Source organism: Paraburkholderia sp. CHISQ3 (genome assembly GCF_030464945.1).
GTDB classification, from domain to species: domain Bacteria; phylum Pseudomonadota; class Gammaproteobacteria; order Burkholderiales; family Burkholderiaceae; genus Paraburkholderia; species Paraburkholderia megapolitana.
In genome coordinates, this window is sequence record NZ_JALPRG010000002.1 from 115,344 (window position 1) to 229,154 (window position 113,811).

Genomic DNA, 113,811 nt, shown 5'->3' on the forward strand with positions numbered 1-113,811 from the left:
AACAACCAGGACTACGTGTTCCTGCAGGTTCGACACGAGGCGGTGAACGACTACACGCAGCACGCTGCCGAGCTGCCGTACCGCAATACCTTCGTCTGCCTGCCGAAGAAGATTCCGTACCGTGCCGAAAGGCGGACACCCAAACCGATTGTTCACGGCACACAGTCGGCAATCGTAGTCGGGCCCAAGGGCGAGCAGATTCATACCAACGGTAGCTGCGTCAAGGTGCATTTCATCTGGGACCGCCGCGGCAAGATGGACGGTTCGGACTCCATGTGGATACGGATTTCGCAGCCGTGGGCGGGCGACGGCTGGGGAGCGGCTGCGATTCCCCGGATCGGTCAGGAAGTCAACGTGAGCTTCAATCAGGGAGATCCTGACAATCCCCTGATCATAGGGCGCGTTTACAACGGCGAACAGGGCAATCCGTATCACGATGCGGGCGGCCAGACGATGGGGATCAAGAGCCAGACACACAAGGGCGATGGCTCGAACGAACTCATGATGAGCGATGTGAACGGTGCGCAAATGCTCTACATGCATGCGCAGAAGGACATGCACACCGTGGTTCAGGACGGGCAAAAGACCCACGTCCTGAAGGGTGACCGAACCATCGAGGTCGGCAAGGGCGATCACGCGACGACGGTGTCAGTCGGGAATCTTTCCGATGTCGTCACGCAGGGCGATACGCTGCACAAGACGCCGCAAGGCACTCACACGATCGAGACCAACGAACTTTGGATCAAGGTCGGGGGCGATGGCGGTACGGTACTGCACATGACGAAAAACGTCATTGAACTGTACAAGGGCGGTTCGTTGATTTACCTCGATGACAAAAGTATTAACGTACAGGCCACCCGCACGGACATCAATCCGAAGAACAAGTAACAGGGATAACGAACATGTACCAGATGCACGAAGGCACACTGGCGCTGCCGGTCGAGTGGCAGGACAAGACGATGAATGTGTTCGTGTCGGCAGCGACGGGAACCGAAGGCGTGAGCTTTGTGATTACGCGCGAGCGCATGCCGTGGGGGATGAAATTCGACGAGTACGTCGCGAGCGAAATCCGTAAGGTCGCCAAGCAGGTGCCTGACTATGCCGTGGTACTGAACGAAGAGACGACTGTGTCCGGGCGTGCCGCGCGCGTGCACGAGTACACGTGGACCAACAATCACGCCGCGATTCAACAACGGTTGACGATGGTCGAATACGGTCAGGTCGTGTTGATGCTTACCTTTACGTCGCCGGGCACGATGAGCGAGTCGCAGCGCCAGCTGATGCAGGAAGTGATCTCGAGCCTGAAACTCGTCGAACCCGCCTGAGGCGACGATGTCAGACACGCCGAACTACGACGAGCCGAGCGGTAGCGCCGAAGACCGCCTGGAGAGTATCAAGCATCTGGAGGATGGCGACGCCGCCAAGGCGGCCGAGCAGCCATTCTACGGGCACGTCAACGATGCGATGCTGGGTGCCGATGTCGGCATGACGGCGGTTGAGGGTGCGGGAGCGGGACTGGGCGCTGCGGGAACTGCATTGCTTGGGGGAGCAAGCGGTTCTGCCGCGGCAGGCGCAGGCGCTATCGCGGCTGGTACTGTCCTGCTGCCAGTGTCGATCGCGATTGGCGGCTCCTATGCGATGCAGAAGTTAGGCGTGACCGACTGGCTATCGAATGAATTCGTGTTGGCCGGCGACGCGCTGGGATTGACCATCGGTCGCGGCGACCCGCACCCCGCCTGCGTCGGAGACAAGGTAGCGCATTCGAGCGCATTCTGGGGCATCGTGGCGGGGATCGCGGTCGGCGTTGCGATTGGAGTGGCCGTTGCAGCGACAGTCGCCACCGGAGGGCTGGCAGGCGCCGTGATCGTCGGTGCGTGCATGGCGGGCGGCCTGACGCTGGGGAGCGCGCTCGCTTCGGCGAGCCAGCACATGGGAAGCGACTGTGGCGAGATCAAGACCGGCTCGGATGACGTGTATTTTGAGGGTAAGAAAGTAGCGCGCGTTACGGATCTGGTGGCGTGCGAACACCACTCGAGCATGCCGCAACCGATCGTCGATGGCAGCAAGACGATTTTCATCAACAACCTGCCGCTTGCCCGGATCGGCCACGAGACACATTGCAGCGGCAAGATCAATTCCGGACGCAACAGCATCTGGATCGATAAAACTACCGGGCACTATGGCCCGAAGAATCCGGAACTGACGGCCGGACAGGAGTTTCTCGCGGGCCTGCTGGGGGCGATGATCGGAGCTGGAGTCGGAAAATTCGCTGGCAGCAGAATCCATGGGAGATCGACCGAATCGGCAGAGACGGCGGGGATCAAGGACGAAACCCGTCCGACGTGTGAAGATCCTGTCGATCCGGTGTCGGGTGAAGTGCTGGAAGTGCGCACCGACCTTACAATCCCCGGCGTGCTGCCCCTGCAGCTGAAAAGGCGCTACAGGAGTCGCTCCGGGGATGACGGGCTCCTGGGGCCGCGCTGGTCAGATAACTGGTCGCAACGCCTCGAGTTGTCGGACGGCCGGTTCGTACGGTTCCACGACGGCTCAGGCCTCGTCACCAGTTTCGACGCGCCGCAAATGGCACTCGACGGAATCAACCTGCGCGAGCCGCGCTACCGTCTAGTAGGTAGCCGGCTCGATCCGCGCATCCTGGATCGGGACACGCGCCAGCTTCACTTCTTCGCACCGCTTGCCGAAGGGCGGCCGTCGCGACTACAGCGGATCGAGGATCTGGATGGCAATTCCGTCGCCTTTGCATACGATGCTCGCGACCGTCTGATTCAACTAACGCACAGCGACGGATACCAGCTCACGGTCCGGTACCACGCATCGAGCCGCATGCCCGACCGTATCGCCCTGCACGAAGAGGACGGTACCTCGCGTACGCTGGTCGATTATCGCTATAGCGAAGGCATGCTCACCGAAGTGGCAAGCCTCCAGTGTGGCCAGTTTTCCTACACGTACGACGAACATGGCTGGATGACGGGCTGGAGAGACACCGATCAGACTGATGTCCGGTATCTGTACGACCACGCAGGCCGCGTGGTGGAAACCGGCACAAAACAGGGTTATCACACGGGCCGCTTCGTCTACGAAGATAGTCGTACGCGTGTGATCAATGCCAGCGGTGAGTGGATCTACGAATACAACGACGAAGGGTTCACGACGGCCGAAACCGATCCCCTGGGCCATCGCACGGGCCGCGAGTGGGAGCTGGGCCGTCTGATGTCAAAGACCGATGCACTAGGTCGTCGCACTGTGTACCGGTATGACGACCGAGGTCAGCTGGTCGCGATCGAAGAGCCGTCGCGGCAAATCACCGGGTTCAGTTACGACGACAAGCAGCAACTGACAACGGTCGTGTTGTCCGGTGACAAGCGGATTCAGCTCGAATACGACCACCTGCGACGCCTAGTTGCACGCACGGAGCCAGACGGAACGAAGACCGGCTACCGTTACGGCAGTCGGGGCGAACTGCTGCGGATTGTGGAAGGAGATCGTGAGACGCGATTCGGCTACGACGAGAAATTGCGCATGAACGAAATCCGGCTACCCACCGGGGCAACTATCCGGCGCACAGTAGACGTGCTGGGGCGGCTATTGGAGGAAACAGATCCAGACGGTCAAACGACCCGCTACGACTATACCGAGGGCGCGGACAATCCGCGTGGCTCGATGAGGTCGGTGTCTCGTCCAGACGGATCCGCTTCCCTCGTGCGCTACAACAGCGAGGGGTTACCTGTCGAATGGATCGATCCCCTCGGCAGATCCATCAGCAAGTCTTACGGGCCGTTCGATCTGCTGACCGGATCGACTGATGCTGCAGGCCATATCACGCGGTTCGAATACGACCACGCAACGCGCTTAACAAAGGTAATCAACGCGCTTGCCGAGACGTACGAATACCGCTACGACGGCGCTGGACGACTGGCACAGGAAACCGATTGGGGTGGCCGGGTAACGCGCTATGAGCGCGACGCCGCTGGCCGACTGCTGACGAAAACCCTACCTGATGGCGAGCATTGGCATTTTAGCTACGACGCACTGGACCGATTGTCCGCACTTGACGCTGGTGACGTGAAGCTCGCCTACCGTTACGACGCGCGAGGCCGGCTGGCATCTGCGGAGGTTCATGGCGACTCGCCGCACGTAACGCACTTCGCGTACGACGCGAAGGGCCGTCTGATCGGCGAGGACCAGCACGGCGAACTGCTACGGCATGTCTACGATGCACAGGGACAGCGCGTCCTGCGGGTGACCCCGCATCGGGAAACGCAGTACGCATACGACACATTGGGTGCGTTGACACAGGTCGGATCGCTGTCGATCCTGCGCGACGCGCTTGGACGAGAAACCGGTCAACAGGCGGGCGATTTCGTGTCGCAGCGGGAATTCGATGCTCTCGGTCGAATCCGGCGACAGATTGCCGGACCACGTCTGGCACTCGAATCGAAGTCAGGCGACGCGGTGCGCTCACTCGAGCAGTTGACCCGTCAGGTGTACGAATACGATGCCGCGGGACAACTCGAACGCGTGGAGACCGACTCGGACACGTTTACCTGGCAACGCGATGTACGCGGCCAGGCAACTGCCCTGCAGAGCCTGCGGCAGCCGGCCGAGTACTACAGCTACGACGCGAACCTGAATATTGCTGCGCATGGCACACAGGGACCCGTAGATCTGCATCACTATGGCCGGGGTGGGTTGCCGGAACAGGCTGGGTACGCTCGATATCGATACGACGCACGCGGACGGACGATCGAGAAGCGGGTCGAGCAACCCGGTTTCAGACCGAGGACCTGGCAGTACACATGGGATGGTCTGAACCGGCTGGTGAAAGTGATTACACCGGAACAGGGGGCCTGGGTATACCGCTACGACGCGTTTAACCGACGCGTCGAGAAACGGCAGGCAGGCGCCCGTGAGGCGGTGAAGTTCCTGTGGGATGGTTACGTGTTGGCCGAGCGCTGGCAGGAAAAGCGCGACGGCACTACCGGGCAAGCAGTAACGTGGCATATCGAGCAGGACAGTTTTACACCGCTCGCGCAGGAGACCGATGACGGCCTATACCCGGTCCTGACGGATCAGGTTGGTTTGCCGAAGGTGGTGTTCGACAAACACGGCAAGAGGGTGTGGGACGCATCGTACTCGATGTGGGGGCGACTGCTGTCGGTCAAGCGTGCTGCCAACGACGGCGCGGCGATCGACACGACACTGCGCTTTCCTGGGCAATGGGCAGATGATGAGTCTGGGCTGAACTACAACCTGAATCGATACTATGATCCGGATTCAGGGCAATATCTCAGCTCTGATCCCATCGGTCTTGCGGGTGGGTTGAGAACGCATGGTTATGTGCACGATCCATCATTTTATTTTGACCCACTGGGTCTCGCGGTATGTGCGGCCAGGTATAACCGTTACAAGGCCTATCGCGACGCCGGATATTCACCTCGGGAAGCAACCGAGCTTTCTAAACTGGGACGTGTTGATTTCTATGTCAACTCGAATGGAGAAGCGTTGCCTGCTGTAGGCTATCGGTACATGAACAGCGCATATGCAGCCAAAACCATGAGCACGATGCGAGCGCCGCTGAGCTACTTCGGGTTTGAAGATCTGTCAACAGGAGCTCAGGTTCGAGATGGCTTCCAGATTTTCTATGAAGAGGGTAACCCCGCTTCCTGGAGCGATGGTCGCCTCAAGGGAAAATTCGACACTCTGCAATTGTTTGGAGACGACGGTTCCGTGAATGCAAGAGTCCCGCTTGAGAAAGGCGATAAGGGTCCTGAACTCGAACCAGTCACCAGCGCGTACCCCGAGTACGGAGCCGGCGGGCAAGCGCAGCTCCTCCCGGCAGTCAAGGGTACGCAAGTTGATTTCGATGAAGTTACGATACTCCCAGAAAATGACCATTGACGAACTTCGCGTGCATCTGACGCACCTAATTGATACCTATGTCAAAGATCCAGCAGAACGTGCATCGTTGCAGACTTTTGTTGGACGAGACGATGTCCCGGTCAAGTACATTCTGGCCGAAATCACGCCATCATTGTCGGGAGTGATTTCCCCGGCCGACGCGATCCTGCTGCAAGACATAGTGTTTAATTTTTGCTGAATCTATGGCTTGCAACACGCACGGGATATTGATGACGTGCGAGTCATCTCAGCTACGCCACCCGAACGTCAGCACGGCGCTATCCCTACTTCCGTTTCGGTGGACGGATGATGACCTGGATAGTCCTGGCGTTGCTAGTAGTTGCCTTCGTCGTGTGGAGCGTTGGGCATAATCGCGCGATTTTCACCGACCCACATTTCGCAGAGCTGGCGCGAAACGTCGCGCAAGTAAAAGCCAGCGCGTTAGAACGCGGGAACGACGCAGTCCGCCCGCCGGACAACCCCAGGGCACGCGTCACGACCGCGGGGTTGGCATTGATGTACTCGATCACCCAGGAAGACGATCGGTTTTTCCATCACTATTCGGTGAGCATGCCAGGTAAGGTGACGCCTCACGCCATCGGCGAGCGGTTCATTCTCTTCGTCGCAAGATTGCTGGGTATCCCCTTCGACACGCTTACCCTCAGTAGCTCCGAATCGTCCACCGTCCATCATGCGCAGTTTGAGTTGTCGCAATCCGAGCAGTTGATGTTCGCGCAACGACCGGTTCCCGAGGTCACAAAAGTCGAGGTCACTGCATTTCTCAAGGAGTTTGACGAAGTCCGCAACGAGCTTCACTGGACGCGAATAAAGTGATCCCGAACCGTTGTTCCCAAGCTCCTTCGACCCACCACTGCAGCGTGCGGGTCGAAGGCATCTAGAGAGGCTTACAGATCGTGTCCAAGCTTACGAAGCAGATCGCTGGGCGAACTGCGTGCGTTGATCGCATTGATGGTGTCAGTCAGGAACCACGGCAAGATCAGTTGCGTATCGGGATCGGTGACACCGACTTTAAGAATTGGCTGCGGAGTCGGCGCACTGCGGCTTGGGTTTTGTGCGGTGGCAGCGGTATTGGACGAGGTAGGCACGCTCGTCGCAGACCAGGCAGACGAACAGGCAGCAGCAAACACGATCAGCGCGGCAACAGAACGAAAGACTTTCATGAAGGACCTCTCACAGGGTTCGCAAAACATCATGCGCAGATTATCGCGCAACTGCGCGGTGACGTGTTTTGCCGCCAGGTCAGTCACCGCACCCACCTGCTCAGGTCAAAAGCGCGAGCAGATGCTGCGCACCCTCTCTCGAAGACGCCGGGTTCTGCCCCGTAACCAGCAAACCATCGGTGATGGCAAAACTTTGCCAGTCAGCCACCTTCTCGAATTTCCCGCCTAGTCGTTTCAGTTCGTCTTCTACGAGAAATGGAACGACCTTGGTCAGCTGCACGGCCTCTTCTTCGGTATTCGTGAAGCACGTCACGCGACGCCCTTTGACGATCGATTGACCATCGATCACCACGTGACGAAAAACGCACGGCCCGTGACAGACCGCAGCAACGGGTTTGCCCGACGTGTAGAACGCTTCGATCAACGCAGCCGAATCTTTGTCCTCGGCCAGATCCCACATCGGGCCATGACCGCCGGGGTAAAAAATCGCGTCGTAGTCGGCGGCTTTCATGTCAGAGAGCTTGACCGTGTTAGCGAGAACTCTCTGTGCAGCAGGGTCCGCCTTGAAACGCTGTGTCAACTCTGTCTGGCCTTCCGGCGTGTCGCTCTTCGGGTCGAGCGGAGGCTGACCGCCCTTCGGTGAAGACACGGTAACGTTCGCGCCCGCATCGAGAAAGGTGAAGTAAGGGGCGGCGAACTCTTCAAGCCAGAACCCCGTTTTCTTGCCGGTGTTTCCCAACTGATCATGCGATGTCATCACCATCAGGATCTTCATCGTTTGCTCCTCGAAGGTTTGGGATCGGTGCTGTGCCCTGCAATTCCTGACGCGTTGTGTTGTCCATCGCGCGAAGGTAGTCGATCGCCACCGGCACAGGTCACGCGCTCAATTTCACGCAACTGCAACACTTCGACAATCGTCGAGCGCTTATCAGGACTTCCAGCATAGGTCTATTTGCGAAACAGGACCGGGTATTTAAGGACGCCGTTTTTTCGCGTCGAGCCTGCAATATTTCAAGCGCCGCATGGTTTGGCACATCTTCGCGTGCGGGTCATTCCCATAAAAGTTACCAACCATTACACTCGCCGTCGGCCCGATATCGGGCCGCTCACGGAGAAAAAAATGAAAGGGCTAATTACAGCTGCATCAGCAGCGGCAATCGTTCTGGCGGGGTGTGGTGGCGGCGGTGGTGGAGATGAGAAGGGAAACAACAACACGCCTGCGGCAACGCCAACCGCGGCAGGTGAGTACACCGGGTTCACCTCGGACAACCGCGCAGTAGACACGACTGTTCTCGATACCGGCGCGGTCTACGTCCAGTACGGCGGCGTAGGGCAACCCAACGCCTTCGCGGGCTTTATGGTCGGGACGGTCCAGTCGAGCGGCGGCGCACTGAGCGGTGGTAGCGGATTCGACTACAACCTCGAAGGACAAGGCACGAACGCTGTCACGATGACTGGGACCTATGCGGCAAAGCAGACACTGGATGCCGCCGTCGCCTACAGCAACGGTACGAAAATCACGACTCATCAGACGTACGAGACCAATTTCGATCAGACACCCTCGTTGCAGGCGCTTGCTGGAAACTACAGTGGATACGCGTCAGGTGCTGCCAACCAGGCGCCCGCCACTTTCGCCATCGATGCGGCAGGCAGAGTGACCGGGTCTGAGGCAAACGGCTGTGCGTTTACCGGTACCGTTACCCCCCATGCTCGCGGAAACATCTTCGACATGTCGGTGCAGTTCGGAGCGACCGCGTGTACGTATGCCGGTCAGACCGCCACGGGTATTGTCATGATCTGGAACCCCGGCGTACTGCACGCGATGCTGCAGACGCCTTCGAAGGTCGGCGTGCTGTTCCTCGCGAAGCAGCAGTAATATCGCTAACTTCTGTGCAAGCCAGGCAGCAGGAGAAACCATGTTTGGACTTCTGTCGTTTCGAAATGCATGCAGACGTGAAATCCACCGACGCGCCGTTGCCGTTCCCATTGGCGCGTTAGTGCTTCTTGCGTCCCTGCTGTCACCTCAAGCGCACGCGCAGACCGGTGCACCGGCAATGTCCTGCCCCGCCCCATCGTCCGCCATCGCAACCACGACACCCACTCCTCGCCCCACCGCATGGATCGAGCAACAAGCCGCCGTCCAGCGCAATCTCGCAGCTCACTCGTATCAAGTCATTACGCTCGGCGATTCGATCATGCAGGGCTGGAGCGAAACACGGCTCGCGTCCGCAACAGGGATGACCGTGCTCAATGCCGGCTTCGGTCAGGATGGAACGGAACACACCCTGTGGCGGCTACGAAATTTCGACTGGCACGCACAAGCGCCGCGCTATGTCCTGCTACTGATCGGCACCAACGACATCGGCTATCCGACCTGCGATATCTATTGGGGAATCAGGACCGTGGTTCGAACGGCCCACACGGTCTTTCCTCAAGCACGCATCGTAGTCACCAGTATTCTGCCGCGAGGCACAAACCTGATGGGTGCGGATGACAAGATCCGCGCTGTGAACGCCGCACTGAAAGAGGCAGCACCCTCCGCCGGCTTCGCGTTTTTCGATGCACACGACGCATTCGAATGCGGACACAAGACCCCGTGTCCGCTGTTTATCCCCGACTTCAATCTGCATCTGACCAAAGATGGATACGACCTGCTGACTTCGCAGCTCAAGAACTTCCTCGCTGGCGCTGAACAACGACCTACGCAGGGGAACAACTGACGACCGACAGATCGTTCACAACGCGCCCGCGTAATCCGCCTCTGCACACCCCTGCACGCGGGGCCGCACGGCAAACAGATGGCCGTCATGCTCGGTCGCTCCCACACCGGGTCGAATCGACGTCACGAACAGCGTATCGAGTTCGCGTCCACCGAACGCACACATCGCGGGCTTGATCGCGGGCACTTCGATCTGACGGTCGAGTGTGCCGTCGGGCGTGAAGCGCAACACCCGGCCCGCATCGTTTGCGCAGATCCAGTAGCAGCCATCCACATCGATGGCCGCACCGTCGGGGCGCCCCGCATGGCGATGCAGATCGGCGAAAACGCGCTGGTTATGCGGTCGGCCTTCGTCGATGTCGTAATCGAAGGCCCACACCAGGCGGCGCGACGGATGCGAATCCGACAGATACATCGTGCGGCCATCGGGCGACCACGCGAGCCCGTTCTGCACGATCAGCGCTTCGATAACGGGCGCCGACAGCACACCGCGTTCATTGAAGCGATATAGCGCGCCTGCCGGAACCGCTGCCGCCATGTCCTGCACCATCGTGCCCGCCCAGAAGCGTCCCTGCCGATCACATCGACCGTCGTTGAAGCGCATGTCGGGTGCGGAGAAAACCGGTGCGGCTAGTTTCGTCACGAGCGCGTTGACCGGTGCATGCACCGGCACGTGCGCAGCATCCACACCGACATCCGCTTCAGGCAACGTCACCGCGAACAAGCCGCTTTCGCACCCCGCAAGCACCTTGCCATCACGACCGAAAGCGATGCACGCAACCTTCTCCGGCAAGACCCACTCGGACCGCGTCGCGGTATCGACCCGGAGACGCACGATCTTCCGGGCAGGAATATCGACCCAATACAACGCCTGTTCCGCGGCCCGCCATACCGGACTCTCGCCAACCGTGGCCGGCACCTGCCCCTGCCCTTCCACGCGCTCCGCACGCATCATGGGTACAGCAGCGCTCACCGCTTCGGCTCCATTGGCCCCGCGAGAACGAACGCGCCGCCCTGATAACGCTGGGTCGGATCGTCGAGATCGGTGGTCGGTGCGCCGGCCGGGAACAGATGCTCGAATTCAATGGAGCTGTCCTGCGGATGAAAGCCGAGGAACGCCGCCTTCGCGTTATCGATCCACTTCGCCCGGTTATCCGACACGCCGTAGACAATCGCATGACCCACGCGATTCGTGAACAACGAGCAGCGCACGAGTTCGATGAGATCGCGATAGCTCAGGTAGGTCACGAGCATGCGCGGGTTTTTCGGTTGCTCGAACGACGAACCGATACGCAGACACACCGTCTCGAGACCGAAGCGATCGAAGTAGTAGCGCGACAGCGATTCGCCGAAGCATTTCGACACGCCATACAGGCTGTCCGGACGCAACGGCGCATCGATATCGACCACCGATGTGGTCGGATGGAAGCCGACCACATGATTCGAACTCGCGTACACGATGCGCCTGACGCCATGCTTTTGCGCCGACGAGTACAGGTTGTACAGCCCGCGAATATTCGCTTCGAGCAGATCCTCGAACGGCGCTTCGACCGAAATACCGCCTAGATGAACCACCGCGTCGACACCTTCGAGCAGCGCATGCACGGCATCGCGATCGGCGAGATCGACGACGGCGAGTTCTTCGTGCGCAGCCGCGTCGCCGAGCGGCACGATGTCGCTGACGCGCACGACGTCCGCCCACGCGGAGAGCGCGCCGCGCAACTGCTGCCCGAGATTGCCGGCGGCGCCCGTCAGCAGGATGCGGCCGAAAGGTTTGCGCGGCTGGGTCGATGCAGCGGCGCCTTGATTGCTGTCACTCATGTTTTGCTCTGTTCCTGGTGTGAAGAGATGTTCGCGGCGCCGTGCTTGAGCGTCGCTTCTGCGCCACTGCGCAGCAGTCCGATGTCGGTGGCGAGCGCAACGTAATCGAAGCCAATGCGCAGGTACTCCGCGGCGAGCGCGGGGTCGGTCATCAAGATGCCGATCGGCTTGCCGCAGCGATGCGCACGGTCATACGCATCGTGAATCGCCGCCTGCACGTCGGGATGCCGGAAGTCGCCGAGATGTCCCAGCGCAGCGGCAAGATCCGACGGCCCGATAAAGAGCGCATCGACGCCGTCCACCGCGGCGATCTGTTCGAGATTCGCCAGCGCCTTGCCGGTTTCCAGTTGCACGAGCAGGCAGACTTCACTGTTTGCTTCGTGCAGATACTGGCTGTCGCGCCCATAGCGATTGGCCCGCGTCGCGGACGACACGCCACGAATCCCGGCCGGCGGATAGCGCACGGCCGCGGCCGCGCGCTGCGCGTCTTCCTGCGTGTCCACCATCGGCACCAGCAAGGTCTGCGCGCCGATGTCGAGCAGGCGCTTGATCTGCACGGTGTCGTTGGTGCCGGGTCGCACGACCGCCGCCACCGTCGATTGCGCCGCCGCACGCAATTGCTCCTGCACCATCGGCACTTCGTTGGCCGCGTGCTCGGTGTCGATCAAGATCCAGTCGAAGTCGGACTGCGTGAGGACTTCGACGACGTTGCTGCTCGCCAGCATGCTCCAGATGCCAAGCTGCTGTTGCCGGGCGAGCAGGCGAGCCTTGAACCGGTTGGGTTGCATAGTGGGTCCGATGTAAAACGTTTTCCATATGTTATCGACCATAGTATCAACGGTCAACACGCTGACTTAACTACTATTTGCAATATCGTTAGAAAACGTTATCCTTCCAACGATGAAAAGAACCTCTTCTACGATCCGCGACGTCGCCGCTGCCGCCGGTGTGTCGGTGGCGACGGTTTCGAAATACATGAACGGCGTGCAGCGTTTCTCGCCCGCCGTCGAAGCGCGACTGAAGGCGGCGATCGAGCAGCTCGGCTATCGCTCGAACCCGCTCGCGCGCTCGATGATCACCGGCGAAACCCGCGCCATCGGCCTCGCGGTGCTCGACATCCGCAATCCGCACTTCACGAACATCGTCAAAGGTGCGAACCGCGTAGCAATCGAGCACGGCTACACGCTGCTGCTCGTCGATACCGAAGAAAACCAGACACGCGAGCGACCGCTCATCGAAGCACTGGCACAACGTGTGGACGGTTTGATCGTGAGTTCGCGGATACCGGACGACTCCGTGCAATGGATGCTCGATCTGCACAAGCCGATCGTCCTGTTCGGCAGCAATCGTCACTTTCCAATTCCGTGTGTCGGCACCGACAGTTATCTCGCAGCCTACATGCTGACGCGCCATCTCGTGAACCAGGGACATCGGCGTTTCGCCTATCTCGGCTTCGGGCAATCGCGCTGGAACGACGAGCGGATTCGCGGCATGCAAAGCTGCCTCGCTGAGCACGGTCTTATCGCCGCACTTTACGAAGGCCATACACCGTCGCCGCAGGCCGGCGAACGTGCGTGTTCGTCGATCATGCTCGGACCGGAGCGCCCCGATGCGCTCATCTGCTACAACGATCTGATCGCGCTCGGCTTCATGAAGGAAGCGCGTGCGCTCGGTTTCGCATTGCCTGAAGACATCTCCGTTGCGGGCTTCGACAACGTGCCGTATGGCGAGTACACGTCGCCGGCACTGACCACGGTCGATCTGCAGAGCGAGAAACTCGGCGAACTGGCGATGCACAAGCTGATCGACGCGCTGGCCGGCAAAAGCGATGTCGGCTATTCGCCGCTCGAACCGCGCCTCGTCGCGCGCGACTCTACGATACGTCGCGCCGCTTCCGGCGATACGACACCTGCCCTCACGACACAAACCAAACACGGAGACAGCCGATGAAAATCGCCGCAGTCCGTATTACCCCGATCGCGGTCAGCGATTCGCCACTGCTCAATGCGAGCGGCGTGCACGAGCCTTACGCACTGCGCTCGATCATCGAAGTCGAGGCGGATAACGGACTTGTCGGCCTTGGAGAAACGTATGGCGACAAACCGGTGCTGGACAGCCTCACACGTGTAAAAGACAGCCTGACGGGCCTGAGCCCGTTCGACCTGAATGGACTGTGGCAACGCGTCCACGCAGCGGGGAGATCGGCGGTGCGCGGCGTCGAACTCGACGTATCGCCGGGATCGCAGGCAAGCCACGCGGACCAGAAAATTTTCGGCGCGTTCGAGGTCGCCTTTCTCGATCTCCAGGCGCGCTCGCTTGGTATTCCCGTGCATGAGCTGCTCGGTGGTGCCGTGCGTCGGCAGGTGCCGTTTTCAGCGTATCTGTTCTTCAAGTTCGCGAGCGATGTCGATCCGTCTTATCGGCCGGACACATGGGGCGAGACGCTCGATGAAGCACAGCTCGTGACGCAGGCGCGCACGATGATCGACCGGCATGGCTTCGGCAGTATCAAGCTGAAAGCCGGTGCGCTCGAGCCGGAACATGAAGTGGCGTGCCTGAAGGCACTCAAGCGCGCGTTTCCCAATCACCCGCTGCGTATCGATCCGAACGCGAACTGGTCGCTCGATACCGCGATCCGTATGGCCGGGCAGTTGCAGGGCGACCTCGAATACTACGAAGACCCGACACCAGGACTCGAAGGGATGGCCGCGTTACACAAGGCAACCGGCTTGCCGCTCGCAACCAACATGGTCGTCACGAACCTGACCGAATTTCGTCGCAACATCGCCTTGAACGGCGTGCAGATCGTGCTGTCCGACCATCATTACTGGGGCGGTTTGCGCGCCACCCAGACGCTCGCGGCAATGTGCGATACGTTCGGTCTCGGCCTGTCGATGCATTCGAATTCGCATCTCGGCATCAGCCTGATGGCGATGTCACACCTCGCGGCGGCCGTGCCGAATCTGACCTACGCGTGCGACACGCACTATCCGTGGCAGAACGAGGAGGTCATCAAGGGCGGCAAAGTGGCGATTACCGGCGGCTGCGTGACCGTGACCGATGAACCGGGCCTTGGCGTCGAGCTGGACCACGATGCGCTCGGTGCGCTGCACGAGCAATATCTGCGCTGCGGTCTCGTGAATCGCGACGACGCGACGCAGATGCGCAAACTTCGCCCCGACTGGTCACTGCGCAGGCCGCGCTTCTAGCAGCTCGGCCCGGTTGCCCTACTTCACACAACCTCATATCCGCACGGAAGACAATCATGGCAAAGATCGGTTTTATCGGACTCGGCATCATGGGCGCCCCCATGGCGCGCAATCTGCAGGCGGGCGGCCACACGCTGTTTGTTTACAAGCGCAATGGCGCGCTGCCGACGGAACTCGCCGATGGTGGCGCAACGCCGTGCAGTTCGCCGAAGGATGTCGCCCAGCAGGCCGACATCGTGATCACGATGCTGCCCGATACGCCCGACGTCGAAGCTGTGCTGTTCGGCACCGACGGCGTCGCGCACGGTTTGAGTAAGGGCAAGACGGTGATCGACATGAGTTCGATTGCGCCGCTGCAGACCAAGGCGTTCGCGGAAAAGATCGCTGCGCTCGGTTGTGATTATCTCGATGCGCCCGTGTCGGGCGGCGAGGTCGGCGCGAAGGCTGCGTCGCTGACGATCATGGTCGGCGGCAGCGACGCCGCGTTCGCCCGCGTGAAGCCGCTGTTCGAACTGATGGGCAAGAACATCACGCTCGTCGGCGACGTCGGTGCGGGGCAGACCTGCAAGGTCGCCAACCAGATCATCGTGGCGCTGACGATCGAAGCGGTCGGCGAAGCGCTGCTGTTCGCTTCGAAGGCCGGTGCGGATCCGGCGCGCGTGCGCGAAGCGCTGATGGGCGGCTTCGCGTCGTCGCGGATACTCGAAGTCCACGGCGAACGGATGATCAAGCGCACGTTCAACCCCGGCTTCCGGATCGATCTGCATCGCAAGGACCTCGGGCTCGCACTGGAAGGCGCGAAGGCGCTCGGTGTGCCGCTGCCGAACACCGCCACGTGCCAGCAACTGTTCACGCTGTGCAGCGCGCACGACGCGGGCCAACTCGACCATTCGGCGCTGGTCAAAGCGCTCGAAATCATGGCGAACCACACGGTCGCCTAGACTGCGTCAGCAGTAGACATACGACGTCCTGATTCAGCCTCCTCCCTCGCTGCACGCGCCATAAAAGCCGCGCACACCTATGGTGCGCGGCCCTCTCCTTACAAATGCCTCCTCTTGCCAAGACTGCATTGCCGTCCTTTCGACGATGATGTACGATGACTGACGTTTTGAAATAATCTCTCATCTTTCACCGTCCCCGCTCCTGCTGGAGCGCGCAACACGCGAGCCGCCATGACGCCTCAAGAACTGAAACAAACCCTTTCCTCTGGCCTTCTGTCGTTCCCGGTCACCGATTTCGACAAGAACGGCGATTTCGCGCCCCGCACCTATATCGAACGTCTTGAATGGCTGGCGCCTTACGGCGCGAGCGCCCTCTTCGCGGCGGGCGGCACGGGGGAATTCTTCTCGCTGGTACCGGGCGAATTCACCGACGTCGTTCGTACAGCGGTCGAGACCTGCCGCGGCAAGGTGCCGATTCTCGCCGGCGCCGGCGGCCCGACGCGTACCGCGATCGCCTTTGCGAAGGAAGCCGAGCGGGTCGGCGCGCAAGGCATATTGCTGCTGCCGCACTACCTGACCGAAGCGTCGCAGGACGGCGTAGCGGCTCATGTCGAAGCGGTCTGCAAGGCGGTATCGATTGGTGTCGTGGTGTATAACCGCGGCGCCTGCAAGCTGCAGCCGGAAGCGCTCGAACGGCTCGCCGAGCGCTGCCCGAACCTGATCGGCTTCAAGGATGGCCTCGGTGATATCGAACTGATGGTGTCGATCCGCCGCCGTCTCGGCGATCGCTTCACGTACCTCGGCGGTCTGCCTACTGCCGAAGTCTATGCAGCCGCGTACAAGGCGCTCGGCGTGCCGGTGTATTCGTCGGCGGTGTTCAACTTCATTCCAAAGACGGCTGTCGAGTTTTACCGCGCCGTCGTCGAGGACGATCACGAAACGACCGGCCGTCTGCTCGATCAGTTCTTCCTGCCGTATCTGCAGATCCGCAATCGCCGCGCGGGCTACGCGGTCAGCATCGTGAAGGCGGGTGCGCGTCTTGTCGGCCGCGATGCCGGCCCGGTGCGTGCGCCGCTCACCGATCTCAACGAAGACGAATGCGCGCAACTCGATGCGCTGATCAAGGCGCTGGGACCGCAATAACTTTGCGACAACTTCGCTTCGCGATGACCCGTTGATAACCGACAGTCATCGCGAGCCAATGCATTCCACGAGGACTACCCATGTCTAATCCGTCGTCCGGATGGCCGACCGGCGAAATGCTGATCGGCGGCTCGGCTGTGCGTGGCAGCGGTGCGCCGCTGCAGGCACTGAACCCGGCCACCGATGCTCCCATCGATACCCCCACGTTCAACAACGGAACGCGCGAAGATGTTGCGCGCGCCTGTGAACTCGCGGCCGCCGCATTCGATACATACCGTGCAGCGCCGCTCGAATCGCGCGCACGTTTTCTCGAAGCGATCGCCGATGGCATTGCCGCACTCGGCGACGCGTTGATCGAACGCGCGCATGCCGAAAGCGGCTTGCCGAAAGCTCGACTCGAGGGCGAGCGCGGTCGCACGATTGGTCAGTTGCGGCTGTTTGCTGGACTCGTGCGCGATGGTCGCTGGCTCGATGCCACGCTCGATTCCGCGCAACCCGAACGCAAGCCGCTGCCGCGCGCCGATCTGCGCAAGCAGAACGTGCCGCTCGGGCCGGTGGCGGTATTCGGTGCGAGCAATTTCCCGCTGGCGTTTTCGGTGGCGGGCGGCGATACCGCGTCCGCCCTGGCCGCCGGTTGTCCGGTCGTCGTCAAGGCGCACCGCGCCCATCTCGGCACATCGGAACTGGTCGGTCGTGTCGTGCAGCAGGCAGTCGCGCAATGTGGCTTGCCCGAAGGCGTGTTCTCGCTAATCGTCGGTGCGGGCAGCGAAGTCGGTGAAGCGCTCGTCGCGCATCCGGCGATCAAGGCCGTCGGCTTCACCGGTTCGCGCCACGGCGGTTTGTCGCTGGTGCGCACGGCGGCTGCGCGCGCGGAGCCGATTCCGGTATATGCGGAAATGAGCAGCATCAATCCGTTCTTCGCGTTGCCCGCGGCACTGGCATCGCGGGGCGATGCGATTGCACGCGGCTTTGTGGATTCGCTCTCGCTCGGCGCCGGACAGTTCTGCACGAACCCGGGCCTCGTCGTGGCACTGGCCGGCGACGCGCTCGATGCGTTCATCGCAGCGGCACATCATGCACTCGCCGACAAACCCGCGCAAACGATGCTCACCGCCGGCATCTACTCGGCGTATCGCAGCGGCGTCGAACAGCTCGGTGCGCTCGACGGCCTCGCATTAGCCGGCGAAGGTCCGGCAGCCGGCGGACCGAACCAGGCACGCGGCGCGCTGTTCGTTTGCGATGCGGAAACGTTCCTCTCGACGTCCGCGCTCGAAGACGAAGTATTCGGCCCGGTGTCGACAGTCATTCGTTGCCGCGACGAAGCGACGCTGCTGCGCGTGGCCGAACATCTGCAAGGACAACTCACCGCGACACTGCATCTCGATGCCGCCAACGCATCCGATACCGCGCTCGCACGCCGTTTGCTGCCGGTGCTCGAACGCAAGGCGGGCCGGATTCTCGCGAACGGATATCCGACCGGTGTCGAGGTGTGTCATGCGATGGTGCACGGCGGGCCGTTTCCGGCCACGTCGGATAGCCGTGCGACGTCGGTGGGATCGAGCGCGATTGAGCGCTTTCTGCGTCCGGTCTGCTATCAGGATCTGCCTGCCGAACTGCTGCCCGAGACGTTGCGCGACGGCAATCCGTTGCAGCTCTGGCGGCTCAGCGACGGCACATTCGCGCAGCGATAGTTTGCGACCGGGTGGGAAGTGGCTGAATGTCGGCGGTATGCGCTTCGCGTACCACCGGTTCAAGATATGCGCAAAAGAGAGTATGACGTCAGACGAGATGACTAAGCGCCATACGACGCAAGGAAGCGCGGCGAACTACCGCTCAGCCAGCCTGCCCCGTCCCTTCTGCTTCTTCGTTGGCGCGCCGCAAGCGCTCGCGGCTCTTCGTCAGATGCGTGCGCATCGCAGCACGCGCCGCTTCCGGATCGTGTCGCGCGATCGCTTCATAGATGTCTTCATGCTCGTGATTGAGCCGCGCCATGTAGCGATCGAGATCGTCGCCGGCGATGCCCGCGGAATTGACGCGCGCCCGCGGAATGAGCGTCGCGCCGAGCTGCGACATGATCTCGACGAAATAGCGGTTGCCGGTCACGCGTGCGATCTGCAGATGGAACTGATAGTCGGGCGCGACCGTATCGACACCCGCGTGCGCCGCTACCGCGATGGCATCGAGCGCGCGCCGCAATCCGACCAGATCCTCTGCAGTAGCGCGCTGCGCAGCGAGACTCGCGCATTCGCTCTCGAGGCTGATCCGCACTTCGAGGATCGCGAGCACATCGCGAATCGTGGTGATCGTCGCCGGGTCGATACCGACCGAACTGTGCACACGGTCCAGCACGAAACTGCCGATGCCGTGTCGCGTTTCGACGAGACCGCTCGCCTGCATACGCGAAATCGCCTCGCGTACGACGGTGCGGCTCACCCCCTGCGCGACCATCACTTCGGTCTCGGTCGGCAGCTTGTCGCCGGGGCGCAGGGCGCCCGCCTGGATTTGCGCAGAGAGCGCATCGACGACGTCTTGCGCGAGGCTACGCATGCGACGACGCGGCGCAACAGGAAGAGTAGGCACGGACATGGCGGCGTTCGTTGATCGTGAGGGTTTACATGGGCTTTGAGCGAACAACTGCGATTCATTATACTGCGTCAGATGTCATCTGATGACTGATGATTTACCCGTGAATCCGCCTACGGATTCGTCCGCGGCGCAGCGCCGTGCGGCCTGCAACGCAATTTCCTGCGTCTCCAGGTACTCGCGCCACCCCGGCCACCATGCACCGTCTGCACTGTCGCGCATCTTGAAGGAGACACCCGGTGCCCTGCCCCGGCACCGGTATCTATCGCCATGACCGAACTGAACCAGCGCGTGGGCACGACCTCCCCGCAAGACCCCGTCGCCCGCGAACGCGCCAACGATACGACCACCGCAGCACCGACAGGACGTGCGACGAAGGTCCGTTATCTGATCGTGTTGATGCTGCTCGTCGTGACCACGCTGAACTACGCAGACCGCGCGACGCTGTCGATTACCGGCACAGCGATGCAACACGATCTCGGTCTGTCGCCGGTCATGATGGGCTACATTTTCTCGGCCTTTGCGTGGTCGTATGTGATCGCGCAATTGCCGGGCGGCTGGCTGCTCGATCGCTTCGGCTCGAAACGCACCTACGCGGTCAGCATCTTCGCGTGGTCGCTGCTGACGATGATGCAAGGCTGGGTGGTCGGCCTCGCCGTCGGCACGGCGATCGCCGCGCTGTTCGTGCTGCGCTTTCTGGTCGGTATCGCAGAAGCGCCTGCATTTCCCGGCAACAGCCGGATCGTCTCGGCGTGGTTCCCGACCGCGGAACGCGGCACCGCCGCCGCCATCTTTAACGCGTCGCAATACTTCGCGACCGTGGTGTTCGCTCCGCTGATGGGCTGGATCACGCACGCATTCGGCTGGCCGCATGTGTTCACGGTGATGGGCGTGCTCGGCATCCTGATCACTGGCGTGTGGATGAAAACCGTCTACGCGCCAAAGGAACATCCGCGCGCGAACCAGCAGGAAATTCGCTACATCGAAGCGGGCGGCGGTCTCGTGGATCTCGACCAGCCGCGCAGTGCGCACGGCGGTGTGGCGGCACCAGTGGTGCGTCAGGTCAGGACCGTCGCGTGCGTGAAGGAAATGCTCAGGAGCCGCATGCTGCTCGGCGTGTTCATCGGCCAGTACTGCATCACGACGCTCACCTACTTCTTTCTCACGTGGTTTCCGATCTACCTCGTTCAGGAGCGGCACATGTCGATCCTGAAGGCCGGTTTTCTAGCAGCGATTCCGGCGATCTGCGGTTTTCTCGGCGGCGTACTCGGCGGTGTGATCTCCGACGCGCTGCTGCGTCGCGGCTACTCGGCGACCTTCGCACGCAAGGCGCCGATCGTCGCAGGCATGCTGCTGTCGACCTGCATGATTGCGTGCAACTATGTCGACACGCAGTGGATCGTCGTCGCTATCATGGCGCTCGCGTTTTTTGGCAAAGGTGTTGGCGCGCTCGGCTGGGCCGTCGTCGCGGATACTGCACCGAAACAGGCCGGCGGTCTGTGCGGCGCGCTCTTCAACACATTCGGCAACGCAGCCGGTATCACGACGCCGATCGTGATCGGCTACCTCGTGCAAGGCACCGGCTCGTTCGCGGCGGCATTGGTTTTCGTCGGTGCGAATGCGCTGGTTGCGATCGCGTGCTATCTGTTCGTGGTCGGCGAGATCAAGCGGGTCGAACTGAAAGACTCGCTCATCGTCGCCTGATCTCCACTGCCCTGGTTTTTTCTTTTCTCGCTCACCGATCATCATGAACGCAACCGTCTCAAGCCACTCCACCGACACCCCGAAGGTCACGGAACTGCAGGTCATTCCGGTCGCCGGCCGCGACAGCATGCTGCTGAATCTGAGCGGCGCGCACGGACCGTTTTTCACGCGCAACATCGTGATCCTCAAGGACAGCGCGGGACGCACCGGTGTCGGCGAAGTGCCGGGCGGCGAAAAGATCCGCCAGACCATCGACGATGCGCGACCGCTCGTCGTCGGCCAGTCGATCGGGCGCTTCAACAACGTGCTGAACACCGTGCGCAAACAGTTCGCCGATCGCGATGCGGGCGGACGCGGCCTGCAGACTTTCGATCTGCGCACGACGATCCACGCGGTGACCGCGCTCGAAGCCGCGCTGCTCGATCTGCTGGGCCAGCATCTCGATGTGCCGGTCGCGGCGCTGCTTGGCGAAGGGCAGCAGCGCGAGCGTGTGGAGATGCTCGGTTATCTGTTCTACGTCGGCGATCGCAAGAAAACCGACCTGCCCTACGCGGACGGCACTGCGGACGACGACTGGACGCGACTGCGCACCGAAGCTGCGTTGTCGCCGGAAGCCGTCGTGCGGCTCGCGGAAGCGGCGCACGCGCGTTACGGCTTCAACGATTTCAAGCTGAAGGGCGGCGTGTTCGCGGGCGATGCGGAAATCGAAGCCGTGACCGCGCTAGCCGAACACTTCCCGGATGCCCGCATTACGCTCGATCCGAACGGTGCATGGTCGCTCGCGGAAGCGATCCGTCTGTGCCGCGACCAGCACGATGTGCTGGCCTATGCGGAAGATCCCTGCGGTGCGGAGAACGGCTACTCGGGGCGTGAGGTGATGGCCGAATTCCGGCGCGCGACGGGTCTGAGGACGGCGACCAACATGATCGCCACCGACTGGCGCCAGATGGGTCACGCAATCCAGCTGCAGTCAGTGGATATTCCGCTCGCCGACCCGCACTTCTGGACGATGCAGGGCTCGGTGCGCGTCGCGCAGATGTGCAACGAATGGGGGCTCACATGGGGCTCGCATTCGAACAATCACTTCGACATATCGCTTGCGATGTTCACGCATGTCGCCGCAGCGGCGCCGGGCAAGATCACCGCGATCGATACGCACTGGATCTGGCAGGACGGTCAGCGGCTTACGCGCGAACCGTTGAAGATCGTCGGTGGAATGGTTGCGGTGCCGCCGCGCGGTGGACTCGGCGTCGAGCTCGACATGGATGAGGTTGCAAAGGCACATGAGCTCTACAAGCAGCATGGCCTCGGCTCACGCGACGACGGCGTTGCGATGCAATACCTGATTCCGAACTGGACGTTCGATAACAAGCGGCCTTGTCTTGTGCGTTGAGGGGGACAGCGGCGAATACTTGATTGAGCGCTGTACGCCAGGCGAGGCGGTAAGCCGGCATGCGCCCAGCGCTCAATGCAAGCTCGGCGCGGGATCGTCGTGTGTGGCCCGTCGTTCTTCCTGATCGACGGGCTCGGCGAGATCGGTGAAATTAAACCGCGTTGTCCGGCAACCCGATTCCGCGCGCCATCCCCGTTGCGGCAAACACCATCAGTACCAGCAACACGAGCTGCACCACGCCGATACCGGCGTAGCGCCGGGCCCGCCCGAGATCGGGCTCCACGCCTTTCTTCAACGCGATACGCCAGCGAATCAGACCGATCATCGGCGCAATTTCGAGCAGCAGGATCAGAACCAGCGCGCCCATCTTCAGATGAAACAGCGGCTCGTGCAGATAGTAGTCGGCGCCCTTTTCGTAACCGCCGAACGCCCGCATCGCGCCGGTGACGATCAGCACCACAGCCGAAACAGCCCAGCCGTTATCGGCATGAAAAACCGCCGGTAACCCAGCCGATGTCGAACAGTGCCGCAGCGCGACGCTGCGTCTGAGAATCGACACGAGTGCAAAACCGTAAGCCAGCAGATGAATAGCGGCAAGCAACCAGCGAATCAGCATGGCGACTCCTGTGAAGGCCAGCCTAAACGGTCTGGCTCAACGTCGTGTCGAGCGCTCGCGCGGCGGTACGGTCGCCTTCGGTGGCGAGCGGCGTGCGAAACACCCGCTGGCGATTATGTCCCGCCGCAGCCGGCGAGTTCCATAGCAGTTCGATCTTCGGTCGGCGGCCCCAGCGGGCGGCGCCTGATCTTGCGGGCGTCACCGGTGCCGCATGGCGCAGCGCAGCGGCAGGCGTAGGCGCGTCCGCTTCGATCGGTGTAGAAGGTTCGCTGGAGACGGCGGCATCGGCCGGCGCCGCGGCACTACCGGCAACGCCGGCACTACCTGCCGACACACCACCCGTAACGCCGGCAAGCCAGCGCACCGACAATTCACGTGCATCGTACTGACCGAGCTTGCGGCTCTCGGCCCAAACGATCACGGTACGCGTCACCACATCGAGCGCAACCGCATAGCGGCCGATCGCAAAACGCCGCGCCGCGATATTGGTTCGCCACAACGGACGCGGCCGGCAGATCCACAGCACGGCGGCATACAGCGCCGGCGCGGCAACGAGCCAGCCGTTGGTCGCGGCGACGGTATTGAGCGTGCGCCGCCAGCCGGCGGTCAGCACGAAAGCTCCGATTGACCAGAGCGCAAAAACGAAACCGAGCAGCGCGAAGAACCGCAGCGCCTGGCGCAGCCACTGCGGCAACGGATGAAACGGCCGCTCGGCCTGCGCGCGTGCGCCGGGCAGAAAGATCAGCAGGAACAGGAACACGAGATTGATGCACGCCCAGGGCGACGAGGCCATCCCCGACAGCGCGGCAAAGATGTCCATCTGCGCCATCGAAAACAGCCAGCGAGCCAGAATCACGAGACCGATGGCGCGCAGCGCGAAGAGCGTACCGGCGCCAGGCGCCGCGTTCGCACGCGTCTCTTTCGTTCTCGCCAAAGCATCCTCCTGTATCGTCGGCGGCACCGCCGGTTTGCGGCACGGCCATTATAGGGACTATGTGCCGAAGGCTCACGGTTAGCGCGCGCGAAACGGCACTTTCACGGAGCACGGTGTGGTTTCCTGGCGATATCCGCGGCGCGCATACAACAACGCCCCGCATGCTTGACGCATGCGGGGCGTTGCGAACGGCTATTCAGGTATGCGAGCGCCCGGGAGCGCGCGCCAGTCTCAACCGGCGTTAACTTCGCGCAGCACCGTACGGCGCTTGCGGCGCAGCAGTTCTTCGTAGGCGGCGACGTAGTTCTTCGCCATCACCTTCGACGAGAAACGCGCTTCGAATGCCTTGCGAACGGTCTCGCGCGGCAGCGTGTGCAGGCGCTTGACGGCAGCAACTGCGCTGATTTCGTCTTCGACGACAAAACCGGACACGCCGTTTTCGATCACTTCCGGCACCGAACCGCGCTTGAACGCGATGACCGGCGTACCGCATGCCATTGCTTCGATCATCACCAGACCGAAGGGCTCCGGCCAGTCGATCGGGAACAGCAGCGCGTGTGCATTACCGAGGAACTCGGTCTTTTCCGCTTCGCTGATTTCGCCGATGTACTCGACGTGCGGCAGCGACATCAGCGGCTTGATGATTTCTTCGTAGTAGGCGCGATCGGCCTTGTCGAGCTTCGCAGCAACCTTGATCGGCATACCGGCCTGTTCGGCGATACGGATGGCCGTGTCGAGGCGCTTTTCCGGCGAGATACGGCCGAGGAATGCGAGGTAGCTGGGCTTGACGTCCGGAATCGGCTTGAGCAGGTTTTCCGGCAGACCGTGATACACGGTCGACAGCCAGTGCGCCTGTTGCAGCGGCGAGCGCTGGTTGTCCGAAATCGATACGACCGGCACGTCGTTGAACGTGTTGAAGATCGGTTGCAGTTCCGGCAGGTCGAGACGGCCGTGCAGCGTCGTCAGATGCGGCGTCGGCTGGCGCGAGAACAGCGAGAACGGGTAATAGTCGATGTGAAAATGCAGCACGTCGAATTCGTCCGCGCGACGGCGCACTTCTTCGAGCAGCAGCATGTGCGGCGCCATCGTGTCACGGATGGTCGGGTCGAGGCGCAGCGCCTGCGGCCAGAATGCTTCGAGTTTCGCCGAGGTCTGCGAATCGCCGCTGGCAAACAGCGTCACATCGTGTCCCTGTTCGACGAGCGCTTCGGTCAGGTATGACACTACCCGTTCCGTGCCGCCATACAACTTGGGCGGAACTGCCTCGTGTAAGGGAGCGATTTGAGCGATTCGCATAATGGAGAACTCCTCGTAAAAAATCAGGCAAAAAAGTACTGCGGTTGGTAAAAGCGATTCGTTTGCTCGCTACGGCGGTACGGCCGAAGAAAACCGGCCTGGCCTGTTTTTTTCGAGAAATCCTGCGACGGATCGCTTGCAAGGACACCCACACTGGTCGTCGTCTGCCAGCTTGCCCATCCGGCGTAAACGCGTCGGATGAACGATCGTTGACAGATCGTCAGAAAAATCCCAGAGGGCTGACCGAAGGCGCATTATCCGCGCCCGACACCTGTGGTAGTGCACAACATTTCAAAAACTTTACGTTGTTACAAAGGCGAAACATTTTGCAAACCCTTGTTTTGCAAGACAGTTTTACATTGAAGACTGGTTCGCTGCACTGCGGAACAAGTGCTTCGCCGCGCTGCCGCGTCACCCTGCTACCGTTTTAAACCGCCTGAGCGGCCGTCCGACGGCCCGCAAAGTAGCGACGATCAGGGGGTACGCTGAATGCAATCTGTAATTATATCGCGATTGTGTCTCGAAATAGCAGGCCGGGCGGTGAACCCGTGGGCAATCCGCGACTCGGAGGACAGAGACCTGCCTCATCGCCCTACCCTCGTTCTCGCATAGAGATGCAGTTGCAGCCACATTCCGCATGCGGAATAGCTTTTGCGTATTTACAATGCCGGAACATTCATCTGTGTTGCGAACGCATTGCGGCCTCGGCATCGCTAACCCGCCTCACACCAACCACACGAACAATTGGAACATTTGACTCCCGCACAGCGTAACGTCCACAACGCAAAGCTCGCGAGCTATGCGGACCGGCCGCTTGCGTTTCTCTTCCGCTTCATCCGCCGCCATCCGCTTGCGCACGCCATCGTGCTGTGCAGCGTGTTTGCCGCGGTCGGGTGTGCGCTCGCTTCGCAATACGCGATCAAGCATCTGATCGACGTGCTCGGCACCGGCCGTCATCATCCGGGGCCGCTGTGGACCGCGTTCGCGATCCTCGTCGGCCTGATCGCCGCGGACAACATGCTGTGGCGCGTCGGCGGCTGGGTCGCCGCGCATACGTTCGTGGCAGTGACTGGCGACTTGCGGCGCGATCTGTTCCAGTATCTGAGCGGCCATTCGCCGACCTACTACGCCGAGAAACAGCCCGGCATGCTGGCCAGCCGCATCACGGCCACATCGAACGCGGTCTACACGGCTGAGAACACCACCGCCTGGAACGTGTTGCCGCCGTGCATCGCCGTGTGCGGCGCGATCGTCATGATCACCGCTGTCAATCCATTGATGGCGGGCGGTCTGCTGCTGTGCTCGGCGATTCTGTCAGTGGTGCTGTACAAGCTGGCCGGGCGCGGTTCCGCGCGTCACCATCGCTTCGCGACGAAAGCGGCGTCGGTCGACGGCGAACTCGTCGACGTGATCAGCAACATGGGGCTCGTGCGCGCATTCGGCATGACCTTCCGCGAGCAGAAGCGCTTCGGCGCGACGGTGAAAGCGGAAATGGATGCGCGGCAGCAGAGCCTGCTGTACCTCGAAAAACTGCGCCTGCTGCATGCCGTGATCACGGCGCTGCTGTCGGCGGGGTTGCTTGGCTGGGCGCTGTGGCTGTGGGATCAGGGCAAGGCGACCTCGGGCGATATCGTGCTGGTCAGCTCGCTTGGCTTCACGATCCTGCACGGCACGCGCGACCTCGCCGTCGCGCTCGTCGACGTCACGCAGCACGTCGCGCGGCTCGCCGAGGCCGTGAAGACGCTGCTCGAGCCGCACGGCATGCCCGACCGGTCGGACGCCGGCGAACTCGTGCCGCAAGGCGGCCGCGTCGACTTCGAACGCGTGACCTTCGCCTATCCGCGCCGCCGGCCGATCCTCGACCATTTCGATCTGCATATCGAACCTGGCCAGCGTGTCGGGTTGATCGGCAAGTCGGGGGCCGGTAAATCGACCGTACTCGCGCTGCTGCAGCGCTTCTACGAAACCCAGGGCGGGCAGATCAAGATCGACGGCACGGATATCGCCGGGGTGACGCAGACGAGTCTGCGCCATGCCATGGCGCTGGTCCCGCAGGACATTTCTCTATTCCATCGCTCGGTGTTCGAGAACATCGCGTACGGCCGCCCCGAAGCTACCCGCGAAGAAGTCATTACCGCCGCACGCGAAGCGCGCTGCACGGATTTCATCGAAGCGATGCCGGACGGCTTCGATACGATCGTCGGCGACCGCGGCGTGAAGCTGTCGGGCGGTCAGCGCCAACGCATCGCGATCGCGCGCGCGATCCTGAAGAATGCGCCGATCCTGCTGCTCGACGAAGCCACCTCGGCACTCGACAGCGCATCCGAAGAAGCGATCCAGAAGGCGCTCGATCGTCTGATGGTCGGCCGTACCGTGATTGCTATCGCGCACCGGCTGTCGACGCTGCACAACTTCGACCGGATCATCGTGATGAGCACCGGCAAGGTGATCGACGACGGCACCCCCGAAGAACTGCGCAATCGCCCGGGGATTTATCGCGATCTGCTCACGAAGCAATATGGCAAGGGCACGACGCTGCACATCGGCGGCAAGAAGGTCGACGAACAGCACGTTGCTTGAGGGAAGTGCGATGGTGTAGCCGGGGCGTTCCGGCTACCGTTTAATCTGCTGCCGTAGCGGTTTCTATACCGTGCGCAGGACCGTCGATCAGCCCGCAGCCGTCGCAGGCCCAGCATCCGCACCCCGCCCCAACGCCGCATCGCCCGAGCGCTGCAGATCGCGCATGAAGTTATCGCGCCACACCGACACGTTGTTCTCCCGCAGTTGCACGATCATGTCCCGATGGCGCGCCTGTCGTTCTTCGAGCGGCATCGTTAGTGCGGCCGCCAGCGCGTCCGCCATCCCGTCGATATCCACCGGATTGACGATCAATGCGCCGTGCAACTCCTGCGCCGCGCCGGCAAATCGCGACAGCACCAGCACCCCGGGATTCTCCGGGTCCTGCGCCGATACATATTCCTTTGCGACGAGGTTCATGCCGTCGCGCAACGGTGTGACATAGCCGACATGCGCGGTACGAAACAACGCTGCCAGCACCGAGCGCTCGTACTGCCGATGGATATACAGGATCGGCGTCCAGTCCAGCTCCGCAAAGCGCCCATTGATCCGGCCCGACTCGCTCTCGAGCTGCAAGCGAATGTCCTGATAGGCGTGCAGATCGGCACGCGTCGGCGGTGCGATCTGCAGGAACGACACCTTGTTGCGTTGCGCCGGCGTCTGTTCGAGCAGCCGCTCGAACGCACGGAAACGCTCCACCAGTCCCTTCGAATAGTCGAGCCGGTCGACGCTCATGATCAGCTTGCGTGCGTGCAGCGTCGCCTTCATCGTGCGTACGGGCTTGCCGCGCTCGCCGGCTTTGGCGAGTTCCGCGATCTCGTCGGGATAGACGCCGATTGGGTAATCGGCGGCATATAACGTTCTGCCGAACGCGCGCACGACGGTTGGCCGGCCACGCGATGCTTCGACAGTTCCATCTGCCTCATTGACGATGTAATCGCAGAACGCACGCAGATCGGGGGCCGTCTGGAAGCCGAGCAGATCGAACGAACACAGCGCCTCGACCAGCGCGCGATGCGGCGGCACCGCCAGCAGTACCTGCGAAGCGGGAAACGGAATATGCAGGAAAAAGCCGATGCGATTCTTCACACCGGCTGAGCGCAACGCCTGGGCGAACGGGATCAGGTGATAGTCGTGCACCCAGATCACATCGTCGGGCCGCAGCAGCGGCACCAGTTGCTGCGCGAGCCACGCGTTCACGCGGCAGTAGCCTTCGAACTCGTGGCGGTCGTACTGCAGCAGATCCGCGCGATAGTGAAAGGCGGGCCACAGCGTCGCATTCGAAAAACCGCGGTAGTACTGGTCATAGTCGCGCCGCACGAGGCCGATCGTCGCGAACGTGACGGGTCCGCGTTCTTCGACCTTGATCTGCGGCTGCCCGGAGCTCAGCACGTCGCCGCTCCATCCGAACCACATGCCGCCGGTTTCCTTCAGCGCGTCGTACACGCCAACCGCGAGGCCGCCGGCCGCAGGACCGCCCTCCGAAATCGGCGCCACACGATTCGATACGATGATCAGTCGGCTCATGGCCTGCATGCTCCGTGCAAAAACAGTCCCATCACGTTCATTCGACTACGCTCATTCATGCACCGCGTGCCGCTGCGACAAGCGCAGCCAGCCACACATGCAGCGCGCGCACGGAGTCGACGCGGCTGTGTGCGATCGTGTCGCCGGCTCCAACCTTGATCGACACGCCACCGTATTCGTTGACGACGGCGAAACCCTTTTCGTCGGTCAGATCGTCGCCGACAAACACCGGACGACGTCCCGCGAACGGCGGTTCGTCGAGAAACGCGCGCAATGCGCGACCCTTGTCGACGTCCTTCGGTTTGATCTCGTAGACCATCTTGCCGGGTTGCAGCACGTACGTGTCCGGATAGTCGGCAACGAGACGGCCGGTGGCCTCGCGGGCAAGCGGCTCGCGATCCGGCGCATTACGGTAGTGCAACGCGATCGCGGCGCCCTTGATCTCCAGCAGCATGCCGGGGTTCTGGTTCACGACCTGCGCGAGCACCTGCTCCATGCGCAGCAGACGTTCGTCGTTAAAACCGATGCGCTGGGTATCGCCGTTCGCGTCGCGCCGCTCGGCGCCGTGCAGACCCGCGATCGGCAGATCGGGCATGCCGAGAAACGCGTCGATGCTGTCGATGCCGCGCCCCGACACGATCGCCACCGCGCCATGGGTCAGGCGCCGCAGTTCGGTGAGTAGCTCGAGGGTGTCGGGTTGCACGAGTACGCCGTCGGGTGTCGGCGCCAGTTCGACGAGCGTACCGTCGAAGTCGAAGAAGAATGCGGTCTCCGCAGGAGACAGAACAGCCGGAAGTGCTTGCATCGGTTTTATCTTGCCTCTCAGCTGGGTGCAGCCGGAAAAGTGTGCGCATCTTACCGCGCATCCGTTCATTTTTCGAGAAAGTCAGCCTGCGCGCAATGCCGGCGGGCGTTACAGGCCGATCGGGTCGGGCTACTTCGTTCAAAAGCAAAACGATCTGATTTCAATGTGCTTTCAGCGCTCTGCGGCATATTGCCTCGTCCGGCGCGGGCTCGCCCGGTTGCGGCGACGTGGGCCGGCGATTTGCGCTAGAGTCGCAGCCACGATGGCCTGTGCCGCCCGCGTCCGGTATTGAATCGAGTGCCCGCCACAGCCTTTGTTCCCCTGAATTCTTCCGCTAGACCATGCAAATGCAACCGCTTCGCCGTCGCGCGAGCCTGATACGCACGCGGCTCCCGCGCATGCTCGTTCTGTGCGCCGCGCTCGGCATACTGGGCGCAGCCGGCACGCTAACCGGTTGCTCGCGCGAAGCCGAGCCCTGGAAACTGACCGATGTGACCGGCCACCTGCCGGATCTCTCGTTCTCGCTCACCGGCGACGACGGCAAACCCGCCACCGGCGATACGTTCAAGGGCCGCACGTCGCTGGTCTATTTCGGCTACACGCACTGCCCCGATGTCTGCCCGGAGACGATGGCGCGGCTGATGCAGGTGCTGACCCAACTCGGTCCCGATGCACAGCAGGTGCGCATCCTGTTCGTGACCGTCGACCCGGCACGCGATACCCCGAAAGCGCTGCACGAGTATCTCGGCGCATTCGATGCGCAACATGCGCGCGGCCTGACGGGCAGCGACAGGCAGATCGAATCGATGGCGCAGCGCTACCGTGTCGCCTACCAGATGGAAAAGCGCGATCCGAACGGCGACTATGAAGTGACGCACAGTTCGGCCGTGTACATCTTCGATGCCGAGGGCCACGCGCGCCTGCTCGCCACCGATCAAGACTCGCCCGACGTCATCGCCCACGACGTGCGTCGTATCATCGACGCTCATTCCTGATCTTTGTTTGCTCGCCCCGCCATGACGATTTCGCTCACTTCACGCCGATTTGCACGCACCGCTGCTGGCCTCTGTGCGTTTGCCTTTGCGGGCATCACAACACCGCTCGCACATGCCGCCGCGGCTACACCGGTCATCACCGCGCAGAACGCCTGGGTCCGCTGGCTGCCCGGCACGCTGCCTGCTGCGGGCTACGTAACACTCGCCAATCGCGGCGACAAACCGGTCGATCTCGTCGACGTCTCGAGCAGCGACTACGGCAGCGCGATGCTGCATCAAACGGTATCGGCGGGCTCGACGCAGAAGATGGTGATGGTCGACAAGCTGACCGTGCCCGCGCACGGTAGCGTATCGATTGCACCGGGCGGCTATCACCTGATGCTCGAAGACGCAAAGCATCCGATCGCCCCCGGCAACACCGTGCATCTGCAACTGCACTTCTCCGACGGCGAAACGCTCGACACGCCGTTTGCAGTCAAACCGCCTGCCCAGCAAAACTGATCGCACACGATGAACCTGCTCTACTGGCTCGACCCGTGGGAACCGTCGCCGACCGTAGTCATCGTCATGCTGACCGCGGCGATCCTGTTCGCACGTGGGGCGCACAAGGCCAAGGTGTCGGTGCGCCGGCGCATCTCGTTCTGGTTCGGACTCGGTGCGCTGTACGTCGTACTGCATACGCGGCTCGATTACTTCTTCGAGCATGAGTTCTTCATGCATCGCACGCAGCATCTCGTGTTGCATCACCTCGGTCCGTTCTTTATCGCGCTGTCCTATCCAGGTGCCGCGTTGCGCGCGGGCATCCCGTTCCGCTGGCGGCAGCGCTTCGTGCGCCCTACGCTTGCGGCGCGCCCGGTGCGTGCGATTCTCGATGTGCTGATGCATCCGGTCGTCGCGGTCGCGCTGTTCGTCGGGTTGATCTACTTCTGGTTGCTGTCGCCGATTCACTTCGTCGCGATGCTCGACTGGCGGCTGTATCGCGTGATGAACTGGAGCATGGCGATCGACGGCCTGATGTTCTGGTGGCTCGTGCTCGACCCGCGACCGGCTCCGCCCGCGCGACTCTCGCCGGGACGGCGGGTACTTGTCGTGATCGCTGCGATTCCGCCGCAGATCGTGCTCGGTGCGTTCATCTTCTTTTCGTCGCGCGAACTGTACCCGGTGTATTCGATCTGCGGACGCGCGTTCACGTGGCTTAGCCCGATGCGCGATCAGCAGATCGGCGGCCTTCTGTTGTGGATTCCCGGTTCGATGATGAGCGTGATCGGCGCGGTGTTCGCGCTGCGCAACTGGATGCGACTGTCGGCACGGGCACGATTGCGCACCCGGCATGTGGGGCCGCCGGCGTCCGCACCGCGCGGGCCTTCCTCGCTTACGTCGAATGTAGTGGATACGTCGCGCCCGCAACCCGCGCGCAACTGATTACGTCAAGCGACGGCGCGTTGGCGAACACCTCGCGCCGCCGGTTCCTTCAGGCCGAACGCATCCAGACGTGCAGAATGCCGTCTTCTTCATGCTCATCGGAGATCGGCTCAAAACCGAACGCGCCGTAGAACGGCTGCAAATGCGCCTGCGCATGCAGACGAATCGGCACGCCGGGCCACTGCGCGTAGATATGAGTCAATGCGCGCTCGAGCAGCGCGCGACCGATACCCATGCCGCGAAAATCAGGCATCGTCAGTACGCGGCCGATGCGGATATCGGCGTCGTTGATATCCGGCAGCAGCACGCGTAGATAACCGGCAAGCGCCGGCCGCGCATGGCTGAAGGTGCTGTACGCACTCAGATGCCACGCCTGCGTATCGAGCCCATCGACATCGCCATATACGCAATTCTGCTCGACCACGAACACGGCACTGCGGGCAGCGAGAATGTCGTAGACCTCGGCGGGAGCAAGGTCGTCGAACGCTTTCCAGCGCCATTCGAAGTGGGAGGTCGCCGCATGTGCGTCGGCGTGCTGGGGATCGGTCATGGAGTGTGGTTGAGAAAGTGCGCGAGGCGTGAGCGGATGGCTCGATTATGCCGGGACCGGCCGGTGATCGCCAAGTGCGCGCGTTGAAGGTTCTCTCGCGGTTGTCTTTTCGAGCGACCGGGTAGCGCTACGCGCCGAGCTCATCGCCGCATCGGCTACCATCGTCGTCTCGTGCCACTTCGCGATTCACTGCCCCACTCCCATGACACGCACCTCGCTCGTGATCCGTCTCGTGTTCGCAATCTGTCTGCTCGCCGCGAGCGTCAATCATGTCATCGCTGTCGTGCAGCACGGTGTGTTGTGGGACTATGGCTTCGGCTCGCGCGCACCGCTCGCGAGCCGCATCTACTGGAGCGCGCTGACGCTGTTCGATCCGCTCGCGATCGTGCTGCTGTTCGTGAGACCGCGCGCAGGCATCGTGCTGACGGTGCTGATCATCGTCAGCGACGTCGTGCACAACACGTACTATGTGGCGATGGCCGGCCTGTGGACAGCGCCGTTCTATCTATCGCAGGTCGTGTTCCTTGTGTTCGTGCTCGCCGTTGCACCGCTTGCGTGGCGCAGGCAGGCCGCGGCCCTGCAGTGATCGACTTCGCGATATCGCGGCACAGAAAGGAGAATCTTCGATGACGACGCTTCAACGAACCGGCCACCGCTACCGGGACACCGAAACCGGCAAGACGATCGACGTGTGGTTCCCGCAAACGGGCGCGCAGCTAAAGCGCGGTTGCCTCGCGGAGAAAGTCGGACTGATTGCAGGCGACTTCGTCGACATCACGATCGAATCCTTCGACGCGCCGCCCGTCTCGACGGAAGATGCGTACCTTCGGCTGCACCTGCTATCGGAGCGGACCGTGCAGCCAAACGCGATCAATCTGGACGGAATTTTCGGCTGGCTGCCGAACGTGGCGTGGACCTCGGCCGGGCCCGTGCTGCCCGACAAGGTCGATGTGCTGCGCGACCGCGTGGCGGCCGAGTTTCATCACTTGACGGTGGCGTCGGTCGACCGCTTCCCGCGCATGACCGACTACGTCGTGCCCGACGGTGTGCGCGTTGCCGATGCAGACCGCGTGAGACTCGGCGCGCATCTGGCCGCGGGAACCACCGTGATGCACGAAGGTTTCGTGAACTTCAATGCGGGAACGTTGGGCGAATCGATGGTGGAAGGCCGCGTGACACCCGGTGTGACGGTCGGCAAGAATTCAGACGTCGGTGCGGGTTCGTCCATCATGGGCACGCTGTCCGGCGGCGGCAAGACGAAGAATGCGATCGGCGAGCGCAGCCTGCTCGGCGCGAACGCGGGCATCGGCATTTCGCTTGGCGACGAATGCATCGTCGAAGCGGGCCTCTACGTGACTGCGGGGACGAAAGTGAAGATGCCCGATGGCAGCGTAGTCGCTGCGCGGACGCTATCGGGTCGCTCGGGGTTGCTGTTTCGCAGAAACAGCCAGACGGGGGCGGTAGAAGTACTCGCTACCGATTCATCCCGTTGGGGAGGATTGAACACCGCGCTGCATAGCAACGACTAGGTCGATGCGCGGTACGCGGTACGCTGCCTGGTCATTGCCATGTAGCGTACCGCGTCATGCATTTACAGCAGCGACTTGCCTTGCGACAGGATCTTGTCGCAGACCTGCTTCGTCACCTGCTCTTTCAGGCCGCCACCGCCGCTCAGGTCGACCTGCTTGCCGTTGCTGCCGCTCAGGATGCCCTGGGAGCCCTGCGTGTAGCCGCTATCCGAAGTGGACGAACCACCGGGCAGCTTGCTCATCAGCGAGTCCTTGACGGACGACGCGCTGTCGCCGCTCAGGTAGTTGTTCTTGATGCAGAACTGCAGCACGCCGGCGACGTTGCCCGTGCTGCCCGAGGTCAGCGACGACCCCGACAACGAGCTGCCGAGCCCACCGAGACTTCCAAGTCCACCAGACGACGAACTGTTCGACCCGCCCCCTGGCAGCAGATTGCCGAGTTGCGCATGCGCGGCCGAAAACGGCAGCAATGCGGCGAACAGGATTCCTGTAGCTGCGGCGCGATACGTGCGTACTTTCATACTCATCCTCCTTGGGTCGACTGAAGTTGTTTCTACTTACTATAGTGCTTTTGACACCTACGACCGGCACGGACTCATGCGGTTCAGTCGAATTGCACGATTCGCCATCGGAAGTACATCGGTCGTCGCGCACACCGGATCCGGACATGAGACCCGCAGGCACTCATAACGCATAGACAGGCTATGCGAGTGAATTCGCAGGTCTGCCAGGTACCGGCAACACCAGGGCCGCGACGAACGATATTTCGTTAGCCCGCGCCGACAATTCCGTTGTCGTCGACCCGTACACGTTGACCGACGCCGAATTCAGGCGGACGCTGATAGGTCATCACACGCGTCGTGCCGTCGGCCATCCGTACACGGACCTGGTAGTCGGTCTCGCTGCGCAGATGCTGCTCGGCCGTGTTACCCGCAAGGCCACCCGCCAGTACGCCGACGATCGTCGCCGCAGTGCGGCCGTTGCCGCGTCCGAACTGGTTGCCGAGCAGGCCACCTGCCGCCGCGCCGCCGACAGCACCGAGGCCGGTGCCATGGCCTTGCTGCGTAACCGGCGTAATCGATTCGACGGTGCCGACATCGCGATCGACGATCACTTGAGGCTGCGGTTGGGGCTCATAACGCGGTGCGGTATGCACGGGGCGCGACGCGACATGGACAGGCCGGCGCACCACCGGTGCGGCAGGTTGCTGGACCACAGGCTGCTGAGCCTGGACAACCGGTGCAGGCTGCACAGCGGGCGTAGCGGAAGCCGCCGCGACCTGGGCGCTTTGTTGTTGCGCCGTGGACGGTGCATCGTCGCTATGTGCTTTCGGGAGAATGCCGGTCATCGCTGCGATACCAACGGCGCTCGCAAGAATGACGGCGCCGGCCGCGGTTGCGACGAGCGGATGAATGCGACTGGATGACTGATTTGCGTTGTCCATCATGATCTCCGGGCGATGGCCCTTGAGTGAAGATGGAGCGCAGTGTGGATTGTAAGGAGAATGAATTCAACGGCAAGTTGTAACGGCCTGTACGCCCCATGTGCCTCAGAAAAGCCGCCGACGTGCACGCCATTTAACGTATGTCGACCGCAAAAGGGCGACAGATAAGGATCGGCAAAAATGGCCTGCGCGCATTTAACATTGATGTGCACGGAACACTTTACCGATAGTTACAATCGACTTACTCAGAACGCAATGGCGAAGCGCATCAGGACGAAACCGTGGCCGCTTCGAACGACGTGTCGATCGTTTCCCCGCTGACCTCTCCCACGATCCAGTCGTTAAAGACGCGCATCGCGTGGGTCGGTGCCTTGCCCTTCTGCATGGTCAACCAGTAACTGCCCGAATCGACCTCGATATCGAACGGCTGGACGAGGCGGCCCGCGCGTATCTCGTGCTCGAACATCGCGGTCGGCGCGAGCGCGACGCCGGCGCCCTGCATCGCGGCCTCGACCATCAGCCGCGATGAATCGAACACGGGGCCGCGCACCGGACGCGGCGGAATCTGTGCCGCGGCAAACCAGTTGGTCCAGTCGCCGATGCGGTACGAGCGCAGCAGCGTTTCACCGGCGAGATCGCCGGGCACCTTCAGGCGCCTCGCGACTTCGGGAAGGCACAGCACCGACAGCGGCGCATCGAGCAACTTCAGCGCGAGCGAACCGGGCCATGTACCGTCGCCGAAGCGGATCGCGAAATCGAGTCCTTCGGTGGCAAGATCGACGACGTTGTTGTTCGTCATGAGACGCAACTCGATAAACGGATGCGTGGCGCGAAATGCAGTGAGCCGCGGCATCAACCAGCCGACAGCAAACGTACCCACCACGCCGACCGTCAGCACCTCGTGAAAGCGGCCGTTTTCGAATTGCCGCAGCACCGCTTCCATACGATCGAATGCTTCGGTCAATACCGGACAGAGCGCGAGGCCCTCGTCGGTCATCGCGAGTCCGCGCGGCAAGCGCTTGAAGAGCGCCGTGCCGAGCCGAGCTTCGAGCATCCTGACCTGCTGGCTGATGGCGGCTTGCGTGACACTCAGTTCGAGCGCCGCCTTGGTAAAACTCAGATGTCGCGCTGACGATTCGAATGCGCGCAGCGCGTTGAGCGGTAACTGGAGTCGCATGGGTCTGGCATTAGCTTTTCTTGTGGGTGCGTCAATTTATCATCGTTTGTCGATGGGGCGGAAACCGGCGATAGTCTGCGCTGCGACATGCTCGATCAACCAGCAACCGGTCGCCAATCACCCCGCCACGGAGGCGAATCGATGTACCTGCGACGCTTTTTGTTGAGCCTTGCCACAGCCGGACTCGCCGCTTCTTCTGTGCAAGCCAGAACGATCTGCACAGTGATGGCCGATGCCGGGTCCCAGAAAATCTTCATGCAGCAAGGCGAGTGCAACGAACGTGTGACGTCCGCGTCCACCTTCAAGATCGCGATTAGCCTGATGGGTTTCGACTCGGGCTTTCTGAAGGATGCGCACACGCCGGCACTGCCGTTTCGCGAAAGCTACCCCGACTGGGGTGGTCCGGACTGGCGTCAGACTACGGACCCGACACGGTGGATCAAGTACTCGGTCGTGTGGTTCTCGCAGCAGGTCACGCAGTCTCTCGGCGCAGCGCGCGTCCAGCAATATGTCGACGCGTTCCAGTACGGCAATCGCGATCTGTCCGGTGACCCGGGCAAACATAATGGCCTCGTGCACGCGTGGGTCGATTCTTCGCTACAGATATCTCCGCTTGAGCAAGTGTCGTTTCTGGAGAAGGTCGTCAACCGGCGCTTGCCCGTTAGCGCCCATGCGTATGACATGACGAACCAGATCACGGAAGTGACCCGGTTACCCGGCGGCTGGGACGTGCACGGCAAACCCGGCACCGGTTTTCCGCGCGCAGCGGACGGCACCGACGATACCGCTCATGGCTATGGCTGGTTCGTCGGGTGGGCGACGAAAGGAACGCAGACCGTCGTGTTCGCGCGTCTGACGCAGGACGAAAGGAAGGAGCCTGGTACGACCGGCATGCGGAATCGCGATGCGTTATTGAAGGAGTTGCCCGGTATTCTGAAGTCGCATGCGGATTGAAGGATGCGGTATCAACGCGTGCTTTCGGCCAACGCGTGCGACTGAATCCTCGCCTGATTCAGCAGTGACTCGGCGGCCTGCCACGCACGCACTGCAGCAACCGGATCGTTGACGGCACGCGCCTCGACCGTCGCACCGTCGAGCAGCATCATGAAAACGTTGCCCAGTTGCTTCGCGGCATCGGGCGACACGACATCGGCGAGCAATTCGGCGATCCAGTTCGCAATCTTTTGACGGTAGCGGATCGCCACCTCCGACACTTTCGGATACGTCGTTCCGAACTCCGCCAGCGCCCGCTCGAACAGGCAGCCGGCAAACTCAGGCGTGTGAAACCACGCGCCGTACCAGTCGAAGATGGCCTTCACGCGATCGGTCGGGTCGACGAGCGGCAACACGCTCTGCTCGAGACTGCCGACGATATACGTGTAGCGCTGCTCCAGCACTTCCCTAACGAGATCGTCCTTGCCCGCGAAGTGCCGGTACAGCGTCATCCTCGCTACGCCTGAATCGTCGATGATCCAGTCGACCCCGACAGGATGAAAACCGTGCTTCGAAAAGAGCGCGGTCGCTGTATCCACGACTTGCTGGCGCTTGCTTGCGCGCATGGCTCACCTCTCTGGACAGACGTGGGGCATATTAGCATTGGGGATCAACGAGGCGGCATAGGCGTGACGACCGTGGCAAAATCATGGCGCCGCGCCTAAAGCGAATACAGAAATAGTCCAATACATCAACCGTGAGCGCATCAGATTCCATTGCGCCATGTCAACGCTACCGAAGCGCAGAACGGGGGACGGGAATGAATAAGGTTACGTTCGAGCAATGTGTCGAGGGCGCGTGGCGCGACGCAGCGAACTTCATCGGGAGGTACCCTCTATTCGTTGTCGCGCTCTCGGCAGGCCTCTTCTTCATTGGTGTCGCAAGGAATGAACTGCGTGGATCGCATTCGTTTTCTGTATTTCTTGCGCTCGGTGCACTGTGGTTACTCAGACTTCTGCTCATCACCGTCTCAGCCGTGCAAACACTACGACACGTATTGCTCCGCCATGAAACTGCGATCGCACGCGCATCTGCTTGCTGGAGCTATCTGAAGTACGGCGGACTGGTTTATGGCTTCGCGGCCTGCACGATGGCGCTCATGGCGGTGATCGTCATCCTCATGATCGTTGCGTTTCACATGCTCGGCATTCGCGTGCACGAGCTTGCCTCCGGCGCAGTAGTCATCTGCATCGTCGTCATGTTCGCTATATGGGTACATGTACGGCTCAGTCTGCTACCCATTCATGTTGCAATCGGCATGCCGCTGCACTGGCGCGCTGCCTGGCGCGACTCGCGCGGACACTGCCTGGGCATCCTTGGAACCTATCTGGCGATCTCGCTGACACTTGCCTTCGTCGCGCTGATAGTTGGAGTGATAGCCGGAGCCGTTGCCGGAATATTCCCGGGAGCACTCGCCGAGAATCGCGGTCTCCTCACGAAGTCCATACAGGACCTGCTTTCCATTCCAGCAGTAGTGGTCGTGTCAGCCGGTTCGGCCTGGATCTATCGGCGTTATGCAGCAGAGTTGCTTACGCAGTCTGGTGCTGGGTAAGCCGGCCCTGCTCCACAGGCGCCTTGGCAACTGCGCCACAAAGATAGACGCGTGCTCCAAAAAGAAAAGCCCCGACAAGTCGGGGCTTTTCTTTTTTCAACTGCTGGAGGCGCGAGCCGGAGTCGAACCGGCCTGGACGGCTTTGCAGGCCGCTGCATAACCGCTTTGCTATCGCGCCGTAAGCGGACTACCGAACCGTCGTCTTCACTTCAACTGCAACGGTTCGCAGATGGGTGCAATGGCCAACCGGCCGGCCAAACAAAAAGGGAAGCGTTGCTTCCCCGTATGTCTGGAGCGGGAGACGAGGCTCGAACTCGCGACCTCAACCTTGGCAAGGTTGCGCTCTACCAACTGAGCTACTCCCGCGTTTTACTGCATGTACAACAACGTTCACTCGACACGGCATGCAAACGCTGCTTCAAATCTGGAGCGGGAGACGAGGCTCGAACTCGCGACCTCAACCTTGGCAAGGTTGCGCNCGCTCTACCAACTGAGCTACTCCCGCGTTTTACTGCATGTACCCTGCTGCGCCAGACCTGCCCGCAGCGGAGAAACGAGATTATGTATAAACCGCTGAAACGTGTCAAGCCCTTCGAAGGCGGCCGTTCAGGCGGGCCGGGCTCCTGGCGGCGTCAGGCCATTCCGCCGCGCTCGCGAATCTGCGGCCACGCGAGCTTCATGTAATACAGCATCGACCAGATCGTCAGGACCGCGGCCAGATAGATGAGCCACAGCCCCCACACGCGCGTATCGACGACGATCCCGCCGCCGAACGGCACCGGACCGTAGAACAGCAGCATCGGGATCGCGACCATCTGGCAGGCCGTCTTGAACTTGCCGAGCGAATTGACCGCCACGCTTTTCGACGCGCCGATCTGCGCCATCCACTCGCGCAGGGCCGAAATCGCAATCTCCCGGCCGACAATCACCAACGCGATTGCCGAGTCGAGTCGCGCGACCTGTACCAGCACGAGCAGCGCCGCGGTCACCATCAGTTTGTCGGCAACGGGGTCGAGGAAGGCGCCGAACGCGGACGTCTGGTTCCATTTACGGGCCAGAAAGCCATCGAACCAGTCGGTCAGCGCCGCCAGAATGAAGATCGCCGCGGCAGCCCAGTTACGGTGTAGCGGGCTCATCATCATGTCGGGCAGATAAAACACGCCTACGACAAGCGGAATCAGCACGATCCGCAGCCACGTCAGAAAGATCGGGAAATTAAACGGCATGGGCAGGCGCTGCTTCTGACAAGGGAGTTGCAATTGTGCCGCGTCGCCGGGCCTGCCACAAGCAACGTGGCCTGGCCCGGTAACGCGGTGCGGCGCGCCTCGATGAATCTGACGAAGACGCGAAAAAATGCGGTATCAATGGAGTTGCCGGTAAATCTGTTCGGCGAGTGCGAGCGAAATGCCTTCGACGCTCGCGAGATCGTCGATACTCGCCGCCACGACGCCACGCAATCCGCCGAACCGCGCCAGCAACCGCTGACGACGCTTCGCACCGATGCCTTCGAGCTCTTCGAGCCGCGACGTCTGGCGTGTTTTAGCACGCTTTGCGCGCATGCCCGTGATCGCGAAGCGGTGTGCCTCGTCGCGAATCTGTGCGACGAGCATCAACGCGGCGCTCTCCTTGCCGAGTTCAAGCGACGGCCGGCCGTCGGCGAACACCAGCGTCTCGAGTCCGACCTTGCGCCCCTCGCCCTTCGCGACTCCGACCAGCATGCCGAGATCGAGACCGAGTTCGGTGAACACCTGTCGCGCGATTTCAACCTGACCTTTACCGCCGTCGATCAATACGATGTTCGGCAGTGTGGCGCTTGGGGTGGCAGATTCGGCAGCGGTACCGACGGCTGCATCGGGGGCGGCTTCGGGGGCAACATCGGGTTGCGGCTCAGCAGATCCAGCAGCTTCGGTCGCATCAGAAGCAGCATTCGCCGCCGCTTGCGCAACCATCTTTTCGTAGCGCCGCGTCAGCACCTGACGCATCGCCGCATAGTCGTCGCCAGGCGTGATGTCGTTGATGTTGTAGCGGCGATACTCGCCCGACTGCATCTTGTGATGGTGATAGACGACGCACGACGCCTGAGTCGCCTCGCCCATCGTATGGCTGATGTCGAAACATTCGATGCGTAACTGCGCGAGGTCCTCGCATTCGAGACCGAGTGTGTCGGCAAGCACGCGCGTACGCGCCTGTTGCGAACCCTGCTCCGACAGCAGCCGTGCCAGTGCGAGCCGTGCATTCTGCTCGGCCATACCGAGCCATGCGCGCTTCTGCCCTTGCGGCTGCCGCAGCACCGTGACCTTGTGGCCGGCCTGTTCGATCAGCAGATCGACGAGTTCGCGATTCGCCGGCGCGTGGCTCACCACGATGACCGGTGGCACACGATTGCCCAGGTAGTGCTGCGCAATAAAAGCTTCGAGCACTTCGGCCTCGATGCCGGTTGGCAGGCGCTTACGGCCGGTGCTGACCGGACCGTCTATGGCTTCTTTTGATGCTTCGGCTTCGTCGGTCTCGTCTGCGTCGGCATCGGCATCGCTCTCTTCTTCATCATCGCTTCGTTGCGCAGAAACTTCGTCAGTACGCGAAGGCAAATCCCCGAGTTGCGATACTGCTTCGGCAACGATAGATGCATCGTCCACGAGCGGTGCCTGCACCTCGTCGTCGGCACCCGGGCCGCCCTCTTCGAGAGTCAGCACGCTCTCGACATGCGCAGGGAAATACGCCTTGTCGCCGAGATGCCGCCCACCGCGCACCATCGCGAGATTCACGCAGACGCGGCCGCCCAGCGCGACGACCGCAAGAATATCGACGTCGCTGTCACCACCGACTTCGATCGCCTGCTGATGCAGCACAGTAGACAGCGAACTCATCTGGTTGCGCACCGCTGCCGCCTGTTCGAACTTCAGTTTGGCGGCGAATGCGTGCATCTTCTGCTCGAGCTCGTTCATCACTTCGCTCTGCCGGCCGAGCAGAAAACGCGATGCGTTCGCCACATCGTGCGCGTAGTCCTCTTCGTTGATCGCGCCGACACACGGTGCCGTGCAACGGCCGATCTGATGCAGCAGGCAAGGTCGCGTGCGATTGTTGAACACCGAGTCTTCGCAGGTGCGCAACTGAAACACGCGCTGCAGGATCTGGATGCTTTCGCGCACCGCCCATGCGCTCGGAAACGGACCGAAGTACTGGTTCTTGCGATCGACGGCGCCGCGGTAGTACGCCATGCGCGGAAACGCATGCCCGGTGAGCTTCAAATACGGATACGACTTGTCGTCGCGAAAGAGGATGTTGTAGCGCGGCACGAGCGCCTTGATCAGATTGTTTTCGAGCAGCAGCGCTTCGGCTTCGGAGCGCGTGACCGTCGTTTCGATGCGCGCGATGCGCGTCACCATCATCGCGATGCGCGGCGACAGCAGCGTCTTCGTGAAGTAGCTGGACACGCGCTTCTTGAGATCGCGCGCCTTGCCCACATACAGCACGGCGCCGTGCACGTCGTAATAGCGGTAGACGCCTGGCAGATGCGGCAACTGGACGAGCACCTTCTTCGCATCGAAGGGCTCGGCTGCGGCGGGTGTGCCAGAAGCGGGGGAAACGTCGGTTCGAGTCATGCGGGGTAGAAATCGGCACCGCGCGACGGTGCGCGGAGCAAGCAGATGAACGGACAGCGGTAGCTGCTTTAGAATCGTCAGTTTAGAACATTCCGCACGCGCCCGGCCGCCGGGCGCTCGCCGCCATGTCCTCCGCCTCGTCTTCCACTGCCGTTTCTTCCGTGCCCTCGACCGACACGACACACGCGCCGACCGATATCGCGTGCGACATCTTTTGCGCGGTCATCGACAACTTCGGCGACATCGGCGTGTGCTGGCGTCTCGCGCGACAACTGGCCGGCGAGCATGGCTGGCAGGTGCGCATATTCGTCGACGATCTGCATGCGTTCCAGAAGCTTTGCCCTGCACTCGACACCGCGCGTGCCCGGCAAACCGTAGACGGCATCGCGATCGAACACTGGCACGAACCCACGCATGCTGGCGAGACGATCGAGGTCGCGGATGTCGTGATCGAAGCGTTCGGTTGCGAACTGCCGCCCGTGTACGTCGCGGCAATGGCACGCCGCGAACGCGCGCCGGTATGGCTGAACCTCGAGTATCTGAGCGGCGAAGATTGGGTCGCCGATTTTCATCTGCGCTCGTCGCCGCATCCGCGCTATCCGCTCATCAAGACGTTTTTCTTCCCGGGCCTCGGGGCCGGTACGGGCGGCGTGCTGAAGGAGCGCACGCTAGACGCTGCGCGAGCGGCGTTCGAAAACTCATCGGATACCCGCGCCGCCTGGTGGCATCACGCGACCGGCACTCCACCGCCGGATGCCGACGCAACCGTCGTTTCGTTATTCGCCTACGAGAACCCCGCCGTCGACAGCCTGCTTGAGCAGTGGCGCGACGGCACCGGGCAAGTCGTACTGCTGGTGCCGCAAGGTCGCATCTCGGGCGCGGTGGCGCGCTTCTTCGGCGCAAGGTCGTTTGCTGCGGGCCACCACGCGTCGCGCGGCAATCTGCGCGCCCATGCGCTCGCGTTCACCGACCAACCGGGCTACGACCGGCTGCTCTGGGCCAGCGACATCAATTTCGTCCGCGGCGAGGACTCGTTCGTCCGGGCGCAGTGGGCCGCGCGGCCATTTGTCTGGCACATCTATCCACAAGCCGACGATGCCCATCTGCCGAAGCTCGATGCCGCCCTCGCCCACTATGCCGCCTCCCTCCCCGGTCCAGCGGCTGCGGCGCTCAGCCGCTTCTGGCACGCCTGGAACGGTGTTGGGCAACCCGACTGGGCCGATTTCCAGCAACATCGCGCCGCCTTCGATACCCGTGCGGCCCAATGGGCGCAGGAACTGTCGGTCATCGGCGACCTCGCTGGAAATCTGGCCGAATTTGCAAAAAGTCAGTTAAAATAAGCGGTTATCCAGCGGATAGCGCTGCCCAAGCGGCGCCAGTCGTTGGCAATAAACAAAAGCAACAGCGCGCAGCAACGGCGAAAGGTCCACCCAGAAGTCCGGACCCGGCGAAGAAAATTCGTCGCGCCCCACCGGCTCCCCGGTGTGCGGCACCGTTTCAGCGTCGGCTGGTCACACGTCGAGAACAGGATTACCTGACCGCAAGAAGCGGCAAAAACGGCAGAAATCGCGGAAGCATTGCAAGCCAACCGTAGGCCGTCTCGCACAGTTGAATTCGGGCAATTTATTTCGTACAGGACAGTTTTATGAAGATCGCACAGGAACTCCGCACGGGCAACGTCGTGATGATCGGCAGCGACGCCATGGTGGTGCAAAAAGCCGAGTACAACAAATCGGGCCGTAACTCCGCCGTCGTCAAGATGAAGTTCAAGAATCTGCTGACGGGCGCAGGCATGGAAACAGTCTACAAAGCCGACGACAAGTTCGACGTCGTCCAGCTGGAACGCAAGGAAGTCACCTACTCGTACTTCGCCGACCCGATGTACGTGTTCATGGACGCCGACTACAACCAGTTCGAAGTCGAAGCCGAAATGATGGGCGACGCGCTCAACTACCTGCAGGACGGCATGGCCTGCGAAGTCGTTTTCTACAACGAAAAAGCGATCTCCGTCGAACTGCCGACCACGCTGGTCCGTGAAATCATCTACACGGAACCCGCGGTGAAGGGCGACACGTCGTCGGGCAAGGTGCTGAAAACAGCGAAGCTGAACACCGGCTACGAGCTGCAAGTGCCGCTGTTCTGCAATATCGGCGACAAGATCGAAATCGACACCCGCACGAACGAGTACCGCAGCCGCGCCTGACCGGCGGCCTGAGCGGGACCGCTTCGGGCGGTTCAACTCAGCGGTAAAAAAGAAAAAGCGCCCACGTGGGCGCTTTTTCTTTTTTGCGCGACCGTGTATGGTTGAAGCAATCTTTACCGGTCAAATTTTCTAATTTGCCTTTCTCAACCCAGTCCTGTTACTAGCGCGAATCTCAAGCAATTGATTTAGTTGAATAATTTTCAATGGCATGCTCTCTGCTTATTAGCAGGTCGATCCATACGACTTTGATTCAAAGGGTACGCCGGCCAGCAGCACGCAGCACGTGCCGTCCGGATGAAAAAATTATCGGTTGTCGATTCACTTAAATTTTGCGCTCGCCATGCCACATGCCCTGATTGTCGAAGACGATCCCAATAGCCTGTCCGGCCTGTCCGCGATCCTCGCCGCCGACAGCTTCTCCGTCGACACCGCCACGACGCTTGCCGAAGCGCGCGCCGCATTGACGCGCTTCATTCCCGATGTCGTGCTGGTCGATCTGAATCTGCCCGACGGCAGCGGCCTCGACCTGTTGCAACATCTGCCCGCGCAGCCGCCCGGCGGCGCCTTGCCCGTCATCGTGATGACCGGCAATGCGACCGTCGAAAGTGCGATCGAAGGGCTGCGCCACGGCATCTGGGACTATCTGCTGAAGCCGGTCAATATTCCGCGTCTGCGCAGTCTGCTCGCGCGCATCCCGCGTCCTTACGAGCTGACCGAAGAAGTCCAGACGCTGCGCACGACATTGCGCCAGCTGGGCCGCTTCGGGCCGATGATCGGGCGCAGCGGCGCGATCCAGCATGTGTACGACGCGATCGAACAGCTCGCCCCAACCGAAGCCGCCGTGCTGATTTCCGGCGAAGCGGGCACCGGCAAGAGCGTCGCGGCACGCACGCTGCACGAGATGAGCCGGCGCCGCAAAGGTCCGTTCGTCGTATTCGATTGCCGGGCCGACATTGCTCCGGCCCTCGGCGAAGGCGGCAACCGGTCGGTCGAAAGTCTGCTGCTCGGCCACGAACGCGGCGCATTCAACGGTGCCGAACAGCGCGAACCCGGTCTGTTTGAACAGGCAAGCGGCGGCACGCTCTACATCAACGAGATTGCCGAGTTGCCGCGCGAATTGCAGGAGGCCCTGCTACGCGCACTCGATTCGCAGACGTTCATGCGTGTCGGCGGGACCAACCAGGTGGTGACCGACTTCCGGTTGATCGCATCGACGCGCAAGCCGCCGCGCACGGCGATTGCCGACGGTTCGCTCCACGAAGACCTCGGCCTGCGCCTCGAAGCCGCTTCGCTGACGCTGCCGCCGCTGCGCGAACGCAGCGACGACCCGGCCCTGTTCGCCGAAGCACTCGTCGACGAGCTGAGCCGTGCCGCGAACGCGCACGGTGTGGCGGATTCGACGCGTCTGGTGAGTCCGAACTTTATCCGCGAATGCCTTTCGTATGACTGGCCGGGCAACGTGCGCGAATTGCAGGAACGCGTACGACGTGCGTACCAGGCATCGGGTGACGTGCTCGATTCGTTGCGTGCCGACGAGTCCGGTGCGGCGGGCACACGCGATCTGAACGGCAGCCGCGTGCAGGTGACGGTCGGCACACCGCTCGCCGACGTCGAAGAAATGCTGATTCGCGCGACGCTCGATGCTGTCGGCGGTACGCGGCATCGCGCTGCTTCGCTGCTCGGTATCAGTCCGAAGACGCTCTACAACAAGCTGCAGCGGATGCGGTTGAATTGATCGTGGTTGATGGTCTGGCGGCGTGCGCATTGCACGCCGCCAGAGCTAGCGTCACAGCGTCACTGCGCTACGCCATAACGCTACGCACCAGTGCCTGCGCCTGCTGATACTGCTGCTCGGTCGCGAGCTTGCTCCATTTGAGCGCCTTGCCGCGCGGACGCATGCGCTTCAGACGCCGCTGCGACGCTTTCGACGGCGTGAAGCGCAGCGCGTCGAGCACCTTCTCCGCTTCTGCGGGCTGATTGCAGATCAGCACCATGTCACAACCGGCTTCGAGCGCGGCGGTCGCGGCTTCGGTCAGCGAGCCCCCCTGGCGAGCCGCCTCCATCGACAGATCGTCGCTAAAAATCGCGCCAGGAAAACGCAGCTTGCCGCGCAAGATCTCCTGCAACCACACGCGCGAAAAACCAGCCGGCTTCGAGTCGACCTTCGAGTAGATCACATGCGCCGGAAGCACCGCCGTAAGCGCCAGACCGAGCCAGTCGTACGGCGCGCCGTCGTCGCGCAGGATCGCTTCGAGCGGCCGGTCGTCGACCGGCATCGCGACATGCGAATCGGCGTGCGCAAAGCCATGCCCCGGAAAGTGCTTGCCGCAATTCGCCATGCCCGCTAGCGCGAGTCCGTGATTCAGACTCTTCGCCAGCATCGCGACGACACGTGGATCGCGATGGAACGCGCGATCGCCGATCACCTGCGACTGTCCGTAGTTCAGATCGAGCACCGGCGTGAAGCTCATGTCGATGTCGCACGCGCGCAGCTCCGCCGCGAGCACATAGCCGACAGCAGTCGCGACTTTCGTCGCGTGCAGCACGTCCTCGTCCCATAACTTGCCGAGCACACCCATCGCGGGCAGCACGGTAAATCCGTCGGTACGAAAACGCTGCACGCGACCGCCTTCGTGGTCGACGGCGATCAGCAGGTCTTCGCGCACTTCGCGAATCGCATGCGTGAGCGCACCGAGTTGCGCGCGGTTCTCGTAGTGACGGGCGAACAGGATCACGCCGCCGGTCATCGGGTGCGCGAGGCGGCGTTTGTCGTCGTCGGTCAGCGTCTTGCCGACCACGTCGAGCATCACCGGTCCAGGTGTGGTTTTCATCAGATAGGGCAACAGGAAAGCCAGAAAGAGAAAAGCGCGGCGAGCTTCGCCACGCTGTTTGAAATCATGCGTTCAATCGACAAGGGGCCCGCTTGACGCAGCCGGAGCAGCGTTTTCCGCCGCGGTCTCGGCAATCACGAACGACACCGCGTAGTCGTGCTCGTCGCTGATCGTCACGCGCGCCGTAATGCCGCGTGTGGCCAGCCATTCGGCGAGTTCACCAGAGGCCACGACGATGGGTTTGCCGCTCGGTTCGTTGAGCGTCTGCAGTGCGCGCCACGTCATCGGCCAGCGCATGCCGAGTCCGATCGCTTTCGAGAACGCTTCCTTTGCCGAAAAACGCGTGGCGAGGAACGCGAGGCCGCGTACCGCGGAACGCGCTGTGCGTGCGTGATAGATGCGCAGCTCGTCGGGTCCGAGCACCTTCTCGGCAAACCGTCCGTTTGTGCGCGTCATGACCGCCGCTACGCGGCTTACCTGAACGATGTCGGTACCGATGCCGTAGATCGCCATGTGCCGGGCGTCCGTGTCAGCGCTACGCGCGCGCGGCGAGACGCGCGGCGACCATGATCGCCTTCATCTCGCGCACAGCGTTGTCCCAGCCCGCGAAAATCGCATGCGCGACAATCGCGTGGCCGATGTTCAACTCGACGATGCCTGCGATCGCCGCAATCGCTTGCACGTTGGTGTAATGCAGCCCATGCCCGGCATTGACCTTCAAGCCCAGCGATACACCGAGCTCGACGCCGCGCACTACCCGCTCGTACTCGCGCTGCTGCTCGCCTGCGTCGTGCGCTTCGGCGTATCGGCCAGTGTGGAGTTCGACGACCGGTGCGCCGGCTTCGTGCGACGCGCGGATTTGCGCTTCGTCGGGATCGATGAACAGCGACACACGCGAGCCCGCTTCGGCCAGTTGCTTGCAGGCCGCGCGCACCGACTCGAACTGACCGGCGACATCGAGACCGCCTTCGGTCGTCAGTTCCGCGCGCTTTTCGGGGACGAGGCACACGTCGTGTGGCTTCACGCCGCAGGCGATGTCGAGCATCTCCTGAGTGATCGCGCATTCGAGATTCATGCGCGTCTTCAACAACGGACGCAAGGCATGGACATCCGCGTCGACGATATGCCTGCGATCCTCGCGCAGATGCAGCGTGATCGCATCGGCGCCGGCCTCTTCGGCCATCAGTGCCGCGCGGATCGGATCGGGGTACGAGGTGCCGCGCGCATTGCGCAGCGTAGCCACGTGATCGATGTTCACACCGAGGTCGATGGCGGTCGGCGAAGTAAGAAAGAAGCTCATAAGTTCTGCAGGTCGATCAGGATCTGGCGCGTCGCAAGCGGCGTGCCGCCAAGGTAGATATTCAACAGAAAGCGCATCAGCGTTTTGCTTTGCGCGACGGTTTGCGGGCGTTGGTAATCGTCGCGTTCCATGTCGAGCAAGGTCTGGCCCGCGATCACCGGCCATTGTGTGGGGAGATCGTCGGTGGCTTCGCGCACGCCGCGCTCCGGGTCGAACACGTAGCGGCCGTCGGCTTCGACGGCGCGACGTGCAACGGTGCGATCGAGGGCGAGTGCGTAACCGGTTTCGCGCAACAGCACACGCTCGAACGAACGCAGCACCTGGACCGGAGGTTCGTCGTGCGCAAGACGCGTCATCGTCACGACATAGTGCTGGAACAGCTGCGGATGCGGGTCTTCACGCGCACAGAACTTGACCAGCAGTTCGTTGACGTAGAAGCCGCACAGCAGCGCATCGCCGGCCAGCGGCAACATGCCGCCGACCCATTCGGCACCGGTCAGCGTGCGGACTTCGCCCTTGCCGGACCACGATAACGCAAGCGGCTGGAATGTCTGCAACACGCCGCGCAGAGCTGAATGCGGCCGCTTTGCGCCTTTTGCGACGAGCGCAAGACGCCCGTGATCGCGCGACAGCACATCGATGACGAGGCTCGTCTCGCGATAGGGATAGCTGTGCAACACGAACGCGGGTTGCTCCGCGATCCGGTATTCGGACGCGGCTGCGCGTGGGGAACGACGAACGGGAGTCTTGCGTGTGTCGCTACTGGTGGTGTCGGTCGCTGCGGTTGAATTTGCCGTACTACGCGCCCCCGCGGCCTTTTTCGTCTTGCGCGGCGCGCGTGCGGGTTCCGGCGCGGCCGGTTCAGTGGTGTCCGGGTCCGCGTCGGATGGCAGTGTCATCCATGCGTCATTCGTACCCATACGCACGAAGCCCGGCTTCGTTGTCGGCCCAGCCGCTCTTCACCTTGATGAAGGTTTCGAGGTACACCGGGCCGTCGAACAGCTTTTCCATGTCGACGCGGGCGTCGGTGCTGATCTGTTTGAGCTTCGCGCCCTTCTGGCCGATGATCATCGCCTTGTGACCGTCGCGCTCGACCATGATCGTCGCGAAGATGCGACGCAGCCGGCCTTCGGTTTCGAACTTCTCGATCACCACCGTGCTCGTGTACGGCAGTTCGTCGCCGGTCCAGCGGAACACCTTTTCGCGCAGGATTTCCGCGGCCAGGAAGCGTTCGCTGCGATCGGTCAGTTCGTCTTCGCCGTAGATCGGATCGCCTTCCGGCAGATACGGCCGGACGGTCGTCATCAGACGCTTGATGTCGTCGAGGTTCTTCGCCGACAGCGGCACGATCTCCTTGAACTCGCGCAGCGCGCTCACCTGCTGCATGAACGGGAACAGCGTGGCCTTGTCCGTCACGCGGTCGAGCTTGTTCGCGACGAGCAGCGTCGGCGCCGAAGCGGGAATCAGATCGAGTACTTTCTGGTCGTCGGGCCCGAAGCGCCCGGCTTCGATCACGAACAGCACTGCGTCGACCGACGTGAGCGTCGAAGTCACCGCGCGATTCAGAGACCGGTTCAGCGCACCGCTATGTTGTGTCTGGAAGCCGGGTGTATCGACGAAGATGTACTGCGCGTCGTCGAGCGTGTGGATGCCGGTGATGCGGTGACGCGTCGTCTGCGCCTTGCGCGACGTAATGCTGACTTTCTGGCCAACGAGCGCGTTCATCAGCGTCGACTTGCCGACATTCGGACGGCCGACGATCGCGACCATGCCGCAACGAAAACCAGAGGGAGTGGGAGCGTTCATATTCGGGTTACCGCAAGTTCAGTGGGAGGCGGCGTGCGACGCACGCCGCGTCATCGGGCATCGGTCGATCAATGGCCGGCATCGGCGACGCGCGGCAGCGGCACGTCGGCGGGACCGGGTTCGAGTGCGGCTGCGGTTTCAGCGGCGGCGGACTCCGCCGGCACGTCCTGGGCCGGGTCGCGGCCATTGCGATGCGTTACCGGCTTGTCGACGCCGCGGAGTGCTGCGTCGGCCTTCTCGGTAGTTTTATCAGTGGCTTTTTCGGTGACTTTTTCCAGCGACTTTTCGAGCGCCCGGACGGCGACCGCGTTGTCTGTTTTGGCGGCGTTGTCTGTCTTGTCCGCACGTTCGGCCTTTTCGCGGTCCGGGCGCTCGGTTTTGTCCTTATCCGCCGACGATGCCGCCGCCTGGCTATATTCGACGTGCGCAGCGCGGATCACGGCCAGCGGTGCTGGAGCCGGGGCCGGCGCTGCCTGTGCGGGAACGGGCCGCTCAGCGGTAGTTTCGACCGCCACCGGCTTCGGCTCGCTGCGCGCCGCCCGCTCGCTCTTGCGGTCGGGTGCGCGCAAATCGAGTGCCGTCTGCACGCCGGTCACGCCTGGAACGATCTCCGGCTCGGCATGTTTCGCCGTTCGCGCCCCCTTCGAGCGCCGCGGCTTCGCCACCACGGCCGGCGCGGCAGCCATCACCTCGTCGAGCGCTTTTTTGGCCGCAGCCTGCTCGGCAGCCCGGCGGCTCGCGCCCGATCCGGACACCTTCACATCCAGCTTGGGCACCGTACACTCGACCTCGAACTGCTGATTGTGCGCCGCACCATGCGTCGCGACGACAGTGTACGTGGGCAACGGCAGCTTGTGACCCTGCAGATATTCCTGCAACAGCGTCTTGGAATCCTTGCCCAGCGTGCGGGGATCGATGTGATCGAGAATCGGCACATACAGGCGCTTGATCACCGTCTGCGCGGCCTCAAAGCCGCCGTCGAGAAAGATGGCGCCGAGAATCGCCTCGAGCGTGTCTGCGAGGATAGACGGACGGCGGAAGCCGCCGCTACGCAGTTCGCCCTCGCCGAGCCGCAATTCGTCGGAAATATTGAGGGCCTGAGCTATTTCGTACAGCGACTGCTGTTTGACCAGGTTGGCGCGGACACGTGACAGATCGCCTTCGTCCAGTTTGCTGAAACGCTGGAACAAAAGTGCGGCTACCGCGCAATTCAGAACGGAATCGCCGAGAAATTCGAGCCGTTCGTTATGCGTGGCACTGTGACTGCGGTGTGTCAAAGCCTGGCGCAACAATTCCGCATTGCGAAATTCGTAGCGCAAACGGCTTTCCAACTGAGATGAGGGCATGTGCAGAGTATAACGCGGGCGCCTCGCCCGGCGGGAACGCGGGACGACCGACGAAAAACCGTCGCGTAGCGACGTTACCGCACGTTCTTAAAGTAGCGTGAGAACACGCCGCAGGTCATGCGACGTGTTTACGTAAGCTCGAGCGAGGCAGAATGCGCGCGCAGTTGTCGCGCGATCAGTGGAAGAAGCCGATGCGTTTCAGGTTGCTGAAATTCATCCAGATGAAGAACGCGCGACCCACGATGTTCTGATCGGGTGCGAAGCCCCAGTAGCGACTGTCCGCACTGTTATCGCGGTTGTCGCCCATCATGAAGTAGTTACCGGGCGGCACCTTGCAGATCACGCCGCGCGAGTTGTACTGGCAGTTGTCGCGATACGGATAATCTTCTGCGCCCACGATGAACGGCGGTACTGCAGGATTGTTCAGAATCGCGTTCTTGCGGCCGTCGATGTCTTCTTCGAACTGCTTCGCATAACCGATGCGCTCTTCGTCGAAGTAATCGGGCAGCGCCGTTTCGGGCACGGGCTTGCCGTTGATCGTCAGTTGCTTGTCCTGGTACGCGACGACGTCGCCGGGCAGGCCGATCACGCGTTTGATGTAGTCGACCGATTCGTCTTTCGGATAGCGGAACACGACCACGTCGCCGCGTTGCAACGGGTTGCCCTGCGTGATCTTCGTGTTGACGATCGGCAGGCGGATGCCGTAATCGAATTTGTTGACGAGGATGAAATCGCCTACCAGCAAGGTCGGCACCATCGATCCCGACGGGATCTTGAAAGGTTCGACTACAAACGAGCGTACGACGAACACCACCAGAATGACCGGGAAAAAGCTCGCCGAATACTCGAGCCACCACGGCTGCCGAAGCTTCTCGTCACGCAGGCGGGCGCGCGTTTGCGGCGCGTTCTCGTCGGCGAAGCGCTCGCCTACGCGTGTCTGCTGGCGGTCGAACTCGGCGACTGCCGCGTCCGCCGCGCGCCGCCGTTGCGGCACGAAAATCAGTTTGTCTGCGACCCATGCAATTCCCGTCAAGACGACGAGCACAAAAAGAATCAGCGCAAAATTCATACGGGGTTCCAGTTATCGGATTTGTTTTTGTCGGGCGGTTACTTGTCTTCGACGCGCAGGATAGCAAGGAAAGCTTCCTGCGGGATTTCAACGGAGCCGACCTGCTTCATCCGCTTCTTGCCTTCTTTCTGCTTTTCGAGCAGCTTCTTCTTACGCGAGATGTCGCCACCGTAGCACTTCGCCAGCACGTTCTTGCGCAGCGCCTTGATGTTCTCGCGCGAAATGATGTGCGCGCCGATCGCTGCCTGGATCGCGACGTCGTACATTTGACGCGGGATGATTTCGCGCATCTTCGCAGCCACTTCGCGGCCGCGATACTGCGACTGCGAGCGGTGCACGATCACTGAAAGCGCATCGACCTTATCGCCGTTAATCAGCATGTCGACCTTCACGACATCCGACGCGCGATTTTCCTTGAACTCGTAATCCATCGACGCATAACCGCGCGACACCGACTTCAACCGGTCGAAGAAGTCGAGCACGATTTCCGCCATCGGGATCTCGTACGTGAGCTGGACCTGACGGCCGTGATACTGCATGTTGATCTGGCTGCCGCGCTTTTGCGTGCACAGCGTGATCACCGAGCCGACATATTCCTGCGGCATATACAGGTTCACGGTGACGATCGGCTCGCGAATCTCTTCGATTCTCGACGGATCGGGCATTTTCGCGGGGTTCTCGACGCTGATCGTCGAACCGTCCTGCAGCAAGACCTCGTAGACGACCGTCGGCGCGGTCGTGATCAGGTCCATGTCGAACTCGCGCTCGAGCCGTTCCTGCACGATCTCCATGTGCAACAAGCCAAGGAAGCCGCAGCGGAAACCGAAACCGAGTGCCTGCGAAACTTCAGGCTCGTATTGCAGCGAGGCGTCGTTGAGCTTCAGCTTTTCCAGCGATTCACGCAGTGCGTCGTACTGATTCGCCTCGACCGGATACAGCCCGGCAAACACCTGTGGCTTGACTTCCTTGAAGCCGGGCAACGGTTCTGCCGCGGGTTTTGCGACATGCGTGATGGTGTCGCCGACCTTCGTAACCGCCAGTTCCTTGATGCCCGCAATGATGAAACCCACCTGACCCGCGGACAGCGAATCGAGGTTCTTCGACTTCGGCGTGAACACGCCGGTGTGCTCGACCGGATACTGCGCGCCGGCCGCCATCATCTTGATACGGTCCTTCGGACGCACCGTACCGTTGACGATGCGCACCAGCATCACGACGCCGACGTAGTTGTCGAACCAGGAGTCGATGATCAACGCCTGCAGCGGCGCGTTCGGATCACCCTTCGGAGGAGGTACCTTGATGATCAGCGCCTCGAGCACATCCTCGACGCCTAATCCGGTTTTCGCGCTGCAATGCGTGGCATCTGTAGCGTCGATGCCGATCACGTCTTCAATTTCGGAAATCGCGTTTTCGGGATCTGCCGCCGGCAAATCGATCTTGTTCAGGACCGGCACGACTTCGACACCGAGTTCGATCGCCGTGTAGCAGTTCGCCACGGTTTGCGCTTCGACGCCCTGGCTCGCATCGACGACCAGCAGCGCGCCTTCGCAGGCGGACAGCGAACGGCTCACTTCGTACGAGAAGTCGACGTGCCCAGGCGTGTCGATCAGATTGAGGTTGTAGGTCTCGCCATTGCGTGCGCGATACGACAACGCAGCGGTCTGCGCCTTGATGGTGATGCCCCGTTCGCGTTCGAGATCCATCGAATCGAGCACCTGGGATTCCATTTCGCGGTCGGACAGACCGCCGCACAGCTGGATGATGCGATCGGCGAGCGTCGACTTGCCATGGTCGATGTGCGCAATGATCGAGAAATTACGAATATGATCCATTCAGTACCGATCAAGCAAAAAAGGCGCGCCCGGACGGTTGCGGAGCACGCCTTGTAAGTAGGTGAAAAACTTATCTATTTTAGCCGAAAAGGGGGTCGCCCGGCAGGATTTAGGCTGGCCGGACCGGGCTGGCGCCTCTCGCAGCCAGCGCCGCACGCACGCGCGCTTCGTCGAGATGGTAATGACATAGCTCGACGCCATCGCAAACCAGCACCGGCACCCATTCGTTAAAACGCGTTTCGAGCGCCGGATCGGCGTCGATATCGATCACCTCGACCTGCGCGCCGAACTCAGCGAGCAGGGGTTCGAGTGCGGCCAGCATGTCATCGCAGAGGTGGCACCACGCGCGCCCATAGAGCGTGAGCGGTGCCGCCGTCGTCATTTCTGTCCAGCCGCGCGCGGGCGGATCGGCACGAACTGCGTGTTGTCGCCTCGCCGGACCAGCAACGCAACCATCTTCTGCGGATCGAGATGCGACGTTACGTCGTCGAACTGCTTCGCACCGGTGATATCCGTATCGCCGACCCGCAGGATGATATCGCCGCGTTGCAGTCCGACTCGCACCGCGGGACCATCGACGGCGTCGACCTGCACACCGTTGTTGAGCTTCAGCGTTTTCAGTTGATCGGCAGACAGATCGCTCACCGCGATGCCGAGCGCATTCGATGCACGGGGCTTCGCCGGCGTCGGCTTCTTCTGATCGGTCTTGGCGACCTTGTCGGTCTGCATTTCGGCGATCGTGATCGGCAGATCGCGCGTCTGGCCCTTACGCCACACGGTGATCGTCGCCTTCGAGCCCGGCTTCGTATCGCCGACCATGCGCGGCAGATCGGTGGCGGTATCGACCGAATGGCCGTTGAACTTCAGGATGATGTCGCCCGGCTGCACGCCGGCCTTGTCGGCCGGTCCGCCCGGCTCGACGCTGCTGACCAGTGCGCCTTGAGCTTTCGGCAGACCGAGCGAATCGGCGACATCTTTGGTCACCTCGCCGATCGCAACCGCGATGCGGCCACGCGTGACCTTCCCTGTCGTCTTCAGCTGGTCGGCGACCCGCATGGCTTCGTCGATCGGAATCGCAAACGAAATCCCCATGAAGCCGCCGGTCCGGCTGTAAATCTGCGAGTTGATGCCGATGACTTCGCCCTGCATGTTGATCAGCGGACCGCCCGAGTTACCTGGATTGACCGCCACGTCGGTCTGGATGAACGGCAGGTAGTCGCCGGTGTCGCGCCCTTTCGCACTGACGATGCCGGCCGTCACCGTGTTCTCGAGCCCGAACGGCGAACCGATCGCAACCACCCACTCGCCGACGCGCACCTTGTTCGAATCGCCGATCGTCACCGTCGGGAGATTCGCGGCGCTGATCTTGACGACGGCGACATCGGTGCGATCGTCGACACCGATCAGCTTTGCCTTGAACTCGCGCTTGTCGGTGAGCGTCACGTAAATCGTGTCGGCATCGTCGACCACGTGGGCGTTCGTCATCACGTAGCCATCCTGCGACAGGATGAAGCCCGAACCGACGCCGCTGCTTTGTTCGCTGTCGCTGCCGCTGTCGGGCGCGTCCTGGCTGCCGCCACTGCCGCCGCTATCGCCGCCGTTACTACCTCCGCCGCTGCCGCCGCCGTTACCACCATTGCCGCCGTTATTACCGCCGCCGCGCGGCGTACCTTGCGGTCCCTGCGGCAGGGGAATGCCGAAGAAACGGCGGAAGAACTCGGACATATCACCATCGTCGAGCCCCGGCGGCAGGCCGCGCATCGTGCTCGAGCTTGAGACTTTGGTCGTCGTGCGGATGTTGACAACGGCGGGACCGACCTTGTCGACGAGATCGGTAAAGTCGGGAAGACTGGCCGCGGGCGCTGCTGCAGACGCCGTATGCGGCACGAACGGCAGGCAAACAGCTACCGCTGCGGCCGCGAGGAATTTGCGCACCGGGAAAGTCGTCATATCGTAGCGAGCCGAAGGATTTACTTGGGAGCTTTGTATTCTATGGCAGACGCAAATTGCTGCAACGTGGCCTGAGGCACTTCCCCAAGCACGGTGACCCAGAAATCGCCATGACGCTTCACTAGCACATGGGTCGCACCGTTGCTGCCTGCGCCTTCTTTACGCGTGTTCTTCTCGACTGGTTCGATAAAAATCGAAATCGCCGCGAGGCCATCGGAGAATACAGCCTGATCCACCGGAATGGGGGGATCGCCTGCATCGCGCGCGGCCATCGGGCGGCGCAACTCGCGAATCTTGCGGAAACCGGGCACCGTCGGCTCGAACTTCCAGCCTTGCGCTTCCATGTCGACCGGCTCGAGCGGCGGCCGTACCACCGTCCACCCCGCTGTATTGCGAATGCCGTTGACGATACCGGCCTTGTCGACCGGCACACCGATGCGGATCTGTGTGAACGACAGCTGTTCGAGCACCTGGCCGCTCGCATCGAGCGTTTGCGCCCGTAGCAGCAGGCCCGTCTTCGTATCGGCCCACAGCTTGTAGGCGAAGCGCAGCGCGTCCTTCGGGTCCAGTTCGATCACCTGACTGTCGATCCCGGCCACGCGATCGCTGCCGAGCAGCTTCGGTTCGTACACGGTCAGGACCTGATCGCTGCTCGCAGACAGCAGCGCCGGGAAGGAATCCTTGTTCTGCCGCTTTTCGACGACGCAAAGATGGCGCTCGGGGATGAACGTATACAGATCGTCGTTATGCCGCAGCATCTTGCGCGGCTTGCCGTCGAGACTTTCGAGCTGTTCGAATTCGCCGTCGCCACGCGTCGCGTAATGGGCAATCCGCGACGACTGCACGTACGCGCCGCGCTGATAGACGAACGCGCCTTCGTAGTTCTGTTGCTGGGCAGCCTCGTGGATCCGGTTGAGCAGTTCCGCCGCCGTGCGACGCACGACGAGCGGATCGTCGGATTGCGCATAGACGCGCGGCGTTGCGGATAACAACACGGCTGCACAGAACAGAAGTACCGGCAGCCGCCCCCAGATAGTCGTTTTATTCAACCGCAGCGTCTGCATCAGACTATTGGCCTTGCGTGGTCACGGCAGCGCGAATCAGCGGCATGGTGTCGGACATGACCGGTTGTTGCGCGAATTGCTGGTGAGCTTCCAGATATTGATCGAGACGGGCGTCGCGAATGATGTTCGCGTCCTGTGCGACCGGCTGCACGGTAGCGGCGGGCATCGAGGCCATCGCGACACGTTGCACCGACGAATCGCCACGCGACGACAGCGCAGCGACCTGAGTTGCCCCCGGACCGCCGGACACGCCCTGCAACTGCGGCACGACGATCCACGTCAGCGTGGCAGCCGCGGCAGCGACCGCAAACGCCGGCACGACACGCCGACGCAGCGCCAGCAGACGGCGCGCGACCGGCATCGCAGCGGGCGCGAGCACGTGCGGCTCGCTCTCGAGACGCGCGGCAAAACCGCTGAGAAACGCACTGCTCGCCGCCGGGCTGATCGCCAGATCGTCGGAACGCATGGCGTCGCCGATCAGGTGATAGCGCGACCACGCAGCGCGATCCTCATGATTCAATTCAGAAAAAAACCTGTTCAGATGCTCGTCGCCGAACAACTCGCCGTCGACAACTGCGGATAGACGCTCGCCGCGCGAGCTTGCTTGCGATTGCATCGAGACCGACCCCATGACGCTCCCCATCTTGCTGACACCCCGTAGTGACACCACCTAACCCAGATATTGCGCCCTGCCCCGTAACGTTGCCGGTTCATTTACCAGCGTTTGCCTTCGGGTGTGTCCAGCAACGGACGCAATTTTGCCGCAATGGCTTCGCGAGCGCGAAAAATTCGCGATCTGACGGTCCCGATCGGGCAACCCATCATGTCGGCGATTTCTTCGTAGCTCAAACCCTCAATTTCACGAAGAGTAATGGCGGTGCGCAACTCTTCCGGCAAAACCGCCATCGCAGCGTTGACCGTCTCAGCGATCTGCTTGCTCATCAACATCGACTCAGGCGTGTTGATATCCCTTAGTTGGTCGGCATCCGAGAAAGTTTCAGCTTCTTCAGCATCCGCTTCGGTCGATGTCGGAGCCCGCCGGCCCTGGGTGGCAAGGTAGTTCTTTGCCGTGTTGACCGCAATCCGGTACAACCACGTATAGAACGCCGATTCGCCGCGAAACTGCGGCAACGCCCGGTACGCCTTGATGAAGGCGTCCTGAGCCACGTCCTCGACCTCGGCGGGATCCCGCACGAGGCGCGAAATCAGCCGGATGATCTTGCGGTGGTATTTGGTGACCAGAAGCTCGAATGCGGCCTTGTCGCCCTTCTGGACGCGCTCGACCAGCACCTGATCAATTTCTTTTTCGCTCACCTGATAAATCCGTTTAACGGTATGGGCTGCATGGCGGGGCACCATTGTAGCGTCCCCATCAATACGTCATGCAGCCGGGGTAACAGCGGTTATGTCCGTTACAGTCGGGCGCCCGCGCCGCGCCGGCCGAGTACGGCCAGTTCGCGAAACACGCCGCCCGGCAAGGCGTCGGCCGCAAGCAGCAACGGATGGGAGCGCCCGTCGTCGCCGACGAGCACAAGCATCAGAAGCCGGCCGGTCCATTGTGAACAACCCGCGACACGGCCCTGACAGAGCAGTGTTCCCCGGCGATTCCAGACGATGAGGCTATCCGGCCCGATTTTCAGCATGCCGGGCGCACCGCGATCCTGCCGGACACCGGCAATTGCCAGCGCAGCCAGTACCACGAGCGCGAACAGGATAGCGTGCCAACCGCCGACACGCGGCTCGAAGGTCGTAAAAACCGCGACCGCGGCAATCACGATGAAACCGCTGACGGCCACGCGCAACGCTGCGGACGGCCTCAGCGCGACTGGCTGAGACCGTCCGTCGACGGATTTCGTTCCGGGCAACCCGTGAGCAGGTGCTGGATAAGCCGGTGCGGGCTGGGGCGTCAAACAGTCATGCGCCGATCACGCGCGCTTGAAGACCAGCGTACCGTTCGTCCCGCCGAACCCAAACGAGTTCTTCAGCGCGACGTCGATCTTCATCTCCCGCGCCGTGTTCGCGCAATAGTCGAGATCGCATGCCGGGTCCTGATTGAAGATATTGATGGTGGGCGGCGAGACCTGATGATGCACGGCCAGCACGGTGAACACCGATTCGAGCCCACCCGCGCCGCCGAGCAGGTGCCCGGTCATCGACTTGGTCGAATTCACGACGATGTTCTTTGCGTGATCGCCAAAGGCACGCTTGATCCCGGTCGTTTCCGCCAGATCGCCGAGCTGCGTCGAGGTGCCGTGCGCGTTCAGGTACTGCACCTGATCCGTGCTCACGCCCGCGTTCTTCAGCGCGGCCAGCATGCAGCGGCGTGCGCCGTCGCCGTTTTCGAGCGGAGCAGTCATGTGATACGCGTCGCCGCTCATGCCATAACCGCCCACTTCGGCATAGATCTTCGCGCCGCGTGCCTTCGCGTGTTCGTACTCTTCGAGCACCATCACGCCGGCGCCCTCGCCCAGCACGAAGCCGTCGCGATCCTTGTCCCACGGACGGCTGGCAGTTGCCGGGTCGTCGTTACGCTGCGACAGCGCGCGCGCCGCTGCAAAGCCGCCGATGCCGAGCGGCGATACCGTCGCTTCGGCGCCGCCCGCAACCATCACGTCAGCGTCGCCGTATTCGATCAGCCGCGACGCTTCGCCGATGCAGTGCAGACCGGTCGTGCAGGCGGTGACGATGGCGAGGTTCGGGCCTTTGATGCCGAACTTGATCGACAGATGGCCGGAGATCATGTTGATGATCGAGGCCGGCACGAAGAACGGCGAAATTCGCCGCGGACCGCGGTTCAGCAGTTCGGTCTGTGTGATTTCGATCATCGGCAGACCGCCAATGCCCGAGCCCACCACGACGCCGATGCGTTCCGCATTCTCTTCGGTCACTTCGAGGCCGCTGTCCTTCATCGCCTGGATACCGGCCGCGATGCCGTAATGGATGAACGTATCCATATGGCGCGCTTCCTTGGCGGGGATGTATTCCTCGATGTTGAAGCCTTTCACCTCGCCGGCGAAGCGGGTCGAGTAGTTCGACGCATCGAACTTCGTGATGTTGGCGATGCCGGATTTACCGGCGACCAGATTGGCCCAGCCGTCGGCAACAGTATTGCCAACAGGCGACACCAGCCCAAGGCCTGTAACAACTACGCGACGACGGCTCACGGTAACCTCTTTTCCATAGAATGACGAAAGCAAAAAAGCCACAGCGGCCACAGGAAACTGCCCCTGTGCGCCCTGTGGCTGTTTAACCTGAGATGCACTAACGAGCGCATCGGCGGCTGAGCCCGCAAACGCAGATCTCGTGCGCGTTGTACCTCAACCCGCACGCCAGTTTGCGCCGACAGGCGGCTCGACACCTGCGCGGACCGACGGGCCATGCGGCGCATAACCGACTGCGCCGCCGACGCTATCTGTCCCACCACGATGACACGGCCCGGCCGGCGGCCGGTCGCGAACGCGGACAAGCAGGCGCGAATGGCTTCAGGCCTTGACGTTCGCGCGAGCGTAGTCGATCGCTTGCTGAACGGTCGTGATCTTCTCAGCTTCTTCATCCGGAATTTCCATGCCGAATTCGTCTTCGAGAGCCATCACGAGTTCAACCGTATCGAGCGAGTCTGCACCAAGGTCGTTCACGAACGAGGCTTCGTTCTTGATCTCACCTTCTGCCACGCCCAGTTGTTCTGCGACGATCTTCTTGACGCGCTGTTCGATATTGTCCATTACCCCTCCAAGGGAAAAAGAGTTCAAAAATACAGGTGCGCGCATTTTATCAGGTTTGCCCCTCTAAAAAAGCGGCGCACCGGGTTCCAGTCAAGGCATCCGCGCGATGCTCACACAAACGCATCAAGGCGCGGATAGTAACCGAATCCGGTTACGACATGTACATCCCGCCATTTACGTGCAACGTCGTACCCGTGATGTAGCCGGCGTGCGGCGAAGCGAGAAACGCGACCGCATGCGCGATGTCGTCCGGACTACCCAGACGGCCTAGCGGAATCTGCGTGAGCAGCGCCGTTTGCTGCGCTTCGGGCAGGCCCTTCGTCATATCGGTATCGATGAAACCAGGTGCGACGCAATTCACGGTAATGCCGCGGCTGCCGATCTCGCGCGCCAGTGCGCGTGTCATGCCGGCCACGCCGGCCTTCGCTGCCGCGTAGTTCACCTGCCCCGGGTTGCCCGCCGAACCGACCACCGACGTGATGTTGATGATGCGGCCGCTGCGTGCTTTCATCATCGGGCGCAGCACCGCGCGCGACAGACGGAACACCGACTTCAGGTTGGTATCGATCACCGCGTCCCAGTCGTCGTCCTTCATGCGCATTGCGAGCTGGTCCTGCGTGATGCCCGCATTGTTGACGAGCACGTGGAGCGCGCCGAACTCTTTTACCGTGCTGTCGATCAGCGCTTCCGCCGCTGCTGCGTCGTTCACGTTCAGCACCGCGCCGCGACCGGTCACGCCTGCCGCCTTGAACCCTTCGCTGATCGCATCCGCGCCGCTTTCGCTCGTGGCGGTGCCGATCACCGTCGCACCCTGGCGCGCCAGTTCATGGGCAATCGCACGGCCGATACCGCGCGAGGCGCCCGTTACGATCGCGATCTGCTTGTCGAGAGTCTTTTCCATCGTTGAGGTCCGGAGGGCCCGTAAGCGGGCCGATTGAGTCGTAGTCGCAAGTGAGGCGGTGTTCAGGCCGTCACGAGCTTGAGGGCTTCGTCGAGCGAAGCCGGGTCGGTGATCGAGAGGCCGACGAGATTGCCGTCGATGCGCTTCGTGAGACCCGTCAGCACCTTGCCAGGCCCACATTCGACTACGTGTGTCACGCCGTCGCGCGCAATGGCCTGCACGCTTTCGACCCAGCGCACCGCAGCGGCAGCCTGGCGCACCAGCGCATCCTTGATCGCGGCCGGTTCGTTGACGATCGCCACGTCGACGTTGTTGACGAGCGGAATGGCCGGCACCTGGATCTCGACATTCGCCAGGTAGGCGCGCAACTGGTCCGATGCTGGCTTGAGCAACGACGAGTGAAACGGTGCCGACACCGCCAGCGGCAACGCGCGTTTTGCGCCGTTCGCCTTGGCGATTTCGCAGGCCTTTTCGACGGCTGCCTTCTGACCCGCGATCACGACCTGCGCGGGCGCATTGAAATTCACCGCTTCGACGATGCCCGCCGCCGACGCTTCCTTGCACACTGCGCGCACCGCATCGTCGTCGAGACCGAGAATCGCCGCCATGCCGCCCTCGCCGACCGGCACCGCGGTCTGCATCGCCTGCGCGCGAAAACGCACGAGCGGCACCGCGTCGTGAAACGCCAGCGCGCCCGCAGCGACCAGCGCCGTGTATTCACCGAGGCTATGACCCGCGACGATCGCCGGTGCAGGACCGCCCGCAGCCCGCCACGCGCGGTACATCGCGTAAGCGGCTGTCAGCATCACCGGTTGCGTGTTGGTGGTGAGATTCAGATCGTCGGCGGGACCTTCGGCGATCAGCTTGCCGAGATCCTGGCCGAGCGCGTCGGACGCTTCCTGGACCGTCTCGCGCACGACAGCGTGATCGGCAAATGCGTTGAGCATGCCAACCGATTGCGAGCCCTGCCCCGGAAAAACGAACGCAAATTTCATATCGTCCCCAAATTCGATGTAGTCAGATGAGGGTAGCGTGCACCGCGTCGCGTCTTCCAGACGCAGACGCACGTGGTGCGCGCGATGCCGCGTACCGCCATGCGGCGCTCAGAAACGGATCTCAGAAGCGGATGACGGATGCACCCCAGGTGAAGCCGCCACCGACGCCTTCAATCAGCACGTGCTGGCCGCGCTTGATGCGACCGTCGCGGACTGCGACGTCGAATGCGAGCGGAATCGAGGCCGCCGACGTGTTGCCGTGTTCGCCCACGGTGACGACCATCCGTTCCTGCGGCAAGCCGAGCTTGCGGCAGGTGCTCTGCATGATACGGATATTGGCCTGATGCGGAATCAGCCAGTCGATCTGTTCCGGCGCGAGATTCGCCTTGTTCAGCGCTTCGATTGCAACTTTTTCCAGCACGTTGACGGCGAGCTTGAACACCGCCGGCCCGTCCATATGAAGAAAAGCGCTGCCCGCGATCAGGCCGCCGTTCACATTGCCCGGCGTGCACAGGATATTCGCGTGGCTGCCGTCCGCATGCAGTGCGCTCGACAGCACACCGGGTTCGTCCGATGCCGACAGGATCACGGCACCGGCACCGTCGCCGAACAGCACGCAGGTCGTGCGGTCGTTGAAATCGAGAATGCGCGAGAAGGTTTCCGCACCGATCACGAGCGCCGTACGATGCTGGCCGCTGCGGATGAAACTGTCGGCTGTCGCGACCGCATACGCAAAGCCCGAGCAGACGGCCTGCACGTCGAAAGCCGCGCCGTTGTTCCTGATACCGAGCTTGTTTTGTAGCAGACACGCCGTGCTCGGAAAAACGAAATCCGGCGTAGACGTGGCGACGATGATGAGATCGATGGATTGCGGATCGATGTCGGCCGACTCTATTGCCCGTTGGGCAGCGATCAGCGCGAGGTCGCTGGTCGTGACGTCCGGTTCGGCGAAATGACGTGTGTGGATGCCCGTGCGGGCCACGATCCATTCGTCGCTCGTCTCAACGCCTTGCTTCGCGAGACGCTCGGCGAGTTCCTGATTGGTGACGCGGCCAGGCGGCAGATAACTGCCGGTGCCGAGCACGCGGGAATAGGTAACAGATTGAGCCATTATGCCTTCGAGGATAGCGCAGCGTAGGGCTCGGCCGTCTGGCCGGCAATCGGACTTGCGGGGTTGGCGGGGCTTGCTTGACCCGCCGCTGCACCGCCGCTTGTGTCGCTTGCGTCGCGCGCTGCCTGTTCGAGAGAACCTGCGTTTTCTTCCATCGCTCGCGCCAGGCGTTCGAGCACGCCATTTTTGACGGCATCATACCCGCGTTTGATCGCCCACTCAAACGCGTAGGCATCGGCCGAACCGTGGCTTTTAATGACGAGTCCGCGCAGGCCGAGCAGCGCCGCGCCGTTGTACTGGCGATGGTCCACGCGCTTCTTGAAGCGCAGCAACACAGGCAGTGCGAGCACCGCCATCAGCCTGGTGAGCAGCGAGCGGCCGAATTCTTCCTTGATGATGTCGGAGAGCATCTGCGCGAGCCCTTCCGAGGTCTTCAGTGCAACGTTACCGACGAACCCATCGCAGACGATCACATCCGTCGTGCCTTTATAGATATCGTCGCCTTCGACGTTGCCGCGGAAATTCAGCGTGCTCGCGCGCAGCAACTCGCCCGCGCGCTTGATCGTCTCGTTGCCCTTGATGACTTCTTCGCCGATGTTCAGGAGACCAATGGTGGGACGGTCCTTGCCTTCGAGCGCCGACACCAGCGCATGCCCCATCTCGGCGAACTGCAGCAGATGCTGCGGCTCGCAATCGACGTTGGCGCCGAGGTCGAGCATCATCGTGTAGCCGGTGCGATTGGGTAGTGCGAACGCGATGGCCGGGCGTTCGATGCCTGGCAGCGTTTTGAGTACGTAGCGGGATACCGCCATCAGTGCGCCGGTGTTGCCGGCGGAAATGCAGGCCTGTGCCTCGCCTTCCTTGATCCGGTTCAACGCAACCCGCATCGAGGAATCTTTTTTCTTGCGCAGCGCGACTTCCACCGGGTCGTCCATTGCGACGACTTCGGACGCGGGCACGACGGTCAACGCAGGCTCGTCCAGCGCCTTCGCTTTTTTCAGCTGGGCGCGAATCGCAGTTTCGATGCCGACGAGCAGAAGCTGCGCATCGGGATGCGAACGGACGAATTTGACAGCAGCGGGCACGGTCACGGATGGACCGTGGTCGCCTCCCATGCAATCTATCGTGAGCTTTACGGTCATGGAATGCGACGAATTTCAGACGCTCTGAATGGGATCGCGGTAACCGCTAAAGCGCTAACCGCGACCGACACAAAAAAGCGGCAGTGAATGCCGCGTTTTTGCCGAGCCGGGGAAATGTCAAGCGAGGTCAGCGAACCGATCGCCACGCGAAACGCCGGAGGGCGCAACGCAATCAAGCGATTAGTCGTTCTTCGTCTTGACGACTTTCCTGCCGCGATAATAGCCATTCGGGCTGACATGGTGACGCAGATGCACTTCGCCCGTGCTCGGTTCAACGGCCAGCGGTGCGGCGTTGAGGAAATCGTGCGAACGGTGCATGCCGCGCTTCGACGGCGACTTCTTGTTCTGTTGAACTGCCATGATAACTCCTGAAAATTTTCCGAATTCTAACACAGCCCGACCCGGCCATCGCCACTGGCCGAATGGCCAGCGCCCCGCATCGCGCTACCTGCAACCCTGGGTACTTCCTGTTCCTGTCAGTGCTTCTCGCCGTCGGGATCGTTGCGCTTGAGCGCACCCAGCGCCGCAAACGGATTCGGCCGCTCGGGCTCGCCGCCCTCGACTTCATCCTTCCCGCCTTCATCGGCTTCGTCTTCTGCCCCACCGACGCCCGACACCAGACTTTCATGCACTTCCGGGCAGACATCGTGCGTGGGCACGAGCGGCATCGAAAGCAGCAACTCTTCCTCGATCAGGTCGACGAGATCGAACTGGCGCGAGCCCACGATCACCTCGACATCATCCTCGTCGAGCGGAAACTCTTCAGCTTCAGCTTCCGTGTTGACGATCCGGTACGTCGCATCGACGTTGAAAGCCTGCTCATACGGCGCGAGACACCGCTGACAGCCCAACCACGCGGCACCGTGAACCGCGAGCCGCAGATAAGGCTGGGGCCCCTCGGTGCCGTCATCCTGCAATTCCGGCTGCGTCGCCCCTTCGGCCTGCCACGTGAACGCGGTGTCGCGATCTGGTGCATCCGCCGGGACTTCGTTTAACATGCGCGGCAGTTGCGAGACGCGCAGCACACCCGCCGCCTGCCGCCCACTGCGCGCGAATTCGAACAGATCGAGTTCGCGCAGCGAGGCGAGACCCGCAGGTTTGCCAGGATTTTGAGTCATGTGCACTCCTGCTTCTTGCCTAGGATGTCAGCGAAAACCGGGCGAGGTACGCCTCACCGCCGGTCCGAAACTTGAAATTACGATACAAAGTACTTCAAATCCGCGAACGAGCAAAGCCGTACCGCCGAAAAGCCCGAAACTATATCCGTTTTGTCGTTTCGAGTCAAACACTTAAGCCCGCACGCACACCGTGCCGTGCGGCCCGCCCTTCCAGCCGTCGATTTGCCATGCCAGATTCCCCTGAACACCCGCCCCGCCTGATTCTGGCGTCGAGCTCGCGCTATCGCCGCGAGCTGCTCGAACGCCTGCGGGTCCCGTTCGACGTCGTCGTGCCCGCCATCGACGAAACTCCTTTAGCCGGCGAATCGCCCGCCGCGACCGCGCTGCGGCTTGCCGAGGCGAAGGCACGTGCGGTTGCGGCCGGTCTCGACGAACGACAGCCCGCGCTCGTCATCGGCTCCGATCAGGTCGCGACCTACGACGACCGGCAGATCGGCAAGCCTGGTTCGCACGCCAATGCGCTTGCCCAGTTGCAAACCATGCGCGGCCGCGAAGTGCTGTTCCATACCGCGCTGTGCCTGTTCGACAGCCGTACCGACAGCGCACAAACGCTCGATGTCATCACCCGCGTGCAGTTCCGCAACCTGCCGGACGCCGCGCTCGACGCCTATCTGCACGCCGAAACCCCGTACGATGTTGCGGGCAGCGCCAAGTCCGAGGGGCTCGGCATTGCGTTACTCGACGCCATCGAATCCGACGATCCGACGGCGCTCGTCGGCCTGCCGCTGATCGCGTTGACGCGCATGCTGCTCGCGGCCGGCTATCCACTGCTGGGGCCGCAATGAGCGGCACGCTTTATCTGATCCCGAATACGCTCGGCGAAGGCGACGCTGACGCGCTTGCGGCCGTCCTGCCCGCACCGGTCCGCAGCCGGGCCGCGGCGCTCGGCTATTACATCGGCGAGAACGCCAAGACAACGCGCGCGTTCCTGAAAAAAATCGGCACCGAGCGCCCGATCCAGGAGATCGAGATCCGCGAACTCAACGTGAATACGCCTGCGGGGGAGATCGACCGTTTGCTCGCGCCGATACTCGCGGGGGCTGACGCGGGGCTCGTTTCCGAGGCGGGCTGCCCGGCCGTGGCCGATCCGGGTGCGCTGCTGGTGCGCCGCGCGCATGAACGCGGCGTCAAGGTCGTGCCGTTTGTCGGTCCGAGTTCGATCCTGCTCGCGTTGATGGCCTCGGGCCTGAATGGCCAGAGTTTTGTGTTCCACGGCTATCTGCCGGTGGACGCCGCCGAGCGCGCAAAACGCCTGCGCGATCTGGAACAGCAGTCGCGCAAGGCGCAGCAGACGCAGATTTTCATCGAGACGCCCTACCGCAACCGCGCCCTGCTCGATACACTGCTCGCGAGTTGCGCGCCGTCGACGCGCGTCTGCGTCGCCGTCGATCTGACGCTTGCAAGCGAAACGATTGTGAGCCGCGCGGTCAGCGACTGGAAAAAAACGCCGGCGCTCGATCTACACAAGCGGCCGGCGATTTTCCTGCTGCTGGCGGTATAAAAGAAGCGCTGACCGGATCCGGTCAGCGCAGATTCAACGCAGATTCAACTTGCCGCCGAGCACCATCGCGTGCATCGCGGCACTACCGACCGCCGCGCCGAACTTGCGTGCGACCCGGTCGGTGAAACTATCCTTCACGGTGTAGTCAACGATGTCCGGCGCCTTGATGATTTCGCGCGCAACGAAGTCGGTACTGCCAAAACCATCAGCCAGTCCCAGTTCGACACTTTTCTCGCCGGTCCAGAAAAGGCCCGAGAACGTGTCCGGCGTCTCATGCAGCCGCTTGCCGCGACCTTGACGAACCGCATCGATGAACTGCTGGTGAATCTGGTCGAGCATTTCCTGCGCATGCGCGTCCATCTTCGGCGTATCGGGCGAGAACGGGTCGAAAAAGCCCTTGTTTTCACCGGATGTCCGCAGGCGACGCTGGATACCGAGCTTGTCCATCAGCCCGGTAAAGCCGAAGCCGTCCATCAGCACACCAATCGAACCGACGATGCTGGCCTTGTCGACATAGATCTTGTCGGCGGCGGCCGCAACGTAATAGCCACCCGATGCGCACATGTCGCCGACCGTCACGTACAGCGGAATGGACGGATATTTGTGCCGCAACCGCTGGATCTCGCTATTGATGATGCCCGCCTGCACCGGGCTACCGCCCGGGCTGTTGATGGCGAGCACGACGCCCGCGGTACCCGCGTCGTCGAAGGCGCTATCGAGCGCGGAATTGATATCGTCGGCGTTGGCGTTCGTGCTGGACGATATCTCGCCGTCGAGCGAGACAAGCGCCGTATGACGGCCGGTCGACGTAACCTTGTCGCCCGAAAAATCGAAGATCCCCCACGCCAGCAACAGCACGATGCCGAGCGCGACGAAGCGAAAGAAGATTTTCCAGCGCCGTGCCGCGCGTTGTTCGCTGATCGCGGCGAGCGCGATGCGCTCGAGCGCCGCACGTTCCCAGCCGGGCTCGGAGGTGGCGCCCGGTTGACGGCTCGGGTCGGACGATTGATTGGAACCAGGAGTGAGATTGTCGGACATGCGTCGCAGAGGAAGTCAGGATTTCAGGAGGTTGCCGGGCGCAGATCGCCATCGGGCAGCCAGAACACCGCGGGGCCTTCCGGCGTGTCGCGCTCGTCGACCTGGACCGCGCGCAGCCGGCCGCCGCGGCACGGACCGCCGACACACTTTCCGGTGTCCGGCTGATAGATCGCTCCGTGCGTAGCGCACATCAAGTATAAACCGGACGATTCGAAGAACTGGCCCTCGACCCAGTCGAGCTCCATCGGCACGTGAGCGCAGCGATTCAGGTAACCATACGCACGGCCGTCGTAGCGCACGAAGAACACGACCGCTTCGCCGCCGGCATAGGTTGCGGCGCGCCGCACCCCCGCCCCGCCGTCGACGAGCTCTGCCGCGTCGCACACACGCACCGGCTCGGCCTGTGCCGTTGGATCGCTCGTTCGCGTCACATCGGCATTCATGCGTGGTCGTGCAGCCAGACGGACAGCGACGTCACATCGGACGCGAGGAATTTCGGTTCGAGCGCAGCCAGCGTCGCAGCCGGATGCGCGCCGTAGGTGACGCCGATGCCGGACATGCCGGCATTGATCGCCATCTGCAGGTCGTGCGTCGTGTCGCCGACCATCACGGTTCGAGCCGGATCTTGACCGAGTTCGCGCGTGAGTTCGTGCAGCATCGCCGGATGCGGTTTCGAGAAAGTTTCGTCGGCACAGCGCGTTCCGTCGAAGAGGCTCGTCAGACGCACCTGGTCGAGCGCGCGGTTCAACCCGACGCGGCTCTTGCCGGTCGCCACGGCAAGCAGGTAACCCTCATCGCGCAGGCCTTGCAGCATCGCGGGCACGCCGTCGAAGAGCTCGGTGGTCTGATCTTTCACGAGATAGTGAAAGCGGTAGCGCTCGGCGAGGCGTGGATAGTCGGCCGGATCGAGCGTCGGTGCCGCGATCTGCAGCGCATCGCGCAAGCCCAGGCCGATTACGAAGCTGGCGGCTTCATCGGCAGGGACCGGCAGGCCGAGATCGCGGCACGCGGACTGGATGCTGCGCGTGATGTGGGCGGTCGAGTCCATCAGCGTACCGTCCCAGTCGAAGACGATCAGGTCAAATTGCTGTCGAGCCATGCAGGTTTCGTCTCGCTTTCAGGAAGTGGGATGGGAACGACGGATCGACGCCCCGCCGGGCTGGCGGCACGCAGCACGATCATCGACCGCCGCCGCTTGCATCGCTTTGGTCACGCAATGCGCGCAACTGATCGACGAAACGCCGGCAATCGGCCGGCAACGGCGCCTCGAACTGTAGCGTCGCGCCGGTGGCCGGGTGCGTGAGCTTGAGCCGGTAAGCGTGGAGAAACATCCGCTTCAGGCCCGGGCGCGCATCGGCACGCGCAAGCGCCTTGTTCAGCGCGAAATCGCCATATTTTGTGTCGCCGAGGATCGGCAGCCCGAGATGCGCCAGATGCACGCGGATCTGATGCGTACGGCCAGTCTTCAGTTCCGCTTCGAGCAGCACGTAGCCGGAACCGGGCCACTGGTCGACCAGATTGAACACCGTATGCGACGGCAGGCCGTCCGGTTGCACCCGCACCCGTCGCTCGCCATCCGGCAACAGGTACTTGTGCAGCGGCTCCTTGACGATACGCCGGCGTCCCCAGTCGCTCGCCCATTCGCCCTGAACGCACGCATAGTACCGTTTATCCATGCGGTTCTCGCGAATCTGCTCGTGCAGCGCCACCAGCGCCGAGCGCTTCTTGGCGAGCATCAATACACCGGAGGTTTCCCGATCGAGCCGATGCACCAGTTCAAGGAATCGGGCCTGCGGATGCGCCTGCCGCAACTGCTCGATCACGCCGAACGCCACCCCGCTGCCGCCATGCACAGCGACGCCCGACGGTTTGTCGATCACCAGCAGGTGATCGTCCTCGAACAGGATCGGAAAGTGGGCGGCGGGTACGTTCGACGACACGACCGGTTCTTCCGGCTGCGCCACCCGGATGGGCGGCACGCGCACGATATCGCCGGAAACGAGCCGGTACTGCGCATCGATTCTGCCCTTATTGACCCGCACCTCGCCGCTGCGCAGGATTCTGTAAATATGGCTTTTGGGCACACCTTTACAGACTTTTAACAGGAAATTGTCGATGCGCTGGCCGGCCGTATCCTCGTCGATTTCGAGCATCGAGACCTGGTCACCTGCGACCGATTTCTGGGAAATTTTGCCTAACTCTTTCATTCTGAATATAATTTGCCCAGCAGTCTGCAGTGGCCGGCGCATCGCCGGTAGCCGGACAGACTGCGCAGGTGCAAGCGTTAAAGGCGTATTTTACTTGTGCCGGGGCGGGTTGCTCACCCTGAAATTGAGATGCAACAAGTTGCACGCACGGAACCCAATGCCAGGCAGGGACGGCGCCCACAGGCGCGTTCGGTCAGGACCGGCTCCGACGGTAACGGAACTTTGGTAAAAAAGAATTTAACTGGCGGGCGTCGTCGGCGGGCAGCGGAAGCTGCCGCGGGACGAGTCGGCCAGTGGCGAAAATACGGCGTGCGCCCGTAGCGTTTCGCGAATGAATGCGAAACATGGCGTCGTCAAAATGAGGCGAGACACCCAGGTGGGAAGTCGGGCGTTTTGTGCAAGCTTCCCGCACGCGGCATAGCCGCGGTCTTCGTGGCTCCGGTTTTGCGCCCAGTTGGCGCGCCGGCAGACGCAGAAGGCGCGAACTGCAGGCTGCCCGACAACCGCGGCGTGTTGTGCTGTTATTTGAAGCCGTATTCGCATGTGCCCTGCGGCACCGCGTCCATTTTCAGCCGGACGGGGCCCTCTCAGGCAATTCTCCCGCCAACGTTCCAGCTCCAGCGTGCCCGTGACAACACAATAAGGTGCGGCGCGCCGCCGCCCTCACCGTTGCTGCGACTGACAACCGCAGCGCATCGGTGGGCCGGCGCAAGCCGCTCTGGAGCCGTTCAATGAAACGCATGCTGTTTAATGCGACGCAGCAGGAAGAACTGCGCGTCGCCATCGTCGATGGGCAAAAACTCATCGATATCGACATCGAAACCGCCGGCCGCGAACAGCGCAAAGGCAATATCTACAAGGGCGTCATCACCCGCATCGAGCCGTCGCTCGAAGCCTGTTTCGTCAACTACGGCGAAGACCGGCACGGCTTCCTGCCGTTCAAGGAAGTCGCCCGCCAGTACTTCCGCGACGGCGTCGAAATGCGCTCTGCGCGCATCCAGGACGCACTGCGCGAAGGCCAGGAACTCATCGTCCAGGTCGAAAAGGAAGAGCGCGGCAACAAGGGCGCAGCCCTTACCACCTTCATCTCGCTGGCCGGACGCTACCTCGTCCTGATGCCGAACAACCCGCGCGGCGGCGGCGTATCGCGCCGGATCGAAGGCGACGACCGCCAGGAACTGCGCGAAACCATGGCGCAGCTGGAACTGCCGGAAGGCATGAGCATCATCGCCCGCACGGCCGGCATCGGTCGTAGCGCGGAAGAGCTGCAGTGGGACCTGAACTACCTGATGCAACTGTGGCGCGCCATCGAAGCCGCGTCGCAAAGCGGTTCGAACGGTCAGCCGATGCTGATTTACCTCGAATCGAGCCTCGTGATCCGCGCGATTCGCGACTACTTCCAGCCGGATATCGGCGAAATCCTGATCGACACGACCGAAATCCATGACCAGGCGCGCGCCTTCATGGATATCGTGATGCCTGACAATGTCAGCAAGGTGAAGCGGTATCACGACGATGTGCCGCTCTTCTCGCGCTTCCAGATCGAACATCAGATCGAAACCGCCTATTCCCGCACGGTGCCGCTGCCGTCGGGTGGCGCGATCGTGATCGACCACACCGAAGCGCTCGTCGCGATCGACGTGAACTCGGCACGCGCCACCAAGGGCGCCGACATCGAGGAAACGGCCGCGCGCACGAACCTCGAAGCCGCCGACGAAGTCGCCCGCCAGTTGCGCCTGCGCGACCTGGGCGGCCTGATCGTGATCGACTTCATCGATATGGAATCGGCGAAGAGCCAGCGTGACGTCGAGCAGCGCCTGAAAGACGCGCTCAAGCACGATCGCGCGCGCGTCCAGATGGGCAAGATCTCGCGCTTCGGCCTGATGGAACTGTCGCGCCAGCGGCTGCGTCCGGCGCTGTCCGAAGGCAGCCACGTCACATGCCCGCGCTGTAACGGCACGGGCCACATCCGCGATACCGAATCGTCCGCGCTGCAAGTGCTGCGGATCATTCAGGAAGAAGCGATGAAGGAAAACACCGCGGCGATCCACTGCCAGGTGCCGGTCGAAGTCACCGCCTTCCTGCTGAACGAAAAGCGCGCGGAAATCAACAAGATCGAATCGCGCTTCAAGGTCAACGTCGTGTTGATCCCGAACAAGCATCTCGATACGCCGCACTACAAGCTCGAGCGCTTGCGTCACGACGACACGCGCCTCGACGAGCCGCGTGCTTCGTGGAAGATGGCTGAAGAAGCGGCGCACGAACTGGAGTCGGAAACCGGCTACAGCAAGCGCACCGAGGAAGTGAAGCCGAAGCAGGAAGCCGTGGTAAAGGGCATCACGCCGGAAAAGCCGGCGCCTAGCGCTGCGGCCAGGCCGGCAGCGGCTGCGCCGACGCCGGCTCCGGTCGCGGTGACGCCTGCTGCAGGCGGTTTCATCGGCTGGTTGAAGAATCTGTTCGGCGTGCAGCCGGCTGCACCGGCTCCGGCCCCCGCACCGGCCGAAAAACCGGCGCGTCCGGCCCGCGAACAGCGCACCGAACGCGGTGGTGAGCGCAGTGGCGACCGTAATCGCAATCGTCGTGGCGGCGCAGGTCCGCGCGGCGAAAACGCTGCCGGTAACCGTCCGGGACAGCAACCGCAGCGCCGTGAAGAGCGCGAACCGCGCGAAGGCCGTGAAGCACGTGAAAGCCGTGAGCCGCGTGAAGCACGTGAAAGCCGCGAGCCGCGCGAAGCTCGCGAAGCACGTGGTGGTCGCGATCAACGTGAAGGTCGTGAGGGCCGCGAAGGCCGTGGTGAGCGGACCGAACGCGGTCAGGATCGTACCGAACGCGTCGAAGCTACCGAAGGCGCCCCGCGCGCTGAACGTGGCGACCGGCAGGAACGTGGTGACCGGCAACCACGCGGCGAGCGTGGCGAGCGCCGCAAACAGCAGCCCGAAGCCGTAGAAGCACAGACCCAGGACGAAACCCTGAACGCCGCAGCGCTTGCTGCAGCTCAAGCGGCGCCCGGCGAAGGCCAGGCTCCGATCGATCAGGAAGCGACGACGCGTGAAGGCGAAGAGCGTCGTCGTCGCCGTCGCGGCCGTCGCGGTGGTCGTCGCGAGCGTGAAGACGAAAACGGTAGTGAAAACGTCAATGAAAACGCCGGCGAAAACGTCAACGTCAACCACGCGGCCGATGTGGCCGAGGCGGGCGGCGAAACCGAGGGTCAGGTGGCTCGCGTAGTGACGGAAGCGCCCGTACGTGCGCCGGAACAGGTCGGTCGTCATGAAGCGCCGGTTGCCCAACCGGCCGCAGTGGCCGCTGCCGCTGTCGCCACGGAAACCGTTGTCGCGAGCGAAGCACATGCCGCCGAAACACCGGTGCAAGCCGCTGAGCCGGTTGCAGTGACGCATGCGCCGCAAGCCTTCGAGCAAAGCGCCGCCCCGGTCGTGGAAACACAAGCCACCCCGGTCGTAGCCGCAGCGCAGGAAGAACCGGCTCCGGCCGTGGCCGCAGCGATCGAGCCGACTCCGGTGCCGGTCGAAGCCCCCGTGGCTCCGGTGGCACCGATCGTCGTAGCGCCTGTTGTCGAAGCCGTACCAGCGGTTACGGAAACGGCATCGTCGTTCGTCGCCAGCGAAGCTGCGCCGGCTGTAGTCGTTGAAGCGCCTGCAGCTCCTGCAAACCAGCCTGTACAGGTAGAGGTCGCTCAGCCGACGCCGGAACCGGCACCCGTTGCTTTCTCTGCCCCCGCCGAACCGCAACCGGTAGCAGAACCCGTCGCCGAGCCGGTCGGCGCACCGCAACCGCAGGCCGCGCAACCGGCACCGCAACGCAACGGCCTGACGGCGGAAACGCTGCAGCCGATGCTCGAAAGCGCAGGCCTGGTGTGGGTCAATACCGATGCCGGCAAGCTGCGCGCGTCGCAGGACGCCGCCGCGCAAGTGGTCAAGCCAGCACGGGCGGTACGCGAGCGCAAGCCGCTGCCGCCGCTGGATACCGCGCCGATGCAACAGGTCGAAACGGGCAAGTCGCAGCACTAGGCTGTAATTAGTCCGTAGCCAACGCAGTGAAGAAGCCCGCCTCCCCGGCGGGCTTTTTCTTGCCCGCAGGTCGCGCGTTCGCCCCAACAGCCTTAGAAGTAGCGTTCCGCTAGAATAAGCGTCTGAGTCCCAACGAAATCATCATGTCCTCCCGACGCATCATCCCTCTTACCGATGTCAGCGCAGTGCCGGTTGTCGACGGTCCTGCCCTGGCGCCGAACGGCGTGCTTCACGACACGCTGGCGCGGCCGCTGCGCGATCTGCGCATCTCGGTGACGGATCGCTGCAATTTTCGTTGCGTCTACTGCATGCCACGCGCGGTGTTCGACAAGGACTATCCGTTTCTGCCGCACGGCGCGTTGTTGAAGTTCGAAGAGATCGAGCGCCTCGCGCGCATCTTCGTTGCGCACGGTGTCGAGAAAATCCGCCTCACGGGCGGCGAACCGCTGCTGCGCAAGAACCTCGAATTCCTGATTGAACGGCTGGCGCTGCTGCGCACGCCCGGCGGTCGCCCGCTCGATCTGACGCTCACCACCAACGGCTCGCTGCTCGCGCGCAAGGCACGCAGCCTGAAAGACGCAGGTCTCACGCGCGTCACGGTGAGCCTCGACGCACTCGACGACACGCTGTTTCGTCGCATGAACGACGCCGACTTTGCAGTCGCCGACGTGCTCGAAGGTATCGCGGCCGCACAGGCCGTGGGGCTCGCGCCGGTGAAGATCAACATGGTCGTCAAGCGCGGGACGAACGATGCCGAAATCATTCCGATGGCGCGCCGCTTCCGTCATTCCGGCGCTGTGCTGCGCTTTATCGAATACATGGACGTGGGTACCTCGAACGGCTGGAACATGACGGAAGTGCTGCCTTCGGCAGACGTGGTTGCGCGCATTGCCGCGCACTTCCCGCTCGCGCCGCTCGACGCGCACAGCCTCGCTGAAACCGCGCAACGCTGGGGCTATGTGGATGGCGGCGGCGAGATCGGTGTGATTTCGAGCGTCACGCGCGCGTTCTGCGGGTCGTGTACGCGTGCGCGTCTGTCGACGGAAGGCAAGCTGTACCTGTGCCTGTTCGCCTCAGCGGGACACGATCTGCGCGCGCTCGTGCGCAACGGCTCAAGCGATGCCGAGATCGCCACCGCCGTCGCGCGGATCTGGCACCAGCGCAGCGACCGCTACTCGCAGTTGCGCGGCAGCGCCGCGGCACAGGATGCGGACGAACGCCGCGTCGAAATGTCGTACATCGGCGGCTGACGCCGTCGTCCCACACTCATGACCATCGATACCGCGCACATCACGGGCCTCGTGCTCGCAGGCGGCCGCGGTACGCGCATGGGCGGTGTCGACAAGGGCTTGCAGCCGCTGCACGGCGAGCCGCTCGCAGCCCACGTGCTGAAGCGGCTTGCACCGCAAACCGGTCCGCTTCTGATCAGCGCGAACCGCCATCTCGAGCGCTATACGGAACTGGGCGCGGCGTATCGGGCACGCATCGTCACCGACAGGCTGCCCGATTTTCCCGGCCCGCTCGCGGGACTGCTGGCCGGATTGCAAAGCGCCGAAACCGCATTCGTCCTCAGCGCACCGTGCGACACCCCCAACCTGCCCACCGATCTCGCCCTGCGTCTCGCGCAGGCGCTCGACGCAGCACACGCGGATATCGCCACAGTCGCGACCATCGACGTCCACGGACATCGCTCGGTTCATCCGGTATTCGCGCTGCTGCGCACCTCGCTGGCCGACGATCTCGCCGCCTTTCTGCAAGCGGGCGAACGTAAGGTGCGCGCGTGGTACGCGCGCCACACGGCGGTCGAAGTCGTCTTGGATGACGAGCGCGCGTTCTACAATGTGAACTCGTTACAAGAACTCGCCGACCTCGAACGTTCATGAGGCTCTCCAGGCCACTCGCCAGCACACCGCCAGTACAGGCCCCGGCAAGTCACCGGACCGCTTCCGGCCGCGACGCTCCCGATTCATGACCACGCCTGACGATCTCTCCCGTTGCGTCGACCAGTACGACCCAGATGCCCTGCCGGTCCATGCCGCGCAGGCAATCGTGCGTCAATGGGCTACGCCGCTCACTGAGATCGAACACGTGTCGCTGCACGATGCGCTCGACCGCGTACTGGCCGAAGACATCGTGTCGCCAATCGACGTTCCCGCGCACGACAACTCGGCAATGGACGGCTACGCATTCGGCGGTGCGGCGCTCATCAGCGCGCCCGGCGACGTGACGCTCAAGGTGACCGGCAAGGCACTCGCAGGACATCCGTTTGCGGGCACGGTCGCAGCAGGTACCTGCGTGCGTGTGATGACCGGCGCATGGTTGCCCGCCGGCTGCGACACGGTCGTGCCGCAAGAACTCGTCAGCCGCGAAGGCGAGACGATCCACTTCCCCACCGATGCACTGCACGCCGGCGCAAACCGTCGACGCACCGGCGAAGACCTCGCGCGCGGCAGCGTCGCGCTACATGCCGGGCGCATCGTGCGTGCCGGCGATGCCGGTCTGCTCGCATCGCTGGGCATTGGCGACGTGCCGGTGCGGCGGCGTTTGCGCGTCGCGTTCTTCTCGACCGGCGACGAACTGCGCTCGCTTGGCGAACCGCTCGCGCCAGGCTGCGTGTACGACAGCAACCGGCACACGCTGTCCGCGATGCTGCGCCGGTTGAATCTCGAGACGCTCGATCTCGGTGTGGTGCGCGACGAACCGGCCGCACTCGAAGCCGCGCTACGCGATGCGGCGTCGAACGCCGACGTCGTGCTGACATCGGGTGGCGTCTCGGTCGGCGAAGCGGATTTCACGCGCAAGCTGCTGCAAACGTTTGGCGATGTCGCGTTCTGGAGCCTCGCCATGCGACCGGGCCGCCCGCTCGCGTTCGGTCGCATCTGGTCGGGTGAGCGGCCCGGCGAGGGACGACCCGCGCTATTCTTCGGCTTGCCGGGCAACCCGGTCGCCGTGATGGTGACGTTCTATCAGATCGTGCGCGAAGCGCTGCTTGCCATGGCCGGTGCGACACTCCAACCGGTACCGCTGATCGCCGCCACGAGCCGCACAGCGATCCGCAAACGCGCGGGACGCACCGAGTATCAGCGCGGCATCGCAGAGCGGGATACGAAAGGCCAGTGGCACGTCGTGCCGACCGGTTCGCAAAGTTCAGGCGCGCTCAGTTCGATGAGCGAGGCCAACTGCTTCATCGTGCTCGCGCACGAACAGGCCAATATCGACACGGGAGACACCGTCGATATCATGCTGTTCGACGGGCTTGTCTGATCAGCAGGCTCAAGCATTACTTTTCACGCAACTACCTCGACCAACGAGTTGGACTCACATGAAAAAACAGCTCTCGTACATTGCACCGGGACCGACCGCCAAGGCGCTGATTCTCGTCTATCTGACCTTCAGCGTACCGATCGTGCTGATCGGTGCCCTGCTGGCCTTCTTCCGTTACGGGTCGCTCGAACTGAGTACGGTGTTCAGCGCGTTGCTGCTGAATGCGATCCTCGGTTTCGTGCTGCTGTGGATTGCATGTCACGCCTACAACTGGGTGGCATCGCGTTTCGGCGGCATCGAGATCCAGTTGAGCGACGTACCCGAGGAAGCGTAATGGCTGCCGCAATCCGCGCGGCCACCCCCGCCGATGTCGGCGCGATCTACGCGCTGATTGTCGAACTGGCGGAATTCGAAAAGCTCACGCATCTGTTGACCGTGACGCAAGCGGGCTTGCACGATGCGCTGTTCGGTGCGCGGGCGTTGACGGAAGCGCTGGTCGCGGAAGATGCCGGCAGCATCGTCGGCTATGCGCTCTTCTTCCATAACTTCTCGACCTTCGTCGGCAGGCGCGGGCTGTATCTGGAAGACCTGTATGTGCAGCCGTCGCAACGCGGCAGCGGGCTCGGCACCGCGATCCTGCAGCGGCTCGCGGCACTGGCCGTGGAGCGCGAATGCGGGCGTTTTGAATGGACAGTGCTCGACTGGAACCAGACGGCCATCGATTTCTATCAGAAGATGGGCGCGACCGTGCTGCCCGACTGGCGCGTTGTCCGGATGACCGGTGCCGCGCTCGACACGCTCGCGGCAAGTGCTCCGCGCAAGACCGGCTGAATCGTTTAGCGGTTTGAACGCCGCGTGGCATATGGCCTGTCCACGCGGCTCATGCTTGTTTCAGCGGCACGGAAAGCGATTTTTACGACTCGTCCGTATCGGCCCCACTCGCCGCATCGCCTAGCAGACCGCTTGCCTGCTCGCCGGGCAACGCTTCGACGTCGCGTAGCTTGCGGCCCATTGCGCGCGTGCGCACCTCGGCGGCTTCGATCGATCGGGTGACGGTTTCGAGCTGCGACTTCGTTCTCGCCAGCACGTCGCCGAATTTGCCGAACTCCGTCTTCACCGCGCCGAGCACCTGCCACACCTCGCTCGAGCGCTTCTCGATCGCAAGTGTCCTGAAGCCCATCTGCAAACTGTTCAGCAGTGCCGTGAGCGTCGTCGGCCCGGCGATCGTTACGCGATATTCACGTTGCAGCAGATCCGTCAGGCCAGTGCGGCGTAGCACCTCCGCGTAGAGCCCTTCGGTTGGCAGATAGAGCAGTGCGAAATCGGTAGTGTGCGGCGGCGACACGTATTTTTCCGCAATCGAACGCGCTTCGGCCCGCACTCGTGCCTCGAGCGCACGCGACGCTTCCTCGACGGCAACCGGGTCTGCCCGCTCCTGTGCATCGATCAGGCGCTCGTAGTCTTCGCGCGGAAATTTCGCATCGAGCGGCAGCCATACGGGCACAGGCACGCCATCCGCCGATGTGTTGCCCGGCAAGCGAATCGCGAACTCGACACGCTCATTGCTCTTCGGCACGGTCGCGACATTCTTCGCGTATTGATCGGGTGTCAGCAGCTGTTCGAGCAGCGCCTCGAGCTGCACTTCGCCCCACGTGCCGCGTGTCTTCACATTGGTCAGCACCTTCTTCAGGTCGCCAACGCCCGCGGCCAGCGTCTGCATCTCGCCGAGCCCGCGATGCACCTGCTCCAGTCGATCTGAAACTAACTTGAACGATTCGCCAAGACGCTGTTCGAGCGTTGCGTGCAGTTTCTCGTCGACCGTGCGGCGCATCTCTTCGAGCTTCGTCGCGTTGTTCGTCTCGATGTCTTTCAGGCGCTGCTCGATCGTCGCGCGCACTTCGCCGAAGCGGCGATCGTTCGCTTCGGTTAGTTGCGAGAGTTGTTGCGTCAGCGTGTCGCCGAAGCGCTTCAACGCCGAGCCCTGTTCGTCGCGCGCATGCTGGGCCTGCAGTTGCAGGCTCTGGCGTACCGCTTCGAGTTGCTGAGCATTGGTCTCGGTGAGCTTCACGAGCTGCTGCGCAAAACCGTCGATCTGACTGTTCTGCACAGTCGCGATGCTCGTCAGTTGCGCGGCCAGTGTCTGCTGGAACTGCGCGAAGCCGCCGCTCAGCTCGGTACGCGATGTACGCGCAGTGTCGACGATTTCGCTGCGCAGTTCGCGTTCGAGCCGTTCGAACGCGCGCGTCTGCGCATCGGTTGCGGCAACGGCGCGCTCGCCGAGTTCGGTCAGCCGCGCGTCCTCGCGCGAACGCCCTGCCCCGCGCATCAGGATCAGCAGCGCTATAACGAGCGCCACGGCGAGCGCGACCATCACGATCGCGCCTACGAGAGTCATGGTCATGCGCGCGCCTTCCCCAGCACTTCGGGATTGATCGGATTCGGTGGATGCCCCGCTTGCGGACCGACGCCAAGCGCCGCGATCAGATTGTCCGCGGCGAGATTGGCCATCGCGCGACGGGTCGATTCGGTCGCGCTCGCGATATGCGGCGTGAGCACGACGTTCGGCACCGTCAACAACGCAGGGTTGAGCTTCGGTTCGCCTTCGTAGACATCGAGCCCGGCTGCCGCAATCTGCTTCGCGCGCAGCGCGTCGACCAGCGCGGCATCGTCGACGATGCCGCCGCGTGCGATGTTCGTGAGCGTGGCGGTGGGTTTCATCAGCGCGAGTTCGGCGGCGCCGATCGTGTGATGGTTTTCCTTCGTGTAGGGCAACACGAGCACTACATGATCGGCCTGTTGCAGCAACCCTTCTTTCGATACGTACTGCGCGTTCAATTCGGCTTCGATGGCCGGCGCAACGCGCGAACGGTTGTGATAGATCACGCGCATGTTGAAGCCGCGCGCGCGGCGCGCAAGCGCCTGGCCGATGCGTCCCATGCCGATAACGCCGAGCGTCGCGCCATACACGTCCGTGCCGAGAAAACCGTCATAGGCCCACTTCTGCCAGTGGCCTGCACGCAGCCAGTGCTCCGCCTCCGCGATGCGGCGCGCGGTCGCCATCATCAGTGCCCAGCCGAAATCGGCAGTCGATTCGTTCAGCACGTCCGGCGTGTTCGTGCCGAGCACGTTCGCCGCATTGAACGCGTTCATGTCGAAGTTGTTGTAACCGACCGCCATGTTCGACACCACTCGCAGACGCGGTGCCGCGGCCAGCACGGCCGCTCCGACCGGGTCGCCAGCCGTCAGGGCGCCGTCGCAGTCCGCGAGCCGCCGCGTAAATTCATCTGCGCCAAGAACATCGCCGTTGTTCCAGTCGACGTCGAAATACTGTTTGAGCCGCTCGATCACATCCGGAAAAATCGGACGCGCAACCAGAATCTTCTGCATTACATCGCTCCAGAAACTGCGCCGCACATGGCCACCTGTGGGCACGCGCACACGCTATCAACCGAATTCAGAAAAACAGCCAGCCGGTAACGAGAAACACCGGAATCAATATCGCCCCTGACCATGCAAGATAGCCGAAAAAACCCGGCATCCGCACGCCGCGTGATTCGGCAATCGCCTTCACCATGAAGTTTGGCGCATTGCCGATATAGCTGTTCGCACCCATGAACACAGCGCCCGCGGAAATCGCCGCGAGCGTCGTGGCGCCCGTGGTCATCAACGTCTGCGCGTCGCCGCCCGCGAGGTTGAAGAACACCAGGTAAGTCGGCGCGTTGTCGAGAAACGACGACAGGATCCCCGTCGCCCAGAAATACATCGCGTCGCGCGGCGCGCCGGACACGTCGTTGACGAGATGGACGATGCCTGCGAACGCGCCGGCCTCGCCCGCGCGCAGGATCGTGATCACCGGTGCGATCGTCACGAAGATCGCCGCGAACAGTTTCGCGACCTCTTCGATCGGCGCCCAGTTGAAGTCGTTACCGGTGCGTGCCGCGCGCGGCGTCACGGCAAGCGAGACCAGCGTGACGACAATCAGCGCCGCGTCGCGCAGCGCGTTTTGCAACGCGACGTGCGTGCCGAACACATCGAACTCGATGCCGGGCTTCCACAGACCGCTCATCAACACGAGCGCGATCACCGCAACGAGCAGCACGAAGTTGATCTTGCCGTCAATGGCGAGCTTTGGCGCATCGGGCGTCGGATCGAGCGCGGCCGGACGTTGTTCCTCGCCGCGATGGAAATAGTATGAATCGATCACGTAGAACACTGCGAGCAGCACGACGCAAACAAAGAGCATCGGCAGTGCAAGGTGCTGCGTGGTCCAGAAGAAACCCACGCCATTCAGGAAACCGAGGAACAACGGCGGATCGCCGAGTGGTGACAGCGAGCCTCCCGCATTCGCCACCAGAAAGATAAAGAACACGACGACATGCACGACGTGTTTGCGATTGTCGTTCGCGCGCAGGAGCGGACGGATCAGCAGCATGGCTGCGCCGGTCGTCCCCATGATGCTCGCGAGCACGGTGCCGAGCACGAGGATCGTCGTGTTCAACCGCGGTGTGCCGCGCAGGTTGCCACGCACGCAGATACCGCCGGCCACCGTGTACAGCGCGGTGAGCAGCACGATGAACGGAACGTATTCCTCAAGCAACGCGTGCACGAGCGAACCGAATGCCGTGCCCGTACCAAAGACAAAAGCGAACGGCACGAGGAACACCACGGCCCACGCCGCCGATACCTTGCCGAAATGGTGATGCCAGAGCGCCGGCGCAACGAGCGGAAAGATCGCGATCGATAGCAGCATGCCGGCGAACGGTGCAGCCCACCATGCGGACAGCGTCGCGCCATCGAGCGTCGCAGCGGCGGCCAGTTGCGGCCACCCCGCGCATGCGGCGGCGAACGCGAGGCATGCCAGGACGGCATGTCGTTTCATAGGTACATCCTGTCGGGTTGAAAGGTCGCTCGCAGCAGGTAGCGTCCGGCTACGGCGAAAAAACGGAAGACGCTGAAAACTCGGCTCACGCGCCGCGCACGACGATCGCATGGACGCGATACGGACCATGCGCACCGAGCACGATGGTCTGCTCGATATCGCCGGTACGCGACGGCCCCGAGACGAAATTGACCGCGCGCGGCAGTTCGCCGCGTTCGCTGCGAATCAGGCCGAACGCTTCCTCGTGTCCTGCCACGATGCGCGAAGCCGGCACGATCGCAACATGCGTCTCGGGCAGCAGTCCCGCGGATGCATAAGTTTGCGGCCCCGACAACAGCACCAGCGTGCCGGTCTCCGCCGTCGCGCAGAAACAGCCGGTGATGCCGACCTTGTCGGCATCCTGCGGTTTGCGGAATTCGACCTCGATGCCCGCGTCGGCCCAGGCGAGGTCCTGCAGAGTCTGCCACGCGATGGCCTGCACCGGCAGGTCGTGCTCGACGAGATAACGTTGTACGGCGGCGGGCACATCGTTCATGGTGTCGACGGTATCGACCGTGGTGGCCATCTTGCGTGCTTCGACGATGAAACGCTCGATCAGGTCACCGGGCAACTCTGGACGCGGGCCTTCGGGATGACGCGTCAGATAGTCGTCGGCGGCTTCGCGTTCGGCATCGGACGGCTCGCCTTCGCGCCCCTGCGCCGCGCGGATGCGCGCAAGAATGTTACGGCGGGCAGTCGATGTGTCCATGGGAAGTCCTCGTTCGATGGCGGTATAAGCAGGTTCCGTCACGCGAAAATTATACCGGCGGCGCGTTGCGCAAATGCACGATCGCGCGATCGCGTGCGCTATTGCTCCGCTTCTTCGGCCGGCGCTGCAATCCCGAACACCTGACGCAGATACGCGAGATACGCCTTGTCGTCGCACATGTTCTTGCCCGGCGAATCGGACAGCTTCGCGACCGGCTGGCCATTGCAACGGACCATCTTGATGACGATCTGCAACGGGTTGTAGCCGAGGTCGTTGGTGAGGTTGGTGCCGACACCGAACGCGAGCTTGCAGCGGTTGCGAAACCGTTCGTAGAGCTGCAGAACCTTCGGGATATCGAGCGCGTCGGAGAACACCAGTACCTTCGTGCGCGGATCGCAGCGATTGTCTTCGTAGTGCTTGAGCAGCCGCTCGCCCCAGTCGAACGGATCGCCGGAGTCGTGGCGCGCGCCATCGAAGAGCTTGCAGAAATACATATCGAAGTCGCGCAGGAACGCCTGCATCCCGTACACATCGGACAGCGCGATACCGAGGTCGCCGCGATACTCTTTCGCCCACATTTCGAAGCCGTAGATCTGCGAATCGCGCAACCGCGGGCCGAGCGCCTGGCAAGCCTGCAGATACTCATGCGCCATCGTGCCGAGCGGCGTAAGGCCGTGCTTCATCGCATAGAACACGTTGCTGGTGCCGGCAAACTGCTCGCCGAGCCCCTCTTTCAGCGTGAGCGCCACCTCTTCGTGCCACTGCTTCGAGAAGCGCCGGCGCGTGCCGTAATCGGCGATCTTGCAATCGGCGAATTCGGGTCGCGCGCCAAGCAGCTTGATCTTCTCGCGCAGACGTTCGCGGCCTTCGCTGTAATCGGGATGCTGCTGCGTGTTACGGAAATAAACCTCGTTGACGATCGCGAGCACCGGGATCTCGAAGAGGATCGTATGCAGCCACGGCCCCTTGATCTCGATGTCGATCTCGCCGTTGTTCTTCGGCGACGGCGAGATCGAGATGTACTTTTCGTTCAGATGAAACAGCGCAAGGAATTCGACGAAATCGCCCTTGATGAAGCGCATCCGGCGCAGGTAGTCGAGTTCGTCGCCGGTAAAGCGCAGTTCGCAGAGCTTGCGCACTTCTTCGCGGATCTCGGCGACATACGGCACGAGATCGACGTTTTTCGTGCGGCAGCGAAAACGGTATTCGACGCTGGCGGCAGGAAAATGATGCAGGACGACCTGCATCATCGTGAACTTGTAGAGATCGGTATCGAGCAGCGAGGTAATGATCATGGTGTGCACACCGGTCGGCTGATGCCGGCAGTCCTTGAAGAGACCTGTTCGTTGCGGCCCGCCTCTCGCGCGCCAATCGCCCCATGTTACCCGAATGCGGCTGCGCGGACGGTGTAGCCGCCAGGTGCACGGCGGCCACCCATAAACTAATCACCAATCGGTATAAAACCCCCGGGCCAATGCGTGATACGGGATTTCGGGTTACGTTACAATAGCGCCTTTGGCATTTCGGCCCCCGTTTTGCCGCCCCGATATTGCATGCAGGAGTTGCCTGAATGACCCACGTTGTGACCGAAAGCTGCATTAAATGCCGCTATACCGACTGCGTCGACGTGTGCCCGGTGGACTGCTTTCGCGAAGGTCCCAACTTTCTCGCGATCGATCCCGACGAGTGCATCGACTGTGCCGTGTGCGTCGCCGAATGTCCGGTGAACGCGATCTACGCGGAAGAAGACGTCCCTGGCGACCAGCAGGACTTCACCGCACTGAACGCGGAGCTCGCGAAGGGCTGGCCCAGCATTACGAAGACCAAGCTGCCGCTGCCCGAAGCCGACGAATTCAAGGATGTGAAGGACAAGCTGGCGCTTCTCGAGCGCTAAGCGTCGCCTGTCTCACAGGCGTGGTAGCGCCGAGCGTCTGTGCCCCGGAATGCCTTGGGTATTGACAGGTCCTGTAGCGCCCCCTACAATTTCGCTTCTTCGCTGTTGTTGTTCCCCGATAGCTCAGTTGGTAGAGCGCCGGACTGTTAATCCGTAGGTCCCTGGTTCGAGCCCAGGTCGGGGAGCCAAGAATTGCAAAGGCCCGTTAATCAGAACGGGCTTTTTTGTGTCTATATCGTGAAGCGTTGTATTGCTGTTCCTCGATAGCTCAGTTGGTAGAGCGCCGGACTGTTAATCCGTAGGTCCCTGGTTCGAGCCCAGGTCGAGGAGCCAAGATTCTGAAAGGCCGCTAGCCATAGCGGCCTTTGTTTTTGGTGGCTCATGCGGATCGCCCGCCATACCGCTGGTATAGGATGACGGCTTTCCCAACCGGCAACCCGCCCTTCCCATGAAATCCATCCTCTCGATCATCCCGCTCGCCGCCTGCGCAGCGCTGCTGATGCCGTACGCCCACGGCGAGGAAGTCGCGAGCGTCAACACCAACTTCCGTCTCACAGGCTCCGACCGTGTCGTTGTCGAGGCGTACGACGATCCGCTCGTCGGTGGCGTGACGTGCTATGTGTCGCGGGCGCGCACTGGTGGTATCAAGGGCTCGCTCGGCCTTGCCGAAGACCCGACCGAAGCGTCGATTGCCTGCCGCCAGATCGGCGCGATCCATTTCAACGGATCGCTCAAGCAGCAGGACGATGTGTTCACCGAGCGCATGTCGTTCGTGTTCAAGACGCTGCACGTCGTGCGCGTCGTCGATGCGAAACGCAATACGCTCGTGTATCTGACCTATAGCGACCGGATCGCGACCGGCAGTGCGAAGAACAGCGTCACGGCCGTGCCGCTGCCGGCGGGCACGACGATCCCGATGAAGTAGGCACTGCCCTGTCATGCGGCCACGCAGCCGCGCTAAAACCCGCGCTAAACTGGCAGGCCAAGCCGGATTGCCATCATGACCGTCACCCGTTTCCGCGATTCCGCCCACTACTGGCGCACGCCGCTTCTGCCCGGCGCGGATCTCGTCACCGCCGAATATCGCGATCACGCGTTCACGCCGCACTGGCACGACGCCTATACGATCCCGGTGATCGAGGCCGGCGCGGAGTGCTACGACTATCGCGGCACGCACTATGTCGCCGAGGCCGGCAGCGTGCCGGTCATCAATCCCGGCGAACTGCACACCGGCGCGCGTGCGGTCGAGGCCGGCTGGCGTTATCGCGTGATGTATGTGCCGGTCGATTTCATCCACGATCTGGCCACCGATATCGCCGGGCGCGTACAACCGCTGCCGTGGTTCGAGCCCGGCGTGATCCGCGACCCGGTCCTCGCCGACCGGCTGCGGCGCGCCCATCATCTGCTCGAAGAAAACGCCGCCGATCCGCTCGCCGCCGAAGCCGCGTTGCTCGACGCACTGTCGATGCTGCTCGTGCGCTACGGACGCACGCGGGCCGCTGCACAATCGGCGGGTTCCGACGACAACCGCGTCGCCACGATGAAAGACTGCCTCACCGGCGACCTCACCGCTCCGCTGACACTCGCGCAACTCGCCGACGCCGTGGGCCTGTCGCCGTTTCACGCCGCGCGTCTTTTCGCGCAGACCACGGGTCTGCCGCCGCACGCCTGGCGCAATCAGGTTCGTCTGCAACGCTCGCTCGCGCCGTTGCGGGCGGGCACATCGGTCGCCGACGTCGCGGCTGCCAGCGGCTTCACCGATCAGAGCCATTTCACGCGGCATTTCCGGCGCATGTTCGGCGTGCCGCCAGGACGCTGGCAAGGCGTCTGAAACAGAACCGACCGGCCTTCCCCCCCGGCGCTACGGCGCATCGCCGGCCCTCAGCGCACCTCGCACATACACCGCCCATACCGCAAGAACGTACAAGCGCACCCGCGTCCCGCACCGTTATGCTCGCTGGGACAGGAGGAAAGATTGACTCAATTGACTCAAACCCACCGCTTTCGCGAATTCACCGCCGGTACGCGCGATACCGTCCCGATGCTCGTCGGCGCTGCGCCGTTCGGCGTGATCTTCGGCACGCTGGTCGCATCGGGCCCGCTGCATCTGTGGCACGGGCAACTGATGTCGCTCGTCGTATTCGCCGGTTCGGCGCAGTTCATCGCGCTCGGCCTGATCGCCGGTCATGCGGGCTTCGCCGTGGTCTGGGCGACGACGCTGATCGTGAATCTGCGCCACATGCTGTATAGCGCCACGCTCGCTCCGCACGTCGCCCATCTGCCGATGCACTGGCGCTGGACCCTCGGCGGCCTGCTCACCGACGAGGTCTTCGCCGTCGCCTGGGCGCACTACCGGCTGCATCCGCCGGGGACGGTCGGCCCGTACTATTTCCTGGGCTCGGGCCTGTCGATGTATATCAACTGGCAGATCTGGACACTCGCCGGTCTGCTGTTCGGCGCCGCGTTTCCGGGCCTGCAGTCGCTCGGCCTCGATTTCGCAATGGTCGCAACCTTCATCGCGATCGTCGTGCCGCAGCTCGTCGCAATTCGTTATGTCGCCGCCGCGGCAACGTCGGGTGCGCTCGCGTTCTTCTGGCAGGGTTGGCCGTACAAGCTCGGCTTGCTCGGCGCGGTATTCGCAGGCGTCGTGGTCGGCGTGCTGCTGTCGCGTCGCAGCGCATTGGGTCAGCAAACTACGGAGGTCAGCCAATGAACTACGTGATCCTGATTCTGGGCATGGCACTGATCACCTGGCTCATCCGTGCAACGGTCTTCCTGCTCGGCGACCGGCTCGTTTTCCCGCCGCTCGTGCGCACCGCGCTCGGCTTCGTGCCGGTCACCGTGCTGACCGCGATCATCGTGCCGATGGCCGTCTCGCCGCACGGCACCGAGGCCGAATTGACGTGGCGCAATCCGCAACTGGTCGGTGCGCTCGCGGCGATCGTCGTCAGTGCGCTCACGCGCCGCCCGCTGCTGACGATCGCAGTCGGCCTCGCTGTGTTCTTCCTGTGGCAAGGCGTGGTGCTTCGATAACCGGCCGCACGCGCCCAGGCGCGCTCAAGTTTTCCACCATCCCGCCGATATACCGTCGTAGTCCGCACACCGGACTCGCGTTCCCGCGCTCGCCTTCGAGACCCGCGCGGGAAGCAGAATGTCACCGCACCGGCATCGCTGCGCTTCGCTCCCGAGGAAAGAGCGGACCACAGCTTCCCAGCGGTGTCGCGCGCGGACGACCACACGGGATAAGACATGGGTCAGATCATCCTTACACTCAAGGACGAAACCATCGCGTCGCTGCGCAAGGATTTCGAAGCGTTTCTGCGCGTGTCGCTGAAGCTCGATCCACAGTTCGCAACGCCGTCGTTTGAGGATTTTTTGCGGGCGAAGCTGCTCGACAACATGGTGCCGCTGACCGAAAACGCGGTGCAGCGCATGCTCGCGGGCGGTCAGTACGCATGGGCCAAGCGCACGCTCGGCAAGGAGTTTCCGGACGTCGTCGCGATCCTGATGCGGCAGGCAACCGAATTCGGTTTCGGCTTTGCCGTGCGCACCGAATGGACCCCCGAAGAGCTCGCGAAGCAGGCCCGTAGCTGGGCAGCAGCGATCGTCGAGGAAGCGCAGGGCGACGCGTTAATGGTCGATCCACTCGCCACGCAGATCAAATCGGCGGCGCAGGATATTCAAACGCTCGAGGAAACCATGCAGACGCCCGCATGGCGGCTTGCTGAATCGCTGCGGCAGCGGGTGTACGAGGCGAAGGTCGCGTGTGAAGCAAGCGTAGGCAGCGCGGCGCGCGAAAAGCTCGGCGAGTTGCGCGGACTGCTGCGACTTGGCATCGCGCACGGCTCGTTCCAGAAGCAGGAAGCGCAGCAGATCATGGAGTATCTGCGGTTGCTCAAGCCGGAAATTTTCGTCGAGGAACCCTACGATATATTCGCGCGTCTCGCCGCGTGGCTGCGCAACTTCTTTACGCCGCCGCCCACGCGCACGCAGCGGCCGTCACGCTGAACACGCCCGAGCGCACCGCCTCACTCCCACATCTTGCGGAGCTTCGCCGCGATCTGTAGCTTCGCCTGCGCCGCGGCCGCGAGCCCGGCCGCAGTCGGTGCCGCGGGCGGCGCGACGTGCGGCCACGCATAGGCATCGAAGTGCGACATCAGATGCGCGGGAATGAAGCGCGTTCGCGACGCCCAGACGTGCCGGTCGCCGAGATGCGTCTGGTTGTGCACATAAAAACGCTGCGGCACGACGATATGCAGGTCTTCCTTGGCGCGCGTCATCGCCACGTAGAGCAGGCGCCGCTCCTCGTCGATTTCTTCTTCGCTGCCGGTGCCGAGATCCGACGGAATGCAGCCGTCCACGCCGTTCAGTACGAACACGTTGCGCCATTCCTGACCCTTCGCCGAATGGATCGTCGAGAGGATCAGATAGTCCTCGTCGAGTAGCGGCACGCCGGATTCATCGCTCGTGGCATCGGGTGGATCAAGCGTCAGCTCGGTCAGGAAACGCTCGCGCGATGGATATGTGCCCGCGATGCTTTCCATTTGCAGCACGTCCGCATGACGAATCGCCGCATCTTCGTGATTGCGTTCGAGATGCGGCTCGTACCAGCGCCGGATCAGTTCGAACTCGGCGGGCCACGGCGACTCGCGCCCGCATACCGTCGACATCAGCGCGGCAAACGGCTGCCAGTCTTCGAACGCACGCGCTGGTGGCGCGAAAGCCGCGAGCGCATCGGCCGTGCGTACACCCGCATGAGCAGCCACCTGATCCAGCACGCGCCCAGCAGTAGCCGGCCCGACCCCGGGCAGCAGTTGCATCACGCGAAACCCCGCGACCCGGTCGCGCGGATTCTCCGCCCAGCGCAGCACCGCCAGCATGTCCTTCACATGCACTGCATCGAGAAACTTCAGCCCGCCAAATTTCACGAACGGAATGTTGCGTCTCATCAGTTCGATTTCGAGCGCTGCACTGTGATGGGCCGCACGAAACAGCACGGCTTGGGCCTTCAGCGTCATGCCGCCTTCGCGCGCTTCGAGCACCTGCTCGACCACATAGCGGGCCTGTGCCGCTTCGTCCTCGACGGTGACGAGACGTGGGCGCTGCGCGGACGCCTTGTCGGTCCACAGGTTCTTCGTGAAGCGTTCGGCCGCGAGATCGATGACCGCGTTCGATGCGGCGAGGATCGGTTGTGTCGAGCGGTAGTTACGCTCGAGCGTCACCTGCTTCGCGGGCGGATCAAAATGCGTGGGGAAGTCGAGGATGTTGCGTATCGTCGCGCCGCGAAACGAATAGATCGACTGCGCGTCGTCGCCGATTACGGTCAGGCCACGCCCGTCGGGTTTCAGCGCGAGCAGGATCGACGCCTGCAGACGATTGGTGTCCTGGTATTCGTCGACGAGCACGTGATCGAAGCGGCTCGACAGATCGGCGGCGATGGATGGTTCGGCGGCGACGTAGGACCAGTACAGCAGCAGGTCGTCGTAGTCGAGCACGCTTTGCTTCTGCTTCGCGTCGACGTAGGCGGCGAACAGCATGCGCAGGTCTGCTTCCCATTCGCAGCACCACGGAAACGCCTGAGCCAGCACGTCCGCGAGCGTGGCACCGGTGTTCACGACGCGCGAGTAGATCGCGAAGCAGGTGCTCTTGGATGGAAAGCGCCGCTCCTTCGCGGACAGGCCGAGTTCGTGGCGCACGAGATTCATCAGGTCGGCGGAATCTTCGCGATCGTTGATCGTGAACGCCGGCGACAGGTCGATCCGCTCGGCGTATTCGCGCAGCAGCCGCGCGCCGACGCTATGGAACGTGCCGGACCACGTCAGGCCCTGCGCGGCCACCGCACGCGTGCCGAGCGCAGCACCCGCGATGCGTGTCACGCGCCGGGTCATTTCCTGCGCGGCACGGCGCGAAAAGGTCAACAGCAGAATGCGCCGCGGGTCGGCGCCCTTCACGATCAGCTGCGCGACGCGGTGCGCGAGCGTATTGGTCTTGCCGGACCCCGCGCCAGCGATGACCAGCAGCGCGCCCGGCGGCTGGGTTGCATCGGCGGTGCCGTACTCGACGGCTTCGCGCTGCGCGTCGTTGAGCTTCGCGAGCCAGGCGGCGGTGTTGGGTAGCGGGGAATCGGCGACGGAGAGCACGGTAGGCAGTGGCGAGAGTGGTGAGAGTGGTGAGCGACGGATACTGTATATCCATACAACCTTCGGCGGCAAGCGCCCTATTTCCTGAGCCGTCGCCGGCCGCTTGCCCGACGACGCAACCACACGCGATGCAAGGCCATCCAGCCCGCGAACACGGGCGCAAAAAAGCGGCCCGGACACTGACGTGCTCCGGGCCGCTCGTGGCACATGCGTGACGCGAAGGAGAAAGCTCAGACTTCAAGCGGCTTCTCCCCGCACCTCGCTATTCCTTCTTCGCGTCCTTCTCTTTCGCGTCGGCGGTCGCCTTGTCTGCGTCGGCTTGCGCGTCGGCCTGCTGTTTGTCGGCCTTCGCCTGCGCGACCGAGGTTTTATGGTCCGCCTTCGCCTGGGCCTTCGCCGCCTTTTTATCGGCATGCGTCGTGGGCTCCGACACCGGATCGTGCGACTGCGCGACGGCTGCCGCCGACAGGCAACCTGCGACCAGCGCCACACCGAGCGTACTAATCAGCTTGTTCATGAATGGGTTCCTCCTTTGCATGACGGTGAGCATCGCGCGGCTTAGTGCTGCCCGCTATCCGGGCCTGGCGTCGCAGCTTGAGCCGGCGTGCCCTTCATGTCGGCCTTCATCTCGTTGTTCGCGGCCTGCTTGTCGGCCTTGCGATTCACCTTCGCGTCATGCACCTGCTGCTTGTACTCGGTCTTCGATGCCTTCTTCGAAGCGCTGTAGTTGGCATTCGCCTGCGCGTCGGCGTTACGCTTTTGCACCAGCGGGTCAGTCGGGCTGGAAGCGGTCAGGCGCTGCGGAGCGGGCGTGACGGGCTGCTCGATACCGGCGGCGGCCGGTGCGGCGGGCGGCATTTCACCACCCTGCCCACCACCCTGCGCGGCCGGCGCCTGCATCTGTGCCTGACCCGCGACATCAGGGGCCGGCGGCGCGGCGGTCTGCGCCAGTGCGGCGCCGGTAGCGAGCGTGCTCAACGCGGCGGTCAGGGCGGTACCGATCAGTAGCGAACGAATCTGAGTCATGGCTATCCTCTCCAAGGTTGTCGCGATCGGGCGTTGTAGCCACTGGCCCTCGGCGCCAGCGACACCCGATCGTTTCTGTGAACCGCCGCAAAAGCGCAGCAGTTATTCCCACAGACGGACCGTATCGAGTGAAGTTCGCGAAAAACAGGCAGTGTTACGGAACGTTTCATTTCCTGACATCTGCATAACATCTGCTTGCATTTGCCGGTGAGACCGCACAAAGCCGCTTGGGACAAGCATCCGTCCGGCGTCTGGCTTATGATGCGAACCCGTTCCGCTTTCCAGTCGCACACGCCATGCCCAACCTCGATTTCACGCTGACCGGCGACTACGTCGAGTTGCACAATCTCCTGAAGATCACAGGCCTCGCGGACAGCGGCGGCTCCGCCAAGGTGCGTGTCGCCGCCGGCGAAGTGCTGGTCGACGGCCAGGTCGAACTGCGCAAAACGTGCAAAATCCGCGCGGGCCAGGTCGTGCTGCTGGGCGACACGCGCATCGCGGTACACGAGGCGTAGCGGGCGCAAACTTCGCCAGCGTGCGGCGCGCCTTCAGCCTCCTCGCCAAACCCGCACCAAAAGTGTGCCTGTTGATCGACAACGGAGCGCGCAGGCAATAAGCTGTCATCTTGTCAGCTTCAGCGGAAAACACTGATCAATCACGACACCGGCGTCGCCCGTGTCGTCCGCTTCTATTTGCAGGCCAACCATGACCCACACCGGCCAACCCCAACCGGGCCGTTCCGCCTTTTCGCGCGCCGTCTCGGCGCCCCCGTCGCTGTCGCGCCATGCCGCCGACACCGCTCGTCTCGCCGCACCGCTTGCCATTGCGCAGCTCTCGCAGATGGCGATGAGCGTGACCGATACCGTGCTGCTCGGCTCGCTCGGCGCCGATGCGCTCGCAGCCGGCGGCCTCGGCGCGAATCTGTTCTTCACCGTGGTCACGCTGCTGCAGGGCGTGCTGACCTCGGTCAGTGTCAGCGTCTCGCATGCGCGCGGCGCCCAGGCCGAAGACCGCGTGCCGCACATCTACTGGACCGGCTTCCTGTTATCCGTGCTGCTGTCGATACCGGCGTTCGTGCTGCTGTCGTTCGCGACGCCGATCCTGCTCGCGTTCGGCGAGCCGGCCTTGCTCGCGCACAACATCGGCGAATACACGGGCGTGCTGCGCTGGGCGACGCTCGGCAGCCTGATCGGGATCGGATTGATGCGCTCGTTCCTGCCCGCCATCGGCGCAGCCAAGCGCCTGCTGTGGGTGTCGCTGGGTGGGGTGTTCGTCAACGGCTTTCTGAACTACGGGCTGATTCACGGTGCGTGGGGATTGCCGCGTCTGGGCTTTCTCGGGTCCGCGACTGCGACCACGTTCACGGTCTGGACGTCCGCTCTGATACTGATGGCGCTGCTGCATCTGCGCCCGCGCTTTCGCCACTTCGCAGTCGCGACACGCCCGAGCGTGCCGTTGATGAGCGAGCTGTTCGGCATCGGCTGGCCGGTCGCGATTACGTACGGCGTCGAAACGATGCTGTTTCTCACAACCGGCCTGATGATCGGCGTGCTCGGCGAATCGTCGCTGGCTGCGCACCAGATCGCATTGAACGTCGCGTCGGTCGCCTTCATGGTGCCGCTGTCGATCGGTCAGGCGGCAAACGTACGCGTCGGCTTCTGGACCGGCGCGCAGCAACCGCTCGCGGCCCGGCACGCGGGCTTCGTCGCGCTGGCGCTCGGGGTCGGCTTCATGACGCTGTCGGGTCTCGTGCTGATCCTGGCGCCGCATGCGATCGTCGGGCTGTACCTGCATCTCGACGATCCGCGCAACGCCGCGACCGTGCAGCTCGCCACCTCGCTGCTCGGTGTTGCGGCGCTGTTCCAGATCGTCGATGGCATGCAGACGGTCGGCTCCGGTTGTCTGCGCGGACTGAAGGACACACGCATCCCGATGATCGCCGCCGCAATCGGCTACTGGGGCATCGGCTTTCCGACCGGCTACACGCTGGCGTTCCACTTCGGCTTCGGCACACGCGGACTGTGGTGGGGACTTGCGGCCGGACTCGCGAGCGTCGCACTGCTGATGACGCTGCGCTTTCACAAGCTGAGCCTGCGCAACGTACGGATGGCTGCGGCAGCATCGTCGCATCCCGCGTCGTGAGCTAAGCAAAGCACGCGATCTTGGTTGGGGCCGATGAGTGGCCGCGCTACGATGAAGCCGTCTTACTTTGACACTCCTCTGACAGGGTTTTAACCCGCGCACTGCGCGGGTTTCTTTTTTGTGCGCCCGTTCACCGTGCCGGCCATCTGCCGCGTCGACGGTAAAATGCGCGGCGGGTTGCCTGCGTGCATCCCGCTGCGCATCTCACGAGGATGTGCTGACGCGCGTGGCACGTTCACCCTCGCCATACGCCCGCCGCACGATCCGCAATACCGCGATCCCATACACATCGCACGCAACAACCGCGTGCCGCGCACCATCGCTCCCAACATAAAACAGAACCAAGGACCACCTGTCATGCTCGCCCGGGTTACCCGTCTCTTTCCGCTGTGGGCTGTACTCGTTTCGCTCGCCGCCTATTTTTCGCCGGCATCGGTAAGCGGCATCGCGCCGCACGTCACCACCCTGCTCACCATCATCATGCTGGCGATGGGCGTCACGCTATCGGTAGCGGACTTTCAGCGCGTGTTCACGCGGCCCGCGCCGGTCGTCGCCGGCATCGTGCTGCATTACCTCGTGATGCCGCTCGCCGCATGGGCAATCGCGAAAGCGCTGCGGATGCCGCCCGATCTCACGGCCGGCATGGTGCTCGTCGGTAGCGTGGCGAGCGGCACGGCATCGAACGTCATGATCTATCTCGCGCGCGGCGACGTCGCGCTGTCGGTCACGATCAGCGCACTGTCGACGCTCGTCGGCGTGTTCGCAACACCGCTGCTCACGCGCCTCTATGTGGACGCATCGATTGCCGTCGATGTGCGCGGCATGCTGCTCAGCATCCTGCAGATCGTCGCCGTGCCGATCGCTGTCGGTCTCGTGATCAATCATCTGTTCGGCCGCATCGTGCGCAAAATTGAGCCCGTGCTGCCGCTTATTTCGATGGTCGCGATCCTGCTGATCATCGCGGCGGTGGTCGGCGGTACGCAAAAGAGCATCGCCTCGGTTGGGCTCGTCGTGATGCTCGGCGTGGTTCTGCATAACGGCATTGGTCTGCTCGGCGGCTATTGGGGCGGCCGGCTGCTCGGCTTCGACGAATCGGTCTGCCGTACGCTCGCGATCGAAGTCGGCATGCAGAACTCCGGTCTTGCCGCGACGCTCGGCAAACTCTATTTCACGCCGATCGCCGCCTTGCCCGGCGCGCTGTTCTCGGTGTGGCACAACCTGTCGGGCTCGCTACTTGCTGGCTACTGGGCGGGCCGCCCAGCGCGCGGGTCGACACGGGCCGCGCGGGCCGATACGCCGCCGGCCTGACGCATTCCCCTTTAGAATCGCGTCTAGAATCCGCTCCGGGCGATGCGCTGAAGCCATCGCCCGGCCGTGGCGGCAACGCCTCATCTACTCGACAGTCGATCCAGACGGAGGAAGCAGCGTGCCGGCGCATTCCCTTTCCACCCATCGCGCATCGGCCACACCCTGGCGGCACAGCGCCGTCGTAGCCGTCCGCGCAGCCCTGCTATGCATCGCCGCGACGCTGCTCGGTGCGTGCGCAACACGCCCGCCCGCCACCTCGATGAATCGCGAGGTCACGCACGCACTGCCCGCCGATACCGCGACGCCCCTGCTTGCCGCGCTCGCCGCACCGGAGCACGCGCATTCGGGCGAATCGGGCTTTCGCGTGCTGTCCAACGGCTCCGAGGCGCTGCAGATGCGTATCGCCCTCGCCCGCGCCGCGACGAAAACGCTCGACATGCAGTACTACATCGCGAACGAAGACACGACCGGCAAGTTACTGCTCGGCGCGGCGCTCTATGCGGCGGACCGAGGCGTGCGCGTGCGGATGCTGGTCGACGACCTGAACTTCGACGACATCGACAGCGTGATGGCCGCGCTGAACTCGCACGACAACATCGAGATCCGCGTGTTCAATCCGTTCGGTACCACGCACCGCGGCGTGTTCGAACGCACGACGAATCTCTTCACGAAGATCGACGGCTTTACGCGGCGCATGCACAACAAGGCGATGATCGCGGACAACCAGGTGTCGATTGTCGGCGGGCGCAATCTCGGCGACGAGTATTTCAGCGCGAGTACGACGCTGCAATTCCGCGATCTCGATGTGCTCGCGGCCGGTCCGATCACGCACGATGTCTCCGCGAGCTTCGACGAATTCTGGCAAAGCAGCAGTTCGTACCCGCTGCGCGCGTTGAATCATCAGAAGTTCGATCCGAAGGAACTCGATGCGATGCGCGACGAACTGCGCGCGCACTGGCGCGAAAACGCGGACCCGTACAACGCAAAACCATTGAACGCAACACCGCTCGCCGCGCAGATCGCGAACAACGAACTCGGTCTCACATGGGCGCCCGCCGAGTTCAAGGCCGATACACCCGACAAGATCGTCAAACCCACCGACGACTACGTCAGCCCGCCGATGCAGCGACTGATCGAACTGACGCACGACGCGCAGAAAGAATTCCTCGTCATTTCGCCGTATTTCGTGCCACACGATGCGGGTGTGAAAGGACTCGGCGTACTGACGCAGCGCGGCGTGCGCGTAGCGGTGCTGACGAACTCGATGGCCGCAACCGATGCGATCGCCGTGCAGGCCGGCTACAGCCCGTATCGCGTGCCGCTGCTGAAAGAAGGCGTCGAGTTATACGAATTCCGGCCGATCCAGAATCAACCGAGACCCGGCATCGCCGGCTCGCAATCGCGTGCGAGCCTGCATGCGAAAACTTACGTGATCGATCGCAAGATACTGGTGATCGGTTCGATGAATCTCGATCCACGTTCCGCGCATCTGAACACCGAACTCGCACTGGTAATCCACAGCGAATCGCTCGCCAGCGAAGTCGCCACGCTGTTCGATCGCGCGACGCAACCGGAGATCAGCTATCGCGTCACGCTCGCCACGCCGGCCGAACGCGCGCGTCTGAAAAACGACAGCGTGACCACGTCGCCGCTCATCTGGACCGATGTGGAAAACGGCCAGCAGCACACGTATAACCTCGATCCACATGCGGGTTTCTACAGAAATCTGCTGACGGGGATATGCTTGCTGTTGCCCATCGATAACGAGCTTTGACGGCGCCTCTGCCGGCCTCCCGCCGGGCCGCATCGTGCCGTGTCGAGAACCCGATCAGTCAAACGGAGTGAAATCATCATGACCGAAGATGTACGCATGGAGCGCGATACGTTCGGCGAAATCGCCGTGCCGAACGCTCGCCTGTGGGGCGCGCAGACGCAGCGCTCATTGCAGAATTTCCGCATTTCGTCGGAGAAGCAGTCGCCGGAACTGATCACGGCGCTCGCTGTGATCAAGCGCGCCGCCGCCGAAGTGAACCTCGGGCTCGGCGTGCTCGACGACACAAAGGCACACGCCATCATGCGCGCCGCCGACGAGATCATCGACGGCCAGCATCCGCAGGAATTCCCGCTCGCGGTCTGGCAAACCGGGTCCGGCACGCAGACCAACATGAACCTCAACGAGGTAATCGCCAATCGCGCGAGCGAACTGCTCGGCGGTGAACGCGGTGAGGCGCGCAAGGTGCATCCGAACGACGACGTGAATCGCGGCCAGTCGTCCAACGACGTATTCCCCACCGCGATGCATGTGGCCGCCGCGACCGGCATCGTCCGGCATCTATTGCCTGCATTGAAGACGCTGCGCGATACGCTCGATGGCAAGGCAAAAGCGTTCGCCGGCATCGTGAAGATCGGCCGCACACATCTGCAGGATGCGACGCCGCTGACGCTCGGTCAGGAATTCTCCGGCTACGTCGCGCAACTCGATCAGGGCATCCGTCACGTCGAATCGACGCTGCCGCATCTGTACGAACTCGCTCAAGGCGGCACGGCGGTCGGTACCGGGCTCAACGCGCATCCGCAGTTCGCGACGAAAGTCGCGGCCGAGATCGGCAAGCTGACCGGTGTGCCGTTCGTGTCCGCGGCCAACAAGTTCGAAGTGATGGCAGCCGCCGATGCACTCGTATTCGCGCACGGCGCATTGAAAACCGTCGCCGCCAGCCTGAACAAGATCGCCAACGACGTGCGCTGGCTCGCCAGCGGTCCGCGCTGCGGCCTCGGCGAACTGTCGATTCCGGAAAACGAACCGGGCAGCTCGATCATGCCGGGCAAGGTCAACCCGACGCAGTCGGAAGCGCTGACCATGCTATGTGCACAGGTGTTCGGTAACGACGTCGCGGTGAATATCGGCGGCGCGAGCGGCAACTTCGAACTGAACGTGTTCCGCCCGATGATCGCGCACAACGTGCTGCAATCCGTTCGCCTGCTCGCCGACGGCGCGCAGAGCTTCAACGATCACTGCGCGGTCGGCATCGAGCCGAATCGCGAGCGTATCGATACGTTGCTCAACGAATCGCTGATGCTCGTCACGGCGCTCAATCCGCACATCGGCTACGACAAGGCTGCGCAGATCGCGAAGAAAGCGCACAAGGAAGGCACGACGTTAAAAGCCGCCGCGCTCGCGCTCGGCTACGTGACGGAACAGCAGTTCGACGAATGGGTTCGTCCTGCCGATATGGTTGGTAACGTCAAAGACTGATACTGGCTTTAGCGGTTGCGCGCGGTACATGCCGTGCGCAACCGACCACATTCGAGCTGATTCAAACCTTGCCCTGCGCGACCGCCTCGGGCTTCAATTCGACGATCGCGTCGAGCGCATCCTTCACATCCATCGCGTACTTGGCAAGGCGCCGCTGCTCGTCGGTTTCCGGCACGAACGGCGGCACCGGCACCGGATGTCCGTTCTCGTTGACGGCGACCATCACGACGAGGCAATCGGTGGTTTGCAGCAGTTCGCCACCCTTCGGATCGCCCGCCTGCACCGACACGTGGATATGCATACTGGTGCGCCCGGTCGTCACCACGCGCGCGCGCAGTTCGACAAGATTACCGACGAGAATCGGCCGACGAAAACGGATATTGCCGACGCTCACGGTCACGCAATAGCGTCCGGACCAGACGGCCGCGCACGCGTACGCGGTTTCGTCGATCCACTTCATCAGCGCACCACCGTGCACTTTGCCGCCGAAGTTGACCGAAGTCGGCTCGGCAAGAAAGCGGAACGTGGTCTCCGATCGATCGAGGGATGCTGCGGGGGTAGACATGGGGACTCCGGTCGGTCAGAACGGGCCGGCCGCGGCAGTGCGGCTCGGCGCTGCGGCAAATCTTACCCCGGCATCGGCCACGCGACAAAATCATCGGTCCGTTATCGACCTGCCGCTGCGCGATATCACAGCGCCTGACGCAGACCAACGTCTACGCACCCATCGTCGCCCGAACGGTAACAGACCGTCTAAATTGCGCGACCAGCGAACCCGCCAGGACTAGATTGGAATCGTCGATTCTCCGGTAGCAAGGGTGCAGACATGAAGACCGCTCTTTTCTTTTCCAGCCTGTCGCGCTTGTCGCGCTTGCATACGGAAATTATCCTGCTTGCCAACGGCTACATGGAAGTCGCCTGTCCCGATTACGAATTGCCGGAGTTGAACCGTCACTGGCTGATTCGCAGGGTGGTCGACTACGGGGTCGTCTGCCTGCTTTGAGGTTCGGCGGAAAAGTGGCTAGTGGTTGACGTCAGGCGCGGGACCGCGCGGCCGGTCGGGTCGATGCGAAGCGCTCGCGATAATCGTGTGGCAGCACGCCGAAATGGCGCAAAAACGCGCGCCGCAGGTTCTGCTCGCTGCCGAATCCACATTCGAGCGCGATCCTTTTCAGCGGCCGGCTCGACTCGGCAAGCGCACGCGACGCCGCCTCGAGACGCAGCGCCGACACCGTCCGCGCGGGCGTGCGCCCCACTTCGTCGACGTAACGCCGCGCAAACGTGCGCGGGCTCATCCGTGCGCGTTCGGCGAGCCGCTCGACCGACAGGTCGTCGCGCAGATTCGTGGCGATCCAGCCGTGCAGCGCATCGAACGCGCCGGCCGCCGACGTCTGCGCCGCCAGCGTGGCGCTGAACTGCGACTGCCCGCCCTGCCGCTTCATGAACACGACGAGTCGCCGTGCCACCTGCATCGCGATCGTGTGGCCGAGGTCTTCTTCGATCAGCGCGAGCGCGAGATCGATGCCGGCCGTGACACCCGCCGAAGTCCACACGCTGCGTCCCGAGCGAGCATCGAGCGGCGCGCGGATGAAGATCGGCTCGGCGTCCACCTGCACGCGCGGAAATTGCTGGGCGAGGCGCCCAGCACTGCGCCAGTGCGTCGTCACGCGCAGGCCGTCGAGCACGCCCGCCGCGGCCAGATAGAACGCGCCCGTACAGACCGAACACACGCGCCGTACATGTGGCGCCCGCCGCGCGACCCACGCCACCAGTTCGGGCTGCAATGCGTAGCCTTCGTCGATCGGCACACCGGGGACGATCAGCGTATCGATCGATTCGCGCTCGAGCACGTCGAGACGTTGCGTGACAATAGGTAGACCGGGGTAGGTTTGCAGTACACCGCCGTCGATCGAGGCGATGGAGAGCCGGTATGCAGCCGGTGCCTGCTCGCGTGCGTCCTGAACACTCTGCGCACCGGTTGCGCAGCGCCGGTCTGCGGTGATGAGTTCGGCACGCCAGAACGCTTCAAGCGGGCCGCTCGCATCGAGCAACACGAGGTCGGGCGCTACTGCGAACACGATGTGGCGCGCAGCTGGCGCGGCGGCTGCTTCGTTCGCGGCCCGGGTTGGAGTTTTCACGGCCGGCACTCGCCGACCGGTTTTCGAAGCGGTTACGCCGCTCATCTATCGCCCCTGTATCGCGCCGTTCGAACGCTCTGCATTGCGCACATGCGAAGCGATCCTTGCGAAAGAAGAGCGGGAAACGGCATTGAAAAGGTCGCGCAGCGAATGAAGGAAGCAAGGAAATGGGACGAAAGTCCGCTAGAGACTGGCGGAGCATCGCACGGAGCGATCTGGCAGAAAAGACAATCCTGCATCAATTTCCGCCAACCGTCGCTTTTCACCGTTACCCGCGTGCCGGCCTTATTTGCTGTGATACGACACGCCTTCGTCGATCGTGCCGTACATCGAGATGCGGCCGGAACCCGGCCCCGACGCATCCGGGCCGCCACCCTGCGCGCAGGCAGCGCACAGCAATGCAACGGCAGCAAGAGCAAAGAGCAGCTTCATGGCAATGATTTCCGCAGAACAGGCAACGATTCTAGCCTGGCGACGCCCGGCGGCGCAGCGACCCTCGGCCGCTCATTCGACAATTCAGGCGAGGCTGAAACATCGAATACCGCATGCGGGTACAGTTGAGACATCGCGCTTGTGCCGTCTCGCGCCGCCCTTATCCAGCTTACCCAGCAAGGAAATCGCCATGCCCGCTGCAGCCACCGACGATCACAGCCACTTCCCCGGTTTAAGCCGGATCGGCGCGTTGCTGGCCGACCCGGGGCGCGCCGCGATGCTGTGGGCGCTGATGGACGGCAGCGCACGACCGGCCGGCGAACTGACGATGATTGCGGGCCTGTCGCCTTCCGCGGCAAGCGCCCATCTCGCGCGACTCACCGAAGGCGGCCTGCTGGCCGTCGAGGTACGTGGACGGCACCGCTACTTCCGCATCGCCACGCCCGATATCGCGGCATCGATCGAAGCGCTCGCCAACGTCGCACAAGCCACCGCACCGCAGCGTGCGGCACCGCGCACTGCGCGTACGGTGCCGGTCGACATGCGCTACGCGCGGACCTGCTACGACCACATGGCGGGAGAACTGGCGGTGCGCGTATTCGAGCGGATGGTCGAGCATGATCTGCTCACGCTGGACGGCGATGCGCTCGAAGCAACGTCGAGCGGCACCGCGCATCTCGCGGACTGGGGTATCGATGTAGCGGGTCAACACACACGTCGACGACGCTTCGCGTGTACCTGTCCCGACTGGAGCGAACGGCGCCCCCATCTGGGTGGTGCGCTCGGTGCAGCGCTACTCGATTCGTGGTCTCGCCAGGGCTGGGTCGAGCGCACCGAGCGGCCGCGCATCCTGCGCATTACGCCGACCGGTCATCAACGCTTCAACGAGTTTCTTGCGCGGTAACGGTTCGATCGACAATACCGCTCAACCATACCGCTCGAACGAATCATCCGATCAAACCGCCATCGGCGCCGTCAACGGCTCGTGATGCTGGTAACCGACGAGCGAGAAATCCGCCGGTTCGATCTTCTCCAGCCATTCGGGTTCGTAGACACCGGTTTGCGCGTAGTCCGGCACACGGTCGGCGATCGCGAGACGCGGGCTCTCATACGGTTCGCGCGTGAGCTGCTGTTGCAGCATGTCGAGCTGATTCTCGTAGATGTGCGCGTCGCCGATGAAGTAACTAAACCAGCGCGGCGTGTAACCGGTGAGACGTCCGACCAGATGCAACAACGCCGCCCCTTCGGTCAGATTAAACGGCGTACCGAGACCAACATCGTTGCTGCGGATGTACAGGCACAGCGAAATCTCGCGACGCGTTACGTTGGGCAGGAACTGATACAGCAGGTGGCAGGCGGGCAATGCAATCTCTTCGAGCACCGCGGGGTTCCAACCATGAAACAAAATGCGTCGGTCCGCCGGGTTCTGCATGATCGTGTCGAGACATTGGCGCAACTGGTCGACGGCCTTGTAGAGCAGCACCTTGCGCGTACCGTCTTCATCGAATGTCGTGACCGTGCGATAACCGCGCGCCGTCGCGTCGGCGATCCGCGCCGTGGCCTGCGCGTCGAGCACCTTGTAGGCCGGCCATTTGCGCCATTGCACGCCGTACACGTCGCCGAGATCGTCCGGTCCCTCGCGATACGGATTCGCGAGCCACTGCGGGTTATCGTTCGCGTTCGCATCCCACACCTTGCAGCCAAGCTCGCGAAATTCCGCAGCGCTGCGCGAGGCGCGGAGAAACCCTACCAGCTCGCCGATCGCCGACTTGAACGCGAGCTTCTTCGTCGTCACGGCGGGAAAACCCTGTTGCAGATCGAAGCGCAACATCGCGCCCGGCATGCTGATCGTACGAATGCCGGTGCGATTCTCCTGCCATGTGCCGGTATCGAGGATCGAGCGGACGAGGTCGAGGTATTGTTTCATGCAGGTTCCTTCGGCCGGGCGCAAGGCGCCCGCGGTTAGGCGAGAAACCGTGATTTTACCAAGCGAAGGGAGGATGTGTTCGGAGCGGCGCGCGCGAGGTGCGGCGCATGTTGATACGGCGGTGTATCAGCAGCATGCGGCCGGCGCCGCAGCGTGCTGTCACAGATGCGGCATCGTGGCCTGCAGGTCGCCGTTCTGCGCGAGCGGCTCCGCCTCGATGTGCCGCATGCCATGCGCGCCCAGCAGACGATACAGCGTCACCCGCGAGATACCGAGTTCCTGTGCCGCATCGCCGAGCCGTCCGCGATGACGCAGCAGCGCGAGTTCGATGGCCTGACGTTCGGCCGCTTCGCGTGCCTGCGCGAGCGACACGGGCACGATCTCGACATACTCGGCGAGTTCGAGATCGCGCGCGGTGATCGCGCGTCCTTCCGACATCACGATCGCTCGCCGCACGCGATTGATCAGCTCACGCACGTTGCCAGGCCAGCTGTAGTTATGGAGCGCGGCAATCGCATCGGGGGAAAACCCGCGTAAGCGGCGGCTTGCATCCTTTTTGAAACGTTCGAGCATGTGTCGCGCGAGCAGTTCGATGTCCTTGCCGCGCGCGCGCAACGGCGGCTCGTCGATCTGCAGCACGCAAAGCCGGTGATACAGATCTGAACGAAACCGCCCTTCGATCATCGCCGCGGTCATATCGACGTGCGTCGCCGAAATGATGCGCACGTCGACGGGAATCGTGCCGTGACCGCCGAGGCGTTCCACCTTGCGCTCCTGCAGGAAGCGCAGCAGGCTCGCCTGGCTTTCGAGCGGCAGATCGCCGATTTCATCGAGAAACAGCGTGCCGCCGTTGGCCGCTTCGACGCGGCCGATCTTGCGCTGATTCGCGCCGGTAAACGCGCCGCGCTCGTAGCCGAATAGTTCGGATTGCAATAGATGAGGTGGAATCGCACCGCAGTTGATCGGCACGAACGGCGCGTTACGCCGCGATGAACGCTCATGAATCGCGACCGCGGTCAGCTCTTTGCCGGTGCCCGATTCGCCGGAGATAAACACCGGCGCGTCGGTCATCGCGACCTTACGAATAGAACGGAACAGCGCGAGCATGGCGTCGCAGGAGCCGACCATCTCGCCTTCGTTGCTGCTCTGTTTTGGATCGTTCGACGCGTTCTCGCCGAGCGACACCATGCCGTACGCATGCCCCACCGAGTCGACGATGCGATCGTCCGAATACGGCACCGTCACATAATCGAAACAGTAGTCGCGCACGAGCCTGCGCAGCGCCGCGTCCTGCAACTGGCCGGCCGTCGTGGCCGCTACCCAGCCGACGTTTTGCATCGTCAGGCACGCTTCGAATGCAGCGATTTCGTGTTGCTGAAAACGGCTTGTCAGATCGAGCAAACCGCCCGCCGCCATACCGGCGCGAACGGCGCGACGCGCGTCGCGTGCCGAGCCGACTACCTCGACATGCCAGCCACGGTCATGAAACTGGGTGTGCAACCTCACATTGGGGTCGCGCGAAACGTAAATCAATTGGCGCGTTGCGGATTCCATTATTCAGATCCTCTCGTCAACGAACGTTAAGGATGACGGCACGTACCTGAACATGTTTCAGACACGCTGATTCGCATCGGGACTCACGCAGGGCAAAACCCGAACGGCCATTCCATTCGTGCGAACAGCGAATCCCCGAAAAGCGGCGTGTGTGTGTGTATCGAGACGGCCCAGTAGCGGGCTTTTTAAAATATGGAACTGTTTTCGAGAGCTTACTATACGCCCGCCACTTAGAAAACACATATGCAAATTAATTGCTGAACACCTTGCCCAGCAAGGCTCGCATCGTGGTCCGCAAGTCTACGTCTTTTGAATAAAACGTTTCCACAAAGGGTTGACCATGAGTGATTGCGACGGTTGTCGCAATAGCTTGCAATTGCCGTTCATCGGTATTTTCTGCCGCCCGTTTCAGCGCTGAAACGTTTTTTCCCGTTTTGCGATTTCCCGCTCCGGACAAGCAACGGTGAGCCCAGTCGTATCAACGGATTGCGGCTCATGGCACACGTTTCGCTAAATGCCTCGCACCAAGGAGAGACATCATGCGACTCGCTTTCCGCATCGACCTGATTGCCGTTACGCCGCGTGCCGCGCTCTGCGTCGCGCTCGTTTGCAGCGCGCTGCCTTTTGCGGTTCAGGCGCAGACCTTCGTGTCTGCCCGCACGCTCGATACGTATGCCGCGCCCTTCGTCCTCGCGAACGCATCGTTTGTTATGCCGGTCGCTATCGATGCACCCGCAACGATCGCGGCCGCGCTCGACGATACGTCAGCTGAAAGCGGTTCCACTCTCGCCGCCGTACTGCGCGACCGGACCGATGCTGCATCGATGAACGACCTGGCGCTCGACGACCAGATGCTCTCGCATCAGCGCGGCGGCGCGAGCGGCATGTTGATGGTGGCCGCGACGCCGCAACTGATGCGCGGCGGCACCGTGACGCTGTGGGACGAGATCGCGCCGCCCGCACCGCTGCCGGTTCCGGTCGATGCGGCGCATGCCACGCAGAGCAACGTCGCGAGCTACACGAGAAAGTGATGCGGATTACGTCATCACACGAACACTGCGAGACGACCGCATCGGTCGCCGCGCTACCGGGAGCAGACATGAGCACCTCGATCCACTCGTCGCACGCACGCAGTCCGCTGGCAGTACTGCTGCCCGCGCTACTGCCCGTGCTGCAGGCGTTGCTCGGAATCGCGGCCGCAAGTGGAGCCGGCATCGCCGCCGCACAACAGGCGGTGAACCCGGGCGACATCATCGTCGAGCGGGAAATCACGCCACGCAGTGCGTTCGCCCAGGTTCCGCGCGACCAGGATCCGGTCGCCGTGCGCGCCACCACGTTCCCGGCCAACACCTTCGATCCGATGATGGCGCAGATCGTGTCCGACGCCGACCTGACGACCGCGCGCGGCTCGAGCGGCCTCGCGCCGATCGGTGCGATGGGCGACAGCATCCAGGGCGTGACGCGCATTCTCAGCGGCAACGCGGCGGGCGGCAGCATTCCGCTCGGTGCGGGCGGCGCGGGCCTGGCCGGTGCCGGTATCGGCGGCACGATTTCGCAGTCGGTGACGGGCGCCCTTGCACCGCTGTCTGCTGCGCTGAGCGGCGGACTCGGAGGTCTGAAATGAGCGCGCGCCGTTCTTCGCAGCGCATGGCGCGCACGCTCGTTCATACGGGCAGCGCCGTACTCGTCGCGCTCCTTGTCAGCAGCGCTTATGCGCAGCGCGTGCCGGTCGTGAGCGGCACCGCATCGATCGGTGCCGGCGCGGGTGTCGGTACGACCGGTGCGGTCGCGGTCAACGAAACGGCCGGCGTCGACAACGCGCAGGCCAACCAGCTGACGATCACGGGTGGCAACGCCGTCGCCGCCGACAACGCAAGCGCGCAAAGCGCATCGGTTGCCGCGAAGGTCACGAGCACGACTGCATCGATCGGCAGCAACGCATTTTCGAATTCGTCCGGAGCCCTGATGATCAATCAGAGCGCCGGCGCAGGGAATCTCCAGCGCAACAGTGTGCAGCTCGGCACTGCGGCGCCAGGAGTCGAGACCGTCTCGGATAGAGAGCTATCCGCGACGGCCGCGAAAAACGGCGGTCAAGGTCTAGCAATCGGGGTTCACAGCGTACGCGAGGCGACTATTTCCAACGACGCCTTCAAGAACGTCAACGGGATCGTACAGATCAACCAGACAGCCGGTGCCGGTAATGCCACGGCAAACAGTTTTGTGCTCCGTCCCCCGGCGGGCACTCTTTTTTAACTGACCACACTTGTAAATCGGAGCGACATCATGAAGCGCACTCTTATTGCTGCAGCCGTACTCGCCACCGCCTCGGGCGGTGTGTTCGCGGCACCCACCAACCCGTTCATCTTCAACGCCACGATCGTCGGCGAAGAAGTCGGCATGTTCGGCTGGGTCACGCTGTATGGCTGTGTCGGCGTGCAGAGCACCGCCGGCGCCGTCGTCAACAACAACCAGAACGTGATGGTCAACGCATCGCTCAGCCCGAATGCGCAAACCTATACGTCCGGCTATGTGACGACGACCATTCACAACAACTCATCGTCCATCAAGGGCGGCGGCGTTGCGTTCGGCACGGAAACGACGAGCCATTCGTCGTCGTCGTGGATGGCGCAGGGCGGCCAGGAAGCATCGGGCTACAAGTACGCCAATCAGGGCAGCGCGATTGTCGGCGGCGGCTATGAGTACAGCCAGCAAAGCTCGGGCATCGCCGGCAGCTTCAGCCATACGTCGCAGAACTCCGGCGGCCACATCGCCGCAGGCGGACAGATCGGCGGCAGCTACAACTACGTGAACTTCGACACGCCGTTCTTCGGCTTCGGTTCCGCGCATGCGCAAGGTGGCTTCTCGGCCGGCTACAACCAGTCGAGCTACGCCAACTCGAACAGCCTCGCGGGCGGCTTCCAGGCCTCGCAAGGTTCGGGACAGGGCGCGCTGTGGGGCTTCCATGCCGATCAAGGTTCCGGTGGCCAGTCCGCATGGGGCGAAGAGTCGGGCTATCAGGCCGGCGCCTCCACCGAGACCAACAGCGCCTATGCCGCATGGGGCATCGACGCCAGCCTCGCGACCACCGACGTCTCGACGAACGGCAAGATCACCCAGCACATCAACACGCAGAAGGCAGGCACGCTGACCGCCACAACCGGTACAGGTGCTGCGCAAAACGTGTCGGGTAATGTCGGCGTGAACGTCGCGGAAGGGGTGGACAACGCGCAAAGCAACGAAGCGTCGCTCGCATCGGTCGATGCCGGCAACGTGTTCGGCAATGCGCAGGTGTTCAACAACCAGACTTCGGCTGGCACGGCGAAGATCAATAACTTCAACCTCAACGCTTCGGTCGGTGACAACTCGCTGTCGGGCGCATCGGGCAATGTCGGCGTGAACATCGCGGCCGGCATCGGCAACGTGCAGAACAACAGCCTCGCCGCATCGACGTCGACTGTGAACAAGAACGCCAACGGCGCGATGGTCGCAACCGACAACAGCGTGCAGCAAGCAAGCCTCACCTTCAACGGTACGTTCGAAGGTACGGCTTCGCTCGGGATGGGCGCGCTGCTCGGCGCTCAAGGCAACATCGGCGTGAACATCGCCGGTGGTGCAGGCAACGTGCAGCACAACGGCCTCGCGATCGCATCGATGAACGTGGCCAAGTAAGCGACAAGCAAACGTAGTACTCGCGACATCGCACCATGGCAGGAGCGCGCCGGCAGCCACAGTAGCTGCCGGCGCATATAAGGCAGGAGACCATCATGTCCGGTTTCAACCGGTCCTGGACGTTACGGCTTGCCGTCGCGCTGGCAAGTTGCACCTCGTGTGCAGCGAGCTACGCGCAGACGACGATCGATACGTCGACGCTCGCAGGCGTACCGCTCGTCAAGACGGTCCGCTCGATGAAGGACATCCGCTACAGCCACATCGTCAACCAGCAGTTCGACTACAGCTGCGGTGCGGCTGCGCTCGCGACGCTGCTCAAGTACGGCTACGGCATCGATATTCCGGAAACCGAACTGATCCGCCGGATGATGGCCTTCTCGACGCCGGAAGTCGTGGTGAAGAACGGGTTCTCGATGCTCGACATGAAGAAGTTCGTCGATACGATCGGCCTGCGCGGCAGAGGTTTCCGCGTCAATGTGGATGCGCTCTATCACCTGCAGATTCCCGTGATGGTGCTGATGAACATCGATGGTTACGAGCATTTCGTGATCGTCAAACACGCCGAGAACAGCCGCATCTTTATCGCGGACCCTGCGCTCGGCAACCGCATCGTGCTTCAAGAGGACTTTACGAGAACCTGGAACGGCCTCGTGTTCGCGGTTCTCGGAAAGCCGTTCAGGGAGGATTCCCCATTGCTGCAAAACAACGAGTCGCTGGCCTTGAAGTTGCGCGCGAATGCGCTTGAAAACGGTTCGGCGGCGACCCCCTTTGTCGAATACGGATTGATCAAGGCAGACCTGTTCTGAATCAACCATGAAGCGCCAAATCTCACAGCTCGGCTTCGCGTTATGCGCCACGGCGTGCAGCCTTGCAAGTAGTGCGTTTGCTGCGGAAAGCATCGGCCCGCCACCGGTGCAGGACCTGCTCGCGATCCGCGACGCCGCCCCGCAAACGATGGAGTGGCAAGCCGTCGACGACGACGTTCTGTCGCAGCAGACCGGCAAGTACGCCGGTGCGTCGATGATTTCCGGGTTCGTGTTGAACCTGCTGTCCCAATGGCAACTGCCCAACGGCGTGACCGCCATCGCGCAGGGCACGCTTGCCGTCGCGGCGAACACCGCGAATCAGTTGACCGCGACCGTCAACACGCTTGCGAGCGTGGTGGGCGGCGGCAACGGCAACAACGGTGCCAATCCGAATGCCGGCACCAACGGCGGCCAGAGCATCTCGGTGAATGGGGTGTCGCAGGTCACCCAGGTAGCCGGCGACCGCAACGTGGGCGTGAACGCCGCGCAGATCGACTTCGGTGACGGCGCGCCCGGGTTATTGCCGGGCGGCAACAACGCCGCCAGTGCAAATGCGTCGAACGCCGCGGGCACGATCCGGGCCGGCATCGCGTTCGGCAACGGCGGTGTCACCGTCGCACTACAAACGCCGGCCGGACTCGCGACCCAGACCATCGCGCCGAACAGCGCGCAGCAAGCCGGTGCGATCGCGCAGTTGCTACAGATCGCCGGCAATAACCAGCAAGTCGCCAACCAGTTGCAACTGCATCTGCAAACGCAGCAGATGTCACCCGCCATGTTGCAACAGGCCGGCGTTCTTCAAGCCCTGCAGAGCGCAGCCATCGTCAGGAGATGATGCGGCGGGCCGCCGCCCGCATGCAGGAACGCAGTAGTCGTATCGAAGAGGGCCGCGCAACGCATTAACCGAGACCGGTTGCGCGGCCCGATACCGGGGGAACAAAAATGACTAACGTTTCTAGGACCAGGACACCGCGCATCGCACTCGCCGCCATTCCGGCCGCCGTGCTGCTGTTCGCGCTGTCGCAAGGCGCGGCTGCCCAGGCACTCGCGAACCAGTCGGTCGAAGACCGGCTCAATACGTTGATGCGCGTCGTCGACGAACAGCAACGGCAGATTCACTCGCTCGAACAGCAGGTCACGAGTCTGGAAATGGCGCAACGCGGCCGCGGTGTACCGGGCGCCGGTGCACCGGCCGGCAGCGAGGCAGTTGCCGCGCAACCGGGTGCGGACGGCTTGCCGGTTCAGCTACCGCCGCTACAACCGTTGCAGCAGCTCGCGCAGATCAGCCCGGGCGCGTCCGCGCCCGGCGACGCAACCGGCACTGCGACCGGCGTGCCGGTCAACCCACCCTCGCCGGGTAATGGCAACGGCACCGGCAGCGGCACTGCGCCGGGCACGAGCGGCCCCGCCCCGATGCCGGACGGCACCACGGTCGGACAGACGCAGAAAGCCGCGGAGCCGGTGCGGACCCAGGCCGAAGAAGCCGTCGTGCAGCGCGAACACGCGCCGCTCTTCGATCACAAGCTGACGCTCGACTGGGGTATCAGCGACACGTATTACGATCGCCGGCAGTTGCAGCTGTCCGGGTTCCTCGCGCTCGATGCGATCTTCCTCGGCAACATCAACCTCGGCGAAACCAAGTCGCACCAGGTGATGGCCGATCTCGATACGCGCTACGGTCTCACCGACCGCATGAGCATCGACGTCGACGTGCCGTACGTGTACCGGCACAGCAATTTCATCATCGGCGGGGCCGGCGGCGCGGCGAATTCGATGTCCGA

General features: G+C 62.7%; 110 protein-coding genes and 5 tRNA genes (2 of these 115 running past the window's edge). 55 read left to right on the forward strand and 60 right to left on the reverse strand.

What is annotated here, in order from left to right:
- The 5 genes from M0D65_RS04170 to M0D65_RS04190 all read left to right on the forward strand — a co-directional run.
- On the forward strand, positions 1-888 hold the 3' portion of the coding sequence (locus M0D65_RS04170; protein WP_266251360.1) for a type VI secretion system Vgr family protein. It extends 1,230 nt beyond the left edge of the window; only the last 888 of its 2,118 coding nucleotides appear in the window; its start codon lies off the left edge, out of view; its stop codon occupies positions 886-888.
- A 14-nt stretch (positions 889-902) separates the two neighbouring features.
- Complete coding sequence (locus M0D65_RS04175) at positions 903-1,325, forward strand: DcrB-related protein (protein WP_266251361.1); 423 nt, start codon at positions 903-905, stop codon at positions 1,323-1,325.
- A gap of 7 nt (positions 1,326-1,332) precedes the next feature.
- On the forward strand, positions 1,333-5,916 hold the full coding sequence (locus M0D65_RS04180; protein ID WP_266251362.1) for a DUF6531 domain-containing protein: 4,584 nt from the start codon (positions 1,333-1,335) through the stop codon (positions 5,914-5,916).
- Positions 5,906-6,115 carry a hypothetical protein gene (locus M0D65_RS04185; RefSeq protein ID WP_266251363.1) on the forward strand — a complete coding sequence of 70 codons (210 nt, stop codon included), beginning with the start codon at positions 5,906-5,908 and terminating at the stop codon, positions 6,113-6,115. The genes M0D65_RS04180 and M0D65_RS04185 overlap by 11 nt, the downstream gene beginning before the upstream one ends.
- 107 nt (positions 6,116-6,222) lie before the next feature.
- On the forward strand, positions 6,223-6,750 hold the full coding sequence (locus M0D65_RS04190) for a hypothetical protein (RefSeq protein ID WP_266251364.1): 528 nt from the start codon (positions 6,223-6,225) through the stop codon (positions 6,748-6,750).
- Between the two features lie 71 nt (positions 6,751-6,821).
- Here the strand turns inward: M0D65_RS04190 and M0D65_RS04195 are convergent, their stop codons facing one another.
- Together M0D65_RS04195 and M0D65_RS04200 are read right to left on the reverse strand one after the other, a co-directional pair.
- A complete protein-coding gene (locus M0D65_RS04195) occupies positions 6,822-7,184 on the reverse strand; it encodes a hypothetical protein (RefSeq protein ID WP_266251365.1) in 363 nt (120 codons plus the stop codon).
- A gap of 13 nt (positions 7,185-7,197) precedes the next feature.
- Positions 7,198-7,872 (reverse strand): type 1 glutamine amidotransferase domain-containing protein, encoded by a 675-nt coding sequence (locus M0D65_RS04200; RefSeq protein WP_266251366.1) that lies wholly within the window; start codon positions 7,870-7,872, stop codon positions 7,198-7,200.
- Between the two features lie 345 nt (positions 7,873-8,217).
- On the opposite strand from M0D65_RS04200, the gene M0D65_RS04205 reads away from it, so the two are divergent.
- Positions 8,218-8,973 (forward strand): hypothetical protein, encoded by a 756-nt coding sequence (locus M0D65_RS04205; RefSeq protein ID WP_266251367.1) that lies wholly within the window; start codon positions 8,218-8,220, stop codon positions 8,971-8,973.
- A 178-nt stretch (positions 8,974-9,151) separates the two neighbouring features.
- The gene (locus M0D65_RS04210; protein ID WP_266251368.1) at positions 9,152-9,817 is read left to right on the forward strand and encodes a GDSL-type esterase/lipase family protein; all 666 of its coding nucleotides are present in this window, start codon (positions 9,152-9,154) and stop codon (positions 9,815-9,817) included.
- Positions 9,818-9,832: 15 nt separating this feature from the next.
- Here the strand turns inward: M0D65_RS04210 and M0D65_RS04215 are convergent, their stop codons facing one another.
- Genes M0D65_RS04215 through M0D65_RS04225 form a run of 3 tightly spaced genes read right to left on the reverse strand, consistent with a single transcriptional unit; the run spans position 9,833 to position 12,425 of the window.
- Positions 9,833-10,771 carry an SMP-30/gluconolactonase/LRE family protein gene (locus tag M0D65_RS04215; protein ID WP_266252022.1) on the reverse strand — a complete coding sequence of 313 codons (939 nt, stop codon included), beginning with the start codon at positions 10,769-10,771 and terminating at the stop codon, positions 9,833-9,835.
- A 14-nt stretch (positions 10,772-10,785) separates the two neighbouring features.
- Complete coding sequence (locus M0D65_RS04220) at positions 10,786-11,637, reverse strand: NAD(P)-dependent oxidoreductase (protein ID WP_266251369.1); 852 nt, start codon at positions 11,635-11,637, stop codon at positions 10,786-10,788.
- Positions 11,634-12,425, reverse strand: a complete 792-nt coding sequence (locus M0D65_RS04225; protein WP_266251370.1) for an HpcH/HpaI aldolase/citrate lyase family protein — start codon at positions 12,423-12,425, stop codon at positions 11,634-11,636. The genes M0D65_RS04220 and M0D65_RS04225 overlap by 4 nt, the downstream gene beginning before the upstream one ends.
- Before the next feature lie 112 nt (positions 12,426-12,537).
- On the opposite strand from M0D65_RS04225, the gene M0D65_RS04230 reads away from it, so the two are divergent.
- The 5 genes from M0D65_RS04230 (at position 12,538) to M0D65_RS04250 (ending at position 18,621) form a co-directional block, all read left to right on the forward strand.
- Entirely contained in the window at positions 12,538-13,587 is a 1,050-nt protein-coding gene (locus M0D65_RS04230; protein ID WP_266251371.1) for a LacI family DNA-binding transcriptional regulator, read from the forward strand.
- On the forward strand, positions 13,584-14,846 hold the full coding sequence (locus M0D65_RS04235) for a glucarate dehydratase family protein (protein WP_266251372.1): 1,263 nt from the start codon (positions 13,584-13,586) through the stop codon (positions 14,844-14,846). The genes M0D65_RS04230 and M0D65_RS04235 overlap by 4 nt, the downstream gene beginning before the upstream one ends.
- Before the next feature lie 56 nt (positions 14,847-14,902).
- On the forward strand, positions 14,903-15,787 hold the full coding sequence (locus M0D65_RS04240; protein ID WP_266251373.1) for a 2-hydroxy-3-oxopropionate reductase: 885 nt from the start codon (positions 14,903-14,905) through the stop codon (positions 15,785-15,787).
- A 231-nt stretch (positions 15,788-16,018) separates the two neighbouring features.
- Positions 16,019-16,930, forward strand: a complete 912-nt coding sequence (gene kdgD / locus M0D65_RS04245) for a 5-dehydro-4-deoxyglucarate dehydratase (protein WP_091019983.1) — start codon at positions 16,019-16,021, stop codon at positions 16,928-16,930.
- An 80-nt stretch (positions 16,931-17,010) separates the two neighbouring features.
- Positions 17,011-18,621: an aldehyde dehydrogenase (NADP(+)) gene (locus M0D65_RS04250; RefSeq protein WP_266251375.1), complete on the forward strand. Its 1,611-nt coding sequence runs from the start codon at positions 17,011-17,013 to the stop codon at positions 18,619-18,621.
- A 142-nt stretch (positions 18,622-18,763) separates the two neighbouring features.
- Here M0D65_RS04250 and M0D65_RS04255 read toward each other — a convergent pair whose 3' ends face one another.
- A complete protein-coding gene (locus tag M0D65_RS04255; protein ID WP_091019979.1) occupies positions 18,764-19,516 on the reverse strand; it encodes a FadR/GntR family transcriptional regulator in 753 nt (250 codons plus the stop codon).
- A gap of 396 nt (positions 19,517-19,912) precedes the next feature.
- Here M0D65_RS04255 and M0D65_RS04260 point away from each other — a divergent pair, with 396 nt between their 5' ends.
- Together M0D65_RS04260 and gudD are read left to right on the forward strand one after the other, a co-directional pair.
- Positions 19,913-21,217: an MFS transporter gene (locus M0D65_RS04260; protein ID WP_266252023.1), complete on the forward strand. Its 1,305-nt coding sequence runs from the start codon at positions 19,913-19,915 to the stop codon at positions 21,215-21,217.
- A gap of 43 nt (positions 21,218-21,260) precedes the next feature.
- On the forward strand, positions 21,261-22,610 hold the full coding sequence (gene gudD, locus M0D65_RS04265) for a glucarate dehydratase (RefSeq protein ID WP_091019975.1): 1,350 nt from the start codon (positions 21,261-21,263) through the stop codon (positions 22,608-22,610).
- A gap of 151 nt (positions 22,611-22,761) precedes the next feature.
- On the opposite strand, the gene M0D65_RS04270 is transcribed toward gudD, so the two are convergent.
- The 3 genes from M0D65_RS04270 to M0D65_RS04280 form a co-directional block, all read right to left on the reverse strand.
- Positions 22,762-23,226 (reverse strand): DUF2214 family protein, encoded by a 465-nt coding sequence (locus tag M0D65_RS04270; RefSeq protein ID WP_091019973.1) that lies wholly within the window; start codon positions 23,224-23,226, stop codon positions 22,762-22,764.
- 22 nt (positions 23,227-23,248) lie between these two features.
- Positions 23,249-24,160 carry a hypothetical protein gene (locus M0D65_RS04275; protein WP_266251376.1) on the reverse strand — a complete coding sequence of 304 codons (912 nt, stop codon included), beginning with the start codon at positions 24,158-24,160 and terminating at the stop codon, positions 23,249-23,251.
- A 231-nt stretch (positions 24,161-24,391) separates the two neighbouring features.
- Positions 24,392-25,456, reverse strand: coding sequence for a glycosyltransferase family 4 protein (locus M0D65_RS04280; protein WP_266251377.1), 1,065 nt, complete (start codon positions 25,454-25,456; stop codon positions 24,392-24,394).
- 744 nt (positions 25,457-26,200) lie between these two features.
- On the opposite strand from M0D65_RS04280, the gene M0D65_RS04285 reads away from it, so the two are divergent.
- A complete protein-coding gene (locus tag M0D65_RS04285; protein ID WP_091019966.1) occupies positions 26,201-28,036 on the forward strand; it encodes an ABC transporter ATP-binding protein in 1,836 nt (611 codons plus the stop codon).
- Between the two features lie 87 nt (positions 28,037-28,123).
- Here the strand turns inward: M0D65_RS04285 and otsA are convergent, their stop codons facing one another.
- A complete protein-coding gene (otsA, locus tag M0D65_RS04290; protein ID WP_266251378.1) occupies positions 28,124-29,560 on the reverse strand; it encodes an alpha,alpha-trehalose-phosphate synthase (UDP-forming) in 1,437 nt (478 codons plus the stop codon).
- A gap of 55 nt (positions 29,561-29,615) precedes the next feature.
- On the reverse strand, positions 29,616-30,365 hold the full coding sequence (otsB, locus tag M0D65_RS04295) for a trehalose-phosphatase (RefSeq protein ID WP_091019961.1): 750 nt from the start codon (positions 30,363-30,365) through the stop codon (positions 29,616-29,618).
- A 398-nt stretch (positions 30,366-30,763) separates the two neighbouring features.
- Between otsB and M0D65_RS04300 the strand changes: the two genes are divergently transcribed.
- The 3 genes from M0D65_RS04300 to M0D65_RS04310 are packed head-to-tail and all read left to right on the forward strand — an operon-like array spanning position 30,764 to position 32,782.
- Positions 30,764-31,360: an SCO family protein gene (locus tag M0D65_RS04300; protein ID WP_266252024.1), complete on the forward strand. Its 597-nt coding sequence runs from the start codon at positions 30,764-30,766 to the stop codon at positions 31,358-31,360.
- Between the two features lie 21 nt (positions 31,361-31,381).
- Complete coding sequence (locus M0D65_RS04305; protein WP_266251379.1) at positions 31,382-31,861, forward strand: copper chaperone PCu(A)C; 480 nt, start codon at positions 31,382-31,384, stop codon at positions 31,859-31,861.
- Positions 31,862-31,870: 9 nt separating this feature from the next.
- On the forward strand, positions 31,871-32,782 hold the full coding sequence (locus M0D65_RS04310) for a cytochrome c oxidase assembly protein (RefSeq protein ID WP_266251380.1): 912 nt from the start codon (positions 31,871-31,873) through the stop codon (positions 32,780-32,782).
- A 49-nt stretch (positions 32,783-32,831) separates the two neighbouring features.
- Here M0D65_RS04310 and M0D65_RS04315 read toward each other — a convergent pair whose 3' ends face one another.
- Entirely contained in the window at positions 32,832-33,332 is a 501-nt protein-coding gene (locus M0D65_RS04315) for a GNAT family N-acetyltransferase (RefSeq protein ID WP_266251381.1), read from the reverse strand.
- A 202-nt stretch (positions 33,333-33,534) separates the two neighbouring features.
- Here M0D65_RS04315 and M0D65_RS04320 point away from each other — a divergent pair, with 202 nt between their 5' ends.
- Both M0D65_RS04320 and M0D65_RS04325 read left to right on the forward strand, forming a co-directional pair.
- Positions 33,535-33,918: a hypothetical protein gene (locus tag M0D65_RS04320; RefSeq protein WP_266251382.1), complete on the forward strand. Its 384-nt coding sequence runs from the start codon at positions 33,535-33,537 to the stop codon at positions 33,916-33,918.
- 40 nt (positions 33,919-33,958) lie between these two features.
- Positions 33,959-34,861: a DapH/DapD/GlmU-related protein gene (locus tag M0D65_RS04325; RefSeq protein ID WP_266251383.1), complete on the forward strand. Its 903-nt coding sequence runs from the start codon at positions 33,959-33,961 to the stop codon at positions 34,859-34,861.
- Positions 34,862-34,923: 62 nt separating this feature from the next.
- Here the strand turns inward: M0D65_RS04325 and M0D65_RS04330 are convergent, their stop codons facing one another.
- From M0D65_RS04330 to M0D65_RS04340, 3 genes are all read right to left on the reverse strand, one after another.
- Positions 34,924-35,382 (reverse strand): DUF2501 domain-containing protein, encoded by a 459-nt coding sequence (locus M0D65_RS04330; RefSeq protein WP_091011602.1) that lies wholly within the window; start codon positions 35,380-35,382, stop codon positions 34,924-34,926.
- Positions 35,383-35,630: 248 nt separating this feature from the next.
- Positions 35,631-36,305 (reverse strand): glycine zipper 2TM domain-containing protein, encoded by a 675-nt coding sequence (locus M0D65_RS04335; RefSeq protein WP_091011601.1) that lies wholly within the window; start codon positions 36,303-36,305, stop codon positions 35,631-35,633.
- Positions 36,306-36,573: 268 nt separating this feature from the next.
- The gene (locus tag M0D65_RS04340; protein ID WP_266251387.1) at positions 36,574-37,482 is read right to left on the reverse strand and encodes a LysR family transcriptional regulator; all 909 of its coding nucleotides are present in this window, start codon (positions 37,480-37,482) and stop codon (positions 36,574-36,576) included.
- Positions 37,483-37,623: 141 nt separating this feature from the next.
- Here M0D65_RS04340 and blaOXA point away from each other — a divergent pair, with 141 nt between their 5' ends.
- Entirely contained in the window at positions 37,624-38,436 is an 813-nt protein-coding gene (gene blaOXA / locus M0D65_RS04345; RefSeq protein WP_266251389.1) for a class D beta-lactamase, read from the forward strand.
- Between the two features lie 11 nt (positions 38,437-38,447).
- On the opposite strand, the gene M0D65_RS04350 is transcribed toward blaOXA, so the two are convergent.
- Complete coding sequence (locus M0D65_RS04350; RefSeq protein WP_266251392.1) at positions 38,448-39,041, reverse strand: TetR/AcrR family transcriptional regulator; 594 nt, start codon at positions 39,039-39,041, stop codon at positions 38,448-38,450.
- A gap of 194 nt (positions 39,042-39,235) precedes the next feature.
- Between M0D65_RS04350 and M0D65_RS04355 the strand changes: the two genes are divergently transcribed.
- Positions 39,236-40,027 carry a hypothetical protein gene (locus M0D65_RS04355; RefSeq protein WP_266251394.1) on the forward strand — a complete coding sequence of 264 codons (792 nt, stop codon included), beginning with the start codon at positions 39,236-39,238 and terminating at the stop codon, positions 40,025-40,027.
- Positions 40,028-40,131: 104 nt separating this feature from the next.
- Here M0D65_RS04355 and M0D65_RS04360 read toward each other — a convergent pair.
- The 5 genes from M0D65_RS04360 to uvrC all read right to left on the reverse strand — a co-directional run bounded on the left by M0D65_RS04360 (position 40,132) and on the right by uvrC (position 43,629).
- Positions 40,132-40,205: transfer RNA gene (locus tag M0D65_RS04360), tRNA-Cys, on the reverse strand.
- Between the two features lie 112 nt (positions 40,206-40,317).
- Positions 40,318-40,393: transfer RNA gene (locus M0D65_RS04365), tRNA-Gly, on the reverse strand.
- Positions 40,394-40,452: 59 nt separating this feature from the next.
- A tRNA-Gly gene (locus M0D65_RS04370) sits at positions 40,453-40,532 on the reverse strand.
- 127 nt (positions 40,533-40,659) lie between these two features.
- Positions 40,660-41,253: a CDP-diacylglycerol--glycerol-3-phosphate 3-phosphatidyltransferase gene (pgsA, locus tag M0D65_RS04375; protein ID WP_091011596.1), complete on the reverse strand. Its 594-nt coding sequence runs from the start codon at positions 41,251-41,253 to the stop codon at positions 40,660-40,662.
- Positions 41,254-41,388: 135 nt separating this feature from the next.
- Positions 41,389-43,629: an excinuclease ABC subunit UvrC gene (gene uvrC / locus M0D65_RS04380; RefSeq protein ID WP_266251396.1), complete on the reverse strand. Its 2,241-nt coding sequence runs from the start codon at positions 43,627-43,629 to the stop codon at positions 41,389-41,391.
- Positions 43,630-43,754: 125 nt separating this feature from the next.
- Between uvrC and earP the strand changes: the two genes are divergently transcribed.
- From earP to M0D65_RS04395, 3 genes are all read left to right on the forward strand, one after another.
- Positions 43,755-44,969: an elongation factor P maturation arginine rhamnosyltransferase EarP gene (gene earP, locus M0D65_RS04385; RefSeq protein ID WP_266251398.1), complete on the forward strand. Its 1,215-nt coding sequence runs from the start codon at positions 43,755-43,757 to the stop codon at positions 44,967-44,969.
- A gap of 305 nt (positions 44,970-45,274) precedes the next feature.
- Positions 45,275-45,832: an elongation factor P gene (efp, locus tag M0D65_RS04390; protein WP_096717218.1), complete on the forward strand. Its 558-nt coding sequence runs from the start codon at positions 45,275-45,277 to the stop codon at positions 45,830-45,832.
- A gap of 340 nt (positions 45,833-46,172) precedes the next feature.
- Positions 46,173-47,567, forward strand: coding sequence for a sigma-54 dependent transcriptional regulator (locus M0D65_RS04395; RefSeq protein WP_266251402.1), 1,395 nt, complete (start codon positions 46,173-46,175; stop codon positions 47,565-47,567).
- Positions 47,568-47,634: 67 nt separating this feature from the next.
- Here M0D65_RS04395 and nagZ read toward each other — a convergent pair whose 3' ends face one another.
- From nagZ to M0D65_RS04505, 22 genes are all read right to left on the reverse strand, one after another.
- Positions 47,635-48,663 (reverse strand): beta-N-acetylhexosaminidase, encoded by a 1,029-nt coding sequence (nagZ, locus tag M0D65_RS04400; protein WP_266251404.1) that lies wholly within the window; start codon positions 48,661-48,663, stop codon positions 47,635-47,637.
- Positions 48,664-48,735: 72 nt separating this feature from the next.
- Complete coding sequence (gene acpS, locus M0D65_RS04405) at positions 48,736-49,176, reverse strand: holo-ACP synthase (RefSeq protein WP_266251407.1); 441 nt, start codon at positions 49,174-49,176, stop codon at positions 48,736-48,738.
- Positions 49,177-49,198: 22 nt separating this feature from the next.
- Positions 49,199-49,963 carry a pyridoxine 5'-phosphate synthase gene (pdxJ, locus tag M0D65_RS04410; RefSeq protein WP_266251409.1) on the reverse strand — a complete coding sequence of 255 codons (765 nt, stop codon included), beginning with the start codon at positions 49,961-49,963 and terminating at the stop codon, positions 49,199-49,201.
- The gene (gene recO, locus M0D65_RS04415; RefSeq protein WP_266251412.1) at positions 49,960-50,883 is read right to left on the reverse strand and encodes a DNA repair protein RecO; all 924 of its coding nucleotides are present in this window, start codon (positions 50,881-50,883) and stop codon (positions 49,960-49,962) included. Before recO ends, pdxJ begins: the two co-directional genes overlap by 4 nt.
- A complete protein-coding gene (gene era / locus M0D65_RS04420; protein WP_091011588.1) occupies positions 50,870-51,769 on the reverse strand; it encodes a GTPase Era in 900 nt (299 codons plus the stop codon). The genes recO and era overlap by 14 nt, the downstream gene beginning before the upstream one ends.
- A gap of 68 nt (positions 51,770-51,837) precedes the next feature.
- A complete protein-coding gene (rnc, locus tag M0D65_RS04425; RefSeq protein WP_266251416.1) occupies positions 51,838-53,115 on the reverse strand; it encodes a ribonuclease III in 1,278 nt (425 codons plus the stop codon).
- A 175-nt stretch (positions 53,116-53,290) separates the two neighbouring features.
- Positions 53,291-54,184: a signal peptidase I gene (gene lepB / locus M0D65_RS04430; protein WP_091011586.1), complete on the reverse strand. Its 894-nt coding sequence runs from the start codon at positions 54,182-54,184 to the stop codon at positions 53,291-53,293.
- 38 nt (positions 54,185-54,222) lie between these two features.
- Complete coding sequence (lepA, locus tag M0D65_RS04435) at positions 54,223-56,016, reverse strand: translation elongation factor 4 (RefSeq protein WP_266251420.1); 1,794 nt, start codon at positions 56,014-56,016, stop codon at positions 54,223-54,225.
- Between the two features lie 109 nt (positions 56,017-56,125).
- Positions 56,126-56,398, reverse strand: a complete 273-nt coding sequence (locus tag M0D65_RS04440; protein WP_266251421.1) for a glutaredoxin family protein — start codon at positions 56,396-56,398, stop codon at positions 56,126-56,128.
- On the reverse strand, positions 56,395-57,966 hold the full coding sequence (locus M0D65_RS04445; protein ID WP_266251423.1) for a DegQ family serine endoprotease: 1,572 nt from the start codon (positions 57,964-57,966) through the stop codon (positions 56,395-56,397). The genes M0D65_RS04440 and M0D65_RS04445 overlap by 4 nt, the downstream gene beginning before the upstream one ends.
- A gap of 20 nt (positions 57,967-57,986) precedes the next feature.
- Positions 57,987-59,030: a MucB/RseB C-terminal domain-containing protein gene (locus M0D65_RS04450; protein WP_266251425.1), complete on the reverse strand. Its 1,044-nt coding sequence runs from the start codon at positions 59,028-59,030 to the stop codon at positions 57,987-57,989.
- A gap of 4 nt (positions 59,031-59,034) precedes the next feature.
- Positions 59,035-59,661 (reverse strand): sigma-E factor negative regulatory protein, encoded by a 627-nt coding sequence (locus M0D65_RS04455; RefSeq protein WP_266251426.1) that lies wholly within the window; start codon positions 59,659-59,661, stop codon positions 59,035-59,037.
- Positions 59,662-59,744: 83 nt separating this feature from the next.
- Complete coding sequence (rpoE, locus tag M0D65_RS04460) at positions 59,745-60,344, reverse strand: RNA polymerase sigma factor RpoE (RefSeq protein WP_091011580.1); 600 nt, start codon at positions 60,342-60,344, stop codon at positions 59,745-59,747.
- A gap of 98 nt (positions 60,345-60,442) precedes the next feature.
- The gene (locus M0D65_RS04465) at positions 60,443-60,826 is read right to left on the reverse strand and encodes a protein YgfX (protein WP_266251427.1); all 384 of its coding nucleotides are present in this window, start codon (positions 60,824-60,826) and stop codon (positions 60,443-60,445) included.
- A gap of 129 nt (positions 60,827-60,955) precedes the next feature.
- Positions 60,956-62,194 carry a beta-ketoacyl-ACP synthase II gene (gene fabF / locus M0D65_RS04470; RefSeq protein WP_091011578.1) on the reverse strand — a complete coding sequence of 413 codons (1,239 nt, stop codon included), beginning with the start codon at positions 62,192-62,194 and terminating at the stop codon, positions 60,956-60,958.
- A 318-nt stretch (positions 62,195-62,512) separates the two neighbouring features.
- Positions 62,513-62,752: an acyl carrier protein gene (gene acpP / locus M0D65_RS04475; RefSeq protein WP_012735022.1), complete on the reverse strand. Its 240-nt coding sequence runs from the start codon at positions 62,750-62,752 to the stop codon at positions 62,513-62,515.
- 151 nt (positions 62,753-62,903) lie between these two features.
- Positions 62,904-63,653, reverse strand: a complete 750-nt coding sequence (gene fabG, locus M0D65_RS04480; RefSeq protein ID WP_266251444.1) for a 3-oxoacyl-ACP reductase FabG — start codon at positions 63,651-63,653, stop codon at positions 62,904-62,906.
- A gap of 62 nt (positions 63,654-63,715) precedes the next feature.
- Positions 63,716-64,648 (reverse strand): ACP S-malonyltransferase, encoded by a 933-nt coding sequence (gene fabD / locus M0D65_RS04485; RefSeq protein ID WP_091011576.1) that lies wholly within the window; start codon positions 64,646-64,648, stop codon positions 63,716-63,718.
- Positions 64,649-64,769: 121 nt separating this feature from the next.
- Positions 64,770-65,759: a beta-ketoacyl-ACP synthase III gene (locus M0D65_RS04490; RefSeq protein ID WP_266251447.1), complete on the reverse strand. Its 990-nt coding sequence runs from the start codon at positions 65,757-65,759 to the stop codon at positions 64,770-64,772.
- The gene (plsX, locus tag M0D65_RS04495; RefSeq protein WP_266251449.1) at positions 65,759-66,901 is read right to left on the reverse strand and encodes a phosphate acyltransferase PlsX; all 1,143 of its coding nucleotides are present in this window, start codon (positions 66,899-66,901) and stop codon (positions 65,759-65,761) included. Before plsX ends, M0D65_RS04490 begins: the two co-directional genes overlap by 1 nt.
- A gap of 180 nt (positions 66,902-67,081) precedes the next feature.
- Positions 67,082-67,261: a 50S ribosomal protein L32 gene (gene rpmF / locus M0D65_RS04500; protein ID WP_091011573.1), complete on the reverse strand. Its 180-nt coding sequence runs from the start codon at positions 67,259-67,261 to the stop codon at positions 67,082-67,084.
- A gap of 116 nt (positions 67,262-67,377) precedes the next feature.
- Complete coding sequence (locus M0D65_RS04505; RefSeq protein WP_091011572.1) at positions 67,378-68,019, reverse strand: DUF177 domain-containing protein; 642 nt, start codon at positions 68,017-68,019, stop codon at positions 67,378-67,380.
- A 227-nt stretch (positions 68,020-68,246) separates the two neighbouring features.
- Here M0D65_RS04505 and M0D65_RS04510 point away from each other — a divergent pair, with 227 nt between their 5' ends.
- On the forward strand, positions 68,247-68,864 hold the full coding sequence (locus M0D65_RS04510; protein ID WP_266251453.1) for a Maf-like protein: 618 nt from the start codon (positions 68,247-68,249) through the stop codon (positions 68,862-68,864).
- The gene (locus M0D65_RS04515) at positions 68,861-69,580 is read left to right on the forward strand and encodes an SAM-dependent methyltransferase (protein WP_266251454.1); all 720 of its coding nucleotides are present in this window, start codon (positions 68,861-68,863) and stop codon (positions 69,578-69,580) included. Before M0D65_RS04510 ends, M0D65_RS04515 begins: the two co-directional genes overlap by 4 nt.
- Positions 69,581-69,613: 33 nt before the next feature.
- Here M0D65_RS04515 and M0D65_RS04520 read toward each other — a convergent pair whose 3' ends face one another.
- The 4 genes from M0D65_RS04520 to M0D65_RS04535 all read right to left on the reverse strand — a co-directional run bounded on the left by M0D65_RS04520 (position 69,614) and on the right by M0D65_RS04535 (position 72,825).
- Positions 69,614-70,618, reverse strand: coding sequence for a S49 family peptidase (locus tag M0D65_RS04520; protein WP_091011569.1), 1,005 nt, complete (start codon positions 70,616-70,618; stop codon positions 69,614-69,616).
- Between the two features lie 23 nt (positions 70,619-70,641).
- Entirely contained in the window at positions 70,642-71,061 is a 420-nt protein-coding gene (locus tag M0D65_RS04525; RefSeq protein WP_266251457.1) for a Rieske 2Fe-2S domain-containing protein, read from the reverse strand.
- The gene (locus M0D65_RS04530; protein ID WP_266251459.1) at positions 71,058-71,717 is read right to left on the reverse strand and encodes an HAD-IIIA family hydrolase; all 660 of its coding nucleotides are present in this window, start codon (positions 71,715-71,717) and stop codon (positions 71,058-71,060) included. Before M0D65_RS04530 ends, M0D65_RS04525 begins: the two co-directional genes overlap by 4 nt.
- 79 nt (positions 71,718-71,796) lie before the next feature.
- Positions 71,797-72,825 carry an RluA family pseudouridine synthase gene (locus tag M0D65_RS04535; protein ID WP_266251461.1) on the reverse strand — a complete coding sequence of 343 codons (1,029 nt, stop codon included), beginning with the start codon at positions 72,823-72,825 and terminating at the stop codon, positions 71,797-71,799.
- 731 nt (positions 72,826-73,556) lie between these two features.
- Here M0D65_RS04535 and M0D65_RS04540 point away from each other — a divergent pair.
- The 6 genes from M0D65_RS04540 to M0D65_RS04565 all read left to right on the forward strand — a co-directional run bounded on the left by M0D65_RS04540 (position 73,557) and on the right by M0D65_RS04565 (position 80,945).
- Complete coding sequence (locus M0D65_RS04540; RefSeq protein WP_266251464.1) at positions 73,557-76,850, forward strand: Rne/Rng family ribonuclease; 3,294 nt, start codon at positions 73,557-73,559, stop codon at positions 76,848-76,850.
- Between the two features lie 143 nt (positions 76,851-76,993).
- Positions 76,994-78,100: a GTP 3',8-cyclase MoaA gene (moaA, locus tag M0D65_RS04545; protein WP_266251466.1), complete on the forward strand. Its 1,107-nt coding sequence runs from the start codon at positions 76,994-76,996 to the stop codon at positions 78,098-78,100.
- A gap of 18 nt (positions 78,101-78,118) precedes the next feature.
- Positions 78,119-78,733, forward strand: a complete 615-nt coding sequence (gene mobA / locus M0D65_RS04550; RefSeq protein ID WP_266251468.1) for a molybdenum cofactor guanylyltransferase MobA — start codon at positions 78,119-78,121, stop codon at positions 78,731-78,733.
- Positions 78,734-78,818: 85 nt separating this feature from the next.
- The gene (glp, locus tag M0D65_RS04555) at positions 78,819-80,114 is read left to right on the forward strand and encodes a gephyrin-like molybdotransferase Glp (protein WP_266251470.1); all 1,296 of its coding nucleotides are present in this window, start codon (positions 78,819-78,821) and stop codon (positions 80,112-80,114) included.
- Positions 80,115-80,172: 58 nt separating this feature from the next.
- Positions 80,173-80,448 (forward strand): hypothetical protein, encoded by a 276-nt coding sequence (locus M0D65_RS04560; RefSeq protein ID WP_091011561.1) that lies wholly within the window; start codon positions 80,173-80,175, stop codon positions 80,446-80,448.
- Positions 80,448-80,945 (forward strand): GNAT family N-acetyltransferase, encoded by a 498-nt coding sequence (locus M0D65_RS04565; protein WP_266251472.1) that lies wholly within the window; start codon positions 80,448-80,450, stop codon positions 80,943-80,945. Before M0D65_RS04560 ends, M0D65_RS04565 begins: the two co-directional genes overlap by 1 nt.
- Before the next feature lie 82 nt (positions 80,946-81,027).
- On the opposite strand, the gene rmuC is transcribed toward M0D65_RS04565, so the two are convergent.
- From rmuC to pncB, 5 genes are all read right to left on the reverse strand, one after another.
- A complete protein-coding gene (rmuC, locus tag M0D65_RS04570) occupies positions 81,028-82,515 on the reverse strand; it encodes a DNA recombination protein RmuC (protein WP_266251474.1) in 1,488 nt (495 codons plus the stop codon).
- Entirely contained in the window at positions 82,512-83,501 is a 990-nt protein-coding gene (locus tag M0D65_RS04575) for a D-glycerate dehydrogenase (protein ID WP_266251476.1), read from the reverse strand. The genes rmuC and M0D65_RS04575 overlap by 4 nt, the downstream gene beginning before the upstream one ends.
- 67 nt (positions 83,502-83,568) lie before the next feature.
- The gene (locus tag M0D65_RS04580) at positions 83,569-84,993 is read right to left on the reverse strand and encodes a sodium:proton antiporter (RefSeq protein WP_266251478.1); all 1,425 of its coding nucleotides are present in this window, start codon (positions 84,991-84,993) and stop codon (positions 83,569-83,571) included.
- 85 nt (positions 84,994-85,078) lie between these two features.
- On the reverse strand, positions 85,079-85,741 hold the full coding sequence (locus M0D65_RS04585; RefSeq protein WP_266251480.1) for a lactate utilization protein C: 663 nt from the start codon (positions 85,739-85,741) through the stop codon (positions 85,079-85,081).
- Between the two features lie 98 nt (positions 85,742-85,839).
- Positions 85,840-87,036, reverse strand: coding sequence for a nicotinate phosphoribosyltransferase (gene pncB, locus M0D65_RS04590; RefSeq protein WP_266251482.1), 1,197 nt, complete (start codon positions 87,034-87,036; stop codon positions 85,840-85,842).
- A 275-nt stretch (positions 87,037-87,311) separates the two neighbouring features.
- Here pncB and fdxA point away from each other — a divergent pair, with 275 nt between their 5' ends.
- From fdxA to M0D65_RS04630, 8 genes are all read left to right on the forward strand, one after another.
- Complete coding sequence (fdxA, locus tag M0D65_RS04595) at positions 87,312-87,635, forward strand: ferredoxin FdxA (RefSeq protein WP_091011554.1); 324 nt, start codon at positions 87,312-87,314, stop codon at positions 87,633-87,635.
- Between the two features lie 112 nt (positions 87,636-87,747).
- Positions 87,748-87,823, forward strand: a tRNA-Asn gene (locus M0D65_RS04600).
- A gap of 69 nt (positions 87,824-87,892) precedes the next feature.
- Positions 87,893-87,968: transfer RNA gene (locus M0D65_RS04605), tRNA-Asn, on the forward strand.
- Between the two features lie 166 nt (positions 87,969-88,134).
- Entirely contained in the window at positions 88,135-88,560 is a 426-nt protein-coding gene (locus M0D65_RS04610) for a CreA family protein (RefSeq protein WP_245811471.1), read from the forward strand.
- Positions 88,561-88,635: 75 nt separating this feature from the next.
- The gene (locus M0D65_RS04615) at positions 88,636-89,466 is read left to right on the forward strand and encodes an AraC family transcriptional regulator (protein WP_266251485.1); all 831 of its coding nucleotides are present in this window, start codon (positions 88,636-88,638) and stop codon (positions 89,464-89,466) included.
- Between the two features lie 210 nt (positions 89,467-89,676).
- Positions 89,677-90,348, forward strand: coding sequence for an AzlC family ABC transporter permease (locus M0D65_RS04620; protein ID WP_266252025.1), 672 nt, complete (start codon positions 89,677-89,679; stop codon positions 90,346-90,348).
- The gene (locus tag M0D65_RS04625) at positions 90,345-90,668 is read left to right on the forward strand and encodes an AzlD domain-containing protein (protein ID WP_096717288.1); all 324 of its coding nucleotides are present in this window, start codon (positions 90,345-90,347) and stop codon (positions 90,666-90,668) included. Before M0D65_RS04620 ends, M0D65_RS04625 begins: the two co-directional genes overlap by 4 nt.
- A gap of 216 nt (positions 90,669-90,884) precedes the next feature.
- Positions 90,885-91,643 carry a DUF4088 family protein gene (locus M0D65_RS04630; RefSeq protein ID WP_266251488.1) on the forward strand — a complete coding sequence of 253 codons (759 nt, stop codon included), beginning with the start codon at positions 90,885-90,887 and terminating at the stop codon, positions 91,641-91,643.
- A gap of 20 nt (positions 91,644-91,663) precedes the next feature.
- Here M0D65_RS04630 and M0D65_RS04635 read toward each other — a convergent pair whose 3' ends face one another.
- The 3 genes from M0D65_RS04635 to M0D65_RS04645 form a co-directional block, all read right to left on the reverse strand.
- Complete coding sequence (locus M0D65_RS04635; protein ID WP_266251490.1) at positions 91,664-93,775, reverse strand: ATP-dependent helicase; 2,112 nt, start codon at positions 93,773-93,775, stop codon at positions 91,664-91,666.
- A gap of 262 nt (positions 93,776-94,037) precedes the next feature.
- Positions 94,038-94,292 carry a hypothetical protein gene (locus tag M0D65_RS04640; protein WP_266251492.1) on the reverse strand — a complete coding sequence of 85 codons (255 nt, stop codon included), beginning with the start codon at positions 94,290-94,292 and terminating at the stop codon, positions 94,038-94,040.
- Positions 94,293-94,333: 41 nt separating this feature from the next.
- A complete protein-coding gene (locus M0D65_RS04645; protein WP_266251494.1) occupies positions 94,334-94,801 on the reverse strand; it encodes a hypothetical protein in 468 nt (155 codons plus the stop codon).
- Between the two features lie 296 nt (positions 94,802-95,097).
- On the opposite strand from M0D65_RS04645, the gene M0D65_RS04650 reads away from it, so the two are divergent.
- The 5 genes from M0D65_RS04650 to fumC all read left to right on the forward strand — a co-directional run bounded on the left by M0D65_RS04650 (position 95,098) and on the right by fumC (position 101,504).
- Entirely contained in the window at positions 95,098-95,316 is a 219-nt protein-coding gene (locus tag M0D65_RS04650) for an RNA-binding S4 domain-containing protein (RefSeq protein WP_091011545.1), read from the forward strand.
- A 190-nt stretch (positions 95,317-95,506) separates the two neighbouring features.
- A complete protein-coding gene (locus M0D65_RS04655) occupies positions 95,507-96,943 on the forward strand; it encodes an MATE family efflux transporter (RefSeq protein ID WP_266251497.1) in 1,437 nt (478 codons plus the stop codon).
- Positions 96,944-97,300: 357 nt separating this feature from the next.
- Positions 97,301-98,251, forward strand: a complete 951-nt coding sequence (locus M0D65_RS04660) for a bile acid:sodium symporter family protein (protein WP_091011543.1) — start codon at positions 97,301-97,303, stop codon at positions 98,249-98,251.
- A gap of 118 nt (positions 98,252-98,369) precedes the next feature.
- Positions 98,370-100,025 carry a phospholipase D family protein gene (locus tag M0D65_RS04665; RefSeq protein WP_266251500.1) on the forward strand — a complete coding sequence of 552 codons (1,656 nt, stop codon included), beginning with the start codon at positions 98,370-98,372 and terminating at the stop codon, positions 100,023-100,025.
- A 78-nt stretch (positions 100,026-100,103) separates the two neighbouring features.
- The gene (gene fumC / locus M0D65_RS04670) at positions 100,104-101,504 is read left to right on the forward strand and encodes a class II fumarate hydratase (protein ID WP_266251502.1); all 1,401 of its coding nucleotides are present in this window, start codon (positions 100,104-100,106) and stop codon (positions 101,502-101,504) included.
- Positions 101,505-101,565: 61 nt separating this feature from the next.
- Here fumC and M0D65_RS04675 read toward each other — a convergent pair whose 3' ends face one another.
- Entirely contained in the window at positions 101,566-102,069 is a 504-nt protein-coding gene (locus M0D65_RS04675; protein ID WP_091011541.1) for an acyl-CoA thioesterase, read from the reverse strand.
- A gap of 261 nt (positions 102,070-102,330) precedes the next feature.
- Between M0D65_RS04675 and M0D65_RS04680 the strand changes: the two genes are divergently transcribed.
- A complete protein-coding gene (locus M0D65_RS04680) occupies positions 102,331-102,507 on the forward strand; it encodes a hypothetical protein (RefSeq protein ID WP_266251507.1) in 177 nt (58 codons plus the stop codon).
- Positions 102,508-102,538: 31 nt separating this feature from the next.
- Here the strand turns inward: M0D65_RS04680 and M0D65_RS04685 are convergent, their stop codons facing one another.
- Complete coding sequence (locus M0D65_RS04685) at positions 102,539-103,642, reverse strand: GlxA family transcriptional regulator (RefSeq protein WP_266251509.1); 1,104 nt, start codon at positions 103,640-103,642, stop codon at positions 102,539-102,541.
- Between the two features lie 285 nt (positions 103,643-103,927).
- A complete protein-coding gene (locus M0D65_RS04690) occupies positions 103,928-104,074 on the reverse strand; it encodes a hypothetical protein (RefSeq protein WP_170275846.1) in 147 nt (48 codons plus the stop codon).
- 190 nt (positions 104,075-104,264) lie between these two features.
- On the opposite strand from M0D65_RS04690, the gene M0D65_RS04695 reads away from it, so the two are divergent.
- Positions 104,265-104,978: a helix-turn-helix transcriptional regulator gene (locus M0D65_RS04695; RefSeq protein WP_266251512.1), complete on the forward strand. Its 714-nt coding sequence runs from the start codon at positions 104,265-104,267 to the stop codon at positions 104,976-104,978.
- 51 nt (positions 104,979-105,029) lie between these two features.
- On the opposite strand, the gene M0D65_RS04700 is transcribed toward M0D65_RS04695, so the two are convergent.
- Both M0D65_RS04700 and M0D65_RS04705 read right to left on the reverse strand, forming a co-directional pair.
- Positions 105,030-106,001, reverse strand: a complete 972-nt coding sequence (locus M0D65_RS04700) for a thymidylate synthase (RefSeq protein WP_091011538.1) — start codon at positions 105,999-106,001, stop codon at positions 105,030-105,032.
- A gap of 159 nt (positions 106,002-106,160) precedes the next feature.
- Positions 106,161-107,555: a sigma-54 dependent transcriptional regulator gene (locus M0D65_RS04705; RefSeq protein ID WP_091011537.1), complete on the reverse strand. Its 1,395-nt coding sequence runs from the start codon at positions 107,553-107,555 to the stop codon at positions 106,161-106,163.
- A 539-nt stretch (positions 107,556-108,094) separates the two neighbouring features.
- Between M0D65_RS04705 and M0D65_RS04710 the strand changes: the two genes are divergently transcribed.
- The 7 genes from M0D65_RS04710 to M0D65_RS04740 all read left to right on the forward strand — a co-directional run.
- Complete coding sequence (locus M0D65_RS04710; RefSeq protein ID WP_266251515.1) at positions 108,095-108,586, forward strand: hypothetical protein; 492 nt, start codon at positions 108,095-108,097, stop codon at positions 108,584-108,586.
- A 68-nt stretch (positions 108,587-108,654) separates the two neighbouring features.
- The gene (locus M0D65_RS04715) at positions 108,655-109,179 is read left to right on the forward strand and encodes a hypothetical protein (protein ID WP_266251516.1); all 525 of its coding nucleotides are present in this window, start codon (positions 108,655-108,657) and stop codon (positions 109,177-109,179) included.
- A 23-nt stretch (positions 109,180-109,202) separates the two neighbouring features.
- The gene (locus M0D65_RS04720) at positions 109,203-109,808 is read left to right on the forward strand and encodes a hypothetical protein (protein ID WP_245811470.1); all 606 of its coding nucleotides are present in this window, start codon (positions 109,203-109,205) and stop codon (positions 109,806-109,808) included.
- Between the two features lie 30 nt (positions 109,809-109,838).
- Positions 109,839-111,224, forward strand: coding sequence for a hypothetical protein (locus tag M0D65_RS04725; RefSeq protein WP_266251518.1), 1,386 nt, complete (start codon positions 109,839-109,841; stop codon positions 111,222-111,224).
- Positions 111,225-111,319: 95 nt separating this feature from the next.
- Positions 111,320-112,030: a C39 family peptidase gene (locus tag M0D65_RS04730; RefSeq protein WP_266251520.1), complete on the forward strand. Its 711-nt coding sequence runs from the start codon at positions 111,320-111,322 to the stop codon at positions 112,028-112,030.
- 7 nt (positions 112,031-112,037) lie between these two features.
- Positions 112,038-112,865: a peptidase C39 gene (locus M0D65_RS04735; RefSeq protein WP_266251522.1), complete on the forward strand. Its 828-nt coding sequence runs from the start codon at positions 112,038-112,040 to the stop codon at positions 112,863-112,865.
- 107 nt (positions 112,866-112,972) lie between these two features.
- Positions 112,973-113,811, forward strand: partial view of a hypothetical protein gene (locus M0D65_RS04740; RefSeq protein ID WP_091011531.1) — the 5' portion only. It continues 640 nt past the right edge of the window; 839 of the gene's 1,479 nt are visible here — the first part of the coding sequence; its start codon is at positions 112,973-112,975; its stop codon lies beyond the right edge, outside the window.

Bases quoted from the DNA above. Each gene is read 5' to 3' on its own strand.
- M0D65_RS04175 (WP_266251361.1), top strand. From the start codon at position 903: ATGTACCAGATGCACGAAGGCACACTGGCGCTGCCGGTCGAGTGGCAG.
- M0D65_RS04180 (WP_266251362.1), top strand. From the start codon at position 1,333: ATGTCAGACACGCCGAACTACGACGAGCCGAGCGGTAGCGCCGAAGAC.
- M0D65_RS04185 (WP_266251363.1), top strand. From the start codon at position 5,906: ATGACCATTGACGAACTTCGCGTGCATCTGACGCACCTAATTGATACC.
- M0D65_RS04190 (WP_266251364.1), top strand. From the start codon at position 6,223: ATGATGACCTGGATAGTCCTGGCGTTGCTAGTAGTTGCCTTCGTCGTG.
- M0D65_RS04200 (WP_266251366.1), bottom strand. From the start codon at position 7,872: ATGAAGATCCTGATGGTGATGACATCGCATGATCAGTTGGGAAACACC.
- M0D65_RS04205 (WP_266251367.1), top strand. From the start codon at position 8,218: ATGAAAGGGCTAATTACAGCTGCATCAGCAGCGGCAATCGTTCTGGCG.
- M0D65_RS04210 (WP_266251368.1), top strand. From the start codon at position 9,152: ATGTCCTGCCCCGCCCCATCGTCCGCCATCGCAACCACGACACCCACT.
- M0D65_RS04215 (WP_266252022.1), bottom strand. From the start codon at position 10,771: ATGATGCGTGCGGAGCGCGTGGAAGGGCAGGGGCAGGTGCCGGCCACG.
- M0D65_RS04220 (WP_266251369.1), bottom strand. From the start codon at position 11,637: ATGAGTGACAGCAATCAAGGCGCCGCTGCATCGACCCAGCCGCGCAAA.
- M0D65_RS04225 (WP_266251370.1), bottom strand. From the start codon at position 12,425: ATGCAACCCAACCGGTTCAAGGCTCGCCTGCTCGCCCGGCAACAGCAG.
- M0D65_RS04230 (WP_266251371.1), top strand. From the start codon at position 12,538: ATGAAAAGAACCTCTTCTACGATCCGCGACGTCGCCGCTGCCGCCGGT.
- M0D65_RS04235 (WP_266251372.1), top strand. From the start codon at position 13,584: ATGAAAATCGCCGCAGTCCGTATTACCCCGATCGCGGTCAGCGATTCG.
- M0D65_RS04240 (WP_266251373.1), top strand. From the start codon at position 14,903: ATGGCAAAGATCGGTTTTATCGGACTCGGCATCATGGGCGCCCCCATG.
- kdgD (WP_091019983.1), top strand. From the start codon at position 16,019: ATGACGCCTCAAGAACTGAAACAAACCCTTTCCTCTGGCCTTCTGTCG.
- M0D65_RS04250 (WP_266251375.1), top strand. From the start codon at position 17,011: ATGTCTAATCCGTCGTCCGGATGGCCGACCGGCGAAATGCTGATCGGC.
- M0D65_RS04255 (WP_091019979.1), bottom strand. From the start codon at position 19,516: ATGTCCGTGCCTACTCTTCCTGTTGCGCCGCGTCGTCGCATGCGTAGC.
- M0D65_RS04260 (WP_266252023.1), top strand. From the start codon at position 19,913: ATGCTGCTCGTCGTGACCACGCTGAACTACGCAGACCGCGCGACGCTG.
- gudD (WP_091019975.1), top strand. From the start codon at position 21,261: ATGAACGCAACCGTCTCAAGCCACTCCACCGACACCCCGAAGGTCACG.
- M0D65_RS04270 (WP_091019973.1), bottom strand. From the start codon at position 23,226: ATGCTGATTCGCTGGTTGCTTGCCGCTATTCATCTGCTGGCTTACGGT.
- M0D65_RS04280 (WP_266251377.1), bottom strand. From the start codon at position 25,456: ATGCGAATCGCTCAAATCGCTCCCTTACACGAGGCAGTTCCGCCCAAG.
- otsA (WP_266251378.1), bottom strand. From the start codon at position 29,560: ATGAGCCGACTGATCATCGTATCGAATCGTGTGGCGCCGATTTCGGAG.
- otsB (WP_091019961.1), bottom strand. From the start codon at position 30,365: ATGCAAGCACTTCCGGCTGTTCTGTCTCCTGCGGAGACCGCATTCTTC.
- M0D65_RS04300 (WP_266252024.1), top strand. From the start codon at position 30,764: ATGCTCGTTCTGTGCGCCGCGCTCGGCATACTGGGCGCAGCCGGCACG.
- M0D65_RS04305 (WP_266251379.1), top strand. From the start codon at position 31,382: ATGACGATTTCGCTCACTTCACGCCGATTTGCACGCACCGCTGCTGGC.
- M0D65_RS04310 (WP_266251380.1), top strand. From the start codon at position 31,871: ATGAACCTGCTCTACTGGCTCGACCCGTGGGAACCGTCGCCGACCGTA.
- M0D65_RS04315 (WP_266251381.1), bottom strand. From the start codon at position 33,332: ATGACCGATCCCCAGCACGCCGACGCACATGCGGCGACCTCCCACTTC.
- M0D65_RS04320 (WP_266251382.1), top strand. From the start codon at position 33,535: ATGACACGCACCTCGCTCGTGATCCGTCTCGTGTTCGCAATCTGTCTG.
- M0D65_RS04325 (WP_266251383.1), top strand. From the start codon at position 33,959: ATGACGACGCTTCAACGAACCGGCCACCGCTACCGGGACACCGAAACC.
- M0D65_RS04330 (WP_091011602.1), bottom strand. From the start codon at position 35,382: ATGAAAGTACGCACGTATCGCGCCGCAGCTACAGGAATCCTGTTCGCC.
- M0D65_RS04335 (WP_091011601.1), bottom strand. From the start codon at position 36,305: ATGGACAACGCAAATCAGTCATCCAGTCGCATTCATCCGCTCGTCGCA.
- M0D65_RS04340 (WP_266251387.1), bottom strand. From the start codon at position 37,482: ATGCGACTCCAGTTACCGCTCAACGCGCTGCGCGCATTCGAATCGTCA.
- blaOXA (WP_266251389.1), top strand. From the start codon at position 37,624: ATGTACCTGCGACGCTTTTTGTTGAGCCTTGCCACAGCCGGACTCGCC.
- M0D65_RS04350 (WP_266251392.1), bottom strand. From the start codon at position 39,041: ATGCGCGCAAGCAAGCGCCAGCAAGTCGTGGATACAGCGACCGCGCTC.
- M0D65_RS04355 (WP_266251394.1), top strand. From the start codon at position 39,236: ATGAATAAGGTTACGTTCGAGCAATGTGTCGAGGGCGCGTGGCGCGAC.
- pgsA (WP_091011596.1), bottom strand. From the start codon at position 41,253: ATGCCGTTTAATTTCCCGATCTTTCTGACGTGGCTGCGGATCGTGCTG.
- uvrC (WP_266251396.1), bottom strand. From the start codon at position 43,629: ATGACTCGAACCGACGTTTCCCCCGCTTCTGGCACACCCGCCGCAGCC.
- earP (WP_266251398.1), top strand. From the start codon at position 43,755: ATGTCCTCCGCCTCGTCTTCCACTGCCGTTTCTTCCGTGCCCTCGACC.
- efp (WP_096717218.1), top strand. From the start codon at position 45,275: ATGAAGATCGCACAGGAACTCCGCACGGGCAACGTCGTGATGATCGGC.
- M0D65_RS04395 (WP_266251402.1), top strand. From the start codon at position 46,173: ATGCCACATGCCCTGATTGTCGAAGACGATCCCAATAGCCTGTCCGGC.
- nagZ (WP_266251404.1), bottom strand. From the start codon at position 48,663: ATGAAAACCACACCTGGACCGGTGATGCTCGACGTGGTCGGCAAGACG.
- acpS (WP_266251407.1), bottom strand. From the start codon at position 49,176: ATGGCGATCTACGGCATCGGTACCGACATCGTTCAGGTAAGCCGCGTA.
- pdxJ (WP_266251409.1), bottom strand. From the start codon at position 49,963: ATGAGCTTCTTTCTTACTTCGCCGACCGCCATCGACCTCGGTGTGAAC.
- recO (WP_266251412.1), bottom strand. From the start codon at position 50,883: ATGGGTACGAATGACGCATGGATGACACTGCCATCCGACGCGGACCCG.
- era (WP_091011588.1), bottom strand. From the start codon at position 51,769: ATGAACGCTCCCACTCCCTCTGGTTTTCGTTGCGGCATGGTCGCGATC.
- rnc (WP_266251416.1), bottom strand. From the start codon at position 53,115: ATGCCCTCATCTCAGTTGGAAAGCCGTTTGCGCTACGAATTTCGCAAT.
- lepB (WP_091011586.1), bottom strand. From the start codon at position 54,184: ATGAATTTTGCGCTGATTCTTTTTGTGCTCGTCGTCTTGACGGGAATT.
- lepA (WP_266251420.1), bottom strand. From the start codon at position 56,016: ATGGATCATATTCGTAATTTCTCGATCATTGCGCACATCGACCATGGC.
- M0D65_RS04440 (WP_266251421.1), bottom strand. From the start codon at position 56,398: ATGACGACGGCGGCACCGCTCACGCTCTATGGGCGCGCGTGGTGCCAC.
- M0D65_RS04445 (WP_266251423.1), bottom strand. From the start codon at position 57,966: ATGACGACTTTCCCGGTGCGCAAATTCCTCGCGGCCGCAGCGGTAGCT.
- M0D65_RS04450 (WP_266251425.1), bottom strand. From the start codon at position 59,030: ATGCAGACGCTGCGGTTGAATAAAACGACTATCTGGGGGCGGCTGCCG.
- M0D65_RS04455 (WP_266251426.1), bottom strand. From the start codon at position 59,661: ATGGGGTCGGTCTCGATGCAATCGCAAGCAAGCTCGCGCGGCGAGCGT.
- acpP (WP_012735022.1), bottom strand. From the start codon at position 62,752: ATGGACAATATCGAACAGCGCGTCAAGAAGATCGTCGCAGAACAACTG.
- fabG (WP_266251444.1), bottom strand. From the start codon at position 63,653: ATGGAAAAGACTCTCGACAAGCAGATCGCGATCGTAACGGGCGCCTCG.
- fabD (WP_091011576.1), bottom strand. From the start codon at position 64,648: ATGAAATTTGCGTTCGTTTTTCCGGGGCAGGGCTCGCAATCGGTTGGC.
- M0D65_RS04490 (WP_266251447.1), bottom strand. From the start codon at position 65,759: ATGGCTCAATCTGTTACCTATTCCCGCGTGCTCGGCACCGGCAGTTAT.
- plsX (WP_266251449.1), bottom strand. From the start codon at position 66,901: ATGACCGTAAAGCTCACGATAGATTGCATGGGAGGCGACCACGGTCCA.
- rpmF (WP_091011573.1), bottom strand. From the start codon at position 67,261: ATGGCAGTTCAACAGAACAAGAAGTCGCCGTCGAAGCGCGGCATGCAC.
- M0D65_RS04505 (WP_091011572.1), bottom strand. From the start codon at position 68,019: ATGACTCAAAATCCTGGCAAACCTGCGGGTCTCGCCTCGCTGCGCGAA.
- M0D65_RS04510 (WP_266251453.1), top strand. From the start codon at position 68,247: ATGCCAGATTCCCCTGAACACCCGCCCCGCCTGATTCTGGCGTCGAGC.
- M0D65_RS04515 (WP_266251454.1), top strand. From the start codon at position 68,861: ATGAGCGGCACGCTTTATCTGATCCCGAATACGCTCGGCGAAGGCGAC.
- M0D65_RS04520 (WP_091011569.1), bottom strand. From the start codon at position 70,618: ATGTCCGACAATCTCACTCCTGGTTCCAATCAATCGTCCGACCCGAGC.
- M0D65_RS04525 (WP_266251457.1), bottom strand. From the start codon at position 71,061: ATGAATGCCGATGTGACGCGAACGAGCGATCCAACGGCACAGGCCGAG.
- M0D65_RS04530 (WP_266251459.1), bottom strand. From the start codon at position 71,717: ATGGCTCGACAGCAATTTGACCTGATCGTCTTCGACTGGGACGGTACG.
- M0D65_RS04535 (WP_266251461.1), bottom strand. From the start codon at position 72,825: ATGAAAGAGTTAGGCAAAATTTCCCAGAAATCGGTCGCAGGTGACCAG.
- M0D65_RS04540 (WP_266251464.1), top strand. From the start codon at position 73,557: ATGAAACGCATGCTGTTTAATGCGACGCAGCAGGAAGAACTGCGCGTC.
- moaA (WP_266251466.1), top strand. From the start codon at position 76,994: ATGTCCTCCCGACGCATCATCCCTCTTACCGATGTCAGCGCAGTGCCG.
- mobA (WP_266251468.1), top strand. From the start codon at position 78,119: ATGACCATCGATACCGCGCACATCACGGGCCTCGTGCTCGCAGGCGGC.
- glp (WP_266251470.1), top strand. From the start codon at position 78,819: ATGACCACGCCTGACGATCTCTCCCGTTGCGTCGACCAGTACGACCCA.
- M0D65_RS04560 (WP_091011561.1), top strand. From the start codon at position 80,173: ATGAAAAAACAGCTCTCGTACATTGCACCGGGACCGACCGCCAAGGCG.
- M0D65_RS04565 (WP_266251472.1), top strand. From the start codon at position 80,448: ATGGCTGCCGCAATCCGCGCGGCCACCCCCGCCGATGTCGGCGCGATC.
- rmuC (WP_266251474.1), bottom strand. From the start codon at position 82,515: ATGACCATGACTCTCGTAGGCGCGATCGTGATGGTCGCGCTCGCCGTG.
- M0D65_RS04575 (WP_266251476.1), bottom strand. From the start codon at position 83,501: ATGCAGAAGATTCTGGTTGCGCGTCCGATTTTTCCGGATGTGATCGAG.
- M0D65_RS04580 (WP_266251478.1), bottom strand. From the start codon at position 84,993: ATGAAACGACATGCCGTCCTGGCATGCCTCGCGTTCGCCGCCGCATGC.
- M0D65_RS04585 (WP_266251480.1), bottom strand. From the start codon at position 85,741: ATGGACACATCGACTGCCCGCCGTAACATTCTTGCGCGCATCCGCGCG.
- pncB (WP_266251482.1), bottom strand. From the start codon at position 87,036: ATGATCATTACCTCGCTGCTCGATACCGATCTCTACAAGTTCACGATG.
- fdxA (WP_091011554.1), top strand. From the start codon at position 87,312: ATGACCCACGTTGTGACCGAAAGCTGCATTAAATGCCGCTATACCGAC.
- M0D65_RS04610 (WP_245811471.1), top strand. From the start codon at position 88,135: ATGCCGTACGCCCACGGCGAGGAAGTCGCGAGCGTCAACACCAACTTC.
- M0D65_RS04615 (WP_266251485.1), top strand. From the start codon at position 88,636: ATGACCGTCACCCGTTTCCGCGATTCCGCCCACTACTGGCGCACGCCG.
- M0D65_RS04620 (WP_266252025.1), top strand. From the start codon at position 89,677: ATGCTCGTCGGCGCTGCGCCGTTCGGCGTGATCTTCGGCACGCTGGTC.
- M0D65_RS04625 (WP_096717288.1), top strand. From the start codon at position 90,345: ATGAACTACGTGATCCTGATTCTGGGCATGGCACTGATCACCTGGCTC.
- M0D65_RS04630 (WP_266251488.1), top strand. From the start codon at position 90,885: ATGGGTCAGATCATCCTTACACTCAAGGACGAAACCATCGCGTCGCTG.
- M0D65_RS04640 (WP_266251492.1), bottom strand. From the start codon at position 94,292: ATGAACAAGCTGATTAGTACGCTCGGTGTGGCGCTGGTCGCAGGTTGC.
- M0D65_RS04645 (WP_266251494.1), bottom strand. From the start codon at position 94,801: ATGACTCAGATTCGTTCGCTACTGATCGGTACCGCCCTGACCGCCGCG.
- M0D65_RS04650 (WP_091011545.1), top strand. From the start codon at position 95,098: ATGCCCAACCTCGATTTCACGCTGACCGGCGACTACGTCGAGTTGCAC.
- M0D65_RS04655 (WP_266251497.1), top strand. From the start codon at position 95,507: ATGACCCACACCGGCCAACCCCAACCGGGCCGTTCCGCCTTTTCGCGC.
- M0D65_RS04660 (WP_091011543.1), top strand. From the start codon at position 97,301: ATGCTCGCCCGGGTTACCCGTCTCTTTCCGCTGTGGGCTGTACTCGTT.
- fumC (WP_266251502.1), top strand. From the start codon at position 100,104: ATGACCGAAGATGTACGCATGGAGCGCGATACGTTCGGCGAAATCGCC.
- M0D65_RS04675 (WP_091011541.1), bottom strand. From the start codon at position 102,069: ATGTCTACCCCCGCAGCATCCCTCGATCGATCGGAGACCACGTTCCGC.
- M0D65_RS04680 (WP_266251507.1), top strand. From the start codon at position 102,331: ATGAAGACCGCTCTTTTCTTTTCCAGCCTGTCGCGCTTGTCGCGCTTG.
- M0D65_RS04690 (WP_170275846.1), bottom strand. From the start codon at position 104,074: ATGAAGCTGCTCTTTGCTCTTGCTGCCGTTGCATTGCTGTGCGCTGCC.
- M0D65_RS04695 (WP_266251512.1), top strand. From the start codon at position 104,265: ATGCCCGCTGCAGCCACCGACGATCACAGCCACTTCCCCGGTTTAAGC.
- M0D65_RS04700 (WP_091011538.1), bottom strand. From the start codon at position 106,001: ATGAAACAATACCTCGACCTCGTCCGCTCGATCCTCGATACCGGCACA.
- M0D65_RS04705 (WP_091011537.1), bottom strand. From the start codon at position 107,555: ATGGAATCCGCAACGCGCCAATTGATTTACGTTTCGCGCGACCCCAAT.
- M0D65_RS04710 (WP_266251515.1), top strand. From the start codon at position 108,095: ATGCGACTCGCTTTCCGCATCGACCTGATTGCCGTTACGCCGCGTGCC.
- M0D65_RS04715 (WP_266251516.1), top strand. From the start codon at position 108,655: ATGAGCACCTCGATCCACTCGTCGCACGCACGCAGTCCGCTGGCAGTA.
- M0D65_RS04720 (WP_245811470.1), top strand. From the start codon at position 109,203: ATGGCGCGCACGCTCGTTCATACGGGCAGCGCCGTACTCGTCGCGCTC.
- M0D65_RS04725 (WP_266251518.1), top strand. From the start codon at position 109,839: ATGAAGCGCACTCTTATTGCTGCAGCCGTACTCGCCACCGCCTCGGGC.
- M0D65_RS04730 (WP_266251520.1), top strand. From the start codon at position 111,320: ATGTCCGGTTTCAACCGGTCCTGGACGTTACGGCTTGCCGTCGCGCTG.
- M0D65_RS04735 (WP_266251522.1), top strand. From the start codon at position 112,038: ATGAAGCGCCAAATCTCACAGCTCGGCTTCGCGTTATGCGCCACGGCG.